Annotated in this window: 109 protein-coding genes, 1 pseudogene and 1 riboswitch (2 of these 111 cut by a window edge); of the genes and pseudogenes, 16 read left to right on the plus strand and 94 right to left on the minus strand. The window is 31.6% G+C overall.

All coding sequences use genetic code 11. The features are described from left to right. Positions 1 to 639 carry the 5' portion of an RluA family pseudouridine synthase gene (locus tag B5X81_RS14125; RefSeq protein ID WP_170917427.1) on the minus strand. The gene continues 264 nt to the left of window position 1, outside the view, so only the first 639 of its 903 coding nucleotides appear in the window; it begins with the start codon at positions 637 to 639; its stop codon lies beyond the left edge, outside the window. A gap of 39 nt (positions 640 to 678) precedes the next feature. Beyond that, positions 679 to 1,521, minus strand: a complete 843-nt coding sequence (locus B5X81_RS14130) for a GNAT family N-acetyltransferase (protein WP_079492584.1) — start codon at positions 1,519 to 1,521, stop codon at positions 679 to 681. Positions 1,522 to 1,802: 281 nt separating this feature from the next. On the opposite strand from B5X81_RS14130, the gene B5X81_RS14135 reads away from it, so the two are divergent. Further along, positions 1,803 to 2,330, plus strand: coding sequence for a hypothetical protein (locus tag B5X81_RS14135; RefSeq protein WP_079492585.1), 528 nt, complete (start codon positions 1,803 to 1,805; stop codon positions 2,328 to 2,330). A gap of 83 nt (positions 2,331 to 2,413) precedes the next feature. Here B5X81_RS14135 and B5X81_RS14140 read toward each other — a convergent pair whose 3' ends face one another. Beyond that, the gene (locus B5X81_RS14140) at positions 2,414 to 3,136 is read right to left on the minus strand and encodes a pseudouridine synthase (protein WP_334293315.1); all 723 of its coding nucleotides are present in this window, start codon (positions 3,134 to 3,136) and stop codon (positions 2,414 to 2,416) included. 287 nt (positions 3,137 to 3,423) lie between these two features. On the opposite strand from B5X81_RS14140, the gene fba reads away from it, so the two are divergent. Then, positions 3,424 to 4,353 carry a class II fructose-1,6-bisphosphate aldolase gene (gene fba / locus B5X81_RS14145; protein WP_079492587.1) on the plus strand — a complete coding sequence of 310 codons (930 nt, stop codon included), beginning with the start codon at positions 3,424 to 3,426 and terminating at the stop codon, positions 4,351 to 4,353. Positions 4,354 to 4,392: 39 nt separating this feature from the next. On the opposite strand, the gene B5X81_RS14150 is transcribed toward fba, so the two are convergent. Further along, complete coding sequence (locus B5X81_RS14150; protein ID WP_079492588.1) at positions 4,393 to 4,914, minus strand: peptidylprolyl isomerase; 522 nt, start codon at positions 4,912 to 4,914, stop codon at positions 4,393 to 4,395. Positions 4,915 to 4,998: 84 nt separating this feature from the next. Beyond that, on the minus strand, positions 4,999 to 6,339 hold the full coding sequence (locus B5X81_RS14155) for a CAP-associated domain-containing protein (RefSeq protein WP_079492590.1): 1,341 nt from the start codon (positions 6,337 to 6,339) through the stop codon (positions 4,999 to 5,001). Between the two features lie 234 nt (positions 6,340 to 6,573). On the opposite strand from B5X81_RS14155, the gene B5X81_RS14160 reads away from it, so the two are divergent. Then, a complete protein-coding gene (locus B5X81_RS14160) occupies positions 6,574 to 7,521 on the plus strand; it encodes a DMT family transporter (RefSeq protein ID WP_079492591.1) in 948 nt (315 codons plus the stop codon). Positions 7,522 to 7,663: 142 nt separating this feature from the next. On the opposite strand, the gene B5X81_RS14165 is transcribed toward B5X81_RS14160, so the two are convergent. Continuing rightward, entirely contained in the window at positions 7,664 to 8,812 is a 1,149-nt protein-coding gene (locus B5X81_RS14165) for an aminotransferase class V-fold PLP-dependent enzyme (protein WP_079492593.1), read from the minus strand. Positions 8,813 to 9,245: 433 nt separating this feature from the next. Here B5X81_RS14165 and yedE point away from each other — a divergent pair, with 433 nt between their 5' ends. Genes yedE through B5X81_RS14180 form a run of 3 tightly spaced genes read left to right on the plus strand, consistent with a single transcriptional unit; the run spans position 9,246 to position 10,778 of the window. Beyond that, positions 9,246 to 10,325, plus strand: a complete 1,080-nt coding sequence (yedE, locus tag B5X81_RS14170) for a YedE family putative selenium transporter (RefSeq protein WP_079492594.1) — start codon at positions 9,246 to 9,248, stop codon at positions 10,323 to 10,325. Further along, positions 10,318 to 10,524 (plus strand): sulfurtransferase TusA family protein, encoded by a 207-nt coding sequence (locus B5X81_RS14175; protein WP_079492595.1) that lies wholly within the window; start codon positions 10,318 to 10,320, stop codon positions 10,522 to 10,524. The genes yedE and B5X81_RS14175 overlap by 8 nt, the downstream gene beginning before the upstream one ends. A gap of 14 nt (positions 10,525 to 10,538) precedes the next feature. After that, positions 10,539 to 10,778 (plus strand): DUF3343 domain-containing protein, encoded by a 240-nt coding sequence (locus B5X81_RS14180; RefSeq protein ID WP_079492597.1) that lies wholly within the window; start codon positions 10,539 to 10,541, stop codon positions 10,776 to 10,778. 119 nt (positions 10,779 to 10,897) lie between these two features. Here the strand turns inward: B5X81_RS14180 and B5X81_RS14185 are convergent, their stop codons facing one another. The 18 genes and pseudogenes from B5X81_RS14185 to B5X81_RS14265 form a co-directional block, all read right to left on the minus strand. Beyond that, positions 10,898 to 12,076 carry a metal-dependent hydrolase family protein gene (locus B5X81_RS14185; protein WP_079492598.1) on the minus strand — a complete coding sequence of 393 codons (1,179 nt, stop codon included), beginning with the start codon at positions 12,074 to 12,076 and terminating at the stop codon, positions 10,898 to 10,900. Between the two features lie 46 nt (positions 12,077 to 12,122). Continuing rightward, positions 12,123 to 12,677, minus strand: a complete 555-nt coding sequence (locus tag B5X81_RS14190) for a nitroreductase family protein (RefSeq protein ID WP_079492600.1) — start codon at positions 12,675 to 12,677, stop codon at positions 12,123 to 12,125. A 22-nt stretch (positions 12,678 to 12,699) separates the two neighbouring features. Continuing rightward, positions 12,700 to 13,899, minus strand: coding sequence for a dipeptidase (locus B5X81_RS14195; protein ID WP_079492601.1), 1,200 nt, complete (start codon positions 13,897 to 13,899; stop codon positions 12,700 to 12,702). A 16-nt stretch (positions 13,900 to 13,915) separates the two neighbouring features. Continuing rightward, positions 13,916 to 14,668 (minus strand): aspartate/glutamate racemase family protein, encoded by a 753-nt coding sequence (locus B5X81_RS14200; protein WP_079492603.1) that lies wholly within the window; start codon positions 14,666 to 14,668, stop codon positions 13,916 to 13,918. Between the two features lie 90 nt (positions 14,669 to 14,758). Continuing rightward, a complete protein-coding gene (locus tag B5X81_RS14205) occupies positions 14,759 to 15,967 on the minus strand; it encodes a dipeptidase (RefSeq protein WP_139380344.1) in 1,209 nt (402 codons plus the stop codon). A gap of 493 nt (positions 15,968 to 16,460) precedes the next feature. Beyond that, a complete protein-coding gene (locus tag B5X81_RS14210; RefSeq protein WP_079492604.1) occupies positions 16,461 to 18,119 on the minus strand; it encodes an ABC transporter substrate-binding protein in 1,659 nt (552 codons plus the stop codon). A 17-nt stretch (positions 18,120 to 18,136) separates the two neighbouring features. Then, a complete protein-coding gene (locus B5X81_RS14215; RefSeq protein ID WP_079492606.1) occupies positions 18,137 to 19,756 on the minus strand; it encodes an N-acyl-D-amino-acid deacylase family protein in 1,620 nt (539 codons plus the stop codon). A gap of 14 nt (positions 19,757 to 19,770) precedes the next feature. Further along, entirely contained in the window at positions 19,771 to 20,922 is a 1,152-nt protein-coding gene (locus tag B5X81_RS14220; protein WP_079492607.1) for a M24 family metallopeptidase, read from the minus strand. A gap of 12 nt (positions 20,923 to 20,934) precedes the next feature. Then, positions 20,935 to 21,831: an ABC transporter permease gene (locus B5X81_RS14225; RefSeq protein WP_079492609.1), complete on the minus strand. Its 897-nt coding sequence runs from the start codon at positions 21,829 to 21,831 to the stop codon at positions 20,935 to 20,937. Positions 21,832 to 21,843: 12 nt separating this feature from the next. Beyond that, positions 21,844 to 22,803: an ABC transporter permease gene (locus tag B5X81_RS14230; protein ID WP_079492610.1), complete on the minus strand. Its 960-nt coding sequence runs from the start codon at positions 22,801 to 22,803 to the stop codon at positions 21,844 to 21,846. Next, positions 22,803 to 23,815: pseudogene (locus B5X81_RS28700) on the minus strand (ABC transporter ATP-binding protein). Before B5X81_RS28700 ends, B5X81_RS14230 begins: the two are co-directional and overlap by 1 nt. Beyond that, positions 23,779 to 24,771: an ABC transporter ATP-binding protein gene (locus B5X81_RS14240; RefSeq protein ID WP_079492612.1), complete on the minus strand. Its 993-nt coding sequence runs from the start codon at positions 24,769 to 24,771 to the stop codon at positions 23,779 to 23,781. The pseudogene B5X81_RS28700 and the gene B5X81_RS14240 overlap by 37 nt, the downstream one beginning before the upstream one ends. Positions 24,772 to 25,171: 400 nt before the next feature. Further along, entirely contained in the window at positions 25,172 to 27,238 is a 2,067-nt protein-coding gene (locus B5X81_RS14245) for a sigma-54 interaction domain-containing protein (protein WP_079492613.1), read from the minus strand. A 296-nt stretch (positions 27,239 to 27,534) separates the two neighbouring features. Further along, on the minus strand, positions 27,535 to 27,672 hold the full coding sequence (locus tag B5X81_RS27865) for a hypothetical protein (RefSeq protein ID WP_208985068.1): 138 nt from the start codon (positions 27,670 to 27,672) through the stop codon (positions 27,535 to 27,537). Between the two features lie 50 nt (positions 27,673 to 27,722). Beyond that, entirely contained in the window at positions 27,723 to 28,631 is a 909-nt protein-coding gene (locus B5X81_RS14250) for a diacylglycerol/lipid kinase family protein (protein ID WP_170917429.1), read from the minus strand. A gap of 69 nt (positions 28,632 to 28,700) precedes the next feature. Continuing rightward, on the minus strand, positions 28,701 to 29,537 hold the full coding sequence (locus B5X81_RS14255) for a YjjW family glycine radical enzyme activase (protein ID WP_079492616.1): 837 nt from the start codon (positions 29,535 to 29,537) through the stop codon (positions 28,701 to 28,703). Then, positions 29,530 to 31,023, minus strand: coding sequence for a YjjI family glycine radical enzyme (locus tag B5X81_RS14260; RefSeq protein ID WP_079492617.1), 1,494 nt, complete (start codon positions 31,021 to 31,023; stop codon positions 29,530 to 29,532). Before B5X81_RS14260 ends, B5X81_RS14255 begins: the two co-directional genes overlap by 8 nt. Positions 31,024 to 31,234: 211 nt before the next feature. Then, complete coding sequence (locus B5X81_RS14265; RefSeq protein ID WP_079492618.1) at positions 31,235 to 32,839, minus strand: amidohydrolase; 1,605 nt, start codon at positions 32,837 to 32,839, stop codon at positions 31,235 to 31,237. A gap of 405 nt (positions 32,840 to 33,244) precedes the next feature. On the opposite strand from B5X81_RS14265, the gene B5X81_RS14270 reads away from it, so the two are divergent. After that, positions 33,245 to 33,445: an alpha/beta-type small acid-soluble spore protein gene (locus B5X81_RS14270; protein ID WP_079492619.1), complete on the plus strand. Its 201-nt coding sequence runs from the start codon at positions 33,245 to 33,247 to the stop codon at positions 33,443 to 33,445. 135 nt (positions 33,446 to 33,580) lie between these two features. Here B5X81_RS14270 and B5X81_RS27495 read toward each other — a convergent pair whose 3' ends face one another. From B5X81_RS27495 to B5X81_RS14315, 10 genes are all read right to left on the minus strand, one after another. Continuing rightward, a complete protein-coding gene (locus tag B5X81_RS27495; RefSeq protein WP_170917430.1) occupies positions 33,581 to 33,739 on the minus strand; it encodes a hypothetical protein in 159 nt (52 codons plus the stop codon). A gap of 71 nt (positions 33,740 to 33,810) precedes the next feature. Further along, a complete protein-coding gene (locus B5X81_RS14275; RefSeq protein WP_079492620.1) occupies positions 33,811 to 35,193 on the minus strand; it encodes a tryptophanase in 1,383 nt (460 codons plus the stop codon). A gap of 299 nt (positions 35,194 to 35,492) precedes the next feature. Then, entirely contained in the window at positions 35,493 to 37,238 is a 1,746-nt protein-coding gene (locus tag B5X81_RS14280; protein WP_079492622.1) for a sigma-54 interaction domain-containing protein, read from the minus strand. Positions 37,239 to 37,292: 54 nt separating this feature from the next. After that, positions 37,293 to 38,021: a GntR family transcriptional regulator gene (locus B5X81_RS14285; RefSeq protein ID WP_079492623.1), complete on the minus strand. Its 729-nt coding sequence runs from the start codon at positions 38,019 to 38,021 to the stop codon at positions 37,293 to 37,295. Positions 38,022 to 38,258: 237 nt separating this feature from the next. Beyond that, positions 38,259 to 39,089 carry a PfkB family carbohydrate kinase gene (locus tag B5X81_RS14290; protein ID WP_079492625.1) on the minus strand — a complete coding sequence of 277 codons (831 nt, stop codon included), beginning with the start codon at positions 39,087 to 39,089 and terminating at the stop codon, positions 38,259 to 38,261. Between the two features lie 111 nt (positions 39,090 to 39,200). After that, positions 39,201 to 40,055, minus strand: a complete 855-nt coding sequence (locus tag B5X81_RS14295; RefSeq protein ID WP_079492626.1) for a carbohydrate ABC transporter permease — start codon at positions 40,053 to 40,055, stop codon at positions 39,201 to 39,203. A gap of 4 nt (positions 40,056 to 40,059) precedes the next feature. After that, positions 40,060 to 40,947: a carbohydrate ABC transporter permease gene (locus tag B5X81_RS14300; protein WP_170917431.1), complete on the minus strand. Its 888-nt coding sequence runs from the start codon at positions 40,945 to 40,947 to the stop codon at positions 40,060 to 40,062. Positions 40,948 to 41,095: 148 nt separating this feature from the next. After that, entirely contained in the window at positions 41,096 to 42,382 is a 1,287-nt protein-coding gene (locus B5X81_RS14305; protein ID WP_079492628.1) for an ABC transporter substrate-binding protein, read from the minus strand. Between the two features lie 236 nt (positions 42,383 to 42,618). Continuing rightward, positions 42,619 to 43,593: an SIS domain-containing protein gene (locus B5X81_RS14310; RefSeq protein ID WP_079492629.1), complete on the minus strand. Its 975-nt coding sequence runs from the start codon at positions 43,591 to 43,593 to the stop codon at positions 42,619 to 42,621. Between the two features lie 346 nt (positions 43,594 to 43,939). Continuing rightward, entirely contained in the window at positions 43,940 to 44,842 is a 903-nt protein-coding gene (locus B5X81_RS14315; protein WP_079492631.1) for an MBL fold metallo-hydrolase, read from the minus strand. Between the two features lie 250 nt (positions 44,843 to 45,092). On the opposite strand from B5X81_RS14315, the gene B5X81_RS14320 reads away from it, so the two are divergent. The 3 genes from B5X81_RS14320 (at position 45,093) to B5X81_RS14330 (ending at position 47,360) form a co-directional block, all read left to right on the plus strand. Beyond that, positions 45,093 to 45,890, plus strand: a complete 798-nt coding sequence (locus tag B5X81_RS14320; protein ID WP_079492632.1) for a transporter substrate-binding domain-containing protein — start codon at positions 45,093 to 45,095, stop codon at positions 45,888 to 45,890. A gap of 80 nt (positions 45,891 to 45,970) precedes the next feature. Further along, on the plus strand, positions 45,971 to 46,645 hold the full coding sequence (locus B5X81_RS14325; protein ID WP_244282107.1) for an amino acid ABC transporter permease: 675 nt from the start codon (positions 45,971 to 45,973) through the stop codon (positions 46,643 to 46,645). Further along, positions 46,638 to 47,360, plus strand: coding sequence for an amino acid ABC transporter ATP-binding protein (locus B5X81_RS14330; RefSeq protein ID WP_079492634.1), 723 nt, complete (start codon positions 46,638 to 46,640; stop codon positions 47,358 to 47,360). Before B5X81_RS14325 ends, B5X81_RS14330 begins: the two co-directional genes overlap by 8 nt. A gap of 199 nt (positions 47,361 to 47,559) precedes the next feature. Here the strand turns inward: B5X81_RS14330 and B5X81_RS14335 are convergent, their stop codons facing one another. From B5X81_RS14335 to B5X81_RS14470, 28 genes are all read right to left on the minus strand, one after another. Beyond that, positions 47,560 to 49,245 (minus strand): ABC1 kinase family protein, encoded by a 1,686-nt coding sequence (locus B5X81_RS14335; protein WP_079492635.1) that lies wholly within the window; start codon positions 49,243 to 49,245, stop codon positions 47,560 to 47,562. Between the two features lie 111 nt (positions 49,246 to 49,356). Then, complete coding sequence (locus B5X81_RS14340) at positions 49,357 to 50,751, minus strand: aldehyde dehydrogenase (protein WP_079492637.1); 1,395 nt, start codon at positions 50,749 to 50,751, stop codon at positions 49,357 to 49,359. Between the two features lie 316 nt (positions 50,752 to 51,067). Beyond that, complete coding sequence (locus B5X81_RS14345) at positions 51,068 to 52,294, minus strand: PH domain-containing protein (protein WP_139380345.1); 1,227 nt, start codon at positions 52,292 to 52,294, stop codon at positions 51,068 to 51,070. A 160-nt stretch (positions 52,295 to 52,454) separates the two neighbouring features. Beyond that, positions 52,455 to 52,940, minus strand: coding sequence for a PH domain-containing protein (locus tag B5X81_RS14350; protein WP_079492640.1), 486 nt, complete (start codon positions 52,938 to 52,940; stop codon positions 52,455 to 52,457). A gap of 341 nt (positions 52,941 to 53,281) precedes the next feature. Continuing rightward, complete coding sequence (locus tag B5X81_RS14355; protein ID WP_079492641.1) at positions 53,282 to 54,280, minus strand: ABC transporter permease; 999 nt, start codon at positions 54,278 to 54,280, stop codon at positions 53,282 to 53,284. A gap of 18 nt (positions 54,281 to 54,298) precedes the next feature. Continuing rightward, positions 54,299 to 55,354: an ABC transporter permease gene (locus tag B5X81_RS14360; RefSeq protein WP_079492643.1), complete on the minus strand. Its 1,056-nt coding sequence runs from the start codon at positions 55,352 to 55,354 to the stop codon at positions 54,299 to 54,301. After that, positions 55,355 to 56,209: an ABC transporter ATP-binding protein gene (locus B5X81_RS14365; RefSeq protein ID WP_079492644.1), complete on the minus strand. Its 855-nt coding sequence runs from the start codon at positions 56,207 to 56,209 to the stop codon at positions 55,355 to 55,357. Continuing rightward, on the minus strand, positions 56,209 to 56,841 hold the full coding sequence (locus B5X81_RS14370) for a TetR/AcrR family transcriptional regulator (RefSeq protein ID WP_079492646.1): 633 nt from the start codon (positions 56,839 to 56,841) through the stop codon (positions 56,209 to 56,211). Before B5X81_RS14370 ends, B5X81_RS14365 begins: the two co-directional genes overlap by 1 nt. Positions 56,842 to 57,020: 179 nt before the next feature. Then, complete coding sequence (locus tag B5X81_RS14375) at positions 57,021 to 58,052, minus strand: 3-oxoacyl-ACP synthase (RefSeq protein WP_079492647.1); 1,032 nt, start codon at positions 58,050 to 58,052, stop codon at positions 57,021 to 57,023. A gap of 1 nt (position 58,053) precedes the next feature. Then, a complete protein-coding gene (locus tag B5X81_RS14380; RefSeq protein ID WP_079492649.1) occupies positions 58,054 to 59,082 on the minus strand; it encodes a 3-oxoacyl-ACP synthase III family protein in 1,029 nt (342 codons plus the stop codon). 16 nt (positions 59,083 to 59,098) lie between these two features. Continuing rightward, positions 59,099 to 60,130: a 3-oxoacyl-ACP synthase III family protein gene (locus tag B5X81_RS14385; protein WP_170917432.1), complete on the minus strand. Its 1,032-nt coding sequence runs from the start codon at positions 60,128 to 60,130 to the stop codon at positions 59,099 to 59,101. A 16-nt stretch (positions 60,131 to 60,146) separates the two neighbouring features. Continuing rightward, positions 60,147 to 61,184 carry a 3-oxoacyl-ACP synthase III family protein gene (locus B5X81_RS14390; protein ID WP_079492652.1) on the minus strand — a complete coding sequence of 346 codons (1,038 nt, stop codon included), beginning with the start codon at positions 61,182 to 61,184 and terminating at the stop codon, positions 60,147 to 60,149. 31 nt (positions 61,185 to 61,215) lie between these two features. Further along, positions 61,216 to 61,632: an SCP2 sterol-binding domain-containing protein gene (locus B5X81_RS14395; protein WP_079492653.1), complete on the minus strand. Its 417-nt coding sequence runs from the start codon at positions 61,630 to 61,632 to the stop codon at positions 61,216 to 61,218. A gap of 41 nt (positions 61,633 to 61,673) precedes the next feature. Beyond that, entirely contained in the window at positions 61,674 to 62,690 is a 1,017-nt protein-coding gene (locus B5X81_RS14400; RefSeq protein WP_079492655.1) for a 3-oxoacyl-ACP synthase III family protein, read from the minus strand. A 12-nt stretch (positions 62,691 to 62,702) separates the two neighbouring features. Next, positions 62,703 to 63,554 (minus strand): 3-hydroxyacyl-CoA dehydrogenase family protein, encoded by an 852-nt coding sequence (locus B5X81_RS14405; protein ID WP_079492656.1) that lies wholly within the window; start codon positions 63,552 to 63,554, stop codon positions 62,703 to 62,705. A 12-nt stretch (positions 63,555 to 63,566) separates the two neighbouring features. Further along, complete coding sequence (locus tag B5X81_RS14410) at positions 63,567 to 64,418, minus strand: 3-hydroxyacyl-CoA dehydrogenase family protein (RefSeq protein ID WP_079492658.1); 852 nt, start codon at positions 64,416 to 64,418, stop codon at positions 63,567 to 63,569. A 15-nt stretch (positions 64,419 to 64,433) separates the two neighbouring features. Then, the gene (locus tag B5X81_RS14415; RefSeq protein WP_079492659.1) at positions 64,434 to 64,835 is read right to left on the minus strand and encodes a VOC family protein; all 402 of its coding nucleotides are present in this window, start codon (positions 64,833 to 64,835) and stop codon (positions 64,434 to 64,436) included. Between the two features lie 26 nt (positions 64,836 to 64,861). Next, complete coding sequence (fabG, locus tag B5X81_RS14420) at positions 64,862 to 65,614, minus strand: 3-oxoacyl-[acyl-carrier-protein] reductase (protein ID WP_079492661.1); 753 nt, start codon at positions 65,612 to 65,614, stop codon at positions 64,862 to 64,864. A 1-nt stretch (position 65,615) separates the two neighbouring features. After that, positions 65,616 to 66,749 (minus strand): DUF362 domain-containing protein, encoded by a 1,134-nt coding sequence (locus B5X81_RS14425; RefSeq protein WP_079492662.1) that lies wholly within the window; start codon positions 66,747 to 66,749, stop codon positions 65,616 to 65,618. Between the two features lie 20 nt (positions 66,750 to 66,769). Beyond that, entirely contained in the window at positions 66,770 to 67,759 is a 990-nt protein-coding gene (locus tag B5X81_RS14430) for a 3-oxoacyl-ACP synthase III family protein (protein ID WP_079492664.1), read from the minus strand. A 383-nt stretch (positions 67,760 to 68,142) separates the two neighbouring features. Next, positions 68,143 to 68,895, minus strand: a complete 753-nt coding sequence (gene fabG / locus B5X81_RS14435; RefSeq protein ID WP_079492665.1) for a 3-oxoacyl-[acyl-carrier-protein] reductase — start codon at positions 68,893 to 68,895, stop codon at positions 68,143 to 68,145. 246 nt (positions 68,896 to 69,141) lie between these two features. Then, a complete protein-coding gene (locus tag B5X81_RS14440) occupies positions 69,142 to 69,726 on the minus strand; it encodes an indolepyruvate oxidoreductase subunit beta (protein WP_079492667.1) in 585 nt (194 codons plus the stop codon). Positions 69,727 to 69,791: 65 nt separating this feature from the next. Further along, on the minus strand, positions 69,792 to 71,369 hold the full coding sequence (locus tag B5X81_RS14445; RefSeq protein WP_079492668.1) for a thiamine pyrophosphate-dependent enzyme: 1,578 nt from the start codon (positions 71,367 to 71,369) through the stop codon (positions 69,792 to 69,794). A gap of 953 nt (positions 71,370 to 72,322) precedes the next feature. After that, a complete protein-coding gene (locus B5X81_RS14450; RefSeq protein ID WP_079492670.1) occupies positions 72,323 to 73,867 on the minus strand; it encodes an HAL/PAL/TAL family ammonia-lyase in 1,545 nt (514 codons plus the stop codon). An 18-nt stretch (positions 73,868 to 73,885) separates the two neighbouring features. Next, positions 73,886 to 74,428, minus strand: coding sequence for a hypothetical protein (locus B5X81_RS14455; protein ID WP_079492671.1), 543 nt, complete (start codon positions 74,426 to 74,428; stop codon positions 73,886 to 73,888). Positions 74,429 to 74,448: 20 nt separating this feature from the next. After that, entirely contained in the window at positions 74,449 to 74,673 is a 225-nt protein-coding gene (locus B5X81_RS14460) for a hypothetical protein (RefSeq protein WP_079492673.1), read from the minus strand. Between the two features lie 17 nt (positions 74,674 to 74,690). Continuing rightward, positions 74,691 to 76,109 (minus strand): sodium:solute symporter family protein, encoded by a 1,419-nt coding sequence (locus B5X81_RS14465; RefSeq protein ID WP_079492674.1) that lies wholly within the window; start codon positions 76,107 to 76,109, stop codon positions 74,691 to 74,693. 10 nt (positions 76,110 to 76,119) lie between these two features. Then, a complete protein-coding gene (locus B5X81_RS14470) occupies positions 76,120 to 77,070 on the minus strand; it encodes a 4Fe-4S binding protein (RefSeq protein WP_079492676.1) in 951 nt (316 codons plus the stop codon). Between the two features lie 522 nt (positions 77,071 to 77,592). Here B5X81_RS14470 and B5X81_RS14475 point away from each other — a divergent pair. Then, positions 77,593 to 79,266 carry a sigma-54 interaction domain-containing protein gene (locus B5X81_RS14475; RefSeq protein WP_079492677.1) on the plus strand — a complete coding sequence of 558 codons (1,674 nt, stop codon included), beginning with the start codon at positions 77,593 to 77,595 and terminating at the stop codon, positions 79,264 to 79,266. A 158-nt stretch (positions 79,267 to 79,424) separates the two neighbouring features. Here the strand turns inward: B5X81_RS14475 and B5X81_RS14480 are convergent, their stop codons facing one another. Continuing rightward, complete coding sequence (locus B5X81_RS14480; protein WP_079492679.1) at positions 79,425 to 80,786, minus strand: MATE family efflux transporter; 1,362 nt, start codon at positions 80,784 to 80,786, stop codon at positions 79,425 to 79,427. A gap of 675 nt (positions 80,787 to 81,461) precedes the next feature. Here B5X81_RS14480 and B5X81_RS14485 point away from each other — a divergent pair. Together B5X81_RS14485 and B5X81_RS14490 are read left to right on the plus strand one after the other, a co-directional pair. Beyond that, positions 81,462 to 81,902: an Lrp/AsnC family transcriptional regulator gene (locus tag B5X81_RS14485; RefSeq protein ID WP_079492680.1), complete on the plus strand. Its 441-nt coding sequence runs from the start codon at positions 81,462 to 81,464 to the stop codon at positions 81,900 to 81,902. Positions 81,903 to 81,913: 11 nt separating this feature from the next. After that, positions 81,914 to 82,528: a LysE family translocator gene (locus B5X81_RS14490; protein WP_079492682.1), complete on the plus strand. Its 615-nt coding sequence runs from the start codon at positions 81,914 to 81,916 to the stop codon at positions 82,526 to 82,528. A gap of 60 nt (positions 82,529 to 82,588) precedes the next feature. On the opposite strand, the gene prxU is transcribed toward B5X81_RS14490, so the two are convergent. From prxU to B5X81_RS14550, 12 genes are all read right to left on the minus strand, one after another. Then, on the minus strand, positions 82,589 to 83,308 hold the full coding sequence (gene prxU / locus B5X81_RS14495) for a thioredoxin-dependent peroxiredoxin (protein ID WP_079492683.1): 720 nt from the start codon (positions 83,306 to 83,308) through the stop codon (positions 82,589 to 82,591). A gap of 144 nt (positions 83,309 to 83,452) precedes the next feature. Further along, entirely contained in the window at positions 83,453 to 84,064 is a 612-nt protein-coding gene (locus B5X81_RS14500) for a YczE/YyaS/YitT family protein (protein WP_079492685.1), read from the minus strand. An 8-nt stretch (positions 84,065 to 84,072) separates the two neighbouring features. Next, positions 84,073 to 84,528: a nucleoside deaminase gene (locus B5X81_RS14505; RefSeq protein ID WP_079492686.1), complete on the minus strand. Its 456-nt coding sequence runs from the start codon at positions 84,526 to 84,528 to the stop codon at positions 84,073 to 84,075. A 19-nt stretch (positions 84,529 to 84,547) separates the two neighbouring features. After that, a complete protein-coding gene (locus B5X81_RS14510; protein WP_330397387.1) occupies positions 84,548 to 85,372 on the minus strand; it encodes a purine-nucleoside phosphorylase in 825 nt (274 codons plus the stop codon). 128 nt (positions 85,373 to 85,500) lie between these two features. Next, positions 85,501 to 86,217 (minus strand): purine-nucleoside phosphorylase, encoded by a 717-nt coding sequence (gene deoD, locus B5X81_RS14515; RefSeq protein ID WP_079492688.1) that lies wholly within the window; start codon positions 86,215 to 86,217, stop codon positions 85,501 to 85,503. Position 86,218: 1 nt separating this feature from the next. Further along, complete coding sequence (locus B5X81_RS14520) at positions 86,219 to 87,823, minus strand: sulfatase family protein (protein WP_079492689.1); 1,605 nt, start codon at positions 87,821 to 87,823, stop codon at positions 86,219 to 86,221. Between the two features lies 1 nt (position 87,824). Continuing rightward, positions 87,825 to 88,730 carry an ABC transporter permease gene (locus B5X81_RS14525; protein ID WP_170917433.1) on the minus strand — a complete coding sequence of 302 codons (906 nt, stop codon included), beginning with the start codon at positions 88,728 to 88,730 and terminating at the stop codon, positions 87,825 to 87,827. Beyond that, complete coding sequence (locus tag B5X81_RS14530; protein ID WP_079492692.1) at positions 88,724 to 89,809, minus strand: ABC transporter permease; 1,086 nt, start codon at positions 89,807 to 89,809, stop codon at positions 88,724 to 88,726. Before B5X81_RS14530 ends, B5X81_RS14525 begins: the two co-directional genes overlap by 7 nt. Next, complete coding sequence (locus tag B5X81_RS14535; RefSeq protein WP_079492694.1) at positions 89,802 to 91,340, minus strand: ABC transporter ATP-binding protein; 1,539 nt, start codon at positions 91,338 to 91,340, stop codon at positions 89,802 to 89,804. The genes B5X81_RS14530 and B5X81_RS14535 overlap by 8 nt, the downstream gene beginning before the upstream one ends. Before the next feature lie 318 nt (positions 91,341 to 91,658). Beyond that, positions 91,659 to 92,669, minus strand: coding sequence for a BMP family lipoprotein (locus B5X81_RS14540; RefSeq protein ID WP_079492695.1), 1,011 nt, complete (start codon positions 92,667 to 92,669; stop codon positions 91,659 to 91,661). A 231-nt stretch (positions 92,670 to 92,900) separates the two neighbouring features. Continuing rightward, positions 92,901 to 93,608 carry a Crp/Fnr family transcriptional regulator gene (locus B5X81_RS14545; RefSeq protein WP_170917434.1) on the minus strand — a complete coding sequence of 236 codons (708 nt, stop codon included), beginning with the start codon at positions 93,606 to 93,608 and terminating at the stop codon, positions 92,901 to 92,903. A gap of 351 nt (positions 93,609 to 93,959) precedes the next feature. Then, a complete protein-coding gene (locus B5X81_RS14550) occupies positions 93,960 to 94,463 on the minus strand; it encodes a flavin reductase family protein (protein WP_079492935.1) in 504 nt (167 codons plus the stop codon). Between the two features lie 301 nt (positions 94,464 to 94,764). Here B5X81_RS14550 and B5X81_RS14555 point away from each other — a divergent pair, with 301 nt between their 5' ends. Further along, a complete protein-coding gene (locus B5X81_RS14555) occupies positions 94,765 to 95,262 on the plus strand; it encodes a hypothetical protein (protein WP_079492698.1) in 498 nt (165 codons plus the stop codon). 81 nt (positions 95,263 to 95,343) lie between these two features. Here B5X81_RS14555 and thiD read toward each other — a convergent pair whose 3' ends face one another. The 3 genes from thiD to thiM all read right to left on the minus strand — a co-directional run bounded on the left by thiD (position 95,344) and on the right by thiM (position 97,812). Then, on the minus strand, positions 95,344 to 96,123 hold the full coding sequence (gene thiD, locus B5X81_RS14560) for a bifunctional hydroxymethylpyrimidine kinase/phosphomethylpyrimidine kinase (RefSeq protein WP_079492700.1): 780 nt from the start codon (positions 96,121 to 96,123) through the stop codon (positions 95,344 to 95,346). Between the two features lie 242 nt (positions 96,124 to 96,365). Continuing rightward, on the minus strand, positions 96,366 to 97,010 hold the full coding sequence (thiE, locus tag B5X81_RS14565; RefSeq protein WP_334293314.1) for a thiamine phosphate synthase: 645 nt from the start codon (positions 97,008 to 97,010) through the stop codon (positions 96,366 to 96,368). Beyond that, positions 96,988 to 97,812: a hydroxyethylthiazole kinase gene (gene thiM / locus B5X81_RS14570; RefSeq protein ID WP_079492936.1), complete on the minus strand. Its 825-nt coding sequence runs from the start codon at positions 97,810 to 97,812 to the stop codon at positions 96,988 to 96,990. The genes thiE and thiM overlap by 23 nt, the downstream gene beginning before the upstream one ends. 85 nt (positions 97,813 to 97,897) lie before the next feature. After that, a riboswitch (TPP riboswitch) is annotated at positions 97,898 to 98,009 on the minus strand. Between the two features lie 120 nt (positions 98,010 to 98,129). Here thiM and B5X81_RS14575 point away from each other — a divergent pair. Next, positions 98,130 to 98,684, plus strand: a complete 555-nt coding sequence (locus B5X81_RS14575; protein WP_330397388.1) for a cupin domain-containing protein — start codon at positions 98,130 to 98,132, stop codon at positions 98,682 to 98,684. 100 nt (positions 98,685 to 98,784) lie between these two features. Here the strand turns inward: B5X81_RS14575 and B5X81_RS14580 are convergent, their stop codons facing one another. The 5 genes from B5X81_RS14580 to B5X81_RS14600 form a co-directional block, all read right to left on the minus strand. Beyond that, the gene (locus B5X81_RS14580; RefSeq protein WP_079492703.1) at positions 98,785 to 100,056 is read right to left on the minus strand and encodes a hypothetical protein; all 1,272 of its coding nucleotides are present in this window, start codon (positions 100,054 to 100,056) and stop codon (positions 98,785 to 98,787) included. Between the two features lie 85 nt (positions 100,057 to 100,141). Further along, a complete protein-coding gene (locus B5X81_RS14585; RefSeq protein WP_079492704.1) occupies positions 100,142 to 100,855 on the minus strand; it encodes an L-2-amino-thiazoline-4-carboxylic acid hydrolase in 714 nt (237 codons plus the stop codon). Positions 100,856 to 101,015: 160 nt separating this feature from the next. Then, positions 101,016 to 101,639, minus strand: a complete 624-nt coding sequence (locus B5X81_RS14590) for a TetR/AcrR family transcriptional regulator (protein WP_244282118.1) — start codon at positions 101,637 to 101,639, stop codon at positions 101,016 to 101,018. 225 nt (positions 101,640 to 101,864) lie between these two features. Next, entirely contained in the window at positions 101,865 to 102,155 is a 291-nt protein-coding gene (locus B5X81_RS14595) for a hypothetical protein (protein WP_079492707.1), read from the minus strand. 122 nt (positions 102,156 to 102,277) lie between these two features. Further along, positions 102,278 to 102,457, minus strand: coding sequence for a CopG family transcriptional regulator (locus B5X81_RS14600; RefSeq protein ID WP_079492709.1), 180 nt, complete (start codon positions 102,455 to 102,457; stop codon positions 102,278 to 102,280). Positions 102,458 to 102,759: 302 nt separating this feature from the next. Between B5X81_RS14600 and B5X81_RS14605 the strand changes: the two genes are divergently transcribed. Further along, on the plus strand, positions 102,760 to 103,125 hold the full coding sequence (locus B5X81_RS14605) for a hypothetical protein (protein WP_079492710.1): 366 nt from the start codon (positions 102,760 to 102,762) through the stop codon (positions 103,123 to 103,125). Positions 103,126 to 103,209: 84 nt separating this feature from the next. On the opposite strand, the gene B5X81_RS14610 is transcribed toward B5X81_RS14605, so the two are convergent. From B5X81_RS14610 to cls, 11 genes are all read right to left on the minus strand, one after another. Beyond that, positions 103,210 to 104,031, minus strand: coding sequence for an FAD/NAD(P)-binding protein (locus B5X81_RS14610; protein ID WP_079492712.1), 822 nt, complete (start codon positions 104,029 to 104,031; stop codon positions 103,210 to 103,212). Beyond that, positions 104,021 to 105,073: a 4Fe-4S dicluster domain-containing protein gene (locus B5X81_RS14615; protein WP_079492713.1), complete on the minus strand. Its 1,053-nt coding sequence runs from the start codon at positions 105,071 to 105,073 to the stop codon at positions 104,021 to 104,023. The genes B5X81_RS14610 and B5X81_RS14615 overlap by 11 nt, the downstream gene beginning before the upstream one ends. Next, positions 105,074 to 106,075, minus strand: a complete 1,002-nt coding sequence (locus B5X81_RS14620; protein ID WP_079492715.1) for a 4Fe-4S binding protein — start codon at positions 106,073 to 106,075, stop codon at positions 105,074 to 105,076. Further along, entirely contained in the window at positions 106,063 to 106,497 is a 435-nt protein-coding gene (locus B5X81_RS14625; protein ID WP_330397389.1) for a hydrogenase iron-sulfur subunit, read from the minus strand. The genes B5X81_RS14620 and B5X81_RS14625 overlap by 13 nt, the downstream gene beginning before the upstream one ends. After that, a complete protein-coding gene (locus tag B5X81_RS14630) occupies positions 106,494 to 108,470 on the minus strand; it encodes a CoB--CoM heterodisulfide reductase iron-sulfur subunit A family protein (protein WP_079492716.1) in 1,977 nt (658 codons plus the stop codon). The genes B5X81_RS14625 and B5X81_RS14630 overlap by 4 nt, the downstream gene beginning before the upstream one ends. A 28-nt stretch (positions 108,471 to 108,498) precedes the next feature. Continuing rightward, positions 108,499 to 108,888, minus strand: a complete 390-nt coding sequence (locus tag B5X81_RS14635) for a 4Fe-4S dicluster domain-containing protein (protein ID WP_079492718.1) — start codon at positions 108,886 to 108,888, stop codon at positions 108,499 to 108,501. A gap of 24 nt (positions 108,889 to 108,912) precedes the next feature. Beyond that, positions 108,913 to 109,794, minus strand: a complete 882-nt coding sequence (locus B5X81_RS14640) for a CoB--CoM heterodisulfide reductase iron-sulfur subunit B family protein (RefSeq protein WP_079492719.1) — start codon at positions 109,792 to 109,794, stop codon at positions 108,913 to 108,915. Beyond that, positions 109,787 to 111,400 carry an FAD-binding protein gene (locus tag B5X81_RS14645; protein ID WP_079492721.1) on the minus strand — a complete coding sequence of 538 codons (1,614 nt, stop codon included), beginning with the start codon at positions 111,398 to 111,400 and terminating at the stop codon, positions 109,787 to 109,789. Before B5X81_RS14645 ends, B5X81_RS14640 begins: the two co-directional genes overlap by 8 nt. 14 nt (positions 111,401 to 111,414) lie before the next feature. Then, a complete protein-coding gene (locus B5X81_RS14650) occupies positions 111,415 to 112,131 on the minus strand; it encodes a 4Fe-4S dicluster domain-containing protein (protein ID WP_244282119.1) in 717 nt (238 codons plus the stop codon). A gap of 53 nt (positions 112,132 to 112,184) precedes the next feature. After that, positions 112,185 to 113,672: an aspartate ammonia-lyase gene (locus B5X81_RS14655; RefSeq protein ID WP_330397390.1), complete on the minus strand. Its 1,488-nt coding sequence runs from the start codon at positions 113,670 to 113,672 to the stop codon at positions 112,185 to 112,187. A gap of 603 nt (positions 113,673 to 114,275) precedes the next feature. Next, positions 114,276 to 115,343, minus strand: the 3' portion of a protein-coding gene (gene cls / locus B5X81_RS14660; RefSeq protein WP_079492722.1) for a cardiolipin synthase. It continues 471 nt past the right edge of the window; only the last 1,068 of its 1,539 coding nucleotides appear in the window; its start codon lies off the right edge, out of view — the gene reads right to left on this strand; its stop codon occupies positions 114,276 to 114,278.

Here is a 115,343-nt window from a genome sequence, read left to right on the forward strand (position 1 = left end):
AAATTGACCTTTATTATTATAATTCTTTTTTGCAATTTCTACAATGTTTTTTTGAGAGTCCTTTGTAAGATAACCCTTTATTTCCCCTGATTTGCTTATTTTGCCATGAACTATGCAAATATAATATTTTTCAATTTCTCTATTTCTCATCATTTGGTTAAACTTTTTTAATGCTTCATATGTTTTACAAAATATAACCAATCCACTTGTATTTTGATCTAATCGGTTTACCGAAGCTGGTTTAAATGTGTTAGTTTGTAAATCCTTTAGATAGGATTGAGCTCTTGTTGTAAGTGTCTTTTTATATTCCTTTTGGTCAGGATGGGTTAAAAGACCTTTAGGCTTATTGACAATAAGAATCTCACTATCTTCATACACAATATCTAAACTAACATTTTTAACAAACTCTTGTTTTTTTTCTTTAATTAGTTTATCAATTGATTCATCAGATAAGAAAACTTGTATTATATCATCTTTTTGTAAAAAATAATTTTCTTTCTGTTTTTTGCCATTTACTTTTATAATCTTTTTTCTTAAAAGCCTATATATATTTGTTCTTGTAGAATCATTAAAATATTTTAAGAGAAACCTATCAAGTCTCTGTTTTTCTTCATTTTCTCCTATAATTATTTCTATCAAGCAATTCACCACTTTCCAATGTCTTAGCCCTATTAAATCTTATACTACATCTATTTCAGACATTATGTAGTCATCATAGTATTCAAATCCTAAATCTTTATATGCCTTCTTTGCAGCAGCATTCGATTTAGAAACTATCAAGGCTGGCTTTTTATTTTTTTCAATAATATTTTTACACAATTTTGCCACAATAGCCTTCGCATATCCATTCCCTCTATAATCTGGTAGAGTATAAACTCCTTCAATCTGATTGATTTTTGAAGTTGTTGTTGTAACTACAGCTTGAGATACTATTTTCCCTTCATCTAGCAGATATAAATATTCTTCCTCACCATCTTTTTCATATACAGAGTTTTTCAATTCATTAACAGTTTTTGGCTTCCTATTAAAAGCTTTTTCAACCTCTATTAAGAAGTCAATTGACTTTGAAAAATCATAGTTTTTCGCATTAATTATCTTTCTATCTGTAGAAAAATCCTCGAAATTTTCTTTGCTTAATATCATATAATCACATTCATCATATTCATACCACTTAAATACTTTTTCAAGTCTTTTCCAGATAGGAGTTATTATTTTTTTCACTCCAAACATATATTTAGGTTTATATTTCTTAAAAGCTTTAAGCAAAACAATCTTATTTAGAATTGTATCATCATCATAATGACAAATAAAACTACCCATATTAGTAAAGCAGAAAACCCCCATAAGTCTTTCGTCAACAAAATAGCCATAATAATCTCCACTTTTTTTACAAAACATTTTATTATTTAATCCATATTTTTCTATAAAATTTATAATAAATGTATTTTCAATATATTTTTTATTTAAATAATTCATTACCATATCCATATAATTATTATTTAACAGCTCAAATTTTTCCATGATTTTTCCTCCTAATATTACAATTACCTATACCTAATAAATATTCTATGAATATTCCCTTATACCTTCAATAAATTTTACTTTACTTCTCTTAAAATATTTACAATGTAAAATCCATTATTTTCTATCTTTAAATTTCAAATTAAATCATTTGCTCTATTGAAAGTCTACATGCTTTTATGTTATTCTTTAGATAGAATAAAATCATTTAAAATAGATTTTTTCTTATAAGCTATTATGGTCTATAATTTTTAGGCTACCAAAGAAAAGGAGGATTTTCAGTGATAGAAAAGCTTAAAGATTTTTTTTATGATTGTAGTGACACATTACTTAGCTTATTTATTCTATTAGTTATGGTCTTTGTTATAACATGGAAGCTTTCAGGAGTAATGAGTATTCCTCTTTTCGCAGATTCAACCGATACATATGACCCAGCGATTAATAAACCTATTGAAGCAAATGTCTCTGATACTGAAAATAATAGTATTCCGCTGGAAGAAAGTCAAGAAGAAAATCCTGGGACAGCAATTAATCAAGAGCCTGCCAAATCCAATGATGATGATGAAGTTGAAGTAGTTGTTGTTGAAGGAGAAGATATCACGGTTGAGATACCCAAAGGTACTGTAGGAAACGGTATAGCACAGATACTAAAGGAAAAAAGCCTAATTGAAAGTACAAGTGAATTTATTGATAGGGTAGAAGAATTAAAACTTGGTCCAAAGCTCCGTTATGGTACTTTTACTATAAAATCTAATAGCTCTATTGATAAAATAATATCCATAATTACTGGTGTTACTATAAACAACTAAAAAAACTATGAGAAAAATTCAATCTATTATAAATTGAAATTCTTCTCATAGTTTTTTATCTAGACACTTCTATTAATATTAAGCTATAGAGTTAGCATACTACTTTTTAATACCTCTAATTCCTCATCATTTAATTCTTTATATTCCCCTAAATCTAACTTTCCATCCAATTTCAATTTACCCATAGCTATTCTTTTTAAATATATTACTTTTTTATTACGAGATTTAAACATTCTTTTAACCTGATGGAATTTCCCCTCATAAATAGTGAGTTCTACCGTTGACACATCTCCACCTTCTATAATCTTCAGCTCTGCAGGTAAAGTTTTGTATCCATCATCTAAAATTATGCCTTTCTTAAAGGCTTTTATATCTTCTTCATCTACAAACCCCTTTATATTAGCATAATATGTTTTAGTTATATGCTTTTTAGGTGATAAAATCTCATGAGCTAATTTTCCATCATTTGTTATAATAAGTAACCCTTCGGTATCAATATCCAATCTACCCATAGGAAATATATTAAAGGGCAAATACTTTTCATCTAATAAATCAATTACAGTCTTATGAATATTATCATATGTGGCAGATATTACGCCTTGAGGCTTATTCATCATTATATACACGTATTTCCTATATTCGATTTTTTCACCATTGATTTCAATAATGCTTTCATATGGATTAACATGGATAGAATTTTTCCTAATAATTTCTCCATCCACCTTAACTGCTCCCTGCCTAATTATTTTTTTAAGATCTTTTCTACTACCATACCCCATATTGCCAAGAATTTTATCTAACCTCATCTTATTCATTAATTTGCCTCCTGTTTTTATCTTGAGTATAATACTATTATACATATAGACTTTACATAGTAAAACTTAATTTATACATATCAAGATATCTAATGCTCCTAAGAATTTTTGATATGTATAAATTAAAATATTTAGTTATATCTCTATAATATATTTTAAATTATTGAATATAATATATAAATAGCATTGAGGGTGGTATTTTTTTTGTGATTATTATATAATACACGTGAATAGAAATACAAAAAATAATCTGATTATACTTAATGGGAGGGTAATAAATGGCTTTAATTACTTCTAAAAAAATGTTTCAAAAGGCCTATGAAGGCAAATACGCAATTGGGGCTTTCAATGTTAATAATATGGAAATTATTCAAGGCATAGTTGAAGCTGCCAAAGAGGAAAGATCTCCTTTAATTTTACAGGTTTCTGCCGGAGCTAGAAAATATGCAAGACCTACATACTTGAAAAAATTAGTTGAAGCAGCAATAGATGACACTGGTTTGGATGTAGTTCTTCACCTTGACCACGGTGAAAACTTTGAAATTTGTAAACAATGTATTGATGATGGATTCACCTCAGTAATGATTGACGGTTCAAAGCATCCCTTTGAAGAAAATATTGAATTAACTAAAAAGGTTGTTGACTATGCCCATAAAAGAGGAGTAGTTGTAGAAGCTGAGCTTGGTAAACTGGCCGGTATCGAGGATGATGTTAATGTAAGTGCAAAAGATGCTACTTTTACAGATCCTGACCAAGCAGTTGAATTTGTTGAAAGAACAGGTGTAGATTCATTAGCCATAGCTATTGGTACAAGCCATGGTGCGTATAAATTCAAAGGAGAACCTAGACTTGACTTTGAAAGACTTGAAAAAATAAGTCACATGCTTCCTGAATTCCCTTTAGTGCTTCATGGAGCATCGACAGTTATTCCAGAATTCGTTGATGCCTGCAATAAATTTGGAGGAAATATCCCAGGTGCAAAGGGTGTTCCAGAGGATATGTTAAGAAGAGCTTCTAAACTTGGTGTATGCAAAATAAATATTGACACAGATCTTAGATTGGCAATGACAGCTGCTATTAGAAAATATCTTGTTGAAAGCCCTGATGTATTTGATCCAAGAAAATATTTAGGTAAAGGAAGAGATGCTATCAAGGATATGGTTAAGCATAAGATTAAAAATGTGTTAGATAGTAGTAATACATTATAAAACAATTGAAAAAAGCCAGGCTCCCTGGCTTTTTGTTATTTATATCTTTTCTGGTTCTTTATATTCCTCACCAAACAATTCAATTGTTACTTCCTTCATTACATTATCTTCTAACGGTCTATCTGAATGATCGGTTTTAGTATTAGCTATTCTATCCACCTCTTCATATCCCTCTATAACCTTGCCAAAGGCTGCATATTGTCCATCCAAATGTGGAGATGCCTTATGTATAATAAAAAATTGTGAGCCTGCTGAATTTGGATTCATAGCCCTGGCCATTGATATTATACCTTCAGTATGCCTTAAATCATTATCAAATCCATTCCTTGAAAATTCACCTTTAATTGAATATCCAGGTCCTCCCATTCCAGTTCCCTGTGGGCAACCGCCTTGTATCATAAAGCCCTTAATTACCCTATGAAATATAAGTCCATTGTAAAATCCATTTTTTACAAGGAATATAAAATTCTTTACTGTATTAGGAGCTTTATCCGGGTATAACTCTACTTTAATTTGTTTTCCATTGTCCATTTTTATTGTAACCACTGGATTTTTCTTCATAATATCATCCTTTCTTCTTAACTTTATAAATATTAAAAGTCTTGCACAAATATTATATACTATTTCACCTAAAATGTTTCAGTATTATTTTGAAGGAGTAAAGAAATTTTGTGTATAGTAAATATGATAAGTTCCACCAAAATATAACCCTACCCCTAATTTTTTAAAGTCCCCTAAAATATTTTTTCTGTGTCCCTTTGAATTCATCCAACATTCATGGGCAAATATTGCGCTTGGTTGTCCTGCTGCTATGTTTTCCCCAGCCATAATAAAATCTAAATTATTTTCTTTCATTCTATCAAAAGGAGTCTTCTCCTCTGGATTATTATGGGAAAAATAATTCCTATCGGCCATATCCTGACTATGCCTTCTAGCAACTTTAGAAACACTATCATCCCAAATATATGGTGTTTTATTGAATCTTGATCTTATGGCATTGGTCAAATCAAAGATTTGTCTTTCATAGCTTTCTTTTAGCTCTTTACTTGCTCTACCAAAAAAACTATCAAACCCCTCCTCAATCTCTTTTTCTACAAGAAGTACTGCTGTTACAGCATCATTATTGTAAATATCATAAAATAAAGTTATGTAATAGTTATTTATTAAATAAGTATTAGCTTTTGAATTTTCTAAATTATATATTGTATTTCCCTTTTTTATACTACTTAATGGTTCACTATAATTGGATCTAATCTCATTTCTCGTTGTTCCCACCATAATACCCTTTTTTGATTTCCAATTTGAAGCATTAGTATATATTCCCACAACCTTATTGTCATCAATACCTACTTGTATGTATTTGCTGTAATCCTCATTATATATATACCATTTAAATCCATATTTACTCAAATCTTGGCGCATGGGTTCTCCCAAAGTTTTAATTACCTTATCCTTTGAATCTCCTATAGTTATACCCCTAAAAACAAATTCCTTGTCTTTATTATTATCATCTGATAATTTATTAATTACTACTGTTCTAGTTTCATTATCCCAGTCCACTTTACATCTCAAAGCTTCAGATATAAACCTAACTGGTACCAGTGTTTTTCCTTCTACAATCACAGCAGACACATCTAGCTCAGTTTTTTCCATGTTGATAAAAGCAACTTCACTATTGACCTGAAGTGTGATAGTCATATTCCCCTTTATTGCTGTAATTGTTCCTGTACTTCCATCCCATTTTGCTTGTGCATCAAGGACTTCAAGAATTTCTCTAAAGGGCACCAAAGTTCTATTATTAATGATTATTGGTTCCATATCAAATTCTAATAAATCACCATTAACTTCAACTTTGACATTATTAGAAAATAATATACTCTTATACTTTCTAATTCCTTGCTCTGTTACTATATAATTAAATATATATAAGCTTATACTGCTCAAAACCATAAAAAATATAACAAAAGAAATAGTTCTTTTCTTCATAAATTTATCTCTCCTTAGAATACAGATGTTTTTTTAAAATACGATAGATAATTATATTCACAGGCCCTAATTCTAATTTCCTAGCGCTTTATAAACTTAATAATTTTATAATTTACATTATATAAGTTATGGTAAAATGTCTTTATTATTGAAATTATATTAATTCATGATAGAATGAAATTATAATTCAAAAAATTCTTATAGAATTTATCATAGTAACTTAGGAGGTATCTTATGGAATTATCAAAATCTGGAAAAGGAATTATTATGATTGCATTAGCCGGTTGCCTCTGGGGAACTCTCGGTTCTATGGTTAAAATACTTAGTTCTTACAACTTGCTTTCACAGACAATTGTTTTTTGGAGAGTTTTTTTGGCCTTTATAATTTTATATTCTTATACCTATTTAACCAATAAGGATTTGCTTAAAATAGATAAACAGGGCATATTATATTCTGCTTTGATGGGACTGGTTTGTCAGACTCTATTCAATATAATGTATTTTATTTCTATACAGCAGACTACTATATCAACAGCCGTTGTTCTTTTATATACATCTCCTATTTTTATTATCATCCTTTCTAGAATATTATACAATGAAAAATTGACAAAATGGAAAATCATATCCCTTATAATCTGTATTATAGGCTGTTTCTTAACAGTAACAGGTGGAAATATCAATGCTCTTAAGTTTGATATCTGGGGCATATTACTAGGAATAGGTGCAGGCTTTACTTACAGCTTGTATACAATTTTTAGTAAACATACATTAAAAAAATATAATCACTTAACTATAATAGTATATATGCTTGGATTCGGTTCTCTATTTATACTTTTTATTTCAAAACCCTCTGATATTTTTTTAATAGATTATGATATAAAAATTTTTTCGCTTCTTTTTTACTTATCTATTTTAGCAACAATAGCTCCCTATATACTATATAGTGCCGGTTTATCCTATGGAGTAAATCCTTCAAAGGCAGGTATTATAGCAACTGTAGAAGTAATCGTAGCTGTAGTAATATCATTTTTATTTTTCAATGAATCTATATTAGGATGGAAATTAATAGGTATAGTAATGGTTTTATTCTCTGTATTCATAATTCGATTGGATGATTCTAATTTAAAAGATAATTTAAATATCACGGAGAAGAAACCTATAATTAATCAACATCACCTGTAGACTAATTAATTATATATATTTCTAAAATTATATATTGCTAACTGTGTTTTAAGACAAATCAATAAAACCTCATGATTTTTATCATGAGGTTTTATTGATTTCACTTATTCTTTTCTCTCCTAAACTATATAAACAAAAAACTTTATTCCATACATTTTTTTATACTATTCAATGTATAATTAATTTCCTCAATGCTATTAAAATGACTAAAACTAAATCTCACTGTTCCCCTTGGAAAAGTTTTTAATGTTTTGTGGGCAGATGGCGCACAATGCATACCACACCTTGTCATAATTCCAAACTCTTTATATAGTCTGTATGAAATTTCAGCATTATCCTTACTGGGAAAATCAAGGGATATTAGTGCAGTTCTTTCTTCTAATGTTTTTTTCCCTATTATTTCTATATCTTGAATATCATAAATTTCATTTAAGAAATTTTCTAAAAGATACAATTCCTTTTCTCTAATAAAATCAATTCCCTTTTCTAATATGTATTTAAGTGCAGCATTTAAACCAAATATACCGGGGATGTTCATAGTTCCCGCTTCAAATTTATCTGGCATATACTCAGGCTGAAGTTCATGTTCAGATAAGCTTCCAGTCCCCCCCTCTATAAATGTATCAATTTCCCTTGCTAATTTATCATTTATTATAAATCCTCCTATTCCCTGAGGACCTAAAAGACCTTTATGACCTGTAAAAGCAATTGCATCAGCTTTTAAAATTTCATAGTCTATCTTGCAAAACCCTGCAGTCTGAGCTGTGTCTACAATAAAAACAATCCCCTTTTCACTACATATACTTCCTACTTCTTCAAGCCTTAAAATTGTTCCACATACATTGGATGCATGGGTCATAATCACTGCTTTAGTGTTTTCTTTTATATATTCTATTATATTTCTTGGATCTAATTCTCCCTTCTCATTACAATTTACCTTGGTATATTCTATGCCAAAATTCTTTAAGTAATTTATGGGCCGCATTACTGCATTATGCTCCATTGAAGAAACTATGACATGATCACCTTTTTTACATAACCCTTTTATTAATACATTTAAACTCTCAGTAATATTCTTTGTAAAAACCACATTTTCCGGTTTATTATAATTAAATAACTCGCATAATAATTCCCTAGTTTCATATACAATATTTTCTGCCATAAAAGATGAATCATATGCCCCACGATTAATATTACACCCGATATTAGTTAAATAATCTCCTATACTTTCTGATACTCCAGGTGCTTTTGGAAAAGATGTAGCACCGTTATCCAAATAAACTCTAGGCATTTTTCACACTCCCTTCAGTATTTTAATATTAGAATCATTTTAGATCAATTCTAACTATTAAGAATATATGATTCAATTATATAGCATTTTTATAGGTATTACCATTTATTATAAATTTTTTCAATAGATGGCACTTATATAATAAAAATTATCAATTTAACTTAATGAAATTATACTGATACAATAATTATGTGCTAGTAAAAATAAACAACTTTAAGGTTTAATAAATTTCAAATAAAAAATGTATGAGAATTCATTATTTTATTTGAAGTTTATTCTAAATAACGATGTTGTTTATCTATAGATATCCAATCATAAAACTTAATTTATATATCTTAAAAATATCGATGCTTCTGCGATTTTTCGATGTATAAATTCATCTTTTAATTTGGATATGTATACAAACATTTTTAAAAAAAGGAGGTTTTTTCTAATGAAAGAAAAAAGAGGGATTATTATTACCGGTGCAATTGTAGGGATTATAGCAGTATTTCTAGTTAAATTTGGCAATCCAAAGAATATGGGTTTTTGTATTGCATGCTTTATTAGGGATATTGCAGGGAGTTTAGGTTTCCATAGAGCTGAAGTTGTTCAGTATCTTAGACCCGAAATAATAGGATTAGTTTTAGGTTCCTTTTTAATGGCTTTTAGTAATAAAGAATTTAAGGCAAAGGGAGGCTCATCTCCATTTACTCGCTTTATACTCGGAATTATAGTAATGATTGGAGCATTAATATTTCTTGGTTGTCCCCTTAGAATGGTTTTAAGAATTGCTGGGGGAGATTTAAATGCTATTTTTGGTTTAGTTGGTTTTGTGCTAGGTATAGGTTTAGGTATTTTATTCTTAAATAAAGGCTTTAACCTTAAGAGAAGCTACAAACTCCCTCAAGCTGAAGGCTATGTATTTCCAATAGTAAATATGTTCTTATTTATTTTATTGATAATATCTCCTGCGTTTCTTTTCTTTAGTAAAAATGGACCTGGTTCTATGGTCGCACCAATAGGTATAGCTCTAATAGCTGGTTTAATAGTTGGAGTCCTTGCTCAAAGAACAAGGTTGTGTATGGTTGGAGGAATTAGGGATTTAATACTTTTTAAAGATACATATCTTATTTCAGGTTTTATAGCTATCTTATTATTTTCGTTTATTTTTAATATTGCACTTGGATATTTTAATCTAGGCTTTTCTCAACAGCCAGTGGCCCATTCAGATGCTCTTTGGAATCTTTTAGGAATGTTAGTATGCGGATGGGGATCCGTTTTACTTGGAGGTTGTCCATTAAGACAGCTTATTCTGGCAGGAGAAGGGAATACTGACTCCGCTATAGCAGTTATGGGTATGTTTGTAGGTGCCGGTATTGCCCATAATTTTGGCCTTGCATCATCACCAAAGGGACCTACTCCAAACGGTCAAATAAGTGTAATTGTTTGCATAATAGCTATTTTTCTAATTGCTATATTTAATTCTGAAATAAGTATAAAAAAACAGAAAGGAGATGTTTCTGTTGGCTAAAATCGATGTTAGGGGAATGTCTTGCCCTCAGCCAATTTTAATGACTAAAAATGCCATCAAATCCAGTCCAAAAAATATTGAAGTTCTTGTTGATGATAATACTGCTAGAAATAACGTATCAAGATTTTTACAAAATCAAGGTTATAAATTAACTGTGAAAAATATGGATGAAGAATCTCTAATTTATGGTGAAAAATAGGATGTGATGTTTAAATGAAAAAATATATAGCACTTTTTTTTACCCACTCAGGAGCTATTAAGTTTCAAAGATATTCAAAAAAAAACAATATCCTTTGTGAATTAATGCCTGTTCCTCGAAAATTAAGCTCTAATTGTGGTGTATGTGCAAAATTTGTGTATCAAGAAAATGTCAGCGAGATAGTAGATGAAGAAATTGAAGAAATATATGAAATAGTAGATGATAAATATAATTTGGTTTACGAAGAAAATTAGACTATCCAAAGGGGTTGAACTTAATTTAAAAGATAATGAAAATCTTTAATTAAGCAAAATAACAAACCCACGATTTTTCATCGTGGGTTTGTTATTAATTTAATATAGAAAAATATGATTTAAAATTTATATTTAATCTCTCTACCATCCTTAAAAATCTTTTCAACCCGATTAAGGGCAGAAATATTATTTAAGGGATTTTCCTTTAGGCAAATGAAGTTTGCAATTTTACCTTCTTCTAATGTTCCAAACTTATCTTCTACCTTGCATGCCTCGGCTGCAGATTTTGTTGCACTTTGTAATGCCCTGAAATTTGTAGCTCCAAATTCCGTCAAATACTCAAGCTCTTTAACTATCATGCCGTGCATACTATCTGTGCCAACTGCTAGATTAACCCCTGATTTAATAATGTTTTCTAAATTCTCTTTGGCCTTTTCTCTAGCCTTTAATAGTTTTTCATATATACTGGGAACATTTAAATCCTTGCCACCTACTCCTTTATCATCAAAAAGTATTGTTAGTGTAGATATTAACCAGTTGCCTTTTTTAATCATTCTTTCAAGTTGATTATCACTAACAAATGTACCATGCTCTATAGTTCTAACACCACATTCTATACAAAGATTTAAACCCTCTCCCCCATGGGCATGGGCTGAGGTATAAATTCCATTATCATCTGCCACATCAACAGCAGCACTTACCTCTTCTTTACTGTATGCACTCATATCTAGACTTGTATTTGTACTGCTTACTCCTCCAGTAACAAATAATTTCAAATGGTCAGCACCCTGCTGAATATTTTTAAGAGCTAATTTTTTTATTTCTTCAATACCATCTGCAGTAGTTAGTCCTGCACCATGTCCACTTGAAGATGCTATTCCTATACCTGAAGGCAAAATATCAGGTCCAATAACTTCTCCACTAATAACCTTATTTTTTATATTTATATCCAAATAATGCTCTTCTCCCATAACTCTAAGAGTTGTAACCCCTGATAAAAGATCTTTTTGTATATTTTCTATGGCTACTGGGATATTAATTTCCAAATCCCTTTTCAATTGGGAAATTTGGTCTCCTAATTCTGGTTTTATTGATAAATGCGTATGGCAATCAATCAAACCAGGCATAATAAAATAATCACTTAAATCAACAATTTCTACATCATCATATCCAGTTGCAAAATCATCTTTATTGCCAATGGCTTTTATCAACCCATTCTCTAACAAAAAGTAGTGTTCATAAAGGGGTTTTTCATTATTTCCATCTATAATGGCTTTAGTTTTAATTAATTTTTTCATCCCAACCACCCTAAATTAAATTATTGAAGTAAACTCCATAATTCTCTTATTTACAAAACTTTTCATAATGTATTATTTCTTTAATATCAATTTTAGGTCTTTTAAAGCAAACTTCAGATGAATATCCTATTGGTATAATTGCAATTGGTTCATAGTCCCTAGGCAGGCTTAAGGTCTCACTAAGCTCCTTAGTCCTAAAGCCGCTAACATAGCAGCTTGCCAGCCCTAAATAAACAGCTCCTAAAAGCATATTTTCCACACAAGCTGAAGTATCCAAATATAGTATAGATTTAGCTGCCTCCTTTCCATAACGCTCTTCAATCCTATGCCTATTTCCACATATAACTATAAAAACCGGTGCAGATAGTAACCAGTCCTGGGATTTTCCATTAACTGAATCATTTCCTATGTATGTGGTATCTACTATTTTCTTCTTTCTATCTTCATCTCTTATTATTATAAATTCCCAAGGCTGAATATTTCCAGCTGAAGGTGCAGAGTGTCCATATTCTAAAATCTTATATATTAAGCTGTCACAGACATTTTTTTCTAAATATGAACGTACGCTTCTTCTTTCATTAATTATATCATTAAAATTCATTTGTCAACTCCTTAGCCAGTAATTATTTCCATACTTCCCCTAACACTCTAAGAATATTTTTCCCTAAGACCTTTTTTATATCTTCATTTGAATATCCTTCCTTCACCAGCCATCTTAAAATATTTTTAGATGCTTCAGTTGGATTTTCTAGCCCCCTTACATATTCCACCTTTTCAAATTCCTGTTTTGCCTCCGTATCCTTAGTTGATAATTGCTTTGCATATAGATTATGAAGCCTCACATGATCTCCGTATAAAGCATCGGGCCCAAAGGCAACATGGTCAATTCCCACTAAATCCACTAGATACTTAAAATGCTCCATATAGGAATCTATTGAATGCTTTAAGTTGTTTTTTGTAATAGTAGTATGGGGAGCAGCTTCTATACCTATAACTCCACCTCTTTGGGCGCAAGCTTTTATTACCTCATCAGGAGATAATCTTTTGCTATCCCAGAGGGCCCTTGCACCTACATGGGTTAGAAATATAGGGTGTTTGCTTTCTTCTATTACATCTAAAGTAGTTTTATAGCCGGTATGGGAACAATCAATGGCCATACCTATTCTATTCATTCTTTCAACGGCTTTTTTACCAAAGGCTGTTAATCCTCCGTCCCTTTCTTCTTTGATTCCTGAGCCCAGAGCATTTGATTCACTGTAGGTTATCCCCATTAACCTAACACCAAAACCATATAATATATCTATTCTATCTAGTTCATTCTCTATAGGTGCTGACCCTTCTACGCTTGGTATCCATGCAATTTTCCCTTCGCCATGTGCCCTATATATATCCTCAATATCTCCACATTTTATAAGGGTATTTTGATGGGCTAAATCACAGCATCTCATTCCTAAATCATATAATAAATCTTCCCATTTCCATCCGTTAGCTGAAGTAATTGTACAAGTACCATCAAGCATATTATCAAATACCGCATCATAATATGACTTTGATAATTCTTCATAGCCACAGTGGTCTCTACCTATCCTTGTATATTCAAATACTTCATTAATATTTTGGGGAAGAAAGGTGGGATGATCATGTAGTGAAATAAAAATGCTATTAGCAGCTAGCTCTTTCACCCTTTTTTCCTCTTCTATGTTCAAAGGAATTAAAAATTCTTCTACCCTTCCAATTCCCTTGGAAAGCTTGAATCTTTTAAAGTCATTTTTATCAATATAACTATAGGCCTTATAGCCATCATATTTTTTATTTGATCCCAAATTCAGCACCACCTATTTATTTTCTTATATATAATTCATCTAAATCCTTTACCCTTCTACTACTGATTTTGGTGGGAGTTGCAAAGGCAGTTTTTGAATGCATCAATCCACTTCCCACCATGGCCTCTGCCATCTTAAGTCCCACCTTTGAAGGATTTACTATAGGTACTCCTACAGCCTTTTCTATTTCCTGGGCAACATCTAAAAATCCCATGGACATACATCCTAGGACAAGGGCATCGGCCCTGTCTTCCTTTACAGCTTTTATCCCTGCCTCTATTATTTTCTTCAGGGATTTTTCCTTTTTAAGCTTTAATTGAAGTACTGGTATAGCAACAGAGACAACTGAAGCCAATTTATCAAGAACACCAGCTTTAAAGGCCAGCTCATAGGTACTGGCAATCATAGTTTCTTCAATTGTTATTACAGAAAATTTATGTCCCAAAGCAGCCCCTACAATCATACTTGTCTGTCCTGGTCCCAAAACCAGCATTTTATCTGTTATTTCTCTCATAGCATCTAATCCTGGATCCCCAGCACAGCCTAAAATAGCTGCATCATATCCTTTTCTTTCCAACTCAAACATGACCTTGGCTGTAGCAGGAATACTTAAGTATTCTTCATACATGCTTTCTATAGAAGCAGGCCCCTCATTTACATTAACTATCTCTACATCGGTGCCTGGAAATGCCCAATTTTTCAATAACTCCCCCCGTCTTTTAACCTCCTCATCATCCATAGGTCCTGGTACTACATAAACTATTTTCATGGTTTCACCTCTATTTAATAATGGTATAGGGAAATTGCATAATTTATATATTTTGCAATTATCTCTAATAATATTGAGTTGAAAATTAATTTACACCCAAATCTCTCTAAGGGCTCTTATAACATTACCACCAATAACCTTTTCTATATCATCATCAGAATATCCATTCTTTACCAGATATCGAAGTATATTCTTTGAAGCCTCTGTTGGATTTTCTATACCCTTTACATATTCTACTTCTTCAAATTCCTTTGTATCACCTTGAGTTCCTTCAGTTGATAAATGCTCAGCAAATGCATGATGTAATCCAACATGGTCACCATATAATGTATCGGGGCCAAAGGCCACATGGTCAATTCCAACTAAATCCTTTATATATTCAAAATGCTCCATATAGGAATAAATAGAATGCTCCGTATTATTCCTAGTTATTGTAGTATGGGGTGCTGCTTCAATGCCTATTACTCCACCCTTCTGAGCACAAGCCTTTAGTACATCATCGGGAGAAAGTCTCTTACTGTTCCATAGGGATTTAGCTCCTACATGGGACATGAATATGGGTTTTTTACTATGTCTAATTACATCCTTTGTAGTTTCTATTCCCACATGGGAGCAGTCGATTGCCATTCCTACCTTATTCATTCTCTCAACAGCCTTACGTCCGAATGCTGTTAGGCCACCATCCTTATCTTCCTTTAAACCCGACCCTAATTGGTTTGATTCACTATAGGTTATTCCAAGCAATCTAACTCCAAAGCCATACAATATATCTATTCTATCAAGCTCGTTTTCTATAGGTGCAGCCCCTTCAATTACAGGAACAAGGGCAATTTTTCCCTCTTTATGGGCCGTATAAATATCTTCCACCTTTTCACATTTTATAATGAAGTCTTGATGTGCTAAATCACATAATCTCATGCCTAAATCATGGAGAACTTCACTCCATTTCCAACCACTCTTTGAATGTATTGTACAAGTTCCATCCATTAAATTATCAAAGACGCAATCCAAGTAACTCCTTGATAAAGCTTCGTAAGCACAGGGTTGTCTTCCTTCCCTATTGAATTCAAATACATCCTTTTTTATATTCTTAGGAAATAACACTGGATGCTCGTGGATAGATATAAAAACCTTTTCCCCAGCAAGTCTTCCTACTCTTTCTTCCTGCTCCTTGGTCAATGGAATTAAATACTCTGGAAATACCTTATCCCCATCAGCAAGTTCAAACTCTCTGTAATCAACTCCTCCTTCAAGGTATTCATAAGCTTTATATCCTTTATATTGTTTTTTAATTCCCATAATTTTGTCCTCCTTAATTAGTTGATCAAATTACATAATTACCTTCTTAAAAAACTAACTACTAAATATTGTTTTGAAATTTTCGAATCTATACCATCGAAATATATTTAATTCTAAATAATTGAGGAAATTGCATAATTCTAACTTGGCAAAATTGCATAATACATGTGGTATTCCTTAATAGATTTTAAAGCTATATATAGTAGATAGTTTTGCTAAAGGTAATTATGCAATTTGCTCAATTAAATCAAGGATAATATTTGCATATGCAATTTACTCAATTATAAATACAGATGTACGCAACCATTTAAAACTTATTTTTACATGAGCCAAAAGGATTCTCAGTGGCTACGACCATAAATTAAATTTTACAAGCATACATCTATATAGATTTCCCATAGTAAAACTTAATTTAACCTGTTATACTAGTAAATATTTTATTTGATTGATTTTAATAACATATAGGAAATATTAAAATCCCTATGGTATTGATTTATTCTACCTTATAAACCTGAGCCAATGATTGAGGATCCACTAATCCCCTCAAATTTGAAGGATATACTTTGAAACCGTCAAATTTCTTATTATATGCAAAATTCATTTTTTTAACAACCATTGGTATATCTGGAATATCATTAGTTATTTCTTTTTGGAAAACATCCATATCTTTCATAATCTCTTCTTCTGTTAAAGCCGATTGCATATTAAGCATAGCTTCATCTGCACTTTCATTATTCCATGCCATCCAATTTAAACTTGAAGTTGATAGGAATAATGTAGACATTGAAGATTCAACATCATCAATTATACCCCAGGTACCAATAGTTAGTTCCCACTGATGGGTATTATATAATTTATCAGTTTGTAATGACTTATCCATTGGAGAAGGTACAAGTTGAATCCCAATAGCTTCCATATTATCAACTAGGATTCTTACCAACTTTTCATGCTCACTAACCGTATTAGTAAACATTGCTTTAAAGCTTAAATTCTCGCCATTTGGTCCATTTAATATTCCATCATTATCGGTGTCTTTGTACCCACCATCTGCTAATAATTTCTTAGCCCCATCCACATCATATGATGGAAAATCATTGCCCGTTTGGTATTTTTTGTATACTGGAGAAATTATACCATTCATTTCTACAGCATCACCATCAAAGGCAAAGTTAACTATTTTACTTCTATCAATGGCCATTGCCATGGCTTTCCTTACATTAACATCCTGAAGTAATTCATTCCTTAGGTTAAAGGACATATGTTCATAACCCAATGACATATTTTGAACTACATTAAATCCATCATTACTCTTTAACTCCTTTGCCGCTGCAGCAGGAATTTCCTTTGCAGTTAAATCAATATCCCCAGACTTAAGAGCCAAAACCATTGTATTTACATCGGGATATGGTTTATATATGACTTTATCTAAATAGGGCTTCCCTTCAGGAGCTAAAAACCATTCATCAACACTTTCCAGCACATAGTATTGTCCTCTTTCATAATCAGTAAGCTTAAAGGGTCCAAGTCCAACTGGATTGTCATTTGTAAAATTCTTAACATCATCAATTTCCTCCCAAATATGGGCAGGTACTATTCTCTGCCAAAATCCAATTGTAGTTATAAAGGTAGGAAATGGCTTTGATAAACTGAATACTATTGTTTTATCATTTGGAGTTTCCCATGTAACCCCTTCAAGGACTGACCACTGCCACTGGAGCTTTTGTTCATATAATGTTTTATATGTAAAAGCTATATCCTTAGATGTAAGGGGAGTTCCATCCTGCCACTTTAATCCATCCTTAAGGGTTATAGTTATTGTTAATCCATCTTCAGAAATATCAGGTTCTTCTATAATATATGGAATTTTATTACCATCTTCATCTAAAACCATTAGGGTTGGATATACTAGATTTAAGACCCATGAACCAGCTATATCATTTCCAACTAATGGATTTAACGTATCAGGGTCCGCATAGGTTCCAATATTTAAGGTTCCACCAAATTTATCTTCGCTTTTGTCCTTTACACTTTCTTCAGACGAATTATCAGCCTTTTCAGTAGATGTTTCTTGGGCTGCTTCTTTATTCCCACAGCCTGTAAAGATAGTTATAATTAAAGATAAAGCTATTATTAATGATAAAAGTTTTTTCATCACAAATCCTCCTAAAACTATTTTTTATTAAGTAATATTTCTCCAGCATAGGTTCTTAAAAGCTTTCCTTCTTCTAAAGCAAGCTGCCCATTGACTAGAACATATTCTACCCCTTTGGCATTTACTAAGGGATTTGAATAATCGATATCTGTTGGTGAAGGATAACTATAATTATCTAAATCAATAACTGCTATATCAGCCTTCATCCCCTCTTTAAGCAATCCTCTGTCCTGTAATCTAAATTGCTGTGCCGCTAAAGAAGTATTTCTCCTTACAATTTCCTCTACCCTTACACCTCCTTTGCTATACATATCCATAAATATTGGGAATCCTCCCCTCCTTTGAAGCTCATACCAAGCACCGGGATCCCATGGTTCTCCAAAGATAGTATCTGTTCCTACCATAACAAGGGGATTATCCTGTATATTCTTTGGATGTGATGCTAATGGAAAATCCTTTCTAATTGGTCCTCCGAGCCAAAATGTATAATTGTCATTATCATCGGCAAGAAAATCCAATAATACCTCTTTAGGGTTCTGTACTCCTCTACTATCTGCAATTTCCTGTATGCTCTTATATTCAATCTCTTCATTTCCAGTATTTATTACAAAAACCTGGTTCATATCATTTCCAAATATATATGAGTCTTTTAATACTATTTTCCTTCCTTCAGGAGTACGTAGTGCAGCCTTAACCCCTTCAACGCCCTTATCAAATAGCTCTGAAGATATGGCCATAATAAATTGAATTAATCTGTCTTTCCGGGTACAGTGGCCAGTGCTCCTTGGTATTGTATCTACTGTTATTTCAACACCTCTATTTCTAGCTTCTAATATGGCATCAAAGGATTCCGGGGAAGTAGAAGTCAAATGGGATACCTGGACCCTTGCTCCAGATTTTTCTCCAATCTCAATAGCTTCTAATGTGGACTCTAAATATCCAATATAATATCTACCATGGGTTGCATATACCCCATCATATTTTGCAACTACCTTGGCACATTTGATTATCTCATCAGTATCGGCATATCTGCTGGGAATATAAGAAAGTCCTGTAGATAAACCAAATGCCCCCTGCTCCATTCCCTCTTTAATATATCTAAGTATTGCTTCTTCTTCCTTTTCACTTGGTTTTCTATCCTTGGATCCACCCATTGCTGTCCAACGTATAGTTCCATGTCCCAGTAAAAAACCCAGGTTTATATTAGTGCCTTTTTCCCTTACAATATCACAATACTCTTTAAAATTACTCCATTTAGGCTGTTCCTTGTTATATCTATCCTTTGCTTGTTGGGAAATCAATCCATTTAAATAATAATACTCATATACATTTGAAGAATCCAAAGGCGTTACCGAATGACCACAATTGCCATTTATAGTTGTTGTAACCCCCTGTTTTAGAAAAACCTCAAAATCACTATCGTTTAAAATAACAGTCTCCTCATGTACATGGGGATCAATAAATCCCGGAGAAACCATCATTCCCTTTGCATTAATAATTCTTTCTCCATTTTCTTCAATTTTAGTGGCAATTTTTGCAATTTTATCATCTTTAATTGCTATATCACCATAGAAGCCTGGGTTACCTGTTCCATCAACAATAAAACCATTTTTAATAACTATGTCATAAACCTCCATTGTCTCACCTCTCCCTAAATATTTATAATCATATTTTTTAAATCCTTTGGATACTTAGTTAAGACTTCATTACCTTCTTCAGTTATTAGTACAATATCTGAATGTCTGAAGCCTGAAAGCCCTTCTATGTAAATCCCTGGTTCACTGGAAAAAATCATACCTGGCCTTAAAACCGTTCTATCTCCTGAAGCAATATAGGGTGTTTCATGTTCTTCTAAACCCTTTCCATGGCCTGTTCTGTGCTTTATATAATCTCCATAGCCAGATTCTGCTATAAATTTAATAACTTGACTTTCTATTTCTTCACATACTGCTCCTGGCTTCATTAAATTTATTGCAAATTCCTGAGCCCTTCTCATTACATTAAATGCTTTTATTCTTCTTTTATCAGGCTCCCCCACAAAAAAAGTTCTTTCACATTCTATCCTGTAACCCCATACATTTGATCCACAGGATAAAATCATAGTATCTCCTGTTTCAATTTTTTTACCACTTGGCAGGGCATGTGGCATTGCTGTTCTCACACCACTGGGCACCAACGCCCCGGCAGGCCCCCCAGGAACGTATATTACATCTCCCATATCCTCAACCATTTTGTCAACGGTTTTAGTTATCATTCTGTTTAGTATCCCAAGTTCAGTTTCTCCAGGTTTTAACATTTCCTTTCCCTTCATGACAATGTAGTCGGAGTAAAAGGCTGCTTTTTTCAACATTTCAACTTCTTCCTTAGATTTTATCTCTCTTATTATCATAATTTCATCAGCAATGGATATATAATCAAATAATTCGTTTAATCTCTTATAGCCTTTTACATCTACTTCATCTACACCTATCCTTTTAACATCATCAAAGGATTCTTTTATATTTTTCTTTAGAAAATCATATAAATCTGCTGTGGAACTAAAATCATCATCGTATGCAAAGACCTTATCTAATTGTTTTAGCTTTTGTGCTTCATCAAGCTCCATTTTAGGAGTAAAACCATATATTTTTCCACTTTTGTGAATAAACATTACAACGGGTCTTTTGCCTGGGTAATAATATAGGCCAAGATAAAACACATTATATGGATTAAATACCAGGAATCCATCTAGACCCTTTTCATTTATGCAATCAACAATTCTTTGTATCCTTCCTTTATATTCTTTTAAAGTAAACCCCTTCAAAGCTATACCTCCTTATTCTCTACTTATTTTGGGATTAAGGGCATCTCTAACCCCCATACTTAAAAAATTGAATGAAATAACGAAAAGCATTATCCCAATGCTTGGAAATAGTGAATACCACCATGCTGTTGAAAAGGCACCACTTAAATAGGCATTGTGAAGTATTTTTCCCCAACTATATGCCAAAGGATCTCCAAGTCCTAAAAAGCTTATAGCTGACTCAGTAATTATAGATGTTGCCATAACAATGGTCAGATTAACAAATACCGGTGTGCTGGCATTTATTAGGATATGTTTAAATATAATACTCCTTGTTTTTAAGCCTAAGCTCTTTGCGGCCTCTATATACTGCATTCCACATACCCTCAGTGTAGAAGATCTTGTGATTCTTGCAATACTAGGCCAAGAAAAAATTCCTATAATTAAAGCCACAGTATTTATAGTTGTTGACTCTGAAACAGCTGCTGTTATTATCATCAGGGGAAGCATAGGTATAGTAAGAAATACCTCTGTTAATCCCATTCCAAGGGTCTCATAAATTCCTCCAAAATATCCTGACATAAGTCCAATAGGTATACCTATAATCATTGCAACAAATACTGCAATTAGCCCTACTTTTATAGATGCCCTTGTCCCCCATATTACCTGGGAAAATAGGTCTAATCCCATATCATCAGTACCAAACCAATGATTAGCTGAAGGTGCAAGTAATTTATCTTCATAGTTACCGTATCCACTAACAGGTTCAGAAATAATTGGAGCTAATAGTGCTATAAGTATTAAGAAAACTACTCCTCCAAGTCCAAGCATCCCTAATTTATGATTGAGAAAAATCTTTATTTCTTTTTCCCATCTGTGTTCTTTTACTTTTCTATTACTTACTTCTTTGCATGCTGACTTATTAATCAATTGATTTCACCTCTAATCTATTTTAATTCTGGGATCTAAGTAAGCACATAAACCATCAGTTACAATATTCATTATGATTACACTCAAGGCTAGTATTATAAAAGATCCCTGTAATACAGGAAAATCCTGCTGACTAACTGCTTGATAAATCATTCTGCCAACTCCAGGGTATGCAAATACAGTCTCTGTCAAAACAGCCCCTCCAACCATTCTCCCCAGCATCAAGCCTGCAGCTGTAACTGTTGGTATCATTGCATTCCTAGATGCATGTTTCCATAACACTTTCTTTTCCTTCATTCCCTTCGATCTAGCTGTTCTTATATAGTCTTCAGATAAAACATCAATAACACTGCCCCTTGTATATAAGACATAATTGGCTAGGTATAATAGCATTAATGTTATTACCGGTAAAATCAAATGCTTTCCTACATCTAAGAAATACTGTAATCCACCCTCTACTCCAGGGGTATAGGCTCCTCCTACAGGTAAAAGAGCCAGCCTATAACCAAAGAAATACAACAATGTAAATCCAAGCCAGGGCACAAAAATTGATATCCCAAAAATAGCTAGGGCATTAATGCCTTGATCAAGGTGCGTTCCTCTTTTATATCCGGAATAAATACCAAGGGGAATACCAATTAACATTGTAATAGTTTGTGTTATAACCATTAACAATAAGGTCCAGGGGAGCTTATCCATGATTATTTCTATTACCGGTCTCTTTTGCATAAAGGATATTCCCAAATCCCCTTGAAATAAATTTTTAATATAGGCAAAATATTGAATATATAAGGGTTTATCTAAACCAAAATCCATTAGCATCTGCTGTCTTTGGGCTTCGGTCATTCTAGGATCCATAAGTAAAGTTGCAGGATCTGCCGGCATTAATCTAACAATCAAAAATGTTAATGTAACTGTAATAAAAAAAGTTATAAAGCCCTTCAAAAACCTCTTTTGAATATATCTCGCCATTACCTGCCCTCCTTCATCATATACAAATGACATTTCACTTTATGTCCATTTATTTCTTTTACCTTTGGCTGAAGCTTTTTACATATTTTCATACACTTAAAGCAGCGATTATGAAATCTACATCCCTTTGGAGGATTAACTGGGCTTGGTATATCTCCCTTCAATATAATCCTCTCTTCTTTATGTCTGGGATTAGGTATTGGTATAGCTGAAATCAATGCTTGAGTATAGGGATGCAGGGGATTTGAAAAAAGCTCTTCCTTTTTACATATCTCAACAATTTCTCCAAGATACATTACTGCAATTCTATCGCTTAAATATTTAACTACACTTAAATCATGGGCAATAAAAACGTATGTAAATCCAAATTCATCCTGTAAATCTTTGAATAAATTTATTATCTGAGCTTGTACCGAAACATCAAGAGCTGATACTGGTTCATCGGCAACGATTATTTCCGGATCCAGGGCTAAGGCCCTGGCTATTCCTATCCTCTGCCTTTGTCCTCCGCTGAACTGATGGGGAAATCTATGGTAATACTCCTTATCCAGCCCAACTCGTTCAAGTAAATCCATGGTTTTTTCTATTGCCTTTTTTTATTCATTAATCCATGGGATAAAATAGGCTCTACTATAGCTTCACCTATAGTTAGTCTTGGATTTAAAGAAGCATATGGATCTTGAAATATCATTTGAACATTCTTTCTAAGGCTTCTTAATTTCCCTCCATTAATTTTTGAAATATCTTGACTCTTATAAAAAATTTTTCCTTCAGTAGGTTCTAATAATCTTAGAATAGTTCTTCCGGTGGTTGACTTACCTGAACCACTTTCACCTACAAGCCCCAGAGTTTCCCCCTTATATAAGTCAAAGCTAATATCATCAACGGCTTTAACATACAGCTTTTCCCGGGAAAACAATCCACTCTTAAGAGGAAAATATTTTTTCAAATTTTTTACTTCCATTATTTTTTCCACTATTTGTCCTCCTCTCTGTTTGAAGCCAAAAAACATCTAACTTTATGGGTATCTCCCACCTCTATTAAGGGTGGAGTTTCATTAAAGCATATATCTGTTGCTCTTTCACATCGTGGCGCAAATCTACAGCCCTGGAGAAAATCCTTTGGTGCAGGTACTGTTCCTTTTATTGTATGTAAACGAGTTCTTATCTCATTTAAAGTTGGTAAAGACTTCAGCAGGCCAACAGTATAAGGATGCTGTGGATTTTCATATATGCTGTAAATATCAGCTTCTTCAACAACACGACCAGCATACATAACTATAACGTAATCACACATTTCTGCTACAACTCCCAAGTCATGGGTTATAAGTAAAATAGAAGCCTGGGTTTCATCCTTCAGATCCTTTATAAGGTCAAGAATTTGAGCTTGAATAGTAACGTCCAAAGCTGTAGTTGGTTCATCGGCTATCAATACCTTTGGATTACATGCCATTGCCATTGCAATCATAACCCGCTGCCTCATACCCCCAGATAATTCATGGGGATATTGTTTAATTACCTTTTCTGGAGAAGGTATGGAAACTATTTTTAATTTTTCTATTGATTTATTTACTGCCTCTTTTTTACTCATTTTTCTATGTAAAAGAAGAATTTCAGAAATTTGATCACCTATTGTATACACAGGATTTAGAGATGTCATAGGCTCTTGAAAAATCATTGCAATTTCTTTTCCTCTCATACCAATCATGTCATCTTCCGAAATCTTTAATAAATCCTTACTATTAAAAAATATTTCTCCATTAGGTACTACTGCTGTTCTCGGCAATAATCTCATAACAGAAAGGGATGTAATACTTTTCCCACATCCTGATTCTCCTACCAAGCCAACTATTTCTCCTTTATTTATTGAAAAGCTTACATTATCAATAACATTTATGAATTCATCTTCAATATTAAATCCTAATACCAAATCCTTTACTTCTAATAAAGGTTTTGTTCCTTTTCTCACTCCTTACACCCCTCTTAAATAAGTTTTTTATAATTTTATTTATACATAAGCAATCCCCATGCCAATAGAGTCATAAAAAACAATTAATATGAATAAATATTTCAATAAATGTATAAATAAAAACAACTATGCTTCAGCAATGAGCTAAAGCATAGTTGTTTTTATTTATGATAATATATATTTTAAGTTCTTCTTAATTAGTTTCTATTTTCAAAATATTGCACTTTTTTTGAAAATAATAAACCATTTTGTCGTATTATTAGGTGGTTTTTTAGGGTGCAAGCCCTTATATTAACCCTAATTATGAACCCTTATTTTAAACTATAGTATATTAATGTGAAACTTTGATTTATACATCTAAAAATATCTATGTTTCTAAAATTTTTTGATATGGACAAATTTACCTTTCAGTGTATTCTCCTATATATTCCTTTAAAAACATTTTACCTTTCTTACTTATAGTAGAACCTTGTTTAGTATTACCTATCTCTATCAACCCAGCCTTCTCCATATCTTTTATACGTCCTCTAACTTGTTCTGACGATAAGTAAAACTGATTTTTTTTTAAAATCCTAGATATTTTATTTCTTCCTATTATAATCCCCAAGTCATTTGCATCTTTTAATACCTTTAATATTTTTATATATTCATTTATTCTATTAGCAGGTAATAAATCAGTATCTATTGTACCAAAAATACAATTATCTTTTGTTTTTATATTTTCTCCTTCATATACCTCTTGAATAAAATTTTCAGGTAAATCATTAGCCACAACATATTGGTTATCTACAATACTATCCAAATAATACATTAAATTTACCAACTCTCTTACATTTCCTGGCCATGAATATTTAGTAAGTATATCTAATACATCATTACTAAGCTTTTTATCGCTTTCCATTGATTTAAGATAATATTTAGCTAACAATGGAATATCTTCTTTTCTCTCCTTCAAAAGTGGAATAGTAAAATATAACACTTTTAATCTATAATATAAATCTTTTCTAAATTTTTTTTCTTTTACTAATTCCATAAGATCTTTATTAGTAGCTGCAATGACCCTTACATCAACGGGAATTATTTTTGATCCTCCAACTCTCATGACCTCTTTTTCCTGTAAAACACGAAGTAGTCTTTTTTGTATTTGAGGAGATATATCGCCTATCTCATCAATAAAAATAGTCCCTTTATCTGCTTGCTCAAAAACCCCTTCTTTCCCACCTTTTGTAGCACCTGTAAAGGCTCCTTCCTCATACCCAAACAGCTCGCTCTCCATCAAATTCTCAGATATTGCTGCAAAGTTAACAGCAACAAATGGACCATTCTTTCTCATTGAAGAATTATGAATAGCCTGAGCAAAAATTTCTTTCCCAGTTCCGTCCTCTCCTTGGATTAGTACAGTTAAATCATTCTTTGCAATTTTTTTTGCAATTTTTATTTTATCTAAAAGACTTGAACTAATACCAATTAAATCATCAAAATTATACTTAGCCACAAATCCTTTAGTTGCTAATTTTTTTCTTACTTCCTTTTCTAAATTTTGAATATGGGTTACATCTTGTAGACTAACCACATGACCCTTTAATAAATTTCCCTGATATAAGAATGTCTTATTCAACATAAACTGTTTATTATCAATATCAATTATTTCATTATTTCTTTGTTTTGAATCTATTATAATATCAATTATTTCTTTATCATTAATTATCTCTACAATATTCTTTGATATTAAATCACTTTGCTGACATTGTAAAAAATCTGCAAACTTTTTATTTGAGAAAAATATATTTCCACTGACATCTAAAGCTGCAATTCCATCATGGGTTATTTCAAACATAGCTTTTAGTATTTTATTAGTTTCACTATTAAACCTATTAAGTCTAACCATTTCCTTTGAGTAACTTTCAGATATAATTTGAAAATTTTCAATAGGCAAACTTAATTCAAGAAATATCTCTATAATAGAAGAAATATCGATAATTCTTATTCCTATATCTATTATCCTTTTTACACCTTTTGGTACTAAATGACTACCACCAGGAGTAACAGCTATATCTTGAATTTCCTCTTTACATCCAGGAAAATATGGTACAAACTCAATATGATCAACTCCTAGTTTTTTTAATAAATTAATAGTTTCATTAGCTGTATAAAGATGGTTATTTACAAGTAAAACTTTTTCTCCAGCATTTAAACTTATAACCTCTGTTATTTTTTTTAGGTTAACAGTTCTCCTTACGGGGATAATGGGAATTAATTTATTTATTTTTTTCTTGATTTTTTCAACAATAATTTTGCTTGAACAAACAATAAGATCAATATCCTCTACATTAATTTTTTCATGTTCATTTAAGAGAATAGATATAACTTCTACCTTTTCTCCAAACACTTCATTTAACTGCTCCGTTAAAGCCCTATTAGCAACATAGTCTAATGATATAATAATAATTTTTTTATTTCTATCCATTACTGCATCCCCCTATAATTTCAAAATCTACTAAGATATATATTAAAAGTCTTTGTAATATTAAAGTATAATAAAAAACCTTGCTATCAAAAAATGATTGCAAGTCCTTTTTAAATCATATCAAATAGATATTTTTATTTAATTGTTTTTTAGTCTTATTTCTTTTACTATTACTATTATATTCTATATTATAATAATTTTTTGAAAAATACAATAATTTTAATGCCTATATATCACTTTTTCATATACTGATAAGCAATCGTGTTTGAAAAATATTCTAAACACATAATAAAATTTTAAAAAAATATTAACTGCCGGCACTGTCTATAATAATCTATGGCCTTGCCTCCTTTAATTTCATTATTTTCTTCTAAAATCACAACTATAATTCTATTACCTGATTTATAATAATTATCATAATGTAATTTTCTCAATTCATTAACAAACTAAAAAATATCCGTGAAAATAAATTCACAGATATTTTTTATATATTTTTTTCAGGAATAAAAAATTTTAATGCCGATGGAAATATCTCAAATTTTGCAGGTAATGGGCCACCATCTTCCCCATCAATATCTATACCAATACCACAGTCCTGTAAACATGTTACAGAAAGATTATCTGTTTGAAAATATCTTACATTACTATTGTTTATATGTTCTCCCCTCAGTATTTTAAGAAAAATTGCTGCGGTATCGAAAATATCTGATCTTTTAAATATACATACATCAAATTTACCATCATCTAAGCCAGCACATGGAGCAAACTTTTTAAATCCACCGGCAGAAGTTGAGTTAAGTACGGCAAATATCAACACATCCTCTTCAAAAGTTTCGTCATCAGACTCAAATCTATATTTTACAGATTTAAGAAGCTTTTTCGGTATCTCCTTAATGCCCTCAGCATAATATGCAAATTTCCCTAATACAGTTTTTGAAGCCACTGTTGCCTTTAGAGGAACATCTGTCATTATTCCAGCAGCGGCAACATTTATAAAATAATTTTCATTGACCTTACAAACATCAACATCTACAAATTTACCATTTCCAAACATCTTACATATACCATCTATTTCATAGGGAATGTTTAAATGATTTGCAAAATCATTAACTGTACCTGCCGGTAAAACCGTTACAGGAGTATTTATTCCTGACTTCATAACTCCATTTACTACTTCGTTAAGGGTTCCATCCCCACCAACAGCAACTATAATATCATATTGATTTTCCTTGATTTTCATTACTTCATCAAAAGCATCATTTTTTCCCTTTGTATCGAATTTATCTACTGTTGTAAATATCCCTTGTAAAACTAACCTACCAACTATTACTTCAAGGTATTTTTGTAGAGTAGTCCGTCCAGCTGATGGATTATTTATAATCTTTACCTTCATAATGACCTCCATGGCATACAAAATTATCTTTAGTATTTATATTATAAACATATTTAATGAGCTTAAACCTTAAACCAAAATAACATTTGTGCAACCATTTTTATGAGCCAAATTATGGAGCTCATTCATCGTCTCATCATTTGGTTGATAGCTATAGAAAAGCTCTGTACGGACTCCCATAGGTCTATACTTTATAAGCTTATATCTGATTTTAGGATCTAATCTTGCTATTAGTTTACTAATCATATCAACATTATAATAATTATTTAAAAGCTCTGGCACTATAACTGTCCTTACCTCATATAATTTGTTTATTTTAGAAAGATGTTTAATATTCTCTATTACAATTTCATTATCCATACCAGTAAGAAAATTATGTTCTTTATTATCATATGATTTTAAATCAACCATTGCCATATCCATATATTTAATTAGCTCTTTTTCTTCATATAATGAAATCGATCCATTTGTATCAAGAAATGTAGTTAAACCAATATCTTTTACCCTTTTAAACAACGCCGTAACAAATATGCTTTGCAAAGTGCATTCTCCACCGGAAACGGTTATCCCCGATATAAATGGCTTAACCTTCATTATTTCTTTCATAACCTCATCTACTGTCATATTAACAGCCCTTGGCAAACTGTTATTTCCACAAATTTCTAAGCATTTATCGCAATATCTACAGTTTTCCCTATTCCATACAACTCTATTGTCAACATAAGAGAGTGCATTATATGGACAATGTTCTACACATCTGCCACAGTTGTTACATTTATTAATAGTTTCCGGATTGTGACAATAAAGACAGTTAAAATTACATCCCTGTAAAAAAATTGCTGTTCTGTTCCCAGGACCATCTACTGAACTAAAGGGCAGTATGCGATTGATCAATCCTTTAACCATTATGTCTTACCTTTCTTTCCAGCACTTTTTGATTTTTAGCAGACCCAAGACCCAAAGCAACTGTGTCATGAAGAACCTGTTTCCCTTTATCTAGTTTTTCCATTTCAGATTTTTTTACAAGATATCCAGTAATTCTTATAACATCACTATCGGAAGAGTAGATAGAAATGTATCTCATCTTCTCTTTAAAGGCTCCTTTTAGAATATCTAAAATATATTTGGGATTATTTTTGGCTGTACTATCAAAACTAAATATGTCACCTATCCCCGATGGAAAATATTTATGAAATCTACATGAATGTAATAAATGTGTACTAAGCTCCGGTTCCTCTCCAATAGGTATTCTACATCCAGGGCTGGTTCCTATGTCTGAGTCTATCCCCACCTGTGCATGCAATAAAAATCTTTCATCTGTGGCTTTACAATACTGATTTTTATGTTTAGCTACTTCCTCATCTAATTTTTCTATGATTTCAACTCCTAAATCATTGGCCTTGTCACTATGACCAAATTTATCTTCTATTTTTTCAGAACCGATAAAATGATTAACGCATTCTGCCAGACCAAACATTCCAAACATAGCAGTGAAATTTTTTTGATCTATAAGACCTTCTTTTACTAAGAAATTAGTTTTAAAGAATTCACTTTCTTCAACTAAAAATCTAATCCTCTTATCCATATATTCAGCCATAGCCCTTACAGCATGGGGTAATACTTTATATATAAAATCATCTTCATTACCGGCCTTTTTAGCCAAAGCCGCCAGATTGAGTCTAACGAGGGTATAGCTTCCCCCACCAATATTTAATCCATTGTAGCAGCTTGCTATGCCATAATCTTCTCCAAATTCACCTGAAAACATTTCATGATTTGCAAAACTTGGCTTTGCAGTTTCAAGGGCGGTTTTAATTCCTTCAATGGCAAAATCATCGGGTGTCATCTCTCCATATTTAAAGGTCAAATTCGGTATAGCATTTTGAAGTTCTTTTTCTGCCTTTAATATTAATCTGCCGGCTCTTGTACAAAGAGGACCAATATTGGCATGACAAAAAGAATCCGTTAGGGTCCTGTCTATATGAGTTAAAAACAATTTTATTGCCTTATATGCTTCATCCTCATCCTCTATGAAAGGATCTAGTAAATTATCTATGTTACCAATATAAACTGGGAATGAAGTAATGGACGGTACATGCTTATATAGAATTAATAAGCTGTTAATCGCTTCCCAAATATCCTTTGGAGCTTTTAGTCCTAAAAATTCACTTCCTTTTTTTAAAAATTTTTCATAATCAGGCACTATATATCTTGGTCTATAGGGTGCATTACCTTCAAAAAGGTCACAAATTATGCCCTCATTTCTATATTTCTGAGCTTCCCTGCTTATATTTAATACATTTAGAGTATTTTCTGCAGCCTTTGCAAGAGATAAAACTTTCTGCTCATAGGTTAAAGTACTATCTTTTATAATACTTAAAATATCTCCCATAAATTTCACTCCTATTTTTTAAAATGAGATAATTTCATAATTAGAATTTGGGACAATTGCATAATATATCTGGTAATGCTTTAGAGATTTCAAAGCTATATATAGTAGTTAATTTTTGCAAGTAGTTATTATGCAATTTTCTCAAATAAATATAAATTACGTTAAAATTAATTATCTCTATATTTATATTAATACTACAATTTCATATATTTTAAACTTTAAATACAATCTTTCCATCAATAATTGTCATTAATACATCAACTTCTCTAATCTTCTCCTTATCTATTTCAAAAACATTCTGGGACAAAACCACCATATCCGCAAGTTTTCCTACTTCTAAGCTTCCTTTAATATTCTCTTCAAAGGAAGCATAGGCACCATTTACAGTAAATAGTTTTATAGCTTCATCCACCGTCAATCTTTCTTCCGGCAGCCATCCATTCTTAGGATAACCATTTAAATCCATCCTAGTTACAGCTGAGTATATGTTTTCCATAATATTAAAACCAACGACAGGTGTATCTGAACCTCCTGATAAATTTATTCCTTTATTCATCATTGTTTTCCAATTATAGGTTTTCTTTGCCTTTTCTTTTCCTACCCTTTCTTCTACTATGTGCAAATCATAATCTAGAAATATAGGCTGTATATACGCAATTATATTTTCTTCTCTAAATCTATCAATAAGTTCTTCATCGGTAATTTGACAATGAACAACACCGTGTCTCGGATCCTCTCTATAAAAGCTTTCATTTGCATTTTTAATACTATCTAGTGCCATATACATCGCTTTATCTCCTATGGCATGAATAGCAATTTGCATTTCATTTTTATGGGCTAATAATACTATATCATTTAATTCATCCTGTGTATATACACTTACACCATATGTAGAAGGATCATCATAATATCCGTCACATAAAAGAGCAGTCCCCGCTCCCAAAGAACCATCTATTAAAAGTTTTAAAGGTCCTATTTTAAATCTCTCATCTCCAGTTCCTGTTTTATATCCACGATTTAAAAAGCTTTTTAACTCCTCCTCATCCGGCAGCAAACATTGCTCATAAACCCTTACAGACAGCTTTCCCTCCTCAATTAACTCTTTATAAGCCTTTAAAACCTTTCTATAGTCATTGTCAGGCATGGCATTAAAATCATCAGTCTGAACAGATGTTATTCCACTTTTTATAAAGTCACCCGCTGCTTTTATTATCATATTCTTTATTTCTTGGACAGAGGGTGCTTCAATTGAGCTATATAATACATCCAATGCATCTTCTTTAAAAAATCCTAACTCCCAGTCTATATTTGTATTTTCTATTCCTTCATCTCTTTTATCCTTTACAATTTCTATAGCTCTGCTATTGGCCACAGCAACGTGACCACAGGCTCTAGTAAAACAAATTGGATGGTCTAAAGAAATTTTATCCAAGTCTTTTCTGTTTGGAAACCTCTTTTCAATAAAATAATCTTGGTTCCATCCTCTCCCCAACACCCAATTTCCTTTTTTAATTTGTTTATCTCCTAAATATCTGGCGCCAGATTTAATTAAATCATCAACAGATCTTGAATCACCTAAAGCTAACTGCTGAGAAGTATATCCATAATTTAACATATGCATATGGCTGTCAATAAATCCCGGAAGAACCAATCTGTTATTTAAATCTATTATTTCTGTATTACTTGATTTTCTCCTTAAAACCTCATCATTGGTTCCTATTATATCAATTTTCCCATCCTTTATCCCAATGGCTTCTGCTATTGTTCCTAATGAATCCATAGTTGCAACTTTTCCGTTTTTCAAAATCAAATCCATAATATTATCTCCTTTCCATTGTCAAATATATATGCCTTAAGCATTCCTTTACCTTTATTATATTCTTTTGTTATAGATATTCCAGCAAAACTTAATTTATATATAGCAAAACTCCCGAGGAACATTAAATATTTCTATATGTATAAACTAAGTTTTAAGGTAACATGAATATATAGATAACCAACTTTAAAGTATTAAAATTTATCTATCTTTATTACCATTGCAAATTATTTATGTGATCAATGGATAAAAATCCAAATTTATACATAAATTTTTTTAAAGGTTTTGGTAATATTATATATATACCTAAATTATTTATAATTAAGGTTATATTGTTACAATAGTGAAAAATCCAGTATTAAATTTTATTAATAGTTCTAAATTTTAGTTAAGGGAGTTGGCTGTATGTCCAAAAGAAAACTGGTAGTACCTGAAGCTAGAGCTGCTTTAGACCAGTTCAAAATGGAAATGGCTAAGGAATTGGGTATAAATGATACCGGGTCTATAGATAGTGGTTATTTGGCTTCATATCATACTGGACAAATAACTAGAAAACTGATTGAAATGGGAGAAAAGCAATTATTAAATGAAGATGTTACGAAGTAAATAAAACTCAAAGCCTATAAACACAAAAAGATGATTAGCAAAACCTTGTAAAACAGAAGGTTGTTTGTTAATCATCTTTTTTGTAAGAACTGTATATTGATATGAAATCTCCTATTTCCCATAGCCCCATTATTCTTAATTTTCAACTTTATAAATTACTAAAGAACAAACATTATCTTTTATTCTAAAAATCTTTATGTCAACTACATTATAGTTTTTGTTGTTCTTTAACCAATTATTAATATCCTCTTCTATATTTAAAGATTTACCGCTAAATATTTTTACTTGTCTCAAAATACACTCCTCCTTTGTATTAAATATGAGGAATGTATTTATTTTATTCCATATTTTAGAAGTCTATTATCTTATTTTATAGGCTTTAATCTAGCAGTAAAATGTCTTAATACCTTTGGTTCATAATCGAATTCAAATCCAACTAATTTATCTGCATTTTTAAAGACTTCTATTACAGCATCGGCCACAACATCCATATGTCTATTTGTATATACCCTTCTTGGAATAGTAAGTCTCATAAGTTCCAGTGGAGATTCAAGATTTTCTCCTGTATCAGGATCCCTTCCCAACAAGAAAGATCCTATTTCTACAGCTCTTACCCCTGCTTCTAGATATACAGCATTACACACAGCTTGGGCTGGAAACTGATGATATGGAATATGGGGACATATTTTCTTACAGTCTACGAAAACTGCATGGCCTCCAGTAGGATATTGTATTGGTACTCCTGCTTCCCTTAATCTGTCTCCAAGATATTTTACCTGCTCCATTCTATACTCTAAATACTCAAATTCTAAAGCTTCTTCTAATCCTACTGCCAAAGCTTCCATATCTCTACCTGACAGACCACCATATGTTGGAAATCCTTCTAGGGGTACTACTGTAGAACGACAAGCTGTATATAGTTCTTCATCATCCTTTATTGCAATTAGGCCTCCCATGTTTACTAAACCATCTTTCTTACAGCTCATCATCATTCCATCTGCATAACTGAACATTTCCCTAGATATTTCCTTTATTGTCTTGTCCTTATACCCTTCTTCCCTAAGTTTTATAAAATAAGCGTTTTCAGCATATCTGGCCGCATCCATAAATACTTTCAAGCCATATTTATCTGCAATTTCCTTTACTCCCTTTATGTTTTTCATTGAAACCGGCTGTCCACCTGCTGAATTACATGTTATAGTAACTACTATACAAGCAATATCTTCTATTTTATGATTTTTAATGAACTTTTCAAGTTTTTCTAAATCAAAATCCCCCTTAAAATCATCATATTCTGTAGTATTAAATGCCTTATCATGAATTAAGTTTATGGCTCTTCCTCCTGCAATTTCCACATGGGCCTTTGTAGTGTCAAAATGCATGTTGCTAATTACATAAGTTCCAGGTTTCTTTATCAAATTAGGAAATACTACCTGTTCTGCACCTCTGCCTTGATGAGTAGGAATGACATATTTATACCCGGTTATCTCCTGTGCAACATTTTCCAATTTATAAAAACTTCTACTTCCTGCATAGGATTCATCACCCATCATAAGTGCCGCCCACTGCCTATCACTCATTGCTCCTGTTCCACTGTCTGTTAGTAAATCAATATATACATCATCTGATCTTAATGAAAATGGATTGTATCCTGCTTCCTTTAGACTTTTTTCTCTTTCCTCTCTAGATATAAGCCTAATAGGCTCTACCATTTTGATTTTAAAAGGTTCTGCTTTTCTAATTTTCATTTTATTTCCTCCTCATTTTAAATTTAATTTACCACAGAGTCTACTTTCATTTGTTTAAATTCTTAGTTATACCTCTATTTAAATATGCAATTGAAAAATTTAACTTCTTTTATATATGTTAAGCAACTATTATGCCAAATATAAGCTTTGCTAAAGTTCAGTATTTTCAATACTTTAATTTAATGAACAAAAAATAAAAAAGGATAATGTAACATTTTTTTACACTATCCTTTCCTTATTATCTATAAATTACTCTAAAAAACCATAAACCATGCATGTGTAACGTTATATTACACGCTTTACAGTTTTACACCACATTTTTTTATCATTCTATATATTGTCGGTCTAGAAACCCCTAATATTTCAGCTGTTCTTTTTTTATTACCCTTTGTTTGTCTTAATGTATCTATTAATATCTCTTTGTTTATTTCCTCCAGATTATTTTTTATATTCTCACCTATATCTTCTATCCTTACCCCTGATTTGATCAAATCTTCCTTTGTAATTATATCTTTATTACATATAAATAAAGCTCTCGCAATAATATTCTCAAGTTCTCTTATATTCCCTGGCCAATTATACTTTAAAAGCAAAGCTTCTCCTTCTTTGTCTACCCCTTTAATATTCTTCCCCATACCGCCACCAATTTTTTTTATGAAATATTGAGTTAAAAGAATTACATCCTCTCCTCTTTCTCTCAAAGGTGGAATCTCCAGAAAAAGAACTTTTAATCTATAGTACAGATCTTCCCTAAACTCCCCTTTTTTAACCAACTCATATAAATTTCTATTTGTAGCAGCTATAATTTTCACATCTACTTTTATAGGCTTATTTCCACCAATTCTAGATAATGTTTTAGTTTCCAAGACCCTTAAAAGTTTAGCCTGTATATGAAGCTGCATTTCACCAATTTCATCTAAAAATAATGTCCCTCCATTTGCAAGCTCGAACTTTCCAATTTTCCCACCCTTTTTTGCACCAGTAAAGGCTCCTTCTTCATAACCAAACAATTCACTATCAACAAGCTCAAGAGGAAAATTAGCGCAATTTATAGCTATAAATGGCTCACTTTTTCTATTACTATAATTATGAATTGATTGAGCAAATAATTCTTTTCCAGTACCACTTTCTCCTTCAATATATATATTTGCATCACTTAAAGCAAAGCTTTTAGCAAGTCCAATTTTTTCTTTTAGAATAATACTTTCTCCAATTATATTTTCAAAATTATAGGAAAGATTTTGTCCCACAAGTGTATTAGCTAATTTTGTTGTTCTTTTTATGCCTCTAAAAATATCTATTGTGCCTAGTACTTTCTTTTTATCATCAAATACAGGATAAGAAGAATTAATGAGATGTATTGTATTATTATTTCTCTTTGGAAAATATTCAACATCTATAATACTTTTCTTTTCATTTAATATTTTGTTTAATATAGGTCTATATTCCGGAGAAATTTTCTTTTTTCTATTTGCCACATCTTCTTTTTTAATTCCTAATATTTCACAACAGGCTTTATTTACATAGGTCATATTCCCATTTGTATCACAGGTTGATATTCCTTCATCAATTGAATCTAAATACTTTAACAAGAAATTATTCTCTTCATTGTATCTTTGTAAAATTTCTATAGTTTTGCTAATTTTAAGGGCTATATTCTCAAGTAACATTTCATTTTTTTGACTTGTTTTATCAATAATATAACAAAGCCCATAATTTATTTCCTCACATTTATAGCCTTTCTCTTTAAGAAAATAAACGCAAAAATTACTATCTATATACTTAATAACCTCACTAGACTTTATTTTTTCTTTAAATGGCAGATTTAATGTTTTTCCTATAAGATTTATTTTGCTTTTAATAATTCCTTTTACTCCCCTTATAGCATAAAAGTCATCTAATAAAAGTAAAGTGCCATTTATATTATCAGAATTTATACTATAGAAAGTAAAACTCTCTTTTATAATTTCAAATTCTTTATTTTGCTTTAAAGTATTATTACTTAACATAGAATTTATATATTCAATTATTTCAGTGTATATCATCTTACCACCTGCACTTAACCAAATTGATACTCATTATAGTTTTTATTAGACACACTAATAATTTTCTACACTAATTACATATTTTACTCTACTAGAGAGGGTATAATACTGCGAAAGATGGATGGGTTTTTTTTGTGAATCATAAATAATTTTTCTAACTGAAAACAGAGGCTCCGTAGGACTGCAGTTTAACAATTTACTGTATTCTTTTCCTGCTATAACTACACTGAATTCTTTATAGGCTTTACACATTACAATACCGTATTCTTTTTTTATAATATTAAATGTAGAAACATTATCAATTATTTTTTCATATATATTTGGATAAATATCTATAGGAAAATATGATATGTCAATACCCCAAGGCTCATTATTATCCATTATTAAGCGTTTTAGTTTTAAAACCCTAAATCCCGACGGTGACTTAAAATCCTTTGTAATCTCATCATTTGCTTTAATTATCTTTTTTTCTAAAATTTTTGTGCTTACAGAATGCTCTGCATCTGAAAGAGCATCTCTGAACCCTCGTAAATCCATAATCTTTAAATTTAATTTTGAATCCTTTACAAAAGTTCCTTTTCCTTGCTTAATTTCTAATAGACCTTCCTTGGCCAGCTCCTTTAATGCTCTACGTACAGTTATTCTACTAATTCCATAAATCTTGCCTAACTCAGTTTCATTTGGAAGCTTATCTCCTGCTTTATAAACCTTATTTATAATATTATTTTTAATTATAATTTTCAATTGTTCATAGAGGGCTATTGAACTCGAAGATTCTAGCATATGTTCAACTCCTTTTGATTTGTTTCGCTATAACTTTTTTCTGTTTATCATAATACTATCATAAAAACACATTATACGCCATTATTTGTTAGTTTAAGGTTAAACTCATACCCTTTAAAATATTGTCAAAAATATAAAAAAAGTGCTTAGATCTCCCCTATTGAAAAAAGGGAGACTCATACACTAGTATTATCAATCTATTTCAATTAAAAATTTATTTAATTTAAAATATAGTTTTTATATAAACTCTTCTTTAAGCTCATGGGGATATCCAAAGGCTCCATCAATAGAACAGGTTTTAGCTGCACATATAACAGCAAAATTCAAAGCCTCTCTCATATTCTTATTTTCAGAATAATAGGTTAAAAAGCCAGCAATGAAGCTGTCACCTGCTCCCATAGTATCTACAACTTTAGTTGGTTTTATAGGCTGCTCAAACAAATTACCTTCTTTAGAAAACAAGACTCTCTTTGAACCACGGGTTATTCCAACAATCTCTGTGCCTAGCAAATGACATGTTTTTATAAGATATTTTATATCATCTATACTTAAATCTGCCCCAGAAAAAAAAGCAAATTTTATATGGGGGCATACTTTACTAAGATATTTCCTTTCTCTATTCTCAGAAAAATCAAAGGAAATATTACATCTTTTTTTAATCTTAGGAAGCTCTGTCTCTATGCTTGAATAGCAGCTTGTATGACATAGATCAAATTTAGAAATATATTGTAAATCCTCTTGGGTTAAGCGAAGTCTAACAATGTGCTGAACCGTATTCTTTGGTCCCCCAACAAATACTCTGTCACCTTCAGGTGTAAGATTTACTCTAGGTTGACCACTTATTCCCATCATAAATCGAGAATACTTATATGCTATACCCTCTTGATCCAGTGCCCATATTATATGATCAGCCTTTTCATCATTACCAAATATACCAATATAAGCAGATTCACTAGCTCCATAACGTTTACAATTAACTGCAACGTTAACACAGTTTCCTCCTGGATAATAAACTTTTTTGTCCAGATAGCAATCAGTTACATTATCACCTATTGAAATTATTTTCAAGCTTTATTCCCCCCTAAAATAATAAATTTTTATATTAATGATTCAAATTATATGTTTTCTATACAATTGAAGATGTTAAAATGCACTTTGAAAGCACCAAAGACAAAATCACTAGCCTTTAAGTGAGCCCTCAGACATACCTCTCACAAGATGTTTTTGCATAGCTATTAACATAATCACCATTGGCAAAGCTGAAATTGCCATTCCTGCCAACAGTACACCCCAATCTGTTTGAAGGGCATCCCTAAAGTTCATAAGTCCTGATGGTATTGTTTTATATTTATCTGAATCTATAAATATAATGGCAAATATAAATTCATTCCATGCATAATAAGCTGTAAGAACTACAGTAGTAAGAATTATAGGCTTAGATATAGGCATAAATATCCTCCAATATACACCAAAGGATGTACACCCATCTATCCTGGCCGACTCTTCCAGCTCCTTAGGTATTCCAAGAAAATATGATCTTATAAGGAGTATTGACAAAGGAAGCCTAAATGCAATGTATGGTAAAATAAGTGCAAAAAGTGTATTATGTATTCCCACATTTTGAAGAAGCATATACAAAGGAATTAAGCATACTTGAGGATTAACCATCATGCCTCCAACACATAAAGCAAGGGTTATATTTATCCATTTGGATTTATATCTACTAAGCCCATATGCACATAAAGAACCAATAACTATTACACCAGCAATAGTTACAAGGGTTACTATGAAACTATTAACAAAATAATTTGATATCCCCTTTTCCCATGCCACTGTATAATTTGAGAAAAGCCATTTACTTGGAAGACTCCATACACTATTGTATATCTCGCTATAGCCCTTTAGAGATGACATAACCATCCAGAAAAGTGGATATACAATTATAACAATACCTATAAATAAAAATATATAAATTGAAACCCCACCTGCACCTAATTTATCCCTATTAGAATTATAATTTTTTGTTTTATGCATTGCATTAATCCTCCTTTCCTGTCCTAAAGGAATATATTTGCACTAATGCTAATAAGGCAGTTATGGCAAATATTATTATTGCTAAAGCAGAAGCATATCCCATATTGTCTTTGAAAAATCCCGATTGATACATATGGACAGCTAGGGTAATAGAACTTGTCCCTGGCCCTCCACCCTTAGTGAGGATATATGGTTCATTAAAAACTAAAAATGCACCGGTCACTGTAATTAATATAGTAACAAAAAGCATTTCCTTAACTTGTGGTACTGTAACATGAAAAAAACGTTTTATTTTACCAGCTCCATCTATTTCCGCAGCTTCATATAGCTCCTTAGGTATTTTCTGAATCGCAACAACAAATAGCATCATTATATAGCCTGTACTTTGCCATTGTGATACGGCAATTACAGCATAGGGGGCTGTATTAGGTAACCCTAACCATGGCTTAGCAAGCTTGCCAAGACCTATAAGCTCTAAAAAATTATTTAAAAGCCCTACTTGAGGATGATATATAAAACTAAATAATAAAGCAATTACCGATATTGAAATTACTACGGGCATAAAATATATAACTCTACAAACAGGTGCAATTTTTCTAAATAGCTTGTCCTCTAAAATTGCTGCTAATACCAAGCCTATAAAGACCTGACAAAATACAGATATAACGGCATATCGTATGTTATTGGTCAGTGCGGTAACTATAACTTTATCAGATAATAATGCTTTAAAATTTTTCAATCCAACAAATGTCTTGGCAGGAGAAAATACAGAAAAATCATAAAAGCTGTAGATAAAATTTTGAATCAACGGATAATATATAAATAATAGTAAAAAAGCAATACATGGTAATATAAACAAGTATTGTGCTACTTGTATTTTACTTTTTTTCATTATTACCACTCCCTCATAAAATTCGGTTAAAACATAATCGAGACCATGGACTTAATATTAATTCAGAAAATATTGATTAAAAATAATAAGTATTAATGGGGGAGATAAGTCTCCCCTTTCCCATCATATTTATTAAATTAATACTGAATTATTCACTAAGCTTGGCTGCTTCCTTTTGTACATTTTCCATTACTTCCTCAGGAGTCATTTCTCCAATTACCAAAGACTGTCCTCCCCGCATAAAAGCATCTGCCACTCTAATATTCACAGCATTATCTAGCCAAGGTGCAGTTTCAGAAGCATTCATGATCACTTTATAGGCTTCTAAGCCCTGCTTTGTTGCATTTTCTTCTGTAACAGCTTCTTTAAGGGCCGTAAATTGTCCACATTCTTTTGTGAATTTAAAGGCATTCTCTTTTGAAATTATAAATTTCAAAAACTCTTCTGCTTCCTGTGGAGCATTTATACCAAGCATAAAACCTTCTGGTGCTCCTGTAAGGGCTGTAGGATTTCCCTTTCCATCTTTAAATTTAGGAAAGTCAAAGAATCCAAAATTTATATCACCAGCATCTTCAACCATTTTTATTTCAGCAAATTGCATATACACTATTGGCACTTCACCGGAAGCAAACATATTACGTGCAGTCTCATGATCTATTGCAGTAGCAACTGTACCCATGTAATCTGTCAATGTTTTGAATCTCTCTAAAACCTTAATATATCCCAGGTCAGTAAACTCACATGTTTGAGGATTATAATCTTTATTAATAACTTCAGGATCCATCATACGTTGATTCATTGTTCCTAAATAGTGGGATATAGCCCATGAATCTGATAAACCTTCAATAATCGGGCTTTCATATCCATTTGTTTTTAATTTCTCAAGTATATCTATCAATTCTTCAAATGTAGTAGGTACTTTCAAATCATACTTTGAAAAAACATCCTTATTATAGAAAAATGCTTTTCCATCTATTGTTAGGGGTGCTCCATAGGTCTTACCATTAAACTGGAATGGTTTTATTTGAGTTTCCATAATACCTTCAGCCCACTGGGAATCCTCTTTATAAAGATAATCAATTGCTTTTACCTTTCCAGAAGATACAATATTTTTAGCAAATGAGTCTGACCAAGAAACAAAGACATCAGGAAGATCGTCTGATGATACAAGAACACGAAGCTTTTCCTTATATGGATCATTCAAAACTTTATCCATTTTTATCTTAACGTTAGGATGCTGCTTTTCAAATTCTGCAACTAACTCATTAAAAAATGTATTTTTAGGTTCATTAGGCCATCGGTGAAAAAAATTAATTACAGTCACATCCCCTTCACTTGAACCTGTTTGATCAGTTTGATTGTCTGAACCTCCTCCACAAGCTGTCAATGATATTAATATCACAAGACTCAAAACTAGTGTCAGTATACGTTTCATAAGTTACTCCTCCTTTTATTACAGAAAAATTAAATTTGCAATTTTGCCAAATTAGAGTTATGCAATTTCTTCAATTAAATAAAACTTCATTTCCAAACTGATCCTATAATTTAAAATTTTATAAATTATTATAGATAATCAACATTAACATTTAAAATAAATTTCAAAGAAAATAATGAAGGGTTCTACATTTTTTATTTGAAATTTATTAAACCTTGAAGTTATTTATCTTTATCTTAATATTCCATCTTCCACATATAACGACGAACTGATAGAGGATGTCCCTTATGCTCTGAAATATGATCAGCATATTGACGAAGAACAACTCCTGCAACCAAAGGGCCAAAATATCCTCTTAAGTCTTTATCTATTCCTTCCATATCAAAGGTTTCAGCATCAATAACAACTACCTTTTCACTAAATTTCTGACAAAATGCATGGGTTCTTTCATCAAGGGGTCTTGTCTCACCTAAGCCTTTAATTATTATAAATGGAACATCATAATCTGTAATTTCAAAGGGACCATGAAAATATTCTCCTGAGTGAATTGCATTTGAATTTATCCATAACATTTCCATTAATAAGCAGCTAGTAAAGGAATATGCAACACCATAATATGCACCACTTCCTAATGTATAAACGAGCTTTTCTCTCTTATATTTTTTCCCAAACTCAGAAGCTGCACCTTTAGTATTAGATTTATTGCGATCATATACTCCTTGAAGATTATCTACACACTTAAGAGCACGAGCATATTTTTCCTTTGGTGCCAATGAATTTAGTATACCAAATACCAAGCGATATAGCATCCCATTATTGCTTTCAGAGGCTAAAGCTTCTTTTCCATAATCATAAGTAATTCCATATTCAGCTGCTTTTAAAAGTGGAGATTCTTCAAGGTTTGAAAAGGCTATTGTTACAGCACCTTTTTCCCGTGCAAATTCAGCTGCTCTTACTGTTTCTGGTGTATTCCCAGAATGTGAGCACAAAATTACAACAGTATCTTTTCCAAGTATTTTAGGATTACGATGAATGAATTCATTTGACGAGTAAATAGCAGCAGAAATATCTATTTCTCTATCAAATATGTAATGTGCTGGCTGCAATAATGCCATAGACCCTCCACAAGCCACAAAATAAAATTTCTTTACATCAATTTCCTTAACTGCCTTAATTGCCTCTTCTAACTGCTTTACATGTTCTTTTTTCATAAAAAAACCTCCTAGTGTTGTATAGAATAATATTAATACGTTATATAACGTATTAATATTATTCTATACAACATCCTTCTTTATGTCAATAAAATATTCTAAAAATTTTCAATTGTATCAATAGTATAAATCCTATTTAAATACTTAATTTTTTCATTAAATCTATACAAAAGCCTTATAAATAAAAGGGTCAGATATTACAAAACAACATATTGTTTTATAATATCTGACCCTTTTATAAAATTTCTCATCTAATTATTCAAAACCAGAGTTTATTTTATAATCAAAAAGATATTAAATCCCTTTTCATATTAAGACTAACACAAAAGTTAATTTTTAATGATTGCTATACATCTTTTATAATAATAGAAAAACCTTCAAAACTATATTCTCTAAACTTTTCATCAACAATTTTATAATCTGATGAGCCATTGATTATTTCTTCAAAGGCTTCTACAACCTTATATATAATACTTGGTTTCACTACCGGCTCATTATGGGAACAATAAAGGAGTTCTAAATCCGGAACAAGTTTTGCTACCCTTTTCATGGTATTTAAATACGTTTTAAAATTCGAATCTCCGTAAAAATCACCGTCAAAATGGGCATAAAGAGCAGCAGGATAAAATGTATCTCCAGTAAATAATATTTTATTTTGCCTGTCTAATAACATAATACTGTCAGGAGAATGTCCTGGAGTATAAAGCACTTCCAATTTACGATTTCCTAAATCTAGAATTTCTTTATCTTTTAGTGAATATGGTTCTATTGGTTCAATACAATAATTTTTAGAATCAAAGTTATTGGGAAGCCCTTCATTTATTAAATAGGGGTCAAGATGCTCCTTTAGTTCATCTTTAGTATATCCTATCCTTAATCTAGCCAAGGCTTTCTCATCTTCATAAATATAAACATGAGAAAATTTATTATTATCTCCCACATGGTCAAAATGACAATGGCTATTGACAACACGAACTTCTTTATTAGTAAGCTGGTCTACAACTTCTTTTATGTTTCCAATGCCCATACCCGTATCCAAAAGAATACATATTTTTTCTCCTATAATTAAAAATGAAATTACTTCTTGAAAATGCTTTGATTCATAAATTGCATAAACATCATGGGGAAGCCTATAAACTTCAAACCAATCACTTGAAATATCCACTTTCTCAAAGTTTTTATATGACTCCCTTGGAATACCTTCAAACCAATTTTTTGGTTGAACAGAGTTATTTATTTCAGCTGTCATTTTATCCTTCCTTTCATAAAGCTATTACATTTTTCTAAATTAACCTGTTGTGCTAGCAAATCAATTTTTTTGCTTCTAAATATAACTTAGAAAGCTTTAATATAGGGCAAGTTAAATTAATTTAAAATTTATTATACCATATTATTAAATTTTTAAAATTTTCTTTTTAAAATTATATTAAATACTCTTGCATATTTATTCATAATCCTGTATAATGTCTCTAGTTGGAAAATGAAAGGGGAATAAAGATATGAATAAAAAATTAAATCAAATTATAGGTGTTATTCTTATACTTATGACAGTATTTTCACTAATCGGCTGTGGTAGCAGCAATACAGCTGATAATAATGAATCAAAGGAACAAACAGTCCTTGAAAAAATTCAAGAAAAGGGTGTTATTGTAGTAGGAACCAGTCCAGATTATCCACCCTTTGAAACAATCGATGAAAAAGGGAATATTGTTGGTTTTGATATTGACCTAGCAAATGAAATTGCCGCAAAGCTTGGAGTAGATCTTGAACTAAAACAAATGAGCTTTGAAACAATAGTTACAGCTGTTCAAAGCGGTCAAGTTGATGTTGGCATCTCTGGCTTCTCTGTTACAGAGGAACGTAAGGAAAATGTAGATATGTCTGAACCTTATTTAGTAGGCGGTCAAGTTGTTGTAACTACTACTGATTCAGGAATTGAAAGTGTAGAAGACCTTAATGGTGAAAAGGTTACAGCAGGAATGGGTAGTACATGTGAACAGGCTGCTAATAAAATAGAAGGGGCTGAAGTTGTATCCCTTGACGATTTTAATATGGGATTCATAATGGTAAAAAATGGAACAGCTAAAGCTGTAGTTGCAGATGTTAGTGTAGCAAAGGATTATGTAGCAAATGATAGTTCCTATACAATTATTGGTGAGCCTCTTTCCTATGAGGAAACCGCAGTTATCACTAAAAAAGGTAATGATGATTTAACAAAAGCCATTAATGAAGCAATTAATGAAATTAAAGAAAGTGGTAAAATTGATGAATTTAAAAAGGCTTGGGGCGTTGAATAAATACTTTTATAAATCATCAAAATAAATTAGGGGCCGTTAAAATTGCCCCTAATTTATTTTGATGTTAAGGAGGAATAATTTTGCAAGGAATTTTAAAAGTTTGGGAATATAAAGAATTTCTATTAAAAGGAACTATTATTACAATTGAAATGGCCTTTGGAGCTGCAATTATTGGATTTATTTTAGGTACTATTGCAGGTATGGCAAGACTTTCTAAAAATCCTATTATTAATGGGATTTCCAGTATATATGTAACGATAATCAGGGGAACACCAATGCTTTTACAAATTATTTTCATTTACGTTGCTGTCCCTCAACTTTTTAAAGGAATTACAGGAAACTCCATATCTCCAGATCCTGTTTTATCTGGAATCATAGGTATTGGAATAAATAGTGGAGCCTATATGGCCGAAATTGTACGGGCTGGTATTCAATCCATCGACAAGGGGCAAATGGAAGCTGCACGTTCTCTAGGGTTATCCAATGCTCAGGCAATGAGATATATTATATTACCTCAAGCCTTTTACAGGGTAGTACCGGCCTTTGGAAATGAATTAATTGTGCTTTTGAAGGATACTTCCTTAGTCTCTGCAATTGGAGCAAGGGAGCTTATGAACTCTGCTAGAATTTTAGGAGCTAAATTTTATCAATATGCACAGTTTCTCATTGGTGCTGGATTAATTTATTTATCATTAACCTTTATTATATCTAAGTTAGTAGCATTTGTTGAAAGGAGGTTCGGAATCAATGATTAAAGTTGAAGGACTTCATAAAAGCTTTAATAGCCTTAAGGTACTAAATGGCATAGATAATCATATTAAAAAGGGGGAAGTTGTTGTTATAATAGGTCCCAGCGGTTCTGGAAAAAGCACATTCTTAAGATGCTTAAATCTATTGGAAAACCCTACAAAGGGAAATATTTTTTTTGAAGGAATAAATATAAATAATGGAAAAAATGATATTAATGTCATTAGACAAAAAATGGGGATGGTATTTCAACAATTCAATCTTTTTCCCCATATGAATATTTTAGACAATATTACCCTAGCACCAATTAAAACAAAAAATATATCAAAGGAAGCCAGTAAAGAAATAGCTTTTAATTTATTAGAAAGAATAGGCTTAAAGGATAAGGCCTATAATTATCCTTCGCAGCTTTCAGGAGGTCAAAAACAAAGAATTGCCATAGCTAGGGCTTTAGCCATGAAACCAGATGTTATGCTTTTTGACGAACCTACCTCGGCCCTTGATCCAGAAATGGTGGGAGAAGTCCTTGATGTAATGAAAGAGCTGGCCCATGAAGGAATGACCATGGTTATCGTTACCCATGAAATGGGCTTCGCAAGGGAAGTGGCGGACAGAATTATTTTCATGGACAATGGAATTATTGCTGAAGAAGGTGTTTCCGATGAAATATTTAACAACCCCAAAAACAAAAGAACTAAGGAATTTTTAAGTAAAATATTGTAATTAAGATATGTTGGTCAGGTATCATGACTTATTGTGTTATGATACCTGACCCTTCAGCATAAAAAAACTCTTTTCTCATATACTAACTAAAGTTTACTTCCCAAATCATGAATGGCTTGAACAGATATATGAATACCTTTATTAAATTATTAAATAATTTTCCTTATCCTTAAGCGATTTTTTACAATATTTTTTATATTTAAAACCTTCCAGTTTTAAATATTGAGAATATTAACCATAGATACATCAATACAGCAGCTACTAATCCAATTTTTAGAATAGATAAATTAAATATATATGCTTCTGTTTCCACAGTGGCTGCCATACCAAAACCTATTATAAATCCTGCTATAATAATACTTAAAGAAAGAAGTGCAATACTAAAGGAGATTTTATTACTTATTTTATCAAAGCGTTTTAGAATTTCTTTGGTACTTTTAAATCGAAAGTTTAAAGTATAATCTTCATCTTCCATTTTTCTAAAAAAATTGAGTAAAAGCTCGGGAAATTCCTTTACTAAATTCCCATAATCAAATATTCCTTCCTTTATATAATCTTTAACTGTTTCTGGAGAAAATAGCCTAAACATAAGCTTCTTAGCAATGGGTTGGGCAATTTCCAATACATTTAGCTCAGGATCAAGCTTTTCAACAACCCCTTCCATTGTGGCTAAGGTTTTTACAAGCATTGTAAATTCATTTGGTATCTTAATATTATATTTAAATGATAAGTCAAAAATTTTATTGAAAATTTCTGTTAGCTTTATTTCCTTTAATGGAAGCTCTATGTATTCGTCTCTTAATTTATCTATTTCAAATTCCAGCTTTTTAGCATCGGAACGTCTTGTCATGGATCCTAAATCCATTACAGCATCTACTATGAGCTTACTATTTTTAAAAGCAATTCCCAACAATATTTTTAAAAACTGTCTTTTCCTCTCCTCTTTTAAAGTTCCAACCATACCAAAATCTAAAAAAGCAATTTTATTATCTGATAAAGCTTTAATATTTCCTGGATGAGGGTCTCCGTGATAAAGACCATCCCTTAATATCTGTTCAAATATTGATTTTGAAATTATTCTGGCAATAAGTTTAAGGTCAACCTTTTTATCCTTTAATTCTTCAAAATTACTTAAACTTATACCTTCTATATATTCTAAAGTTAATATGGATCTAGTAGTACACTCCCAATATACAGATGGTATAACAATTTTTCTATTTGATGCTAAATTTTCTTTAAACTTTTCTGTATATTCCCCTTCAATTCTAAAATCTAATTCTTTCCTCAATGTATTATGAAATTCTTTAACCATAGTACTAAATTCATATAATTTTCCATACTTTGTATGGGTATCAATAAACCAAGCTAAATCCTTGAGTATCTTCATATCCTCTTCAATCTTTATTTCTATCCTTGGTCTTTGTATCTTTACTACAACTTGTTTTCCACTTTTTAGTTTTGCCAAATGCACTTGACTTATAGAAGCTGCTGCTAAAGGTTTTTCATCAAACTCAATAAAAATTTCTTCCAGGTTTTCGCCTAATTCATATTCAATACATTCTTTAGCTTCTTCAAAGGAGAAAGGTAAAGCTGATTCATGGAGTTTCTCCAATTCTTTTATTATATCTTCACTTAGTAAATCTTGTCTTGTACTTATTATTTGACCAAGCTTTATAAAGCTTGGCCCTAGCTCTTCCAATGCTAATCTAAGTCTCTCACCAATTGATTTTTTTATATATTTATCTTCTTTCTTATTTGTCTTCTTTTTTATATCTAGATACTTTAAAATACCCAATTGATCTAAAACCGTTCCAAAGCCATGTTTTACAAATACCCTAGCGATTTCCTTATATCGTCTAATATGTTTATATCGATTAATTGACATCAATCTTAATCACAACCTAATAATAAATTATTTAGACTAAGAATATTCTTATAGAAGTTCTAAATATTGCTTTATACTATACCCTTTTTAGCAAAATTTAACCAATATTTCTCATCTTAAAATTTTCTTGATTATATTTAAATTTGAATTTGAATAAGGTGGAAATATCTGTTTCATATTTATTTTTGTTGATTTATTAAGCACGCCCTTCATATGAGAAAATGTTTTGAAGCTCATTTTCCCACGATAGGAACCCATACCTGAGTTTCCAACTCCTCCAAAGGGTAAATGATGATTTGAAAAATGACTTAAGGTATCATTTATACAAGCTCCCCCCGAACTTGTATTTTCAATAACTTTTCTTTGTACTGATTTATTCTCAGCAAAAATATAGATTGCCAAAGGTTTAGGTCTTTCATTTATCATTGTAATAACTTTGTCTATATCAGTAAAGGTCATTACTGGAAGAACCGGTCCAAATATTTCCTCTTTCATTGATTCATCCTTCCAAGTAACTTTATCAATAACTGTAGGTTCAATATAATTTTCCTCTATATTATATTTCCCTCCAAATAGGATTTTATCTTTATCATTTTCTATTATTGCTATAATTCTTTTAGTATGTCTTTCATTTACAATTCTTCCAAAGGATTTCGATAAAAAGACATCGTTTCCATAAAATTCTTTTATTGTTTTTTTCAGCTCCTCTAAAAATTCATCATGTATAGATTCATGAATTAATACATAATCCGGAGCAATGCAAGTTTGCCCTGCATTGAAAAATTTGCCCCAAGCAATTCTCTTCGATGCAATTTTAATATTTACATCTTTATCTACAATACAAGGACTTTTACCACCTAGTTCTAAGGTTACTGGTATTAAATTCTTACTGGCAGCCTTCATAATAATTTTTCCAATAGATGGACTTCCAGTAAAAAAAATATAATCAAAGGGCATGTGAATTAAAGGAGTAATTATCTCCGCTCCTCCCTCAACTACTCCAATATATTCCCTTTTAAAATTTGCTTCTATTATTTTCTTTATTAGACTGGATACATTAGGTGTTTGCTCTGATGGTTTAAGAAGAACGCAGTTTCCAGCAGCAATGGCTCCTATCATAGGCTCAATTAAAAGACTAAAAGGATAATTAAAAGGACCAATAATCAATACAAGACCATAAGGCTGTGGTTTTATATAGCTTCTTGCCCCAAACTGATGAATTGGGGTTTTTACTTTTTTAGGAGTCATCCACCTTTTAAGATGTTTCATCATGTATGAAATACTATTTAATAGAAATCCAATTTCAACTTCATAGGTTTCCAATTCATGTCTCCCTAGATCAATTCTTATAGCTTCAATTATTTCATATTCATATTTAATTATTAATTCCTTTAATTTTTTTAATTGTTCTATTCTAAATTCAGCACTTCTTGTTTCACCGCTGTAATAATATTTCTTCATATTATTTAAAATCTCAAATCCTTTATCTTTATCTACCTTTTCCATAGATAACCCCACTTTCTAATGAATTGAGATAATTACATAATTTAAATTTGGAACAATTGAATAATATATATAGTGATCTTTTAGAAATTTTAAACCTAGATATAATAGATAATTTTCGCAAAAAGTAACTATACAATTTATTTCTAAAATTAAAGACCCTTATATTAATTATATCCCTTTTTTCTTTTCTAAATAATAGATTTATATAAAAAATCAAAATGGTAGGCAAATAAAAATCGGGTCAAACTAAACTATACACTTTAAAATTTAAAATAAAATTTAGAGTTTAGTTTGACCCAATAATACATCATATCATTTACATGAATTTATCTACTGCTAATTTTTCATAAAACCTATAGCTTAAATTACATACCTTGATACTATTTCCAAACTGATTACCGAATATATTGATTTTATAATTAGAAAGGCCCTTTAGTTTTTGAAAATAAGTCTCAGAAACTTCAAAGGATTGTACAGCACTCATCTTTATTATTGATTGATTTCTATTAAATCCATTACAACACATATACACTAAATTTTCACTCATTCCCATAGCAGTATTTTTATATTCTAAAAACCCAACCACAAGTACAAATGGTATTAATAAAATACTTAAATAACCATAAGAAAATTTATAAACTAAAAAACAGATAATAATAAATGCAAAAATCAATTTCTTTATCATAAATCTAAAAATTGAATTTTTTGGTGGTTTATTAATTGTCCCCTTAAAGCTAAATTCTGGCATCAAATCCTCTATAATATTTTTTTGTAATTTTTCTGTACAAATTGGATATAAAATTGCCTTTTCTCCTTCTTCATCTCCATAACCTATACTTTCAACTTCAATTGTTCTTAAATTTAACTTCTGCATAATAAAATTCTGCTTTATATGAATTCCTTTAATCTTTTTTCTTTGAAATGAATAATTTTTCTTATTACACATGCCATATTTTATATTCAATTTATCATTTTCAATATATACTCTAAATCCATCATATTTAATATAATTTCTGATTATTGCTATAAAAATGCTAAAAATAACAAATAAAATAAAAATCAAAACCATTTTGAAAACAGCGTTGTCAGATGGTATTATTCTATCTATTAAATTAATATTTAAAAATTCATTTATATAATCATCAATAAAATTAATAATAACAAAAATAATACCCATTCCACTTAAAATAACATTTGAAGTTAAAGTATATATTAATAAATCTTTACTACTTAGTGTATATTCATTAGTAGTATCCTCATCAATATTATCGGTATTCTTTTCCAATAATAAATTCCTTATCTCCGATGCTCTGCTGCTTTCCAATAGAAGAACTATCTCACTTTTTTCCTCAATAACACTCCCAGTATCTATTTTTATTTGATATACATCCAACAGTTTTTGTATCATACTTTGAGATATATCTACAGTATTTATTTTATTAAAAGGTATTTCTCTTTTTTTTACATTAATAGTCCCTTTTTTATAAGAAATAGAATTTTCTTCAAAATAAAATATAGTGTTATGCCAGTCTATAAAATACATAATTGAAACTACTAAGATAATAATACTTCCAAATAAGAGGGACTTATAGATACCAAATTCTGTATATAGGGGTTTTAATATAATTATTATGAACAAAAAATTTTTTATAATAAATTTAGCTATTGAAGAAATTAGCTTTATTATATGGTTTCTTTCAACTTTATTCAATTGTATCACTCTTTTCTATTCTATCCTTCAGTTTTTCTGATATTTCTTCTGCTTCTGCTAAAGTTAAAGCAGGCAATTCATGGGAAGCTCCAGCTGTATTTATATTTAAAGAAGCCAGTCCAAATCTTCGATAAATAAATCCCTGCTCTATATCCAAATGCTGTATTCTTGAAATTGGAATAATAATTTTTCTTCTAATAATCATTCCATAAATCATTTCAATTTTATCTTCTGTTATTTTATATCTCCACTCCCTATATTCAATTATAGGAAACAAAAAAGTATTTAACATTAAATATACTCCAATTACAATAGTAAATAAATCAAGTCCATATTTCAAAAAACTAATATGTCTAAACTTCGGTATTAATAGTTTGTATACCACTCCCCAATAGATAGGTGCAAATATTATAATAAATATAATTCTATCTATATACCATGATTTTACTGCATTTTTATTTATTTTGTCATACTTCATGATTGTCCTCCTAAAGATTAGAAAAATATAAACAAGTTTCATTATACAACTTCTATTATATCTTGTAAATATTTTAAAAAATCTGTGAGACTAACCTGTGAGACTAAAAAGATATTAGGTTTAGGTATAAAGTCATGGACGCCTCATAGAAGCGTCCACATTTTCAAAATCATATATCTTATTATGGTAACGATTATAATTCCAATAGCTGCCCACTACTTAATCAACATATATCCCTGCTTAAATTAACTCGTTGTTCTAGTTCCTATATCAGGAGTTTTAATATTTCCTAAATTGTATTTTGTAATAAATTATTTGATTTACTAGCACAACAGGTTAACTTAAGCTAATCCCTTCCTTATCTTATTTTTGAATATCATAAATAGAAAAAATGTCAAAGCAAGTATCCATATTGAATAAATCCATAACTGATTCCATGTAATAGATTCCAATAATAATCCCTTAAACCCTATAAAGGACCAATAGGTTGGTGCCCAATACAAGAGAAAATGCTTACTCTGAGGTAATAATATACCTCCAACAATAGGAATTCCAACAATAAAAAATAGTATCTTCATATTGGCAATACCAGCTATTTGATTTGGACTTATAACACCTATTAAAAATCCAATAACAACCCCTATCATAGAGCTAACTATAGTCATTACTAGCACCATTGATAAATTTATATATAGCATATTCAAAATCCAAAGTATTGCAAATACATTAATTATAGGTATAACTATACCTATAATACTTTTTCCTATTATAAATTCAAGTCGTCCTACAGGTGATACGTTCATAGCCTTAATGGTCATAGATTCCTTTTCTTCTATAATATTAAGGCCAATAAGAAGCCCACCAAGGGTAACGGCAATTATTATTAAAGTTATACTTCCTATCCACGTTATTGGTGACATTTTAATACCTATGTCATTAACGTGATAATTTACATCTAGCTTTTCATCCATAACTATATCCCGAATTATCTTCCGTGGTATTTCCTTTGTATCATGGGATTCATTTCCTTCAAGAATCATTTGAATTTCGCCACTATCACCTTTAATTATTCCTGCTATATCGTCTATCTTATCAACTCTATTTTTTATTTCATCTATAGATGAATATAATTCTACTGATCCATATTTTTCAAATTCTTCTATAACTTTTGTTCCCAGCTCATCATCTAATGCAAATTGTAATGAAGCTGATGTGGCACTGGGGATGAAAAACCTTAGACCCACAGCCAATAATATAGGTGCAATAATCATATACATGATAAGAAAATCTCTTGTGCTGCTGGTAATATCTCTTCTAAAAATTGAAATTATTCTTCTCATTTAAGCCCCTCCCTTTCCCTAACCTCTTGTCAAGTTTCTTTTATAAGCAAATATAGCAACTATATAGTTTATGATTGAAAGTACTGCAAAGGTTCCTATAGTCGAATATATAAGACTTATATTTCCTGATGGAAACACCGCTTCTCTTATAGCAAACTGTAATAAATAAGTAGGTAATATTCTTATATAGATTGGTGCAAAGCTTGGTACAAAATACGAGGCAAAGGGTATTAGCAAGACAATACTAGTAAATATTATCCATATCATAGATTCCGAAATATTATTAAAGAAACTGGAAATTATAAGCCCTAGACCTGATGCAAAAACACTCCCTACAATTACAATAAGTATTAGATTAAAATAATCAGCTTCAAACCCAACTACTAAAAAGGTACTAATTATTGTAGAAATTAGCCCTAAAATTATCATTAAAATTATTTTTGAAGCAAGATATTCAGATATCCTACCTGGAGAAACTTTATACGCCTTTATTGTTCCCTCATCCTTCTCCATAAATATAAACGCAGCAATTATTGTTAAACCTAACATAGTAGGCTCCATAGTTAAAAATATTGGAAGCACATTCTTATTAAAGGGGACTTTTTCCTGATCTATTTCTTTATTTAGAAATATAGTATTTATTTTTAAATCTTCACGTACCATATTATCTATATCGTCTTTTAAAGATAATATCAAAGAATTAATTACCTCTCTATTTTCATACCCCTGCATAATAAGCTCTACTGTTGGCTTTCCTCTATATTCTTTTATTATTATTCCTATACTATTAAAATTCTTTTCCATATTTTCAACTATATCATCCTGTGAATTCATCTTATATACATTATTATGCTTACTGGCTGTTTTCATCATTACTTTTTCAAAAATTTCCTTATTTTCTCCTTCATATTCTATATTATAATAAACACTAGGTTTTATATCTAAATCCTTTGGAATTGCAAAATTGACTATCAATGCAAAAATCACTGCCACTACCATGACTACTAAAAAAAAATAATTTCTATACCCTGAAACTATATCTTTTTTTACTAATGCAAATAATCTTTTAGTCATTTATTTAAGCCCCCTCCCGGTAACATTAATAAATATTTCCTCAAGAGTTGCTTCCTGGGAATGCATGGTTTCAATTTTACCAGTATTTATAAGTCCGTTTAATTTTTCTTTATCAGTATCCTTTATCATAGAAAAGCTTTCTTTCTTTAATTTTCTCTCTTCTTTGTACTCTACTTTAATAAGTTTTTTCCCATATTTTAATTTCAAATTTCTTGGAGAATCTATAAGCTCAATCTCACCTTCATTAATAAAAGCAACTCTATCACAAAGCTCTTCAGCTATATACATATTATGGGTAGTTAAAAAAATAGTTGTTCCCTCATCATTTTTCTTTTTTATGATTTTTTTTATATCACTTGTAGTATTTGGGTCAAGACCTGCCGTAGGTTCATCTAAAAACCATATTTTAGGATTGTTTATCATTGATCTTGCAAAAACAAGTCTTTGGAGCATCCCCTTAGAATACCCTCCAGCTTTTTTATGGGCAGCTTCTTCAAGCCCCACCATTCTTAAAAGCTCCATAGAATCCTGTGTTTTTACTGAAAACATTTTTTTATAAAAGTTTAGATTTTCCAGGCCACTTAATTTTTTATAAACATTAGGAGCTTCAAAGGATACACCTATTATATTAAACAATTCATCCTTTGGAGTTTTAATATCGTGACCATTGATATTCACTTGACCTTTTTGTAGTTCTAATAAACCTATAAGAATCTTTTGTGTAGTTGATTTACCAGCACCACTGGGTCCTAAAAAACCAAATATTTCTCCCCTTTTTACTTCAAAGCTAATATCTTTTACTGCATAGTTTTCATCTTTTGTATAAGAATGATAAAGTTTTTTTACCTTAATCATTATACATCTTCCCTTCTATTTTTTATTCCATTTTTCAAAATATATAACATCTTATCTATCAACGGCATAATTTCAGTATTATCTTTAACTTTCATCTCCTTTACAAAGTATTCCCCTATTTCAATGCTCAAACTTGTTATTATGGTTGCTGTCAAATTAATATCGATATTTGGATTAATATCTCCTTTTTCTATTCCTTTTTTAATTAATTGAATAAATATTTCATTGCTTTTAGGTATATTTTCACCTAATATCTCTTCTTTTAATTTAGTATCTGTATCTTTAACAAAATAATCTCCTATTTTTTGAAACCTTGGATTTTCTACTGCAAATTTAGCTCCTTGAACATAGAGCATTCTTACTAAATCAAAAAAATCATATTTATCAAAATCTTTGATTACTGGATATAAATATTCTATTTTTCTTCTCCCAATTCTTTCAATGACATACTTGAATAAATCCTTTTTATCTTCAAAATACTGATAAAAACTTCCCTTTGCTATTCCCGTATTATTAACAATTCTGGTAATGCTGGCCTTGTGATAATAGTACTTTGCAAATTCATCTATTGCAGTATTTAATATTTTTTCTCTTTTTTCCTCAGATAAATTAAAAAAAGTTTGTTTTGGCAATTTATTTCCTCCTATATATTAAAACGCAAATAATGTGACTATGAAGTCATATGACTTCATAGTCACATTATATGTTCAATTTTAATCTTTGTCAATAGTAATATACTTTAAAAGTATTTATCATTTCATAAAATGTACATTTATTTTTGAAAAACATAAAAGATTACTTTTTACTTTTGTTATGTGTTCCCCCATCTTACCATTGTTGCTGCAAAGCTATACCCAAGTCCTCCTGTTAAAAGTAATATATTACTTCCATTTTTTATTTTTTGGTTGTCAATTCCTAACTTTATTAATAGCACGGGGTCCACATGACCTAAATGACCATATTCATCTAAATAAATAGATTGAGTTTCATTAACACCTAATTCTTTTAATATATATTTATAAGATGATTTTTTCACATGAACCATAGCAACATAATCGAGATCCTCCATTTTTATATTACTATTTTTCAATGCCGCTCTAGCTACTTTTAAAAAACCAGGAATAGATTTATCTCTTAAGTCCTTTTTAAATCTTTCCATATCTGGAATTCTTAGTTTCCACATATTATTATCACAAAAATTTGTACATGGATTTCTAGGATCAATAGTACCATTATGACTAGCAATAACATCATCAGCAAAAGTTGATTCAGTAATAATACTAGTCTCTAAGACATTATTATACTTGTAGTTTCTCTTTAATATAATTGCACAAGCTCCAGGTGCTAAAGGTAATAAAAAAGAAGAATTTTTATCACTCTCATCAACTAAATAGGATATGGTATTTCCTCCAGCTATCAAAATAGTATTAATATCTTTATTTGTTGTCATAATATCCTTAGCCAGTTTTAGAGCCAAAGGAGTCGATGCACATCTATAGGATATATCAAAGCTCCATGCATTAACAGCCCCGATTTCCTTTTGAATCTTTGGCCCTGCTGTCCAGCAAATATACTCTTTATACTCTTCACCATTAAAAATAACTAAGTCAATTTCCTCTGGATTAACTCTTGTATTATTAAGACATTCTCTTACAGCCTTTATTGTCATAGTTAAACAATGATCTTCTTTAGAACCAAGAACTTTTTGCTTCACACCTAATTTGTTCATAATAATATTTTCTGGAATCCCTGATTTTTCTTCTAAATCCTTTGCTGTTATTCGTTCTTTAGGAATATATAAACCAAATCCAACTATCCCACAAATAGTTTCTGATTTATTCATTCTAATTCCCCCTATATTCTAGAAGAGAGGTTGCCCATGAAAAACCATATCCTGCACTAAACAACAGTACTTTATCATTCACGTCAAATTTATTATCTTCAACCATTTTGTCTAGATTAAATAATATATCCACAGGACCCATATGACCATGTTCATATGATATATACGTAGATGTTTTAGACTCTTCTATATTTAAAATCGATATTATTTTATCCAATACATGCTTTCCCACATTGTATAAAACAACTTTGTCCACATCATCAATTGAACAATTGAGTCTATTAAATAATTCCAACATAACCTTTTTGTTATTTTTAACTAAAATATTATAAAGTTCTTCCCTTTTCTCATCATAACTTAAATATTCCCTAGCTGTTTTTTTACAATCCAGCACATATTGTCCAGCTTGAACATTTCTTTCAGTTGCTGGTTCAACAAGTCCACCTACTGGAATTTTCCATAAACGATTAAAACTGCCATCTGTTATACTATAACTTCCTAGAATATCAAATTTTATATTTTTTCTACTTATTAGTGCAGCACTTGCTCCGTCACTATAATAATTAGCTGAAGCAGATTTCCACTTATTAAAAACGGGCTTGCTAAACTTATCTCCACAAACAACCAAAATATTTGTTATATCCTTATCTGTCTTTAATCTACTATATGCATAATCAATTCCTGCCATAGAGCCACAACATCCTTGTTCCATTCTAAATGCATAACAATTTTCTGCTCCAATATCATATTGAATTCTTGCTGCATCAGCCCATCTGATATAGTCACTATTTGTAGCTGAATACACTAAAACATCTATATCACCTGGTGAAATATTCGCTTTTTGTATAGTTTTATTCGCTGCCTTTACTGCCATATCTGTAGGTTCTTCATCTCTAGCTTCAAAAACTCTGTTAGTAGCAATTGATTTTACTTCTTTATCCGTAAGTCCTTCTTTTTTTATTATATCTTTTGTCAAGATGAAATGCTTTGGCACATATCGTCCTGTGGCTCTAATACCAACCTTATCCATATGTTATCATCCTTCCTTAAAACTCAATAGCAGCACTTGCAGTGCTAAAACCAGTACCAGCACTAAATAGAATTACTAACTCACCACAATTAATCTGTCCTTTTTGCAACATCTTGTCTAAATTAAAAAATATATCTACTGGTCCCATATGTGCATATTTTTTAGTAATATTCCATGATGTTTGATTTATTTCTATTTCCATAGCTTGACAAATATTCTCTATAATATATTTACCAACATTGTATACTATCATTTTGTCTATTTGATTCTTTTTTTTATTAACTTTTCTCAAAAGCTTATTTAAGGTTTGTAAATTAGTATTAACCATCCTTTTGGCTACTGCTTTCCTCTTTTCATCGTCCTTTAGATATTCCATAGCCAATTTGTTCATATCTATCCTAAATAAATTTTCCCCTATATGCTTACTTTCTAATGGTTCCTTTGTTCCACCCACAGGAATCTTCCATAGATAGTTCAATTCTCCGTCAGTCATGTTTCTAATTCCAACTATTCTATTATCCCTTACACCTCTTTTTACAATTGCAGCACTTGCACCATCACCAAAAAAACAAGCATCAGCATTTGTCCACCTATTTATAATTGGTTCTATAAAAACATCCGCTGAAACAATCAGCACATTATTAATATGAGGGTTTGCTTTAATCTTGGCACATGCATATTCTAAAGAAATTATTTGTGCATTACATCCTTGATCAATTCTCAAGGCTGTAGCATTTTTGGCTCCTAACTCATATTGTATTTTCGCAAACTCTGGCCAAACAAAATACTCTGGAAATGCACCATATGAATATAGTACTAAGTCTATTTCCTCTGGATCTATATCTGCTTTTATTATAGCTTGTTTAGCTGCTTTCACAGCCATATCTGTAGGATATTCATCCTCTGCAGCATGTAGTTGTTCAATACCTATTCTTTTACAATATTCATCTGTAAAACCATATTCCTTTTTTATATCTTCAACCCGTATAATTTTTTCTGGTGAATATGAAGCAGTACTTGCTATACCTATGCCCTGATAAATCCCCATGTTCTTTCTCCCCTTTTTATATGAAGTCCTCCTTAGCATTCCACTGTACTAACATTCCTGCCCAAGCCAAACCAGCTCCAAAGGATACAAAAGCTACATTATCTCCTGGTTTAATTTTATCTAATTCAACCGCTTCAGTAAGTGTAATAAATGGAGATGCTCCTCCAGTATTTCCATACTTTTCGATAGTGGTATGGGTCTTTTCCATGCTTAATCCTAATTTCTCAAGAGATGTCCTTATGATATTGATATTTGCTTGATGTGCAATAACCATGTCTATATCTTTATTTTCTAATCCTACTTCCTGTACTACTTTAGCTATACTATCTGGAAATACAGTTGTTGCAAAGTTCCAAACTGCACCATTATCCATATTTAAATATCTTGCAGATTTATCATCTACATTCTCCTCTGTTATTGGCATAGCCACACCACCAGCAGGTATTATGCAAGTGTCATATTTTGAACCATCTACTTCAAGCAAATACGACTGTAATCCTTTACCCTTTTTAACCCTACTCAATACCATTGCTCCTGCCCCATCCCCAAAGAAACAACAGGTTGCTCTATCCTTCCAGTTAAGTATATTTCTACTTAAAACGTCCCCTCCTATAACTAGTACGTTTTTACATCCGCCTGTTGCCACAAAATTTGCTCCAATTGCCATTGCATATACACTTCCCGGGCATCCACCTACCACAGTATCAAAAGCAGCAGCATTCTTAGCTTTAAGCTTATCTTGTACTAAAAAAGAAGTAGCTGGGTCAATATGGTCTGGATCAACTCTTGTTAAAATTATAAGATCTATATCTTCTGGACTTAATCCAGCATTTTCTATAGCTTTTTTTCCAGCTTCTGTTGCTAAATCCGACAAACACTCGCTATTTGCTGCTCGTCTCCTCTCTTTTACCCCTATTCGTGTTCTTATCCATTCATCAGATGTATCCACCTCTTTTGCTAAATCATGATTTGTTATAACTTGTTCTGGAACATAATACCCCACACCTCTAATTCCTACGCCATATTCCTTAGATTTTGCTAAATTAGTAATCATAATTCTCCTCCATTCTCTAATATTGCTAATATTAAGCTATACCATGAACTTCACATGCTTTCCTATAATAAAGCATTGTAGGCATATTACCTGCCAATAGTATTTGATTTATATCTCCTTTCTCAAATTCCAAAAGGGATGATGTTAAAGCTTTCATAGGATTAAGCTTTCCTACATTCATATCATGAAAAGTTTGACTTGAAACACTTATTATTACATCTACACATTCTTTTATTCCTTCATCAGCCTTTATGCTCCCATTTTCAATAACTACAGTATGATTAAAATTTATATCATCCATTTTATATCCAACTTTTAATTCCATATCATAAGGTAAAAATTTTTGTTTTTGCTGTTCAATATTAAGTTCAGTTATCATTGTTCTTATAACCTTCCACATTTCTTTAGCATTTTTGTATGTTTTTCCTTCACAAGTAATATTCTCCATAATTATTTCTCTCCTCTCCAAAATATTATTCCTAAACTATATTAATAAAGAAAATCATTCTTGTCACACCAACGAAATATCATTCCTCCCCACTGAAAACCTGCACCGTTACCAAAATTATAGACTATGTCCCCAGGTTCTAATTTTCCAAGTTTCAGTGCTTCCTTTAGAACAATAAAGGATGTACCACCTCCACTGTGTCCGTATAAGTCTGTAACAATATGTGTCTTGCTCAAATCTTCTTTTATTGATTGTAACTGTGCTATTATCTGAGATAGAGCTGCTGGATGCGGAGAAATAAAATCAATATCCTCTTGTTTAAGATTAGCTTTTGCTAAACATTCATTTAGGCAGGTTTTAAACCATTTAATTACATTAGGTAAAATTATTCCTGCTATCTCATCCCTTGTAATGAAATAGTTTTTGCCTTCCCCTAATTCTTCCCTAGGGACTCTAGATCCATTATTAAATAATCCTGACCCATAATAATACTTCCCATCTGAGTCAAAATGCTCAGATATAAAACCTTTTTTTCCATCTTTCAATTTACCTAAAACTACTGCACTAGCTCCATCTCCAATTGCTCCCACAAACAAATTTTCATTGGGATTTAACATCCTTGTTGTTACATCTCCACAAATAACAAGTGCCTTATTATACGTACCATCTATAATAAATCTAATTGCTGTTGCTAAGGCGTAATTAGGTGCTGCACAAGCCTGATTTAAATTTAGTACAAAAGCATTTTCTAATCCTACTTCATGCTGTATAAGACATCCTATAGCTGGACTAAAAAAATCTCCTGATCCAGTTGCTACAATCAATAAATTAACATCTTTAGGATCTACTTTAGCATCTTCTAATGCCTCCTTTGCAGCTGAAACGCCAAAGGTCGAAAATGCTTCTTTATCATTGGCCCACCTTCGTTCTTCTAGTCCTGTAAAAAACTTTACTTTTTCCTTATCTAATCCTGTCATTTTCTCAATATCCTCATTTGTAACTCTTCTCTCTGGAACTGAATAGCCTACTCCTTGAATACCTACAGAAGAATAATTCATTTTTTCAACCCCTTATGTATATTCATAAAATCCTCTACCAGTTTTTCTTCCTAAGTGACCAGCATTTACCATCATTTTCAACTCAGGTGCCGGTCTATATTTAGGATCATTTAAATTTTCATACAAGCTTAGCATACTATAATATATGACATCAATCCCGGTTAAATCTGCTAATCTTAATGGACCTATATTTAAATTCATTCCCTCTTCCATAATCTTATCTATAGTTTCTGGACTATCTGTAATTCCACTATTTAATAAAACTACAGCTTCATTTATCAAAGGAACAAGCATTCTATTAAATATAAAACCTGGACCATCTTTGACTACATATGGGCTCTTACCAATTTTATTTATAACTGCTTTTACTTGTGCTATGACCTTTTCACTGGTTCTGCGACCTTTTACAATTTCTACTAATTTCATCTTTGAAACTGGAGATACAAAATGCATCCCTATAACTCTTTCTTGATTTTTCATCATAGATGCAAGTTCAGTTATAGAAAAGGTTGATGTATTACTTGCAATAATTGAATCTTCTAATGTGTTTTCTTCGATTACTTTAAATAAATTCTTTTTTATCTCTTTATCTTCTTTTATCGTTTCAATTATCAAAGGATTGTTTATAAGCTTTTTATAATCATTGATTATTTTATAAAAATTTGTATTTTTTAGAATCTTTTTTTCTTCTTTTTCACTAAGTCTTTCTCTTTTTCTTTCATATTCAATATATCCTAGAAACCTTTTTACAAAGTCATCTGATCTCCCATATAAATCTACTTTGAAGTTATTTAAAGCAAATATATGTGCAAGACCCTTTCCCATTAAGCCAGTACCTATAATAGCAATTTTGTTAATGCTCATAACCTCCCACCTTTATCTATACTCATAAAAACCTTTACCGGATTTTCTTCCTAAATATCCAGCATCCACCATCATTTTCAATTCAGTAGCTGGCCTATATTTAGGGTCATTCAAATTCTCATATAGGCTTAACATGCTATAATAAATAGTATCTATTCCGGTTAAGTCTGCTAGTCTCAAAGGTCCTATTTTTAAATTCAATCCATATTTCATAATCTCATCTATGGTTTCAGCATTCTCTGCAAATCCTTGACTTAGCAAAATCACAGCTTCATTTATAAAAGGTACAAATAATCTACTCATAACAAAACCTGGACTATCATTAACTACTCTTGGGCTTTTATTGATTTCATTTACTACCTTTTCTATTTTTTCCACAACATTCTTTGAAGTCCTATAAGCTTTTATTATTTCCACTAGCTTCATTTGAGGAACTGGAGAAAAAAAATGCATTCCTATAACCCTATTCGGTTTAGTCGTTACAGATGCAAGTTCAGTTATGGAAAATGTTGATGTATTACTCGCAATAATTACTTCTTCCTTTGTATTTTCATCAATCAGTTTCAATAATTTCTTTTTTATTTCTTTATCTTCTTTAATCGTTTCTATTACCAATTCTCTTGTCATAAGCTCTTTGTGATCATTTTTTATACTAAGAAAATTTAAATTACTTAGAATATTCTGCGCTTGCTTTTTAGTAATTCTTTGTTTTTTCTCTTCATATTCAATATATTCCAAGATTTTTTTTCTAAAGCCATCTGAATGGCCATACAAATCTACTTCAAATCCATTTACGGCAAATGCATGAGCAATTCCTCTCCCCATTAATCCAGTACCTATAACACCAACCCTATTTATACCCATAAGTCACCTCTCAATCTATTCGACTTTTTCTTGTAATTCAATTAGGATTTTATTTGTATACTTAGGATTTAGAAATATATATTTTATAACTTCATTTCCTTTATTATATAGACGAATATTATCAATGAATTTATAATTATCATCTTTCATTCTTTCTACAATTTCTTTAATATTTTCAACCCTTATAGAAATATGATGTAATCCCTCGCCCTTCTTATCTAAAAACCTAGTTATTGGACTATGTTCATTAACAGGACAAAGGATTTCAATACTTCCTAGCTCCAATTCAATGATTTGTGATATAAAACCACTTCGATCAAATATTTTTTTTCCTACTTTCCCATTAAAATATTTCTTGAACATATCTCTTAATTGCTGTCCATCTTCCATAACAATACCTACATGATCTATCTTCACAATAATTCTCCTTTTAGAATTTTTTATTATAAAACAGACAAGCCAATCCCTCCATCTACTTTAATTACTTGACCCGTTATATACTTAGCATCTTTACTTGCTAAGAAAAGAGCCGTGTTTGCTATATGGTCAGGATTTCCAATTTTTCTTAAGGGAATTTTCTTAAGAACCCGTTGAAATATATGCTCTGGCAATTGATTCCATATATCTGTTTCAATAAAACCTGGAGCAATAGCATTTACTCTGATGCTATTGCCAGCAACTTCCTTTGCAAGAGCTTTTGTAAACCCAATAATTCCAGATTTTGATGCACTATAATTTGTTTGTCCTACATTACCATATATGCCTGATATAGATGTTATATTAACAATACTAGCTTCTTCACTCTTTATTAACTCTTCGAGAAAAACTCTGGTGCAATTAAATACACCTGTTAGATTTATATTTATTACATCATCCCATTGCTCTTGACTCATTTTTTCAAATAAGCTGTCTCGCAAAATCCCAGCATTATTTACTAAGATATTAATATGCTCAAAGTTTTTCCTTATCTTTAGCTTTGCTCTTTCAACTTCTATATAATTGGACACATCTAATTTGATTGGAAGTACTTTTCTTCCTATAGCCTTAACTTCCTTAGCTACTTTATTTGCTAGTTTTTCATTGCTTTTATAAAAGAATATAATGTCACACCCATTTTCTGCAAACTTTATGGATATTGCTCTCCCTATACCTTTACTTGCTCCCGTAATAAGAGCTATTTTATTATTAAGGTTCATATTATGCTCCCCGCTTACAAGCTTTTTTCTTTTCTTTTTTTACATCACTTCTTTCAATAGCATCACTAAAGCACGCCTCTTGACAACAAAAACAGCTTATACATAATTTTTTATCTACTACAGGAATTTTCTCCATTCTAATTGCATTTACTGGACATATTTCTTTACAAATACCACACTCAATACATTTTATCGGATCAAATTTAGGTACTGGTTTAAATAAATAATAAAATACTGGCATTAATTTCTGTGCAAATCTTCCTAAAAATTTAAGAGCAACTGCTGGTCTATCATAAGTAATAACTGGTAACTTATCACCAATTTCTTTTACCTCTTGAACCTTTGGTCCTAATCCTCTTTTTATCGCTTTTTCTATATATCCCACTTCTTTAACATCTATTCCAATTTGTCTTGCTGCCACTATATCCATAGCGACAGCATTATAACTTGTTAAAATCATATTCGTTTCAATGGGTTTCCCATTAGCTGGACCATTTCCCTCCATTCCTACTATTGCATCCATAATGCAAAGGTTAGGCTTTGTGGAATTAAGTACATCTACTAATACATGCTGGAAATTATCTTTAGTTTGAGTTCTTGCATGTATTTGCATCTTATTTTTCCCAACAATACTACCATACATATTTTTGATAGCTCCAGTATAAGTCTCGGCATGATGTATTTTTATTTTGGGCATGTTTATAATTACATCTGACTCTGTAATATATTTACTCAAAGGTAATCTCTTCATATATTTATTACTTTCTTCATATATCTCATCTATATAATAATTATCAAAGTCACAAATCTTACATCCATATTTTTTAGCTAAATCATTCATACCACATATTGAAAATATTTTAGGCGTTCCATGAACTCCTGAGTCACCAATCCATATTTCTTTGACACCAATTCCCTTTAAAATTCTGATCATAGCTTCAATCACTACTGGATGAGTAGTAGCTGCTTTTTCAGGAGGTAATGGAGAAACTAAATTGGGTTTTAACAAAACTTTACTATCTTCCTTTATTACATTCTCAATATTGCCAATTTGATTCAAAGATAATTTAATTGCATTTTCAACCTTATCTAAATTATAAGAAGTACATTTCACTTTAGATACAAGATTATTCATAAAAACCTCCTATGAATATATTATTGTCCCCATTGTATAACAGCTGATCCCCAAGTCCATCCTGCGCCAATAGTAACCATACCAATTTTATCTCCATCCTTTAACTTTCCTTGACGGTTTATTTCATCTAAAGCTAACGGAATATTGGCATTTGAAGCATTACCATATCTATCGAGGGTAATTACTATCTTTTCCTCTGGAATATTTAGTATCTCTGAACATCTTTTAAGTAATGTTTCATTGGGTTGATGTGGAACTAGATACGTTAGATCATCACTTGTAATAGCTGCTTCTTCCATGGCTTTTCTTAGAGCATATGGTATTATTCGTATTGCAGTTGTTCCTACTTCCTTTCCTCTCATTATTAAATATTGCAATCTTTTATCTACAACATCATAACTAACAGGATATTCTGCACTTCCACCATAGGTTGTAACTAAATCTTTACTTTCTCCATCGGAGCCAAAATATGTAGAAATAATTCCATTCTCACTTTCAAGCTTTTTTACAACAACAGCACCTGATGCATCTCCATAAAATACACAAGTTCTGTCCTTATAGTCAGTCATGACAGACATTGCATCTACACCTATTACTAATGCATTTTTATAATAACCATTATCTAAAAATTGCTTAGCACAAACTAATGAAAATATAAATCCTGCACAAGCTGCATTTATATCGAAGGCAACAGCATTTCTAGCTCCAATTTTTCTTTGTATAATTGTTCCTTGTGAGGGTACCTTCCTATCTGGAGTAATAGTTCCTACTATTAATAAATCTATTTCTTCAGGACTAGTTTTTGCATTGTCTAGTGCTCTTAATGCAGCTTTTGCAGCCATATCTGATGGATTTTCCTCTTTCTTTAATCTTCTTCTTTCCCTAATTCCTAAAACTGATTCCACCCATTCCTTATTTGTAGGTGCACTTTTTTCTAGTTCATCATTAGTTATAATGTGATCTGGAACACAAGAGCCTGTTCCACATATTACAACATTTGATTTTTTCATTTTATTTTCCTCCTTTAATTAAAAATCCTTGAAATTATCTTAATAGAATATTTTCATATTTTCCTTGAAACAAATTTTTTATGATTTTTCTAAATTCTTCATAAGGTGTCTATCTTTATATAAAATAAAATTGAAAAATTTATCAAAACCTTTTCTTTAAAATTTGCCAAAATTTAATTAAATAAATTAATATACTCTAATTAAAAAATTCCTTATAATATTAGTAAATTTTAATTATCAATAAAATATTTTTTATATTTTTTATGTTATAATTTAATTGTAGTTTAATTTTTCTCGTTGAAATTTTCCTTTGATTTTGTTCATAGAAAATTTCAACTTTTTTTTATTTTTCTTTATAATTCTGTCTATAAAAAACTTTCATATTATATAATAGATAATCCTAAACCGCCATCTACAATGATAGTTTGTCCTACAATATACTCTGAGTCATCACTAGCTAAAAAAACCACTGCTGAAGCCACATCTTCTCCTTCTCCTAATCTTTTTAAAGGTATTCTTTTAATCATTTTATCTAAAACTTTCTGAGGAACTTGCATAAGCATATCTGTCTTTATACATCCAGGGCCTACAGCATTTACACATATTCCCTTTTTTCCTAATTCTGCTGCCAAACTCTTTGTAAATCCTACAATTCCTGCCTTTGACGAGCAATAATTAACTTGTCCAACATTTCCATAAAAAGCTCCTAATGAGGTAATATTAATTATTTTCCCATACCTTCTTTTTAACATGTGTGAAACAACAGCTTTTGTACAAAAATATACACTATTCAAGTTACTATTTAACACTTCATGCCATTGCTCTATATTCATTTTTTGGAGCATGCTATCTCTTGTAATTCCAGCATTATTAACTAATATATCTATCTTCCCAAATTTGTTGATGATCCTATCTACAGTTTTAATTACTTCTTCATTTTTACTAATATCTAAACTTATCTTCATAGATTTTACGCTATATCTATCTATTTCATCAATTGTACTCTGAGCAGCCATAGTATTATTTTTATATCCAACAACTACATTTGCTCCTTTCTCAGCCATTTTTATAGAAATAGCTCTACCAATCCCACGGCTCCCTCCTGTTACAAATGCCACTTTTCCTTCTAATTTCATTTAAACTCTTTCCTTTCATATTTTTTATAAAGATTTTATAAAAAAGTTACCTAAGTTCTTTGTAAACAACAGGCATATAATTGTATAAGCTTTCCATTGTATATTTAGTAAAACTCTAAAGGTAATAATTACATACCTAAATCAACAGAAAGGAGATTGTATTACAATTAAAACTAGATGACAACAAAGTGGTAAATATTTCTATATATCTATTTTTAGTTATTATACTTGCTAATAAAATGAAAATTATGATATAAATAGGTTTCTTCCCATTTTAAAAGCCCTTATATTGTCTTCTCTAAACTCTTTTTTTACGTTTCTTTTTATAATTTCTTCCCAAAGTTTATATTTTATATTTGTCTTTCTTGACAAAATTCCAACCATAAATAGATTAGTACATTTAGCATTTATACCATTATTTTCTAATTTGATTGATATATCAACAAGACTATTTTTATAATTCAGCTTATCTAATAATACATTCAAATCAATATCCTTTTCTATTTTTTCTGTGACTGATGTAGGAATTATGCTTTTATTATTTATAATTAATTCGCCATCTTCTTTAAGATAATTACACCACCTCAAAGATTCATATTTTTCAAAAGCTAATATAATATCTGCTTTACCTTTTTTTATCAAAGGAGATATTATATCATTACCTACTCTAACATGGGTAACCACACTTCCTCCCCTTTGACCCAAGCCAATAATATCTGTTGCTTTAACATCCCACCCACTTTCTAAAAAAGTATTAGAAATAATATCACTTGTTAAAACTATGCCTTGTCCCCCAACTCCACAAATAATAAAGTTTGAAATTTCTGTCATAGCTTAAATTCAACACCTCCTTCCCCCAATCTTTTATTGTATAATTATTTGGTACTTTCTATATATCAAGAAAATATTAAACATTTATGTCTTGCAATTATCACTGAAACTCCATCCTTACTAATTTCCTCTAGAAGAGTTTTTTCTAACTCTTCCTTATCATAACTATCTATAACATGTATTCTATCAACACCCAAAGAGCTGCAAACTTCCTCTATACTAACTCTTCTTTTAGTACTCTTTTCTTCCAAAGGACTGGAAACGTTTTTCTGACCTCCTGTCATTGCCACAGTTAAATTATCATTTATTATCAACACACAATTCCCATTATTCCATATTATGTTTAATAATCCATTTATACCCGTATGCCAAAACTCTCCATCTCCCATAATTCCCACGATTTTTTTACCATCATCATTTAACTTGTTAAATCCATATGCTATACTAAAGGATGATCCCATACATTTTACTATATCAATAGCTCCAACATGTGGAAATGCTCCTAGCCCACCACAACCAATTCCTCCAGTTGCTTTAATATTATTCTTTTTCAATAAATTATTAATTACATTATGTGCACATCCAGGACAATTTACTGGCAATCTAAAGGGTATTCTTGTATCTTTTTTTTCTTTCGACTTACCATAAATCTTTTCTTCAATAATATCTGGAGTAAAGTATAACATATGAGGAAACCTTGGGAAAATTGATTCTCCCTCTACATCAATCCCCATATTTCTAATTTCTTTCTCTATTATTGGATGTCCATCCTCAATTACATAAACTTTTTCATGCTTTCTAACAAATTCTTTAATTATATTTATAGGTAGTGGGTATACTAGTCCAAGTTTTAAAAATGAAACATCAGATAATGCTTCTTTTGCATAAAGGTATCCAACCCCAGATGCTATTACTCCAATTGAACTATCTTTCAACTCTACCTTATTAATTGGTATATCATTTGAATATAACGATAAATTTCTCCAACTTTTGTCAAAATCATGCCAGTAATCTTTTAACTTTAGTGAATTATGATTTTCAAAGCCAAATCTCACAACGTTTCCAACTGTCTTTTGTAAGCTCTTTTGATGAATTCGTCTAATTTTTTTCTGATGCTTATTTTTTTCAGTTATATCTACGACACTTTTTGATTTGCTAGTAATAGAATTTAATCTAAATATTACTGGTGTTTCAAATTTTTCACTAATTTCAAATGCTACTTTCATAAAATCTTTGGCCTCTTGGCTATCAGAAGGCTCAATAAGTGGAACTTTAGACATTATACTGTAAAACCTACAATCTTGATAATCATCTCCAACTATTCTACCTACATCATCAGCCACTACAAGAACTATTCCACCGTTGATTGGAGTACCAGATAATTGAGTAAATGCATCAGCAGCCACATTAAGTCCTAATGTTTTCATCAATACTATTGATCTTTTTCCAGTCATCGATACCCCTGTAGCCACCTCTAAAGCAACTTTTTCATTTGTTGCCCATTCGCAAAGGATTTCTTTAAATTTAAACAATTCACTCAATACTTCTGTACATGGAGTACCTGGATAACCTGTTGCATAAGCTACTCCGCTTTCATAACACCCTACTGCTGCTCCTTGATTTCCAGTTAATATTCTTCTCATTACTATCCTCCTCTAAAGCATCTCTAATCTTATCAAATCAAAACTTTAAAAATAACTTTTAGCTAAAAATTTTTATTTTACTTTATATTTTTATAAATACTTATCTTAGTAAAATCAATATTCAATTTTACTTTTCTACATAAATGAACAAACATTAACATAATCTCGCACAATTTTATTGAATTTTATTACATTTTTCTATTTTTTTTACATTTTTTCCATATCATTTTAAATAATTATATATTTATTTCCACTTATTGTCAATGATTTTATTGGAATATATTTTACATTTTAGTAATTATTGTATAAGTTTGTATTTTTATGTATTTACTTATATGAATTTTGCTAATAATTAATATTTTTCAAATAGTCTATTGGCCCTTAAATAAGCACTTTATATCTAGCTCAATAAAAAAATTTAAATTAATAATACAAAATTTTTAGTCATACAAAAATAAAAAAACTCCAATAGACCATATACCTATTGGGATCCCAATTCTACCTCCACAAGATGATCTCTATATTGAGTTGTCTACTTTCTTCGTAATTTATTTGAATTATTCAAAGTCGAAAACATCCTAGTGTTCAGTCCTTCTCACCCTATGTGCACATAGGGTGGTATTATGATCTCTACTGATTTCTGACAGTTTAGTTACATATCCCTATGTAGGTTATCCTGTAGGAACTTCATCCTCCAATGATATATCTATCAGACCTTCCCAGGTAAGAACGCAATCTTTCATTCCATATATATCCACATATATTATAATAGCTTTCGGTTGATACGAGCTTTGTTTTGTTTCACAAACTCATCCAAATATATTCAGCCTCTTATGAGATTCGTATTCTTCAGATCTCCATCCGACTTACTTCAGATGGAGACTATACTCCACCTGAAGATAACCCTAGCTCCCACTTATAGAAGTTGGAGTCTTATGAAAAAGATAAATATACTAAAATTGAAGCTCTCCTACAATGTTTTCTACTGCATCTATTATCTTTCTTTCTTTAATTATACTTGCTATATACTCCATATCTGGATGCATATTTCTGTCATTTTCTACAAAAGAAACTTTTTCTCTTACCAAATCATGTACAGCCTTAGTTGCTGTGGCAGCCTTAAGCTCTTTATAAAAATCCTGCGCTTGGACTGAATTCATTATTTCTATTGCAGTTACATATCTTGCAAGCCCTACAGCCTTATACGCCTTTAAAGCAGCATTATATCCCATTGATACATAATCCTCTTGAAGAGCACAAGTTGGTACATTGTCAACTGTTGCTGGATGGGTTAATAACCTTATTTCACCTACAATACCGGCAGCAGCATATTGTGGTATCATTAAACCATTGTTTAAACCAGGATTAGAATTTAAAAATGCCGGTAATTCACTTACATATCTATTTACCATCCTGTCCAGTCTACGCTCTGACATTTTAGCCATATTGCATATTGATATACATATAGTATCGGCAGCCATCCCTACATAAGTAGCATCTGCATTACATCCCATTATGGCAATGCCATCCTTCTTGCCTGTTTTAAAAATAAGGGGATTGTCAACAGCCGAATTCAATTCTATATCTATTGTAACTTTACTGTCGGCTATTGTTTTCTTGGCTGCACCGTGGAGTTGTGGGATACATCTTAAGGACAATGCATCCTGCACTCTATAATCTTTGTATTTTTCAATAATTTCACTATCCTTTAAAATACTTCTTACATTATATCCAGTTGCACCTTGGTTTGGATGAGGCCTAACATCCATTAGTCTTTCATCCATTGCCATCAAAGTCCCTTTCAACACTTCTAATGACATGGAAGCTGCTATATCATTGGTTTTTCCAATAATTATGGCATCATATATTGATAAAGCTGTAATTCCTGTTACAGAGCTTGTTCCAGATACTAAAGACAACCCTTCTTTAGTGCTAATATTTGTTGGTTCAATATTTGCTTTCTTAAGAGCCTTGGCTCCACTAAGAAGTTCCCCTTTATAATAGGCTTTGCCTTCACCAATTAGTACAAGTCCAATATGTCCTTCAATACCAATATATCCAACTGATCCATGCTTAGGTGCAAAGGGCGTAACCCCTTTATTTAGAAGTTCACGTATTGTTTCTAATGTTTCAAGTCTAATACCGGTATAACCACTTCCAAGTTGTTGAATCATAGCAAGCATTATAGCTCTAACGCATTCTATATTAAGGGGTTCTCCCAGGGATGTTGCATGGGAAAGAATATTATTTTTTTGAACAATTTCTCTATCTTTTTTGCCTATAAATTTTCTGCAATTATCTCCTAGACCTGTAGTAACACCATAAATTACCCTTTCTTCCTGAGAAAATTTTTCAACTAAATTTCTGCATTCTATAACCCTGTTAATATATTCTTTTGAAAACTCTACCTTCTTATTATATCTTGCTACTGCAACAACCTCTTCTATTGTAAGATTTTCTCCAAGTACAACCTTTTCAATTTCTGCTGGATTTATCATTATATTTTCCTCCTGTCATTAAAAAGTCTTCTTGACTTTGCAGCCATCTGCTGGTATAGGCATATACCTTACTTTCCTTCCTTCTATTAACTCACCAAAAAAGGCCACATGATATGGTCTGAAAACACTTTGAACATCTACAACCTCCATCTTTAAATTTCCACCTATTCTTCTTCTAAGTATTCTTCTGATAAGAATATTTCCCTTGGTTATCAGCTTTTCAATATCATGATCCGACAGCTGCAAATCATCTTTTTTTACCTCTGTTGTCTCTATATTAATTTCATTTTCATCATAGTATGCAACTCCCCCAGTTGATCCATTGGCTATTACTTTTATTTGCATTTTCTTTTCCTTATAATTTTTAAATATTCTCCTTATAAAAGCAAAGGGAGTAAAAGTAATACTAAAAGTAATGATTTTATTCTCTATATACAATTCTTTCATATTTATCTCATCATGATTTTTTAGCAAAATTTTTCCAATAAAATTCCCCTTTTTCTTAGCAAGCTTTTGGGCTTCATTTACATCCATTTTTTTTGAAAAAGATTTTATTACCATGGTAGACTCCTTTTATTACATTATTTTTTATTAACATTTTTTGAAAAATGTAATACTTGTCCAATATATTTAATAAATATGAGAGTAGTAACAGTAGTTACTGTATAGGGAACTACTTTTCCAATAACAAAATCTACATTGTTGATTATACAATATCCAATTATAGTAGATAATATTGGAAACAGTATGACTAAAAAGCCATCTATTCCAAGCCATTTTATCCTATCTTCATTATTCTTTGACATAATTATCCTCCTTCGTATTAAGCTTGAATTTTAGTATTCTTGGCATTTTTATCTTCTCCAATCTGATTTCCTATAATCCAAAATAGCATGGAGAGAGGTATAGAAACCAATACTGGCTCTAACGTACCAAATGTTTCTGATATATAAACTGGACTTATTTTAAAATATGTAAAAGACAATGTCCCTGCAAGCATAGAAAACAAGCCTGACATTGGGGTTTTCTTGCCTTTATATAAAAGAGCTGCAAGTAATGGTACAAAGGCTGCAGACATCCACAAGCTCATGAGAAATGCAATTGCATCATAAACCATGGTGAATTTAAAGGCCAGTGAAAGACCACCAAGGCCTAATATACAAGAACCAATTCTACTAAGCATAATAATCTTTTTATCAGATAATTTTTCTTTGCTAAAAATCCTACCGTATATATCATTTGCAAGGGTGGTTCCACCTATTAGATAGTAACTATCAAGGGTAGATACTATTGCCCCTATTAATCCCACTATAAACAAACCTCTAACTCCTGCTGGTAAATAATTTAGAATCATTTTAATATATCCAATTTCAGGAATGGCTTCTGGATTTGTTGCCCTAACAATAATACCTGCCAAAACAAGAACTATATCAAATCCCAGCCATAATGAAAAGCAAGTTAACATGGCACGTCTACCAGTTTTTATAGAATTACTGGCTGAAAATCTTTGATAAAAGCTTGGGTCTGCATACACATTAAGACATAATATAATAAGCATTATAGCTTTAGAAACAGGCATGCCCGCAATAGGTGCTACAACCTCTGGGGCCGATGATAAAGCTTCTCTGATCCCTACAATTCCACCAACATCTGAATATATTTGGGGAAAAACACTACTTACACTGGCCACCATGAAGAAAAAGAAAATCATATCCGTAACCGCAACTCCCATAAGTCCACCTAAACAAGTTAAAATAATAGTTATTATAACTACTGCCACTCCTACTACAACCTTATTTGCTCCCCATGCCGCAGCACCAATATATCCAGTTGCAGTAATTTCTCCAAGCTGGGAACAATAAATAAAAAGGAGAATTGATCCCAGTATAGCAACAGACTTTCCATATACATTATGAAAAACATCGGGTATAGTAATATCTGTTCTAATATGTATCTTAGGTCCTACCCACAATGCCAGTGGAAACCTGACTGCATGGGCTCCAATTGACCATATAAACCAAGAAGCTAACCCAAAGGAAGACGCATAGCCTATCGTTCCAACAACTCCAACCCCACCATACCATGACGCCACAAGAGTTCCTACCACTAAAGACCAAGGCAAACTTCTATTAGCTAAATAATAGCTTTCCATATCCTTAATTGACTTTGAAAAATAGTAACCTATTCCCATTACACCTAATACAATTAGAAAAATAATAATATTATCAAAAGTAGTTAACATTTTTCTCCTCCTAGTTTTCTATTTTTTCAATTGTAATCGCCTCTGCTGGACAGTGGTCTTTACATATGGTACATCCCCAACACTTATTCTCATCAAAGGAAATTGTTTTCCCTTTCTTGCTAAAAGCATTAAAATTGCAAATATTTGAACATATACCACAGCCAATGCATTTTTCCTTATTCCAAACAATATCATATCGTTTTTTAGGCCAAATTCCCTTTGTTTGTATATTCCTTGAAGCTCTTATAGGATAACAGCAGCAGCCATCACAGTTGCATATAGCTTGTTTTGTTTCTGAAGTATGCATTAATCCCTTTTTATTAGCCATAATAACAATTTCTTTAGCCTTCTCCTTACTAATAGATTTTCCCCACCCCCTATCCCATTCAGTATTTATACCTCTATCAAATTGAATACATACGTTCTTTGGTTTATCACAGTTAAGTGCCACAGACTTACAATTACAAGGTACCATATAAATTTCTTCATCAATTTCATCTATAAGTATTAAAGTTTCTTCTAAAGTATAAAAATAAGCATTTTCTATTAATTTTCGAGTTCCTTTTTCGATTTCTTCAAGCCTTGGAATAGCATTTTCCGTATATTTCCTAACATACCAGTCATCTAAGTTTTTTCTAACTTCCTTGGGTATGCTCTTCCATTTTTTACTTTCATATTGTGCAAAATAAGCAAGTCTAGTATATACATCAGCAGATTTATATATTATTTCTCCATTTACTATCTCTTTATTAATAATTCCCCTCTTATAACACATTCTAATAAAATCTTCAGAATCTAAATCAGCAAAACTCTCTTCAATTAATCCTAAAAGCTCTTTATAAGTATATTTTTGATCCTGCATATTTTCTATTAATACAATTTCTTCCTCAGTAAGCATAAGCTCTATACATGAATAAGCTTCCTTTGGCACATCAAAAAATTCAATTAACTTTTTATTCATTCAATCTCATCCTTTCAACAAATTTTTGCAATTTTCTATTTATATTTGCAATTACCATGCCAATAATTTCATGTAAAACAATGAATTTTTTGATACTTTTTTATAGTTAAATAATTTAAAAGGTGAATTTATATATACATATAAATACCAGAAATATCGATATCTCTCCTATGTATAAATTGAACTTTGAAACTGTTTCGATATATATAAAATCACTTTATTATTTACTATAAAGTGAAACATATTATTGCATGCATAAATTAATTGCGTCTGCTTTTCTCTCTATTTTTCAATAATTCTTTTAACTATAATATATAAGCTGAAATAAAATATTGCACTTATGATAGAACCATGATACTATATCATAAAATATAATAAATTTAATACTAAAATTTATATATAAGGATTTAAGTAAAGACTTTAGTTTATAGATGTCCAAAACTCCTAGAAATCTTAAGTATTTGTACATGTATAAACTAAGTTTTATTATGGGGAATCTATACAGAAAGGAGTTTATTATTTATGCAACTATATAATATTATCATAATTCTGGACAGCTCTTATAGAATAATTAATTTGTCTCAGTCCCATATTGATGGAGAACAAAATCTTAATAGCAAGTTTATAGGTAAGCATATATCAAGCTTTATAGATATGGATATTGAATCAAAGACAGGAACAATCATATTTAATAATCTGCCAGCAAAATATATTATTATTAATATCCCTGATAAAGACGGCTTTATTGTACATATTTCAAATTCTATGTACCATAATATCTTCTATCAAAAAATTCTTGATATATTAGACATTGGAATCCATATAACCGATAGAAGCGGTTATATTAATTTTACTAATTTAGCTGCAGAAAAGGGAGAATTTTTAAACAGACGTCTAACTACTGGAAAGCATATTACAGATATATATCCTCTAACATCCGAAACAAGCTGTATACTCAGAGCCTTAAAAAACCAAAAACCACTATTAAATATCTACGACACCTTTGTAAGCAATTATTCACAGCAAAATATATCCAGTATTAATTCAGGATATCCTATATTTATAGACAATATATTAGTGGGTGGTTTAAGCATAGTAAGATTTAACAATTATCTTCAAAACACTTGTAAAGAACTCTCCCTACTAAATGATTTCATAAAAAAAGGAGGTTCTCTTACTCAAAAATCCTACGCCACAAATTTATACTATTCCTTTGATGATTTAATTGGAAAAGATAAAGAATTTATAAAATCTATAAACTTAGCAAAGCGTATTGCCAAAACCGATTCATCTGTTTTAATATATGGAGAAACTGGAACCGGAAAAGAACTTTTTGCACAAAGCATACATAGCGCCAGCAATAGAAGTAATAATGAATTTATAGCTATAAACTGTGCTGCAATTCCAGAAGGACTGGTAGAAAGCATTTTATTTGGAACTGAAAAAGGAAGTTTTACAGGTAGTACTAATAAATCTGGAATCTTGGAAAAAGCTAATAAAGGCACATTATTTTTGGACGAAATAAATTCCATGAGTCTTGGTATTCAATCAAAACTCCTAAGAGTTCTGCAAGAAAAAAAATATATGAAGGTAGGAGGTACAAAGGAAATACCATGTGATGTTAGGGTTATTTCATCAACTAATGAACCGCCAGATGCTTTACTTAAATCAGGAAAAATCAGATCTGATTTATACTATAGGATAAATACAATTACAATCCCCATACAACCACTCAGAGAAAGAAGAGATGATATTATCTTGCTTTATAATTATTTTATTAATAAACTTTCATATGCAAATGATTTTAAGACAAGTAATTCAGTTATTGAAATATTGAAATCTTACGATTGGCCCGGAAATGTCAGAGAGCTTTTACATACTGTAGAATATGCTATGAATGTGTGCGAAGACTATTATATTACTACAAGAGATATTCCTCAAAATATCATTAAATATAATAATAATTCAAAAAATGATGAATACCAATCATTACCCTTTGATAACAGTGGACTCAATAGTATTATGAATAAATATGAAAAACAGGTCATATTAAATTCTCTTAAAAAAAATGATTATAATATAACAAAATCTGCTAAAGAATTGAAGATTCATAGACAAGCTTTACAATATAGAATAAAAAAACATAGCCTGTCAGAAATTATTGAAGGTCAAAAAAAGATAAAAAGGATTTTATAATTATACAAATTATTAAAATTATAATTTGATTTTCTGATTTTTTTCAATTATTGTAAATGGAATCAGGCTAAATTGTAAGCTTTATTATCTAAAATAAAGTTTATAGTTTAGCCTGATCCCATGGATATAACTAATACTTTAAATATCTATTTGGCTCATTACATCTGATCCACTACATTCCTAACCCATTTTTTAGAAATTATTCTTGGGATACCAATTAATGACTTTACAATTTCCTCCAATGAAACCAATGCAACGACCCAGTAAATAGGTAACTCTAGGATAAGTGCTCCTATAAAGGCTAAAGGCACACCTACAAACCAAACACTTCCTCCTTCCAATAGAAGAGAAAACTTTGTATCTCCTCCACTTCTTAGTATTCCCACTATTAAAATTCCAGTAAACACCTTAAATGTCATAAATAATGCCATTACCCCTAATATTTTATAGGCATTTGTATATACCTCTGCTTCAACTCCAAAAAGATATAAAACAAATGGTGCTGATATATATAGTACTGCTCCAATAGCTAGGCCTATAATCAACCCTAATATAGAGAATCTTTTAGCATATTCAATAGCTCTTTTTTCATTATTTGCTCCTAGCTCATTTCCAATCATAACGGCACATGCACTACCCATTCCCCTTGCTATTACCATGAATACATTCTGGACAGTATTGGCAATTTGAACTGCCGCAAAGGCACCAGTACCAATTCTGCCATATGCAACAGAATACATTGTAATTCCTAAAGACCAGAATAATTCATTTAGTATAACTGGCAAGGCTGTATTAAAGAATTTTTTTAAATAAGCTCTATTTATATCTATAAATTTATTTATTTTTCCTGCAAGAGGACCTCTATTTTTGTATATAATTTTCAAAAGAAATAAAAGTTCTATAATCCTTGCTATTAAAGTTGCTATAGCTGCCCCAACAATGCCCAGTGTCGGAGCACCAAAATTTCCAAATATCAGTATATAATTTAAAACAGTATTTGCAATTAGAGAAATTCCACTTACAATCATAGGTAACTTAGCCTGACCTATACTTCTAGATGCAATGCTGAAGGCAAAGCTTATAGCAGTTATTATATAACTAAAGGATACAATCCTTAAATATTTAGTACCTAATATAATAACATTTATATCCTTTGTAAATACCCTCATAATCAGTCTTGGAAAAGCTAAAGCCCCAAAGGTAAATAGTACAGCTACTATTCCTCCTAATAATATACCAATACCAAGAATTCTTCTAATATTTTTTATATCTTTTTTTCCCCAAAATTGAGCTATAAATATAGCCGCTCCGCTATTAATTCCAAATAATAAAAGAGCAAATAGGAAAAAATACTGATTTGCCATTCCAACTGCTGCTATATTTTCTTCTCCAACTCTTCCTATCATCACAGTATCCATCATATTTAAAGATGAAGTTATTAAGTTTTGTAATGCAATTGGAAGTGTAATCGCTATCATAGTATTATAAAACTTTTTGTCCTTAAATAGTCCCTTAAGCATAATTATTCTCTCCTAATCACTATTATAATAAAAGTAAATATTTTGTGCTTATTATCTATTACAATGAAATGTTTTATTTCCTCATTATAGAACAAACGAAATGTAAATCTATACATAATAAAAAGTTTCAAAAGTATGTAATTTCTTCAATTAAAATGAAAAACAAAACTTCATTAAAATAAAGTTTTGCACCATAACCCTCTTTAATCTTTACTAAATAATCTACATCTGATCAGCAAGAAAAGTCTTTCTATATTATACCATATATACACGAAGTTCTCTATACTTCATATATTTATAAAATAGCAAGCTTCCAAAGAATCATATACTTAAGTGAGCAAATTGCATAATTACCTTTCCAAAAAACTAACTATTACATATTGTTTTAAAATCTCTTAAGCTATACCATCGAAATATATTTAATTCTAAATAATTAAATTAAGGATAATATTCGCATATGCAATTTTGCCAAGTTAGAATTATGCAATTTCCTCAAGTAATTATTTTTATCTTTAAATTTTTAGCTCTAATTCAATTTACAGCTTAATTATATTTAATTTTTTAAGCTATATCACTTTAAACTTAAATATTTATTGAATTTTATTAAATATATTTATTTTTTTAAATGTATTCATTATAATATACTTAAATACTTTAAGTAAGGAGGCTTATCCTATGGATCAAATTGATATGAGGATTCTTAATGAAATGAAACTCAATGGACGCTCAACAGCATCAGAAATCAGTAAAAAAGTTAATCTTTCTATTCCAGCTGTATCTGAAAGAATTCGAAAACTAGAAGACCTGAATATTATTGAGCATTATACAGTGAAAATAAACCGTGAAAAAATGGGATATAAATTATTAACTATGGTATTTGTAAACCTTGAACAAAAAGCTAATACTGAAAACTTTAGAAAAACTATTATTGAATTTAATGAAGTTATTGAATGTCATCATATAGCTGGAGAATATGATTATATGCTAAAGCTACTGCTCAAAGATACCTATGAATTGGAAGTCTTCCTTAGTAAAAAACTTAAATCTATTCCAGGTGTACAAAAATCAAACTCATTAATTATTTTGTCCACTTTAAAAGAAACATTAAATAGATAGGAGATTTTTCTATGATTTTAAAGGGTTTTAAATTTGGAATCTTATTGCAAATTGCGGTGGGTCCTATTTGTCTTCTCATTTTTCAAACCGCATCAACTTTTGGTTTTTTGTACGGAATTATTGGAGTTTTGGGAGTAGCAATCATCGATGGCTTATTCATTCTTACAGCAATACTAGGTATAGGTGCTATACTTGATAAGTATAAAAATATACAAAAACCAATTCAATATTTTGGTGCTATTGTTTTAATAGTTTTTGGTTTAAGTAATATTTTTAGTGTGATTGGAATATCAATAATCCCCAGTATGAACTTTCTGTCTACCCAAAATATGAAAAATATATTTTTCAAAATACTTATTCTGACACTTTCAAACCCTCTGACCATACTCTTTTGGGCCGGTGTTTTCTCCAGTAAAATTGTAGAAGATCATATGAATAAATCCGACATGTATCTATTTGGCCTTGGTGCATTGCTATCAACTATTATTTTTTTAACTATTATTTCTGCTATAGGTCATTTTATAAATATTTTTATATCTTCTACAGTTCTCAATTATTTAAATATTTTGGTTGGCACTGTTCTAATTATTTTCGGTATTAAATTGGCAATAAGAAAAGTTCTTTAATAAATTCAAAAGGACTAACCCTTTAAAAATCTAAAGGTTAGTCCTTAAATAGAATTTTAATTAATCTTCAAAGGCCTCATTAACTTTCCACTCTTTCCATACATTACCCACAAGGTCTGGTCCAGGTTTTAAAGTTGTTTTTCCAGGTTTCCAGCCAGAAGGTGTAACCTCTCCACCCTTTGTATCTCTTACCAGCTGAAAAGCTTTAATTTGTCTTATAGTCTCACTTACATTTCTTCCAACCGGTGGTGTTAGTACTTCAAATCCTTGAACTATTCCATCGGGATCTATTATAAATCTTCCCCTTGTTTCTACTCCACTATCTTCATCATATATTCCATACATCTTTCCAATGCTTCCATCTTGATCTGACAGCATTGGGAAAGGTATATCCTTATTTATCATCTTAGACAATTCATGTTCATTCCACATTTTATGTACAAATGGAGAATCTACACTTATTGATAAAACTTCCACACCTAAATCTTGAAGCTCTTTATATTTTTCAGCAACTGCTGAAACTTCTGTAGCTCAGACAAAGGTAAAATCTCCTGGATAGAAGCATAATAATACCCATTTTCCCTTATAATCCTCTAAATTCACATTTATAAACTTGCCTTCATGAAAAGCTGGTGCAGTAAATAATGGAGCTTGTTTTCCTACCTTTATCATTTTTTTATTTTCCTCCTTATTAACAATTTGTGGTTTTTCTTCAATTTTATCATCTGTTTTTTTTGATAACCCTGGTCTTGCACAACCAACTTGGATTTCCTCAGCCAAAAAATCCCCTCCTATTAATTTTATCAATACAAGTTTAATTACTATTGATATTTCTTATATACACCATCACAGGTAATTTTAAACATAAATTTTCCCTTATTCCATCAAATATTACCCCCCTTAAAATAAGGGGGGTAATATTTTTTACACTGATACTTTTGATTTAGTTTTAATATTATGAATAGCAGATAGAGTTTTATCTATTACAACACCATATAAAACCATTGATACAAAGGTAGAAATTCCAAGACTTCCACCCATTAAGAATCCTAATATTACTAAAACTATATCAATTACAATACGTACATATTTAATTTGTGTTTTTAATCGATCAGCTAGCAATACCATTATCGCATCAATTCCGGCTTCTCCTAATTGGGCATTTATATATATTCCTATTCCGATTCCAGTAATAATAACACCTGATAACATTAATATAAATCTTATTAATATACTATCCACAGTAAAATATGAAAAAAGTCTACTGTGAAAATCTATTAAAAAACCTGTTACTATTCCGTTTACAAAGGTTCCTATTCCTATTCTCCTTTTATCTATAAAAAAAAGTATTAGAGGAATAATTGTCAATAACATAATAGAAGCAGTTCCCAGGGATACATTAATTTTTTTCCCAAGACCTTCACAAAAAAGTGTTAAAGCATTAATTCCTAAATTCCCTTTTATTTCTATTGCTATACCTAATCCTATAAAATATACACCAATAAAAACAGTTAGTAATCTCTTTAAAATGACCAACCTCTCCTTTAAAATTTATATCCTTTAAAAACTTTTAAACCTTCATCATTTAATAGCCTTTCAACAATCTTAGGTTTGTTAGGACTTTTCTCAAAAACTTCTTCGCAGGATATCATTATATTGCTTCCAGCTATTTCTGCTAGTTGATCATGGGATACACTATATACTAATTTACCTAAATTAGCCCATACCATGGCTCCTGAGCACATTACACATGGCTCACAACTTGTATATAATGTATAATCTTTCAAGTCAAAAATATTATTTTCCACACAAAACTTTCTTATAAGTCCAATTTCTGCATGGTGGGTAGGATCACAAAAAGTGTTTATTTTATTTTCTCCACTCATTACTATTTTGTCATCCTTTACTAAAATTGCTCCAAAGGGTTCATTGCCACACTCTCTAGATTTCATAGCTAGTTCTATGGTTTTTCTTATAAAAAATTCATCTCTCGTAGACATCTAAGATCATCCCCCTTATCTAACCAATTTCCTCAATGATTTTTGTTACCCAGCTGCAAAAGTCTTCTGATGCTTTATTAGCTATTTCTACAACTCTTTCATGGGAATGTTTTTGTTTTTGTATTCCAGTAGCCATATTTGTAATACATGAAATTCCTAATACATCTATTCCTAAATAATTTGCAGCAATTGTTTCAGGAACTGTAGACATACCCACAGCATCGGCCCCTTGTCCTCCAATGGATCTTATTTCTGCTGCTGTTTCATAGTAGGGACCCATAAAGCCCGCATAAACCCCTTCCGTATATTCAACACCTATTTTATTAGCTGTTTTCTTTGCTTTATCTATTAAATCTAATTTATAGGGCTCAGTCATATCGGGAAATCTTGGACCAAACCTTTTATCATTAATTCCTATTAATGGATTATCTCCAAATAAGTTAATAAAGTCATTAATAATCATTAATGTTCCTGGTTTAAAGCTGGTATTAATTCCTCCACAGGAATTGGTTACTATAAGCTTTTCAACACCTAAATACTTCATAACAAATACAGGATATACTACTTCTTTCATTGTATAGCCCTCATAATAATGGAATCTCCCCTGCATAGCCAATACAGTTACTCCATTTATTGTTCCATATACTAACCTTCCCTCGTGGCCCTCAACTGTTGTTTGAGGACAATTAGGAATTTCATTATAGTTAATATATTTTTTATCTTCCATTCCATTAATTAAATTCCCTAAGCCTGAACCAAGAATAATTCCTATTTTAGGATTTAAATCAACTTTATTTTCTATATATTCCACAGACTCCATAATTTTATCATACATTTTTTTCATATTTTAACCCCTCTCCTATAGATGTACGCCAATAAAGATCAAGAAAAGAAGCAGGCTTTAAATTTTATTGCTAAATTCCACAAGCCATTCTCTTTTCTTTTTATTAGTCTTAAATCTCTATAATCAATTTATTTAAGCTTTATAGCTGTTTCAAGGGCAATTTTCATCATATCATTAAACTTTGTTTGCCTAAATTCCGCACTTGCCGCTTCCCCAGTAAAGGGACAATCGGAAATTGTAACCATACACAATGCATTTTTACCTGCGGCAGCAGCATTCATATATAAACCTGCAGCTTCCATCTCCACTGCAAGGATTCCCATCCTTGCCCAATTTCTTAATGTATCTAAATCACCATAGAATACATCTTCTGATAAAATATTTCCTACATTTAATTGAATATTTAAATCATCAGCTGTAGATGTGAGTTCTTTTAATATACTGTAAGAAGCTATATGAGAAAGTGTTCCTTCTAGTTTATACTGCTTTCCATAATTACTATTGGTGCTTGCACCTATTCCAACAACAATATCACCAATTTTTAGATTCTCATCTAATGCACCTGCAGAACCTATTCTAATAATATTTTTCACATCATAAAAATTATATAGCTCATAGGTATAGATACCAATTGAAGGTATTCCCATACCATGTCCTTGTACCGAAACCCTTACTCCTTTATATCTTCCAGTATAACCATACATTCCTCTTATAGTATTGTACTGAACAACATCTTCAAAGTATTTTTCTGCTATATATTTTGCCCTTAATGGATCGCCAGACATTAATACCGTCTTAGCTATATCTCCTTTTTTAGCTCCGTTGTGGGGAGTTGGTGTACACATATTATTCCTCCTCGCATAATAAATCTTCTATATCCTTATCAGTAAATTTTCCGTATTTCTTAAAGGTTTCTATATCCAATTCCTTTAAATTAACAACATCCTCATTCTTTATTGCCATTTTTATTTCATCATTTAAATCTATTAATTTCTCTTTATCTTCTTTACACAGATTATCAATGTGGAATGGAAAATTAGTTTCTCTGTATTTAACTGGTACATATTCATCTAACTTAATAAAATCATCATCCACCACATATCCTGGTAGTCCCCAAGTTTTTTCATACTGTACAAGCTTTCTTCTCAAACTGACTTTTATTTCTAAAATCTTTGAATCTTTACAGTCAAATAGTAGATTAACTCTTTCCTTGGAATCATTTCCTAAATCAAACAATTCTTCTTTTCCACCGCCATAATAATAATTGTATTTATATCTTTTATTTCTTAAGCTCACCCATCTTTTATTGCCTTTATTATACTCAACGTACTGATAATTTCTATCCTTCATTCCTTCCTTTAAAAATATACTTTCTCCTGGAAGTTTATAATTAGCAGGATAATCAACTTCAGCTGCATCTAAAAATGTAGGGAATATATCATTTAAATCAACCATACACTCATCTTTTGTTCCTGGATTAATATACTTTGGATATCGAACTATAAAGGGAACTTTAGAAGAAGAGTCATAGGGTAAAAATTTTTGATAAGTACCATTATCTCCTAGCATTTCTCCATGGTCAGAGGTAAATATTATCAAAGTATTATCAATTTGATTTGTCTTTTCTAAATAATCCAATATCCTTCCAATATTGTAATCTACAAAGGATATTGCACTACAATATAATTGTTTTGCCCTCTTTAAATAGTCTTTATTTGGATAATCAGCAATATGCTTATTTTCCTCTGCTAAAGGAGATATAGGAGTAATACTCTCATACCCTTGTGGCAAATCCACATCATCATATAGATTAGCCCATTCACTAGGAACATCAAAGGGCGGATGGGGATGAATAAAGCTTGACCATATCATAAATGGTCTTTTCTTACTATTCTCCTTAATGATATCAATGGTTTTATTAGCCACCCATGTACTTCCATGGTGCTTTGTAGGTATAAATGATTGCTGTGGAAGCATATATAATAAATGCCTTACTCCATGGACACTTCTATAATGACCTAAATTGTTCTCTTTTAAATACATTGCATAATCATCGTCCTGTCTGAATACAGGAATTTCTTCCATTGTATACATTCTATTAAATCCATTATGTCTTCTACAAGGCTGAAAATGCATTTTTCCTATTGCTACCGTATCATAGCCTGCATTTGATAAAAGCTCTGGAAATGTGGGAATATTATAGGGCATTTGTCTGCTATTATCAAAATAGTTCTCATCAAAGCCATGATATTTAGCCGTAAGTCCAGATATTATATTATGTCTGGCAGGTATACAAGCAGGATTTGGTGAATAGGCATTAGTAAATAAACACCCTTCCTCTGCAAGTCTATCTAAATTCGGAGTATTCATATACTCATACCCACCGGCACATATTGTGTCAAATCGCTGTTGATCGGTTGTAATTAATAAAATATTTGGTTGCTGATTCATTTTAGTTTGACATCCCTTTCTTTTTTCTCTTTTTATACACCGCTACAGCAATAAGTGTTAATACTGTTACTAGATAGGGAAGTATTTGTATTAGCTGTGGTGGAAAGCCATATAATTGGGCCTTCATGGTAACCGCATCGGTAAAACCAAATAATGCAGCCCCAAAGAATGTTCCTATAGGCATAGCATTACCAAAATTGGAAGCAGCCATGGCAACAAAACCCCTTCCATTAGTCATATTATCAGTAAACATAGTAAGTTGCCCTAAAGACAAATAGGCTCCACCTACACCGCATAAAATACCACTTACTGATACTACTAAGCATTTTAATTTAAAAACACTTACACCAGCTGTCTCTACTGCCATTGGGTTAGGTCCTGTAGCTCTTATTCTTAAACCTATTTTTGTTTTAAATAGAATAATTTGAACTACAGCCACTACTAAAAGTGACACATAAAGTATTATAGATTGATTTGCAAAAGCCGATAAAATAGGTATATTCTCTAAAAATGGTAAATGAATTACTGGAAATCCTACTATTTTAGGAGATGAAAATGCTCCCCTAACTCCAAATAATAAGTTTAAAAAATATTTAGTTATTCCTAAAGCAAACATATTTATAGCAACTGACACTATGATATTGTTAGCTTTATATTTAAGATTAAATACGGCAAATAATAATCCCATAATCCCACATACAGCACATGCTGCTAAAAGTGCTATTGCAGCTGAACTAGTATAATAGCTTACAGCTACTGCAACAAAAGCTCCAATAAGCATAAATCCTTCTAATCCTAAATTAACTAATTTTATTCTCTGAGTAATTAAGCCTCCAAAACCAGCCAAAAGTATAGAGGGCAAAAGTCTCAGTGTAGTTTCAAGAATTGTTGTTATTATATCTAACACAATTTACCCTCCTTTTTACTTCCCACAGTTTTATTTTTGTCTGCTTTTTTCTTCTTTTTAAAATAATCAAATGCAAAATCTGCTGCAATAAATACGATCATAACTGCTTGCACAGAAGATATTAAATCTCTAGAGATATTTGTCATTACTTCCATCTGAATAGCTCCATTAGTAAGGGCCCCAAAAAATATTGCTGTTAGTATACAAGCCAATGGATTATTTCTGGCTAAAAGGGCTACAGTAATACCGGTATAGCCTAAACCCGGCGAAAAATCAGATATATATCTATAGTTAACTCCCATGACTTGTTCAGCCCCTGCCAGTCCTGCTATAGCACCACTAATCATTACTATTATAATTGTTTTTTTAGTTGCATCAATACCAATATATCTTGAAAAGGTTCTACTAATTCCCGCTGCTCTACTTTCATATCCAAATTTTGTCTTAAATAATAATATATATAATATTATTGAAAGAATAATGGCTATAATAAATCCAAAATTTAAATCATTCATAGCTCCAGCCAGCTTAGGAAGCATAGCTCCTTCACTTATCTTATAGGTAGCTCCTATGGCAAGCTCTCCTTTAAATGGGTATGTTGCCAAATAATTCGAAAATAACTGAGCTATATTATTTAACATAATGCAGGTAATAAATATACTAATATTTAATTTTACATTAAGAATAGCTGGAATAAATGCCCAAGCCATCCCAATAACCATGGCTGCAATCATACAAATTGGAATAAGAACAGCTGGAGGTAAATTCCCAAAATAAACTCCTGTTAAAGCAGATGCTATAGCGCCAAAATAAAGCTGTCCTTCTATACCTATATTGAATACTCCTGCTCTAAAGGAATAGGCTGCTGCAAGACCAGTAAATAATAATGGTGTAGCCTTTGCTAGGCTTGTACTAAAGCCCTGCCAGCTGCCAAAGGCCCCTTTAAAAAGTATCATATATGCTTCAATAGGAGAAGTGCCAGTAGGAATAATAAGCAATGCTCCTATAAAAAGAGAAACAATTATAGCAAAAATAGGCTTTCCTAAATTAGTTAAAAATGTTTTTAGTTTTTTATTCATATTCACTCTCCTGCCTTTTAGAACCCGCCATATAGAGTCCTAGTTCTTCTCTAGTTGTTTCACCAGCCCTTACCTTACATACAATTTCTCCTTCAAAAAGAACTATAATTGTATCACTTAAAGCAAAAATTTCATCAAGGTCGGAGGATATAAGTACTCCTGCTGTTCCATTGTTTCTTAAGTCCATTATATAATTATGAATAAAACTAATTGCACCAATATCCACACCTCTAGTGGGCTCAGCAGCTATCAGTAATTTAGGTTTATTTACAACTGTCTCTCTACCAATAACTATTTTTTGCTGATTTCCTCCTGAAAGTTCACTTACAAGGGAATTATGACCTGGGGTACGTATATCAAATTGCTTAATCATATCTTTAGCATTTTTATTTACCTTCTTATCATCTATAAAGGTAAAACCTAATATTTTCTTAAGAAATTTAGGCATTATATGGTATCCAGCAAAACTATTTTGTGCCACCGACCATTCCATACAAAGGCCTTCCTTTTTCCTATCGGCAGGTATATAACTAATTCCCTTTAAAAGACACTCTGTTCTCCTTAAATTAGTAATGTCTTCATTCTCAAAAAACACTTTACCCATATCAGGAATAAGTTGACCTGCTATAACCTGTGCAAATTCCTGCTGTCCATTTCCAGATATGCCTGCTACACCTACTATTTCGCCTTCTTTAATAGTAAGATTGATATTCTTTAAAGCAAATAGGCCATTATCTTCTTTTACGCTTATATTTTCTAATTTCATAACCTTACTTCCGTCTTTTTCTTTCCTTTCATGTACCGGTGGAAGCTCTTTTCCCACCATATGCTCTGCAAGCTTATATTTATCTGTATCCTTTGTATTCATCTCGGCTACTACTTTTCCCCTACGCATTACAATAATATAATCCGATACTCGAATAACTTCGTCGAGTTTATGGGTAATGAATATAATTGTCTTGCCTTGTTTTGAAAGACTTGCTATATTATTGAACAGCTCATCGGTTTCTTGGGGTGTCAGAACAGCTGTAGGCTCATCGAGAATTAAAATATCGGCACCTCTATACAAAACCTTTAAAATCTCAACTTTTTGCTGCAAGCCTACTGGAAGATTTCCTATTAATTCATCGATAGGAACTTCTATACCATTTACCTTCATTAACTCTTCTATTTCAATCCTGGCCTTATCATAATCAATATACATTGATTTACCGGGTTCCATGCCTAAAATAATATTTTCTAATACCGACAATTCCTCCACCAGCATAAAGTGCTGATGAACCATACCGATATTTTTTTTAAGGGCATCTAAACTGGAGTTAAAGGAAACTTCCTCTTCATTTATTTTAATAACTCCTGAGGTAGGTTTCTGTAAACCATATAATATATTCATTAGCGTAGATTTACCTGCACCATTTTCTCCAACTAGACTTACTACAGAGCCTCGTTTTATCTTGATAGAAACATTGTCATTAGCTAGAGTACCAGGATATTGTTTACATATATTCAACATCTCCACTGCTAATTTCATCCTTGACTTCTCCTTTTGTATTATAATTATATAATTCTATAAATTTCAATTTTTTCATACATATAGATAAACGACTTCATAATTCAACTTTAAAAAAGATGCAATTATATAAAAAGGAGTGGCTTACAAGTCTTTTCATTACAAAAGCGACATTTATATAATCTCAGCCTTATGCATATATTAACTTTTGAAGTTGTTTATCTATAATATATCTGATATTAATGTTAATAATTTAGTAGCACCCCATTCTATAAAACAATATCTTTTAATAGAACAGGGTGAATTTTTTAATACAACAATTTAAAAATAAAGAGTCGATTATTTATCAAATACATCTGTAACTTTGACTTTTCCATCAATTACTTCTTGTCTAATAGCTTCTACTTTTTCTAATACATCGGCGGGTATTATATCTTTAGTATATTTCATTTCACTCATGCCAACACCTTCTTCTGCTAAGCCGTATACTTTAACACCAGAAGTAAATGTTCCTTCCTTTGCTTGTTTAATAAAATCATAGGCTGCATTACCTACATTTTTTATCATACTAGTAAGTACTTTTCCTTCTACTATATAATCTTGGTCTTGGTCTACACCTATACCATATACTCCATCATTCTCCTTTAAGGCTTCAAAAAGACCTTCGCCTGATTTACCAGCAGCTTGGAATATAATATCTGAACCTTCACCTATTAATTGTATAGCAAACTCTTTACCTTTACTTGGATCGGCAAATGACCCAACATAGGTAGGAATAACTTTTATATCAGGATTAGCATATTTAGCTCCTTCTTCAAAGCCTACAGCAAATCGATTTATACCTGGAACATCCATACCACCTATAAATCCTACTGTACCACTTTCACTCATAAGTGAAGCCAGTGCTCCCACAACAAAGCTGCCTTCATGGTCAGCAAATTGGGCTACAGCAAGATTATCTGCCTCGCTCTTAACATTAACTGCTGCAAATTTCTTGTCGGGATAATTAGGTACCACAGTATTAAGTGCATCGTCCCAGTCATTACCTACAACCATTATAAGATCATAGTCAGCATTTGCTGCAAGTTTAAGAGATTGTAAATAATCAGCTGTTGACTGAGGCTCAATAACTTTAATTTCTACACCTAATTCTTCTTTTGCCCTTTTAAATCCTTCATGGGCTGAATCGTTAAATGATCTATCACCTAATCCACCTGTTGCTGTTATAAGGGCTGCTTTCATTGTTTCTTTACCTGTAGTATTTTCAGAATTTTTCTTTTCAGAAGCACATCCTGAAAACGTTAACAGTCCTACTAATAAAAAAGATATGAATACTAATGATTTTTTCATATTTCCCCTCCAGTTTTTATATTAATTTTTTAATTACTCATTTAAGATAACATACTTCTACAATATTAAATAGGAAATCTTGCATAATATCGACAAATTTATATATTTTTTTATTATTTCGTGCTACCTTTATTTTTACAAAAAAATAAAAGTGTAGAGCATAGCCCTATCACCTTTTTAATACCATTTAAAACCATTGCCTATTTTCTTTACATTTCTAATATAAACAAATTACATTAGTGCTTTTTCTTTATATTCTACAAGTTTTTTATATTGTTCATAATTGATATATATCTTTCCAAGTTTTACAGTTACTAAATTCTCATCCTTTAGTCTCTCTACACTATTATTAGTAGATCGAATAGAAATACCTATGAAATCGCTTATCATATTTCTAGTTTCATTTATTTTAACATTTCCTTTATAGTTTTTTCCATATATTTTCTTATATAAATTATAACTATAAATCAAATATGAAACTACATTAATATGTGTAGAATATTTTTTGCATTCTATATGGCTTCTTAATGTATCATGCAATCTATTTATAATATTATGCATAATTTTATTATAAAAATCGGGATATTTTACCATCCATTTTTTTAAATCCAGCTTATTAATTTTTAAAGCTACAACATTAGTAAGGGTTTGTATATTCGCATATCTTACATCATTTTCAACAAGTACTTCTGAAAGACCGATTACATCATAGCTAGAAATTTTATAATAACAAGAAAGCTCTCCATTATCAAGCTCATTAAAGATACCACATATTCCACTTATTATAAGATATACATAATTAGAAGATGCCTTGCGCCTAATGATTATCATATCGTTAGCATAGTACATCACATCTATTTTTTCAATATCTGTTTCTGTAAAATCTTGAAACAATTCTTTCAAGAAGGGCTTATCATTTATATATTGTTTTATATCCATGTTATTCTCCTTTAGCAAATGATAATAGAGATAAACAACTTCAAGGTTTATTAAATTCCAAATAAAAAATGGAGAAGCGTTCATTACTTTCTTTAAAATTTATTTTGAATTTTAATATTGTTCATCTATAATAGACTTAGCATTATTTTATAATAGAATTCATAATAAAACAACTTATGTTACAATTATTAAGCACTTTTAAAAAGACAGATTAAAGTTTAATCTGTCTCCATAATATAGATATTCCAGTAAAACAGTTAATTTATACATCTTAAAATTCTTAGAAACATTGGATATTTTGATACGTATAAATTAAGTTTTACTATTGGAAATCTATATAAATTTCATTTTTTATCTGAATTTTAATAAATTTATTTTGGAATAGTCAATATTCCCATTGTCATCTAGTAAATTTTCATCAGCGTGTATGTATTCAACCTTTCCAATAAACATTTCATGGGAGCCTGTCATTATAGAATCAACTACTGTACATTCAATATTAACAGGACAATCTAACAGTATTGGTGCTTTTACCTTCAATCCCTCTTTATAGCTTACATCAACTTTAACAAGTTTATCCTCATCTCTTCTGCTTTTACTGCCAAGATACCCATATTTTTCTCTTAAGCTTTCTGGCACAAGATTTACAACAAATTCACCAGTTTCTTTAATCATATGATAGGAATATCTACTTGGTACAATTCCTACCATAACCATTGGAGGATCATAACTACAGTTCCCAGCATATCCAACAGCTAATGCATTAACTTCTCCATTTTCTCCTTTACAAGAAACCAAAATATCTGGCATTGGCTTTAAGCAGCTTTTAAAATCCTTTACTTCTACTTTATTCATTTCAAACATCCTTTCATAATATATAACCAATATTTTCATTATTTTAACATTGGTTACTGTTAGTAATTGAGTAAATTCCATAATTAGCTTCTGCAAAAACTAACTATAAATATTTTATCACTATAAATAGCATTTGCCAATAAACTTATAGGAAAAATTTTCAAAATTATGATATTGGAACCATTTCCACTTAATAAAATATTTTTGTGATTTGTAATAAACCAACAAAACTAAATCACATGAAGTTTAAAACACACATATAATATATAGGAAAACTTAAAATAAATATGGAGGAATAAAAATGACAACTTTCGGTTCCTTTTACGGAATTATTACTAGAATTGACGATTTTAATTCAGGCTCTGAAGAATCATTAGGATGCTATAAAATAATGACTGTACAGAAAATTGATGGGAATATCGTAAACTTTATAATAACACCAACTACTTATTTTGTATATAATACAATGATGGTAGTAGGAGATGTAGTAATTGGATTTTATGATATGAATGCTCCTGTACCTTTAATTTTTCCACCACAGTTTCGAGCAATTGCTATGTCAAAAATTATACCAGGGCAAAATATTAAAGTCGACTATTTTAATGAAAAGCTAGTAAGCAGCGATGGTACATTAAAATTAAATATTGCTCCATCTACTCAGATAGTACTGGAAAATGGTCAAATCTTTACTAAAAGTCCTAAAAATCGTAATTTAATCGTCATATACGGTCCAACTACAAGGAGTATTCCAGCCCAAACTACACCTTATAAAATTATTGTTATGTGTCCGAAAACATAGTGGATCAAAGATAAGTGATAAATAAACTATATTTAAGAATACAAGCAACACTCAATCTTTAGAAAGATTGAGTGTTCTTTACTACATTCTATAACAATGATCCAACGGTCCATTTCCACGACCAAGATTTAGATTTTCTTTTAATGCTCCAGTTATATAATCTTTACTATTTTGTATGCTTTCTCTTACGCTATATCCCAATGCAAGGTTGCTGGCAATAGCAGAAGAAAGAGTACATCCAGTTCCATGAGTATTAGAATTATTAATTTTCTTTTCTTCAAACCAATGGATTTTACCATCGAAAAACAGTAAATCATTAGCATCCTCTTCAAGATGTCCACCCTTAATTAAAATATGTCCATGATAATTCTTAGATATTTTTCTAGCTGCCCTATGCATATCTTCTTTACTATTTATTTCAAATCCACATAGTATTTCAGCTTCAGAAAGATTAGGAGTAATAACCGCTGCCAAAGGTATTAATTTATTTAACAGGGTATTTATAGCATCATCTTTAAGAAGCTTATTTCCAGAAGTTGAAACCATTACTGGATCAATAACAATATTTTTAGGATTATATTCCCTAAGCTTTTCTGCAATAGCTTTGATAATCTCAATTGAAGAAACCATGCCTATCTTAACAGCATCGGGAAAGATATCTGTAAATACACAATCCATTTGATTTTTTACAAAATCTGCTGAACAATTTTCTATTCCATAAACCCCAGTTGTATTTTGAGCTGTTAATGCAGTTATAACACTCATTCCATAACATTTGTGAGCCATTATGGTTTTTAAATCTGCTTGAATACCAGCTCCACCACTACAGTCTGAACCTGCTATAGTTAATACCTTTTTCATTTAAACACCTCTATTGTATTGATTTTAGTTTAATAAAAATATATTTGAGAAAATCATATATGAGGAAATTACATAATTCTAACTTGTCAAAATTGCATATGCGAATATTATCCTTAACTTAATTATTTAGAATTAAATATATTTCGATGGTATAGCTTAAGACATTTTAAAACAATATGTAGTAGTTAGTTTTTTGGAAAGGTAATTATGCAATTTGCTCATATATTAAAATTCAAATTATATCAAAAAATTTTATTGCATATATCCTTAAGTTCATTTGCCGCCTTAGCTATATCCTTCTCAGCAAGAATAGCTGATATAACTGCAACTCCATCTATTCCACTGCCCCTAAGCTCCTCAATATTATCTTTATTAATTCCCCCAATAGCTACCACAGGAATGCTTACTGACTCACAAATTTCTTTTAAAGCTTCATATGAAATATTTCTGGCGTCTTTTTTTGTACTAGTAGAAAAAATTGCTCCAACACCTAAATAATCTGCTCCAAGTTTTTCTGCAAGTATTGCCTCATCAACTGTTCCTACTGAAACACCCAGTATTTTATCCCCTCCAATAATTTTTTTAGCTTCTTCTATTGGCATATCATCTTGTCCTATATGAACTCCATCAGCATTACTTTTTAAAGCAATATCTATATTATCGTTAATTACAAAGGGTACATTGTAACGACGTGATAATTCCTTCATTTCTACAGCCAATTTTAAAAAGCTATCATCGTCTAAATTCTTTTCCCTTAATTGTAAAAAAGTTACTCCATTAATTAAACATTTTTCAACCTGGGAAATTAGGCTTTCCTCTCTTAACCAACTGCGGTCTGTTACAAGATAAAGGAGCAAAGATTTATTATCTACTTTCAATTTTAGCACCTTCCTTTAAAGCCTTAAAATCCATTAAGCTTACAGCATCAATTAAATAGGTTCTAAAACTACCTGTTCCCTCTGACTTTTCCACTATTTTTCTATATGCCTTCTCCCCACTTAATCCCATTACTGTAATTGCCATAACTGTGGCATCAAAAATTTCATTCTTATTTGAACCACAATATGTGGCCACTAAGCTACCTGCCATACAGCCTGTCCCTGTAATTTTTGACATCATATCATTTCCATTACGTATTAAAGATACCCTTTCACTATCTGTCACAATATCAATAACTCCTGTGGCTGCAATTGTACAATTAAATTTCCCAGAAACTTTTTTTATAAAATTAATAGATTCTTCTATATTTTCATCATTAATGAGATCATCTTCCTGAACATCTACTCCACCTGTATTTTTTGCATTTGTATATAAAGCCTTTATTTCAGACATATTTCCTTTAATAACAGAAAAATCTATTTCATTAATTAACTTTTCTACTGACTCATTTCTCAACTTTGAAGCTCCAACACCAACGGGATCTAGTATTACCGGCAAGTCTAATTCATTAGCCTTCTTTCCTGCTTTAACCATGGCTTCTACTGTTCTTGCATTGAGGGTACCTACGTTAATGTATAAAACATTACTAATGGACACAATATCTTCCACCTCATTTATGTCATCTGCCATAAGGGGTGAAGCCCCAGCTGCTAAAATGACATTTGCACAGTCATTTACAGTTACATAATTTGTTATATTATGTACAAGTGGTGGATTTGATTTTAGATTTTTTAATATTTTTTCAAACATATCTACATCTCCTTTATGGTAATATTTACCTGACGGAAATGGCTTGGAATAAAAAAACGTGTCACCTAAATTGGTAACGCGCTTTAAATATACATTAGTCATTTTCCTACGCTGGCATTACCCAGATCAGGTATAAGGGTTTTCATCGTATTAGATATCTTCTCAGCCTGATTACACAAGCTCCCCTATATATTAATTTACATCTAAATTATATATTTTTTAACAAAATTAGTCAAGTTATATCCCCTCTGAAACATAAAACTTGTGTAATTTAAAGCACCTTCTTGAAGGGTGGAGCATATTATATTATAAAGCCTATGAAAGGAATGAAAAGCATGTATAATATTTATAGACAATATCCTTACCCCATTAATATGTATAATATTTATGGAACATATCCATATCCCTACTGGTCACCAATTTATAACTCAGGCTTTGAAAGACAGTTTATTAGATTAAAAGATTATGGACCTAAGCCCTTTGTAATTAATATTGAAGAGGCTACCAAACAAAATAATAATTTCCGTACCGCCTTATGGACAGGAGATCATTTACAGCTTACCTTAATGAGCATAGATGTAGGAGAAGATATAGGTTTAGAGATTCATCCTAACCTCGATCAGTTTCTACGTATTGAAGAAGGTGAGGGAATTGTTAAAATGGGTAATCGAAAGGACCAGCTGGAATTTCAGAGAAGAGTTTATGATGATTTTGCCATAATTATACCTGCCGGTACATGGCACAATTTAATTAATACAGGAGATAAGCCAATTAAATTATACTCTATTTATGCACCACCTCAGCATCCATATGGTACAGTTCATAGAACAAAGGCAGATGCTGAAGCTGCTGAAGAAAGCTATGGTCATTAGGATACTAAAACACAGCAGCAAATTCTCATATAAATATTGTGAAAAGGATAAAGGATCCTTAGCACCTCTAGGACTAGGGATCCTTTTTCTATATTGTTATTTAATCTTCAAGTGTTATACCAGGATTTTTAGAAATATCATCTGCAACAATAGCGATGCCTCTTACTTTCGTACCGGGCTCTACCTTAGGTTGTATTGATGGATTACTGGGGTATGCCATACCATCGTATTTAATCAATGCAAAAAAACTTTCTATGCCCCCTCCTGAAACATACATGATAATATCTCTATATCCTTTGGTTTTACTATCGCTTATAATAACAGGATTATTTACAAGGCTAAATCTTGCTAGCAAATTATATTCACCCTCCTCCTGTTTAAAAATAGCAGCACTACACCCACCAGTGCCACAGAGAGGGAATCCTACAAGATAAACAAATACTTCAGGACTTCCGTCTTCATTAAGATCCACTTTATTATAATAATATCTTATATTATATTCATTTTCTTCTAATTCAAATTCCTTTATTAAAGCCTTTTCAAGCTTTATGTCTCTTTCTGTTTCGGAGCAAATATATTCTACATCTGAAAAATCTATTCCATCTTCATTTTGAAATGGAATGTACTCACAAATATCTCTCCTTAAATCCATTAGTTCTTCTCTAGATGGATAGGGATATTCAAAGGCTAAAGACCTATCAATAGACTGCAATGCCTCCTGGGTATTACCTGTTTTCATTTGAGCATCTGCCAAATAATACCAATAGGTCGATGAATCATTTTCTTTTAAAAGTTCTTTATAATAATTGACCACCTTTTCATAATAATAGGGATATACATCTGACGCCAATACAAATTTATCATCTGACCATCTGTATATCTCCACCTTATAGGCATCTCCAGTATCATGAATCCATAGGGCTAGTTCATATATACCATCTTTTCCCTGCTTGCTTTCAATATCTTTTACTTCAATCATGCTGTAATATTTATTGCCTTCAATTAAATCCATTAATCCCATGTCCGTCCATTCATACATACTAAGATCTGACCATATTGATGCAACCTGCCAGCCTATTACTAGATTATTTTTATTTTTACCAGTAATTGGTGCCACATTAAAATAGGTTATATTATAGCCCTTTCCTTTAATTATATCTGCCACATACCAAGCTCCCAAATAGTATTTTAAAACAATAATATAGTTTTCTCCTTGCCAATTATATACACCAATTAATTCTAATACACCATCCCCATCTAAATCTGCCATCATTACTGCCGGCCTTTTTATCGGCGCTTCCAGTATAATAAGCTTTGAAAAAGGTGGTAGAAATGATTTTATTACATCTAGCAAACCCCTATTATTCCACATATTATATCCCTCTTTATTTTTTACTTTATAATTATTATATGTAAGGGCTTTAAATATGTGTTTGAATACTAATTTCTCCTGCTGCCTATGAAGGTAATTGATTAAAATTAGTATCCATGTAACTTTTTACCATCTTTACACTGTCATCTCCATACCTATCAGAAAAATCCTCCATGGCCTTATCTAACATACTAAGTGCCCTTTCACCTAGTTCTTCAATAAGTACTTCACCTATTGTTTTATAAAGATGTCCACAATGATATTCCCATGACATAACAGCATTTTTACCTGGACGAATTAATTTTTTATAGATCAAAACAGCCATCTTCTTACCTTTCAATTGTGCATCGTAAAAAACAAAGTCGCAGTGGGTTCCATCATTTGGCTGGGTTGAATTAACATCAATCCGCAAATCTTTATTAAAACCCTTGACTAGAGCTTTATCAACCTCCATACAAAAATATCGTCCATAAGCCATTAGGTTATTTTCTTTCCAAGCCGTATGCCATGGGCATTTAAAAACATGCATAGCTGCATTTGGGCTTTTCTGTACTAATTTTTGTTCCATCTCTTCCTTTGGAGCCTTCCACTCAGAATAAGCCATATAATTATCCATAGTAAGCTCATGTCCATTTGCCTCGGCTCTTAAAGCCATTCTTCTTCCTCTTTGCATGGCGTATCTAATAACTGCTCTGCGCATAATAGGTTCTCCTGTTCTCTCACCTACTGCTTCAATAACGGCCTTTGAAATCCATGCAAATAGTAAAGCATGATGGGTCGCTGTAAATTTTTTCCCCATATTCCCCCTCCTCTTATTTATATAGATTTCCCATAGTAAAACTTAATTTATACGTATCAAAATATCCAGCGTTTCTAAGGATTTTTGAGATGTATAAATTAACTGTTTTACTGGAATATCTATAGATATCTAGCTCTAAAGTATTACGAATTTTAACTCTCTATAGTTCAATACCCAAAACCGAATTCCAACCAGCCACAAAAAATTTAGTAATTGTACCTAAGTATTCAAAAGCTTCTTCTTTAGACATATCATGCTTGACGACCTCATAAATAGCTGAAAAGTGAATATGTGACAGGATGTGAAGTTCTTTCTTGGAAATATAATTTACCTTTATCCCCTGATTCTTAAGCTCAGCAAAATATCGGATTCCCTCTTCAACACTCCAGCTCACCATGTCTTCGATAAAGTTTGCATAACTTGTTCCTTCTGAGGACATCAAAATCAGTTTAAATTCATCTATATATTTATATACATAGTTAATATATTCCTTCATATTAGTATGAGAAATTGACCTTATTGCCTGTTGATTTATATGTCCACTATATAACAAATCATAATATTGGCCCATCATATTTACTTGCATATTACAAGACTCTTTAAAGGCAGGAGCAACTAAGGTTTCAAATAATTGGTTTTTATCTGAAAAATGAGCATAAAAGGCTCCTGTTGTTACACCTGCCATTTTACTAATCTTCCTTAAAGAAGCATCTTTATATCCTTTTTTTAAGAATTCCTTTTTAGCACATTTTAATATTTCTTCTTTTGAATTAGCCTTACCCATAGTCACTATGTATTCTCCCTTTAGTATAATAACAGCGTTACGTAACACCGTTATTATACTCTCTGTATTTTATCCTGTCAATATGATATTGATATTCATTGTTATTTAAGTGATGAATAATATTTTGTTATGTGAGCAAATTGCATAATTACCTTCAGCAAAGACATATCACATATATTATACAACTTCCCCAAGTTAAAATTATGCAATTTCCTCATGTAACTGTCATATAAGCTCAAGAATATTCAAAAGTTTGATGCAATCTCTATATCCTTGTAAATAAAGGGTTTCTCTTTCTATCCATTCAATTCTTCCTATACAATCCTTATTTTTCAAAATAAATGATCTATCTTCATCATTAAGTGACTTTAATATCTCTTGAATTTTAGTACTTTCTTCTATTTTATTTCTTACTAATTCACTATACTCTTTATTAGTAGAACGTAAATTTTTTATTACATCTTCATGAATATCACAAAATAAAACTTTCAAAGATTCTATATATCTATTCGACATAATTCCCTCCTTATGATAATTTCTTGAATTACCATCTCAAACAGGGTATAATAGATTTACCGCTGCTATTGATAGCGGAAGCAATAAGAGTTTTGGCATGCTTTTCTGGGCGGTCAAAGCTCTTATTGTTTATCTAGGTCATCATATACTTTATGAACACCTTTTCTCAAAACCTCTGACTTACTTATATTTAGTTCATCACTACAATACCTAAGTTTTTTATCTGTTTCATCATCAATTCTAAATTTTATTGTTTTATTCTTTGGTGCATTAGTAGGACGACCTATTTTTTTGTTCGCCACTTATCTTTCCACCTCCATTTTGTGGGTACAATATTATATTAACTTATGTGGGGTCATTTGTCAATAGAACTTATCAACTATTCATTACCAAAAAATTTAAAAATCCTTTAAATTAATGTTATAATAAAGAATTGTTAAAAGATATTTTTATAATAATAATTAAGGAAATTGCATAATTCTAACTTGGCACAATTGCATAATATATATGGTATGTCTTTGGAGATTTTTAAACTATATATATTAGATAGTTTTTACATAAGGTAATTATGCAATTTGCTCAATTAAAAAGAGGAGGGTTATTTATGAAGAATAAAAAAACGATAATAACTATTACATTGGCAGGATTAGGTATGGCAGCATTTTTATATAAAAACAATATGCCTAAAATACCTATAAAGGAATATAAGCTATTGTGCCTTGAACTAGCAGAAATTGATGATCAAATTGCAAGAAATGAGTTAGAAGGAAATACTATTAATAGAAACAGTATCGTTTTTCCTCCAAAGGATAAGTCAATTAAAAACCGATATAAAATATTTTTTGATATGTATAAAAAATACAGCCGCGAAGAATTAAAAGAAGAAAAGAAAAAATTATTAGATCGTCTTGAAATATCAAAGCAGTATAAAAATGATGAATCTGAGGATTTAGAGCTTGTAATAGAATAGATCAATATAAAGTGAAAAACACCTTCTCTTAAGCTTATTTTACTTAACTAGAAGGTGTTTTATTATCTTTATAATGAATTTCTCCTAACAAAAATCATTCTTAATCTTTTTAAGCTCAGATAAATAAAACACTGGACCATCTTTGCAAACATAGTGTTCATCTAGATTGCAACGGCCACATTTACCTATTCCGCATTTCATTTTGTATTCCAATGTAGTAATAATCTGCTTAGGATCAAAGCCTAATTTTTCTAAGGTTTGCAAAGTAAATTTAATCATAATTGGAGGGCCACATATAATAGCCATAGTCTCTTTAGGATCGGGTCTTAATTCTTCTAGATATTGGGGAACAAATCCTACAAAGCCCTTCCAATTAGGATTTTCTACGTCCACTGACAAATTCATCTCAAACTCCTTCTCTTTAGGCCAGCTTTCAAAAATATCCCTTTCAAAAATCAAGTCATCTACAGACCGGGCCCCATAGACAAGTTGAAATTTGTTTGGATATTCCTCTCTATGGTCTAGGGCATATTGAACTAATGATCTTAGGGGAGCTAAACCAATTCCCCCTCCTATAAATAGAAGATTTTTTCCCTTTAGATCTTCTACTGGAAAACCATTACCATAGGGACCGCGAATACCTACTTCAGCCCCTGCATCCAGCTGATGGAGAGCCTCTGTAAGCTTTCCTACCCTTTTTATACTAAATTCCAGATAGTCACAGCCTGGAGGAGAAGTAATGGAAAAAAGTGCCTCTCCAATTCCCAAAAGGGATATCATGGCACATTGACCGGGTATTTGATTTAAGGGTTTTTCGGGCTTTATTTGAAAGGTTTTAACATCACTGCTTTCAGTAATAATATTTATTATCTTCCCACCCATAGGTATTAAAGGATTATGCTTCATCGGATTTTCCTCCAATCTTTTTGATTACAGTGTTTATTGATATTCCCACGGGGCAGAGCTCAGCACATCGACCACAGCCTACACATGACAGCTCTCCATGTTTTTTTACAAAATAATTTAGTTTATGATAAAATCGATTTTTAATACGATCTTTTTTTGTAGGTCTAGGGTTATGGTCCCCTGCCATATTGGTAAAGTTTGAGAACATACAGGAATCCCATGTGCGATAACGAACACCCTGATCTTTTCGATTAAAATCACGAATATCATAGCAGTGGCAAGTAGGACAATAATAAGTACAGGTACCACAGCCTAAACACAGCATTCCCAGATTATCCCATAGTGGAGAATCAAAGAATTCATCCATTCTTTTTTGGATTTCTTCTGGTGAAAGTCTTTCTTCAAGTTTCTTTTCCCCATTCCCTGCAGGCACTGGAAAGATTTCTGAAGTCTTAAAATCTCCGATTTCCATCAGCTGTTCTAACAGTTTTTCACCCTTTTTACTATTAGATTTTAAATAAATTTCTTTTTTATTATCCTTATACATCAAAATGTCGGCAGAAGGTTCAGTAGGACATATGCCAAAGTCTTCACAGCTGCAGTTTTCTCCTATTTCAGTACAGATAGCTGCAATAATCACTGTTTTGTCTCTCTTTTCCCTATATAAGGTATCCACTGGATCCGCTAAAAAAACTTTATCAATTAATTCTAGACTTCTTACATCACAGGCTTTAACCCCTAAAATAATTTGTGGCATCATCTTTTCTGGTTCTTCAATTTCTAATTTATCTCCCCTTCTAGAAAATTTGATATAAGTTTCTGAGTCGGGAAATAAAAAGGATTTTATAGAACCTAGTGGGGGCTTGCTTTGAAAAGTAATCTCTTCTACAATTTCTACTTCCTTAGGATTCACTCGATCTAGAGGACGATAATGTTCTACCTCATCTTCAAGCTTAGGACAAAAAATATTGTATTTAGATTTCAGCTGACTAAGGGCAGATATCAAATTGGAAAACTCATTTGTTTTAATAATTAATCCCATTTATTTACCCTCCTTTTCAAAAAAGTTTGGCTCGTCAGCCTTAGCACTTGATAAAGGAGTTGGCAGTTGATCAATGCCAGCTTCATAGGAACCGTAAAATTCATGAAGATCTCCTTTTAATTTCTGATTTAAAAGATGTAGAGGAATATTCTCTGGACATACCCTTGAGCACTCACCACATCCAACACATCGGTCGGATACATGAAAAGCCCTTATTATATGGTAGAACTGGTGTTGTGCCAGCTCACTTTTATCTGCATCTATATAATCCGGATTTTCTCTATCAAAAATACATACCCGACATGTACAAACAGGACATGCATTCCTACAGCTATAGCAGCGTTTACAGCGATTCAGCTGCCTCTTCCAAAATTCAAATCTTTCTTTCCTTGACATTTTCTCAATTTCATCAATATCTGTAAAACATTCTTTTAGTGTCAGTTTTTTTTCTTCTATGACCTTTGGTATATTATCTCCTGTAATGAGAACATCTACCTCTTCCTTTGGTGGTGTAGAATACTTACAGCTGAGGCAAAAGGGAGATAGAATCTTCTCATATTTGACTTTTTTCTTTCTTTCTTTATTCTTTACCTCTAAAAAATCAGTATTAAATTCCAGCTGGATTTCACCAAGTTCTTGGCCGATTTCCTTTTTAAGTTGGTCTTTTTTAATCATACCAGAACACTGAACACCTATAAGATAGATTTGATCTCTTTGAATACGGCTTTCTCCAAGCATAAGCTTAATTGCCCTATGATCACAGCCCTTAACCACAAGGGCTGTCTTTTTATTTTGAAAACCATCTTGAAGCAAATATTTAGAAAGGGCCTTTTCACTGAAGGCATCAAATATTAAATTTTTAGCTTCATGGGGAGATGTGGCAATATAGGGGATAAATTCAAAGGTACCCTTACCCTTTGTGTAGCCTAGTACCATATCTACCTCTTTATTTTCCAATAATTTAATAGCTATTTCTTGCAGCTTTTCTGTCATCTTGAACATCTGAGATCCCTCACTTTATCATAAACTCCCATTTGTTTAAGCCTTTGAGTAAACTCCTCTACAGTAATTTTAAAGCGATCCCCTTCATTTCCTGATATCCATTTTACTAATAAGCGTTCAGGATCAAGGCCCATAAACTCCATAAGACTTCTTAATAATACCATTCGTTTTCTTGTATGGTAATTACCCGTATCATAATGACAATCTCCTGGATGGCAGCCTGCAATCATAACACCGTCGGCACCATTTTGAAAGGCCCTTAGTATTAAGGATACATCTACTCTACTAGAACAGGGAACCCGTATTATCCTTATATTTTCAGGATATTTCAGCCGACCGGTTCCAGCCAAATCAGCCCCAGCATAGCTGCACCAGTTACAACAAAATGCTATAATTTTAGGCTCAAAACCTTCTTGCATCATATGCTATCCACCTCCGCTAAAAGTTGTCTGCTGGTAAAGCCTCCAATATCCATTGCACCACTTCGGCATAATCCAGCGCAAGCTCCACAGCCCTGGCACAATGCCCTATTTATTGAAGCAACTGGTCTTTTAATGGTTTTGCCGCCAACCCTTTCTGTAACATATTCTTGGCTGATAGCTTCATAGGGACATACAGGTTTACACTGCATACAGCCGCTGCAAAGTTCCTTGTTTACTATGGCAGTAGTAGGAACGCTTTTTACCTTTCCCTTATTGAACATAATAATAGCTTTAGCAGCTGCACCACTGGCCTGGGTTACAGATTCGGGAATATCCTTAGGTCCCTGGCAAACTCCTGCCAAAAACACTCCCTGGGCTTGAGTCTCAAAGGGTCGAAGCTTAGCATGGGCTTCAGTAAAAAAGCCATTTACATCCGAGGAAATACCAAGCATACTTCCAATTTTCTTTGCATCCTTTTTAGGTTCAATACTGGTAGCAAGAACAACTAAATCTGCTTCAATTTCCACCTGCTCTCCTAAGGATCCATCAAAGCCTCGAACAAGTAGACGATTTTCCTCATCCCCTAATCCTTCAACCTTTGACACCTGACCTCTTAAATAGTTTGCTCCCTGCCTGCGGGCCCTTTCATAAAATTCTTCATAATTTTTTCCAGCAGCTCGAACATCAATATAAAAGATGTATTTTTCTATATTGGGAAACTTTTCGCTTAGTAGCAGTGAATGCTTTGCAGTGTAAAGACAGCAAACCTTAGAGCAATATGGATTTCCATCATGTCTATCCCTTGACCCCACACATTGTATAAAAACTATACGTTTAGGCTCTTTACCATTAGAAGGTCTAAGGATTTTACCACCGGTAGGCCCAGAAGCATTAAGCATTCTTTCTATATCTAGGCTGGTTATAACATCCGGGTGGTTTCCATAATTGTATTCTCCCAGATGATAGGGTCTATTTAAATCAAAGCCAGTGGCCACAATAATGGCTCCATATTCCCTCTCAATGATTTCATCCTCCATTTCATAATCAATGGCACCCTTAGTACAAACAGTTTTACAAAGACCACATTTTCCCGTTTGAAAATATATACAATTATCACGGTCTATTACCGGCTTATTTGGAACTGCCTGGGGAAATAGGGTATGGATTGCCTTTCTTTTGCTTTGGCCTTGATCAAACTCATTATCAACTTTTTTAGGACATTTACTGGTACAATCGCCACATCCGTTGCAAATATCCATATTTACACTGGTCGCTTTCTTTCTGATAGTCACATTGAAGTTGCCCACATATCCAGAAACCTCTTCAACTTCAGAATAGGTATGAAGTGTAATATTTTTATGGGAGGCAGCTTCCACCATCTTAGGTGTTAATATACAGGCTGAACAATCCAATGTTGGAAAGGTTTTATCAAACTGAGCCATCTTACCGCCGATGGAGGATTCCTTTTCGACTAAATCCACAGGATACCCGGCATCAGCAATATCAAGGGCAGCCTGAATTCCTGCAATTCCTCCACCTATAACCAGTGCTCGTTTTGTAATGCCAAGCTCATCAGAATGAAGTGGTATGGCATATTGTGTTTTAGCTATGGCCTTTTTAACCAGATCTATAGCCTTTATCGTTGCCTTTTCTTTATCGGTATGTACCCAGGAACATTGTTCTCTAATATTTGCTATTTCTACATAATAAGGGTTTAGCCCTTTATTTATCATAAGCTGCTGAAATGTGGATTCATGCATTCTAGGTGAACAAGAACCAATGACAACACGATCCAGATTATACTTATCAATGGCCCCTTTAATCTCTGATTGACCTACTTCTGAACACAGGTATTGTATATCATGGGAGCAGACAACATAGGGTATTTTCTTCATTTCTTCTGCCACCCGCTCTACATCTACTGTATTCTTAATATTACTTCCACACCAGCATATAAAGACTCCAATTCTCATTGTTTACCTCCCCTTTTCTAAGATGCCTCTATCGTCTGAATTTTCGCATTGAAGCAATAAGGGCCTGTCTTGGGACTCCTCTTTTATGAATTAATTGTACTTTGCTTTGGTCCTTTTCCCGCAGCATCATAACTCGAAGGCCTTCAAAAACCTTAGCCGGCTCAATATCTCTAGGACATCGGCTAGAACAGGCCATACAGGAAGCACAAATCCAAAGGCTTTCACTTTTAAGTACCTTTTCAAATAAACCCAGCTTTATAAGCTTTATCATTTGATGGGGTTTATAATCCATTTCTTCAATAAAGGGACAGCCAGAGCTGCATTTCATACATTGATAGCAGTCCTTTACATCCTTTTGTATAATATCCATAAGTTCTTCCCTTTCCCTATCACTGGCTGTTCTTTGAGGAAAACGCATAAGGCTTATCTCCTTTCTTTGTACCTAATTGGCAATCTGATTTTGAAACTCTTCTTTTTCTAATTCTTCTAGGCCTCCTAGGGCCTGAACAATTGGAACAGTAATATAGTTAATAGGCAACTTATCCCTTTCATCCCATTTTTTTTGGCAGTCCTCTAAATTATGCTTACATAGCGGACAAGCAGTAACGATTTGGGTTGCTCCAACCTTTTTCGCTGATTTTACTATTCTCTCACTAATATTCTGACTAATACCTTCCTTTTGATAAGCATGATAAGAGCCGCAGCAGTCGGTACTATAGGGGAATTTTACAGGTTCTGCTCCTAAGGCCTTTACAATTTCCTCCATTAGCTGGGGATTTTCAGGATCTAATAGTCCCATTTCTTCCTTTGGTCTAAGAAATAAACAGCCGTAATAGCAGGCAATTTTTTCTTCAGATAAGGGTGATACTGTTTTCTCCCTTAGTTTATCTAAACCAATAAAATCCCTTAAAGCTTCAATTAAATGATATACTTTTGTATCTCCTTCATATTCAAACTGTAGGTAACTTCCCACACGCTTTTTAGCTTCTTTATCATTTTTCATTCTATAGTTAACACGTTTAAGCACATGATAGCAAGCACTACACAAGGTTAAAAGCCCTTGACGATTTTCCTCCTTGGTTTTTTGCAAGGCCCTGACAGAGGATAATAAAGGTACATATTCATCCTCCGTTAGGGGATATACAGCTCCACAGCATTCCCATTGGGAGAGCTCATGGGCATATACACCAAAGAAATTTAGAATTGCCATTGATTCCCTTTCAAAGCCATCATCTTTTTGTGCTCTAACTGTGCAACCGGGATAATATCCTAGCATATTTTCAACTCCCCTTTTGCTTTTAAATTTAAGATGATTCCTATCCATTTGGGCTAAGTCTATGTTTAAAAGGAATCAAAATAGGTGAAGCAAATCTCTTTTCAATTCCCTGATTTTTTAATTCATCCACAAAATTCTTTACATGTTCAATACTTAAACTGGGCTTAAAATCCTTCATGGATAAAGCTTTATCTGCAGCCTGAAGTCCCGCCCTTCTTCCAAATACTAAAATATCAAGTAGGGAATTTCCCATAAGGCGGTTTCTTCCGTGGATACCACCGGAAGCTTCCCCTGCCACAAAAAGATTTTCAACAGAGGTTTCACCATTTTCATCAATTAATACTCCTCCATTTTGATAATGAAGAGTTGGATATACTAAAATAGGGTCCCTGCGTATATCTAAATCAAACCTTTGGAATTGTCTAAGCATAGCTGGCAGTTCCCTTTCAATAGTTCCTTCTCCATGGATAAGCTCAATCATCGGTGAATCTAACCATACACCACTCATTCCTGCAGGTGTTGTTATACCTTTTCCCCTTGCACATTCCCTTATAATAGCAGAAGCCTCTACATCACGGGTTTCAAGGGGATAAACAAATTGCTCACCATCTATATTAACAGGCTCAGCTCCTAGACCCCTAACCTTTTCTGTTATCAGACATCCTTCTACCTGCTCTGGAAAGGCAGCTCCCGTAGGATGATATTGGATAGTATCCATAAATACAAGCTTAGCACCTGCCCTATAGGCCATAACCAAACCATCGGCTGTTGCTCCATAATGATTTGAAGTGGGGAAATTTTGGGTGTGGAGTCTTCCAAGCCCACCGGTTGCCATAATTACCGTTTTTGCCTGAACTACTTTATACTCTCCTGTCTCCATATTATATAGTAATGCTCCAGCTGCCTTACCATTTTCATCTAAAATTAGTTCTACAGCCGGGCTAAATTCAATCACCTCAATATTTCTACACAAAACTTCATCTCTTATTACTCGCATAATTTCTGCTCCCGTATAATCCCTAGCAGAATGCATCCTTTTTCTTGAGGTTCCACCGCCATGATTTGTTTTCATAGTTCCATCTGTCTTTTTATCAAACATACAACCCATATCTTCCAGCCATTTAATCACAAAGGGAGCATCGGAAACTAAAGCCTTTACTAAATTTGGTATATTGGAATAATGTCCGCCCCCCATAACATCTAGATAATGTACAGCAGGTGAATCCTGGGGCTGATCTGCAGCCTGAATTCCTCCCTGGGCCATTACAGTATTAGCATCACCAAATCTAAGCTTAGTAGCCATAAGCACCTTCGCTCCTTGCTCATGGGCCAATAAAGCAGCAGAAGCTCCAGCTCCTCCACCACCAATAACAAGTACATCTACCTCGTAATCCACTTTCTTTATAGAGAAATTTTTACAATCTATTCTGGGATATGCTTCTAATACATCGCAAAGTTCATGGGGAAAGCGATCCCCTTTATTAGGTCCAAACTTAGCCTGGCGAAACTGATTTTCTATATAGTCGGGATGATGATTCTTAAGTACCTCTTCCTTTTCCTTTGGAGTCATTCTGGGATAGTAGTTCCCTAAACGAGAAGCTCTAGTCTCTTCTACTTTTTTTATCAATTCTCTCATTGCAGAAGTATAACTCATATTATTAGGCCCCCTTATTCGATTTCTCTGTTATTATATTTTTCTGCCAGTATTTCATCATTGGCATTCACTAGCTCATTTAGTGACTCTTCAAATGCGCCTTCGTCAATTTCTTTAATTCTTTCCTGTAAATGGCCAGCCTTAGGTGCTAAATATTTTCCGTAGAGACGTCTAGATAAAAGAGCAACTTTATATTGAACAATATTTGCTGGACATTTGGATGCACAAAGGCCACACATTAGACAATCAAAGGATTCGTCAGCCACTTTATCAATTTCTCCTCTGATAGCATGGGAGATATATTTCATTACATTCAAATCCTGAGGACAGACATTTGTACATGCATTACATCCAAGACATTTAGTAATCTCAGGAAAAATCTCTACTATCTGATCTCCATCGGCTGTAAGTTCTTCTAATTGGTACTCCACCTTATGGGAAGGATAAAAGGGTATTTGTGTTAAGTACATATCCTGCTCTACCTTAGTTTGACATGCTAAACCTACCTTTAGCTCGTGGTCAGTGCCGATACGATAAACTGTGGAGCAGGCTCCACAAAAACCTGCTCTACAGCCGCAACCCCTTAGTAGAGTATACCCAGCATATTCAAAGGCCTTCATAATAGTTAAGGAACTAGGTACTTTGTACTTTTTACCCATAATATATATATCTACAAATTCCTGATCCTGAATTAAGTTGTCTTCTCCCATTTTTGGTGTTTTCTCATTCATCACCTTTTTACCCCCTTTATAGTTTGCTTTTTAGCTTTCTTATATTTTACTTCCTAAGAATTTGAAACTCTTTTCATACCAGCAATTCCTGGCTCCGTCATTTTTTGAGGCTGAAGTATCATATCCAATTCTTCATCTGTTAAAATACCCTTTTCTAAAACTAATTCTCTAACGCTTCTTTTAGTCTCTAGGGCTTCTTTAGCAATTTCTGAGCTTTTCTCATAACCAATATGAGGGTTTAAAGCAGTTATTACCCCAAGACTTTTATTGACTTGATTAAAGCACTGCTTTGTATTGGCTTCAATCCCACGGATACAACGATTTGTAAATACATTTGCTCCATTGGTTAAAATTTCTATAGCCTCAAACATATTCTTAAATATAACCGGTGCCATTACATTTAACTGAAACTGTCCTGCTTCTGAAGCCATAGCAATGGCATGATCATTGCCTTGAATTTGAAAGCATACTTGATTCATCATTTCCGCCATAACTGGATTTACTTTTCCTGGCATAATAGAAGATCCAGGCTGAACTGGTGGAAGTTTAATTTCCATAAAGCCGCAAATTGGGCCAGAGGACAATAATCTTAAGTCATTGCACATCTTAGAAATATTTAAAGCACATATACGAATTGCACTGGATAAATGAACATAGCAGTCTGTGTTTTGAGTGGCATCTACTAAATGCTCTGCCAATTGAACATCCATGCCAGAAATTTTTCTCAGTTCTTCAATAGCTGCTTTAATATAGGCTGGATCTGCATTAAGACCAGTTCCCACAGCAGTAGCTCCTAAATTGACACTGCATAGACATTCCATTGATTCAGCAATTCGTTTTACATCTCTACCAACCAATCGTGCATAGGCACCAAATTCCTGTCCTAATCGAATAGGTATAGCATCCTGCAAATGAGTTCTTCCAACGGCAACGATTCCATCGAATTCTCTTTCCTTTTCCTGTAGGGCTTTATGGAGCTCTTCCAAGCTGTTTATTAGGTTTTCTTTCATCATTAGAACTGCTATTTTAAAAGCTGTAGGTACAACATCATTGGTAGATTGAGCCATGTTTACATGGGTATTAGGTGATATGATATCATAGCGGCCCTTTTCTTTTCCCAAAATTTCCAATGCTCTATTGGCTATAACTTCATTTACATTCATATTAATAGAAGTACCTGCCCCACCTTGAATGGATTCTACAATAATTTGATCGTCATACTGTCCGGATATAAATTCCTTGCAGGCCTTTTTTATAGCTTCACCAATTTCCTTTGATATACTGCCAGTACGCAAATTAGCTTCAATGCAAGCATATTTAACAAATCCCATTCCACGAATTAATTTTCTATGTATTCTTTGACCAGATAGGGGGAAATTTTCTTTAGCTCTTCTGGATTGAATGCCATAGTATGCATTTTCTTCTATTTCTAAACTACCTAAAGAGTCTGATTCTAGCCTAGTTTTGCCAACTTTAGGCATCTCGCGAAGTGATCCTCCCATTTCAACTTTTTCATCATGATTTTTTTTGTTTTCTAACATGTGAATCACCCTCCATTTTTTTTGCCCTATAATAAGGGCTTTAATAATCTATAAATAATAAATAAATTTGTTTTTCTTGATATTATTTTAACAATTTGTGATTCTAATGTACAGTCATTTAAAATAGTAATCTAATGATATTTCTTTAAAAATATAAGTGTTTTTTGATTTTAGTTTATTTTTTAAACATATTTTTTCTCATAGAAATTTCCTTATAAATCTTCCTAAATACAGTAAATTACTAATTAAAACTTTATATTTTTAGTAAAAATTTACCATGCGCCTTTAGGCTAATGAAATAGTATTTTATATCCATTTTAAATAGAATATGTTTTTCTATGGAAATATTTTGTATTTTTGAGCTTGATTTTTTCTGTATTTTGTTACAATTTTAACATTTTCAAATTTTCTATCATTTAAAAAACTTTCATAAATGAGCAATACTATAAAGCAAAAATTCCGACAATCTATGCTACACTATTTTTAATAAAAATTAAAATAAATGTATAGCATATGTCGGAATTTAATAAATATATCTTTCTTTATATATAAAAATAGGCGTGTGCTTCTGAAAATCAATAAAAAGAACGTTTAATCCAACAATCACATTAATGGAGCAAATACACGTAAGAATGAACGTCCTAAGGCTTTATACCATTTAATATTTTTAAAATCTTCCATGGTAATCTCTTTACATACCTTTAAGGTTGTAAGAAAATCATGTTTCATTTCAATAATACTGCTGGAATTATACATCCAGACTCCACATTCAAAATGAAGGTACAGACTTCTATAGTCCATATTTATTGTACCGACAACACCATACTCATCATCTGATACATAGGTTTTTGAATGGATAAATCCTGGAGTATATTCATAAATTTTTACTCCACTCTCAATAAGAATTTTATAGTAGGATCTTGTAACGGCATGGACATACCATTTATCAGCACAATAAGGAGTAATTATGCGAATATCAACCCCTCCTTTAGCCGCTGATGACAATGCTGTTACCATTTCATTATTAATAATCAAATAGGGAGTTGTAATATAAACGTATTTCTCCGCCTTGTTAATCAAATTAAGATAAACTGTTTCTCCAACGGCTTCATCATCCAATGGGCTGTCGGCAAAGGGCTGAACATATCCATCTATATCCTTTAAGCTATCCAATAATGCAGTATCACACTTAAATTGTTTAAAATCCTCCTCGATTCCCCTAAGATAATCCCACATAGATAAAAACATTACAGTCATACTCCATACTGCTTCTCCCTTAATCATAATAGCAGAATCCTTCCAATATCCATACTTTTCAAATCTATTTATATATTCATCTGCTAAATTAATTCCTCCCGTAAAACCTGTATGTCCATCAATTATTGCAATTTTACGATGATCTCTATTATTAAGTATTGGATATAACAAAGGGATTAGTGGATTGAAAACACAGCATTTAATCCCCATTTTTTCAAGCTTCTTATCATATCTATATGGCAAGGTGAACAAACAACCTGCATCATCATATATAACACGAACATCTACACCCTCTGATACCTTTTCTAATAATATATTAAGTATGCTATTCCACATTTCTCCTTCATTAATAATAAAGTACTCTAAAAAGATATAATGCTCTGCTTTTTTTAACTCTTCCTTTAATCTTTCAAA

It is taken from the genome of Maledivibacter halophilus (assembly GCF_900167445.1).
GTDB lineage: Bacteria > Bacillota > Clostridia > Peptostreptococcales > Caminicellaceae > Maledivibacter > Maledivibacter halophilus.

Bases quoted from the DNA above. Each gene is read 5' to 3' on its own strand.
- B5X81_RS14595 (WP_079492707.1), bottom strand. From the start codon at position 102,155: ATGTCGAATAGATATATAGAATCTTTGAAAGTTTTATTTTGTGATATT.
- B5X81_RS14490 (WP_079492682.1), top strand. From the start codon at position 81,914: ATGATTTTAAAGGGTTTTAAATTTGGAATCTTATTGCAAATTGCGGTG.
- B5X81_RS14210 (WP_079492604.1), bottom strand. From the start codon at position 18,119: ATGAAAAAACTTTTATCATTAATAATAGCTTTATCTTTAATTATAACT.
- B5X81_RS14610 (WP_079492712.1), bottom strand. From the start codon at position 104,031: ATGAAGCATAATCCTTTAATACCTATGGGTGGGAAGATAATAAATATT.
- B5X81_RS14345 (WP_139380345.1), bottom strand. From the start codon at position 52,294: ATGTATTTTATAGACTGGCATAACACTATATTTTATTTTGAAGAAAAT.
- B5X81_RS14655 (WP_330397390.1), bottom strand. From the start codon at position 113,672: ATGTTAGAAAACAAAAAAAATCATGATGAAAAAGTTGAAATGGGAGGA.
- B5X81_RS14520 (WP_079492689.1), bottom strand. From the start codon at position 87,823: ATGAATCAGCAACCAAATATTTTATTAATTACAACCGATCAACAGCGA.
- B5X81_RS14575 (WP_330397388.1), top strand. From the start codon at position 98,130: ATGAAAGGAATGAAAAGCATGTATAATATTTATAGACAATATCCTTAC.
- B5X81_RS14450 (WP_079492670.1), bottom strand. From the start codon at position 73,867: ATGATAAATCCAGCAGAAATTGAAAAGGTTGTACTTGGAGAAAATCTT.
- B5X81_RS14545 (WP_170917434.1), bottom strand. From the start codon at position 93,608: ATGGATATAAAACAATATATAAATGATAAGCCCTTCTTGAAAGAATTG.
- yedE (WP_079492594.1), top strand. From the start codon at position 9,246: ATGAAAGAAAAAAGAGGGATTATTATTACCGGTGCAATTGTAGGGATT.
- B5X81_RS14255 (WP_079492616.1), bottom strand. From the start codon at position 29,537: ATGGTTAAAGGATTGATCAATCGCATACTGCCCTTTAGTTCAGTAGAT.
- B5X81_RS14425 (WP_079492662.1), bottom strand. From the start codon at position 66,749: ATGAATAATCTTGTATCTAAAGTGAAATGTACTTCTTATAATTTAGAT.
- B5X81_RS14300 (WP_170917431.1), bottom strand. From the start codon at position 40,947: ATGAAAAAAAGTAAAATACAAGTAGCACAATACTTGTTTATATTACCA.
- fabG (WP_079492661.1), bottom strand. From the start codon at position 65,614: ATGAACCTTAATAATAAAATAGCTCTTATTACGGGAGCAAGTAAAGGT.
- B5X81_RS14555 (WP_079492698.1), top strand. From the start codon at position 94,765: ATGACAACTTTCGGTTCCTTTTACGGAATTATTACTAGAATTGACGAT.
- B5X81_RS14550 (WP_079492935.1), bottom strand. From the start codon at position 94,463: ATGAATAAAGTAGAAGTAAAGGATTTTAAAAGCTGCTTAAAGCCAATG.
- B5X81_RS14485 (WP_079492680.1), top strand. From the start codon at position 81,462: ATGGATCAAATTGATATGAGGATTCTTAATGAAATGAAACTCAATGGA.
- B5X81_RS14630 (WP_079492716.1), bottom strand. From the start codon at position 108,470: ATGAGAATTGGAGTCTTTATATGCTGGTGTGGAAGTAATATTAAGAAT.
- B5X81_RS14275 (WP_079492620.1), bottom strand. From the start codon at position 35,193: ATGAAAATTAGAAAAGCAGAACCTTTTAAAATCAAAATGGTAGAGCCT.
- B5X81_RS14295 (WP_079492626.1), bottom strand. From the start codon at position 40,055: ATGCATAAAACAAAAAATTATAATTCTAATAGGGATAAATTAGGTGCA.
- B5X81_RS14155 (WP_079492590.1), bottom strand. From the start codon at position 6,339: ATGAAGAAAAGAACTATTTCTTTTGTTATATTTTTTATGGTTTTGAGC.
- B5X81_RS14140 (WP_334293315.1), bottom strand. From the start codon at position 3,136: ATGAGGTTAGATAAAATTCTTGGCAATATGGGGTATGGTAGTAGAAAA.
- B5X81_RS14250 (WP_170917429.1), bottom strand. From the start codon at position 28,631: ATGAAGGTAAAGATTATAAATAATCCATCAGCTGGACGGACTACTCTA.
- B5X81_RS14580 (WP_079492703.1), bottom strand. From the start codon at position 100,056: ATGTGGAATAATAGGGGTTTGCTAGATGTAATAAAATCATTTCTACCA.
- B5X81_RS14460 (WP_079492673.1), bottom strand. From the start codon at position 74,673: ATGTCAAAGAATAATGAAGATAGGATAAAATGGCTTGGAATAGATGGC.
- B5X81_RS14285 (WP_079492623.1), bottom strand. From the start codon at position 38,021: ATGCTAGAATCTTCGAGTTCAATAGCCCTCTATGAACAATTGAAAATT.
- B5X81_RS14260 (WP_079492617.1), bottom strand. From the start codon at position 31,023: ATGGGAGATATTTTAAGTATTATAAAAGATAGTACTTTAACCTATGAG.
- B5X81_RS14480 (WP_079492679.1), bottom strand. From the start codon at position 80,786: ATGCTTAAGGGACTATTTAAGGACAAAAAGTTTTATAATACTATGATA.
- B5X81_RS14430 (WP_079492664.1), bottom strand. From the start codon at position 67,759: ATGAAAAAATCAAATGTTGTAATATGTGGAACAGGCTCTTGTGTTCCA.
- B5X81_RS14160 (WP_079492591.1), top strand. From the start codon at position 6,574: ATGGAATTATCAAAATCTGGAAAAGGAATTATTATGATTGCATTAGCC.
- B5X81_RS14585 (WP_079492704.1), bottom strand. From the start codon at position 100,855: ATGGGGAAAAAATTTACAGCGACCCATCATGCTTTACTATTTGCATGG.
- B5X81_RS14510 (WP_330397387.1), bottom strand. From the start codon at position 85,372: ATGAAAAAAATGTATGATAAAATTATGGAGTCTGTGGAATATATAGAA.
- B5X81_RS14205 (WP_139380344.1), bottom strand. From the start codon at position 15,967: ATGGGAATTAAAAAACAATATAAAGGATATAAAGCTTATGAATACCTT.
- B5X81_RS14440 (WP_079492667.1), bottom strand. From the start codon at position 69,726: ATGACAGAAATTTCAAACTTTATTATTTGTGGAGTTGGGGGACAAGGC.
- B5X81_RS14310 (WP_079492629.1), bottom strand. From the start codon at position 43,593: ATGAAAAAAGAACATGTAAAGCAGTTAGAAGAGGCAATTAAGGCAGTT.
- B5X81_RS14335 (WP_079492635.1), bottom strand. From the start codon at position 49,245: ATGTCAATTAATCGATATAAACATATTAGACGATATAAGGAAATCGCT.
- B5X81_RS14280 (WP_079492622.1), bottom strand. From the start codon at position 37,238: ATGATATACACTGAAATAATTGAATATATAAATTCTATGTTAAGTAAT.
- B5X81_RS14405 (WP_079492656.1), bottom strand. From the start codon at position 63,554: ATGAGCATTAACAAAATTGCTATTATAGGTACTGGCTTAATGGGAAAG.
- fabG (WP_079492665.1), bottom strand. From the start codon at position 68,895: ATGAAATTAGAAGGAAAAGTGGCATTTGTAACAGGAGGGAGCCGTGGG.
- B5X81_RS14350 (WP_079492640.1), bottom strand. From the start codon at position 52,940: ATGAAGTATGACAAAATAAATAAAAATGCAGTAAAATCATGGTATATA.
- B5X81_RS14650 (WP_244282119.1), bottom strand. From the start codon at position 112,131: ATGAATGAGAAAACACCAAAAATGGGAGAAGACAACTTAATTCAGGAT.
- B5X81_RS14615 (WP_079492713.1), bottom strand. From the start codon at position 105,073: ATGGGATTAATTATTAAAACAAATGAGTTTTCCAATTTGATATCTGCC.
- B5X81_RS14375 (WP_079492647.1), bottom strand. From the start codon at position 58,052: ATGAATAAATCAGAAACTATTTGTGGGATAGTTGGATTTGGTTTATAT.
- B5X81_RS14385 (WP_170917432.1), bottom strand. From the start codon at position 60,130: ATGGGGATTTATCAGGGCATAGGTATAGCAAGTACTGCTTCATATTCA.
- B5X81_RS14180 (WP_079492597.1), top strand. From the start codon at position 10,539: ATGAAAAAATATATAGCACTTTTTTTTACCCACTCAGGAGCTATTAAG.
- B5X81_RS14530 (WP_079492692.1), bottom strand. From the start codon at position 89,809: ATGAATAAAAAACTAAAAACATTTTTAACTAATTTAGGAAAGCCTATT.
- B5X81_RS14185 (WP_079492598.1), bottom strand. From the start codon at position 12,076: ATGAAAAAATTAATTAAAACTAAAGCCATTATAGATGGAAATAATGAA.
- B5X81_RS14505 (WP_079492686.1), bottom strand. From the start codon at position 84,528: ATGTCTACGAGAGATGAATTTTTTATAAGAAAAACCATAGAACTAGCT.
- B5X81_RS14470 (WP_079492676.1), bottom strand. From the start codon at position 77,070: ATGAATAAAAAGTTAATTGAATTTTTTGATGTGCCAAAGGAAGCTTAT.
- B5X81_RS14165 (WP_079492593.1), bottom strand. From the start codon at position 8,812: ATGCCTAGAGTTTATTTGGATAACGGTGCTACATCTTTTCCAAAAGCA.
- B5X81_RS14320 (WP_079492632.1), top strand. From the start codon at position 45,093: ATGAATAAAAAATTAAATCAAATTATAGGTGTTATTCTTATACTTATG.
- B5X81_RS14380 (WP_079492649.1), bottom strand. From the start codon at position 59,082: ATGGATAAGGTTGGTATTAGAGCCACAGGACGATATGTGCCAAAGCAT.
- B5X81_RS14445 (WP_079492668.1), bottom strand. From the start codon at position 71,369: ATGAGAAGAATATTAACTGGAAATCAAGGAGCAGCAGTAGGGTGTTAT.
- B5X81_RS14365 (WP_079492644.1), bottom strand. From the start codon at position 56,209: ATGATTAAGGTAAAAAAACTTTATCATTCTTATACAAAAGATGAAAAC.
- B5X81_RS14605 (WP_079492710.1), top strand. From the start codon at position 102,760: ATGAAGAATAAAAAAACGATAATAACTATTACATTGGCAGGATTAGGT.
- B5X81_RS14590 (WP_244282118.1), bottom strand. From the start codon at position 101,639: ATGGGTAAGGCTAATTCAAAAGAAGAAATATTAAAATGTGCTAAAAAG.
- B5X81_RS14190 (WP_079492600.1), bottom strand. From the start codon at position 12,677: ATGAATTTTAATGATATAATTAATGAAAGAAGAAGCGTACGTTCATAT.
- B5X81_RS14215 (WP_079492606.1), bottom strand. From the start codon at position 19,756: ATGGAGGTTTATGACATAGTTATTAAAAATGGTTTTATTGTTGATGGA.
- B5X81_RS14635 (WP_079492718.1), bottom strand. From the start codon at position 108,888: ATGCGTTTTCCTCAAAGAACAGCCAGTGATAGGGAAAGGGAAGAACTT.
- B5X81_RS14355 (WP_079492641.1), bottom strand. From the start codon at position 54,280: ATGAGAAGAATAATTTCAATTTTTAGAAGAGATATTACCAGCAGCACA.
- B5X81_RS14245 (WP_079492613.1), bottom strand. From the start codon at position 27,238: ATGGATAGAAATAAAAAAATTATTATTATATCATTAGACTATGTTGCT.
- B5X81_RS14230 (WP_079492610.1), bottom strand. From the start codon at position 22,803: ATGGCGAGATATATTCAAAAGAGGTTTTTGAAGGGCTTTATAACTTTT.
- B5X81_RS14200 (WP_079492603.1), bottom strand. From the start codon at position 14,668: ATGAAAATAGTTTATGTAGTACCAGGACCTATGGATGATGAGGAGGTT.
- B5X81_RS14400 (WP_079492655.1), bottom strand. From the start codon at position 62,690: ATGAATTATTCTTCTGTAGGTATTCAAGGAGTAGGCTATTCAGTTCCA.
- B5X81_RS14455 (WP_079492671.1), bottom strand. From the start codon at position 74,428: ATGGTAATAAAATCTTTTTCAAAAAAAATGGATGTAAATGAAGCCCAA.
- B5X81_RS14535 (WP_079492694.1), bottom strand. From the start codon at position 91,340: ATGAAATTAGCAGTGGAGATGTTGAATATATGTAAACAATATCCTGGT.
- B5X81_RS14640 (WP_079492719.1), bottom strand. From the start codon at position 109,794: ATGGATAGGAATCATCTTAAATTTAAAAGCAAAAGGGGAGTTGAAAAT.
- B5X81_RS14150 (WP_079492588.1), bottom strand. From the start codon at position 4,914: ATGAAGAAAAATCCAGTGGTTACAATAAAAATGGACAATGGAAAACAA.
- B5X81_RS14305 (WP_079492628.1), bottom strand. From the start codon at position 42,382: ATGAAACGTATACTGACACTAGTTTTGAGTCTTGTGATATTAATATCA.
- B5X81_RS14315 (WP_079492631.1), bottom strand. From the start codon at position 44,842: ATGACAGCTGAAATAAATAACTCTGTTCAACCAAAAAATTGGTTTGAA.
- B5X81_RS14270 (WP_079492619.1), top strand. From the start codon at position 33,245: ATGTCCAAAAGAAAACTGGTAGTACCTGAAGCTAGAGCTGCTTTAGAC.
- B5X81_RS14540 (WP_079492695.1), bottom strand. From the start codon at position 92,669: ATGAAAAAATCATTAGTATTCATATCTTTTTTATTAGTAGGACTGTTA.
- B5X81_RS14265 (WP_079492618.1), bottom strand. From the start codon at position 32,839: ATGGATTTGATTTTGAAAAACGGAAAAGTTGCAACTATGGATTCATTA.
- B5X81_RS14390 (WP_079492652.1), bottom strand. From the start codon at position 61,184: ATGATTACTAATTTAGCAAAATCTAAGGAATATGGCGTAGGAATTAGA.
- B5X81_RS14130 (WP_079492584.1), bottom strand. From the start codon at position 1,521: ATGGAAAAATTTGAGCTGTTAAATAATAATTATATGGATATGGTAATG.
- thiD (WP_079492700.1), bottom strand. From the start codon at position 96,123: ATGAAAAAGGTATTAACTATAGCAGGTTCAGACTGTAGTGGTGGAGCT.
- B5X81_RS14330 (WP_079492634.1), top strand. From the start codon at position 46,638: ATGATTAAAGTTGAAGGACTTCATAAAAGCTTTAATAGCCTTAAGGTA.
- fba (WP_079492587.1), top strand. From the start codon at position 3,424: ATGGCTTTAATTACTTCTAAAAAAATGTTTCAAAAGGCCTATGAAGGC.
- B5X81_RS14625 (WP_330397389.1), bottom strand. From the start codon at position 106,497: ATGATGCAAGAAGGTTTTGAGCCTAAAATTATAGCATTTTGTTGTAAC.
- B5X81_RS14475 (WP_079492677.1), top strand. From the start codon at position 77,593: ATGCAACTATATAATATTATCATAATTCTGGACAGCTCTTATAGAATA.
- B5X81_RS14395 (WP_079492653.1), bottom strand. From the start codon at position 61,632: ATGGAGAATATTACTTGTGAAGGAAAAACATACAAAAATGCTAAAGAA.
- B5X81_RS14620 (WP_079492715.1), bottom strand. From the start codon at position 106,075: ATGTTCAAGATGACAGAAAAGCTGCAAGAAATAGCTATTAAATTATTG.
- B5X81_RS14360 (WP_079492643.1), bottom strand. From the start codon at position 55,354: ATGACTAAAAGATTATTTGCATTAGTAAAAAAAGATATAGTTTCAGGG.
- deoD (WP_079492688.1), bottom strand. From the start codon at position 86,217: ATGTGTACACCAACTCCCCACAACGGAGCTAAAAAAGGAGATATAGCT.
- B5X81_RS14410 (WP_079492658.1), bottom strand. From the start codon at position 64,418: ATGGGTATAAATAGGGTTGGTGTTATAGGTACTGGATTAATGGGGAGA.
- B5X81_RS14340 (WP_079492637.1), bottom strand. From the start codon at position 50,751: ATGGAAAAGGTAGATAAAGATAAAGGATTTGAGATTTTAAATAATATG.
- thiM (WP_079492936.1), bottom strand. From the start codon at position 97,812: ATGTTTGAAAAAATATTAAAAAATCTAAAATCAAATCCACCACTTGTA.
- B5X81_RS14645 (WP_079492721.1), bottom strand. From the start codon at position 111,400: ATGAGTTATACTTCTGCAATGAGAGAATTGATAAAAAAAGTAGAAGAG.
- B5X81_RS14465 (WP_079492674.1), bottom strand. From the start codon at position 76,109: ATGTTAACTACTTTTGATAATATTATTATTTTTCTAATTGTATTAGGT.